This window comes from Streptomyces sp. NPDC001204 (genome assembly GCF_053598035.1).
Genome location: NZ_JBSFJL010000019.1, coordinates 1 through 111,331 on the forward strand (window position 1 = coordinate 1; position 111,331 = coordinate 111,331).

The 111,331-nt window shown below is 68.9% G+C and carries 98 protein-coding genes and 23 pseudogenes; 48 read left to right on the top strand and 73 right to left on the bottom strand.

Annotated features, from left to right (window positions below):
- Positions 1 to 422: 422 nt before the first annotated feature.
- The gene (locus ACWC91_RS24360) at positions 423 to 1,610 is read right to left on the bottom strand and encodes an aminotransferase class I/II-fold pyridoxal phosphate-dependent enzyme (protein WP_450643693.1); all 1,188 of its coding nucleotides are present in this window, start codon (positions 1,608 to 1,610) and stop codon (positions 423 to 425) included.
- 1 nt (position 1,611) lies between these two features.
- On the opposite strand from ACWC91_RS24360, the gene ACWC91_RS24365 reads away from it, so the two are divergent.
- Entirely contained in the window at positions 1,612 to 2,124 is a 513-nt protein-coding gene (locus ACWC91_RS24365) for a hypothetical protein (protein ID WP_450643694.1), read from the top strand.
- The gene (locus ACWC91_RS24370; protein WP_450643695.1) at positions 2,118 to 2,396 is read left to right on the top strand and encodes a PucR family transcriptional regulator; all 279 of its coding nucleotides are present in this window, start codon (positions 2,118 to 2,120) and stop codon (positions 2,394 to 2,396) included. The genes ACWC91_RS24365 and ACWC91_RS24370 overlap by 7 nt, the downstream gene beginning before the upstream one ends.
- Before the next feature lie 136 nt (positions 2,397 to 2,532).
- On the opposite strand, the gene ACWC91_RS24375 is transcribed toward ACWC91_RS24370, so the two are convergent.
- Positions 2,533 to 2,991, bottom strand: a complete 459-nt coding sequence (locus tag ACWC91_RS24375; protein WP_281156874.1) for an Lrp/AsnC family transcriptional regulator — start codon at positions 2,989 to 2,991, stop codon at positions 2,533 to 2,535.
- Positions 2,992 to 3,054: 63 nt separating this feature from the next.
- Here ACWC91_RS24375 and ACWC91_RS24380 point away from each other — a divergent pair, with 63 nt between their 5' ends.
- Both ACWC91_RS24380 and ACWC91_RS24385 read left to right on the top strand, forming a co-directional pair.
- Positions 3,055 to 3,804: an AzlC family ABC transporter permease gene (locus ACWC91_RS24380; protein ID WP_450643696.1), complete on the top strand. Its 750-nt coding sequence runs from the start codon at positions 3,055 to 3,057 to the stop codon at positions 3,802 to 3,804.
- Complete coding sequence (locus tag ACWC91_RS24385) at positions 3,797 to 4,126, top strand: branched-chain amino acid transporter permease (RefSeq protein WP_450643697.1); 330 nt, start codon at positions 3,797 to 3,799, stop codon at positions 4,124 to 4,126. The genes ACWC91_RS24380 and ACWC91_RS24385 overlap by 8 nt, the downstream gene beginning before the upstream one ends.
- A 93-nt stretch (positions 4,127 to 4,219) precedes the next feature.
- Here ACWC91_RS24385 and ACWC91_RS24390 read toward each other — a convergent pair whose 3' ends face one another.
- The 5 genes from ACWC91_RS24390 to ACWC91_RS24410 all read right to left on the bottom strand — a co-directional run bounded on the left by ACWC91_RS24390 (position 4,220) and on the right by ACWC91_RS24410 (position 9,921).
- Positions 4,220 to 4,795: a class I SAM-dependent methyltransferase gene (locus ACWC91_RS24390; RefSeq protein WP_450643698.1), complete on the bottom strand. Its 576-nt coding sequence runs from the start codon at positions 4,793 to 4,795 to the stop codon at positions 4,220 to 4,222.
- Positions 4,792 to 6,900 (bottom strand): NUDIX domain-containing protein, encoded by a 2,109-nt coding sequence (locus ACWC91_RS24395; protein ID WP_450643699.1) that lies wholly within the window; start codon positions 6,898 to 6,900, stop codon positions 4,792 to 4,794. The genes ACWC91_RS24390 and ACWC91_RS24395 overlap by 4 nt, the downstream gene beginning before the upstream one ends.
- The gene (locus ACWC91_RS24400) at positions 6,897 to 8,858 is read right to left on the bottom strand and encodes an ATP-binding cassette domain-containing protein (RefSeq protein ID WP_376504811.1); all 1,962 of its coding nucleotides are present in this window, start codon (positions 8,856 to 8,858) and stop codon (positions 6,897 to 6,899) included. Before ACWC91_RS24400 ends, ACWC91_RS24395 begins: the two co-directional genes overlap by 4 nt.
- Before the next feature lie 23 nt (positions 8,859 to 8,881).
- A complete protein-coding gene (locus ACWC91_RS24405) occupies positions 8,882 to 9,034 on the bottom strand; it encodes a hypothetical protein (RefSeq protein WP_281156868.1) in 153 nt (50 codons plus the stop codon).
- A gap of 746 nt (positions 9,035 to 9,780) precedes the next feature.
- Positions 9,781 to 9,921 carry a hypothetical protein gene (locus ACWC91_RS24410; protein ID WP_376504822.1) on the bottom strand — a complete coding sequence of 47 codons (141 nt, stop codon included), beginning with the start codon at positions 9,919 to 9,921 and terminating at the stop codon, positions 9,781 to 9,783.
- A 157-nt stretch (positions 9,922 to 10,078) separates the two neighbouring features.
- Between ACWC91_RS24410 and ACWC91_RS24415 the strand changes: the two genes are divergently transcribed.
- From ACWC91_RS24415 to ACWC91_RS24425, 3 genes are all read left to right on the top strand, one after another.
- On the top strand, positions 10,079 to 11,500 hold the full coding sequence (locus tag ACWC91_RS24415) for a DEAD/DEAH box helicase (protein ID WP_450643700.1): 1,422 nt from the start codon (positions 10,079 to 10,081) through the stop codon (positions 11,498 to 11,500).
- A gap of 480 nt (positions 11,501 to 11,980) precedes the next feature.
- Positions 11,981 to 12,163 (top strand): hypothetical protein, encoded by a 183-nt coding sequence (locus tag ACWC91_RS24420; RefSeq protein ID WP_401781250.1) that lies wholly within the window; start codon positions 11,981 to 11,983, stop codon positions 12,161 to 12,163.
- Positions 12,164 to 12,190: 27 nt separating this feature from the next.
- Positions 12,191 to 12,442, top strand: a complete 252-nt coding sequence (locus tag ACWC91_RS24425) for a hypothetical protein (RefSeq protein WP_225080905.1) — start codon at positions 12,191 to 12,193, stop codon at positions 12,440 to 12,442.
- Positions 12,443 to 12,673: 231 nt separating this feature from the next.
- Here ACWC91_RS24425 and ACWC91_RS24430 read toward each other — a convergent pair whose 3' ends face one another.
- Together ACWC91_RS24430 and ACWC91_RS24435 are read right to left on the bottom strand one after the other, a co-directional pair.
- A complete protein-coding gene (locus ACWC91_RS24430; protein WP_450643701.1) occupies positions 12,674 to 13,369 on the bottom strand; it encodes a hypothetical protein in 696 nt (231 codons plus the stop codon).
- Positions 13,369 to 14,112, bottom strand: a complete 744-nt coding sequence (locus ACWC91_RS24435; RefSeq protein ID WP_225080903.1) for a hypothetical protein — start codon at positions 14,110 to 14,112, stop codon at positions 13,369 to 13,371. The genes ACWC91_RS24430 and ACWC91_RS24435 overlap by 1 nt, the downstream gene beginning before the upstream one ends.
- Positions 14,113 to 14,398: 286 nt before the next feature.
- Here ACWC91_RS24435 and ACWC91_RS24440 point away from each other — a divergent pair.
- Positions 14,399 to 14,542, top strand: a pseudogene (locus ACWC91_RS24440) (IS5/IS1182 family transposase); the annotation flags it as partial.
- 234 nt (positions 14,543 to 14,776) lie between these two features.
- On the opposite strand, the gene ACWC91_RS24445 reads toward ACWC91_RS24440, so the two are convergent.
- Complete coding sequence (locus ACWC91_RS24445) at positions 14,777 to 16,735, bottom strand: hypothetical protein (protein WP_450643702.1); 1,959 nt, start codon at positions 16,733 to 16,735, stop codon at positions 14,777 to 14,779.
- A gap of 287 nt (positions 16,736 to 17,022) precedes the next feature.
- Here ACWC91_RS24445 and ACWC91_RS24450 point away from each other — a divergent pair, with 287 nt between their 5' ends.
- On the top strand, positions 17,023 to 17,400 hold the full coding sequence (locus ACWC91_RS24450) for a hypothetical protein (RefSeq protein WP_450643703.1): 378 nt from the start codon (positions 17,023 to 17,025) through the stop codon (positions 17,398 to 17,400).
- 112 nt (positions 17,401 to 17,512) lie between these two features.
- Here ACWC91_RS24450 and ACWC91_RS24455 read toward each other — a convergent pair whose 3' ends face one another.
- Positions 17,513 to 18,835, bottom strand: coding sequence for a M20 metallopeptidase family protein (locus ACWC91_RS24455; RefSeq protein ID WP_450643704.1), 1,323 nt, complete (start codon positions 18,833 to 18,835; stop codon positions 17,513 to 17,515).
- 1,301 nt (positions 18,836 to 20,136) lie between these two features.
- Between ACWC91_RS24455 and ACWC91_RS24460 the strand changes: the two genes are divergently transcribed.
- Entirely contained in the window at positions 20,137 to 21,351 is a 1,215-nt protein-coding gene (locus tag ACWC91_RS24460; RefSeq protein WP_450644084.1) for a cytochrome P450, read from the top strand.
- Between the two features lie 5 nt (positions 21,352 to 21,356).
- The gene (locus tag ACWC91_RS24465; RefSeq protein WP_450644086.1) at positions 21,357 to 21,593 is read left to right on the top strand and encodes a ferredoxin; all 237 of its coding nucleotides are present in this window, start codon (positions 21,357 to 21,359) and stop codon (positions 21,591 to 21,593) included.
- 37 nt (positions 21,594 to 21,630) lie between these two features.
- Here the strand turns inward: ACWC91_RS24465 and ACWC91_RS24470 are convergent, their stop codons facing one another.
- Complete coding sequence (locus tag ACWC91_RS24470) at positions 21,631 to 22,245, bottom strand: TetR/AcrR family transcriptional regulator (protein WP_225080897.1); 615 nt, start codon at positions 22,243 to 22,245, stop codon at positions 21,631 to 21,633.
- A 363-nt stretch (positions 22,246 to 22,608) separates the two neighbouring features.
- On the opposite strand from ACWC91_RS24470, the gene ACWC91_RS24475 reads away from it, so the two are divergent.
- The gene (locus ACWC91_RS24475) at positions 22,609 to 23,199 is read left to right on the top strand and encodes a hypothetical protein (RefSeq protein WP_450644088.1); all 591 of its coding nucleotides are present in this window, start codon (positions 22,609 to 22,611) and stop codon (positions 23,197 to 23,199) included.
- A 1,358-nt stretch (positions 23,200 to 24,557) separates the two neighbouring features.
- Here ACWC91_RS24475 and ACWC91_RS24480 read toward each other — a convergent pair.
- The 3 genes from ACWC91_RS24480 to ACWC91_RS24490 form a co-directional block, all read right to left on the bottom strand.
- Positions 24,558 to 25,115, bottom strand: a complete 558-nt coding sequence (locus ACWC91_RS24480) for a hypothetical protein (protein ID WP_450644090.1) — start codon at positions 25,113 to 25,115, stop codon at positions 24,558 to 24,560.
- A 28-nt stretch (positions 25,116 to 25,143) separates the two neighbouring features.
- Positions 25,144 to 25,701 carry a hypothetical protein gene (locus ACWC91_RS24485; RefSeq protein WP_376505771.1) on the bottom strand — a complete coding sequence of 186 codons (558 nt, stop codon included), beginning with the start codon at positions 25,699 to 25,701 and terminating at the stop codon, positions 25,144 to 25,146.
- Between the two features lie 797 nt (positions 25,702 to 26,498).
- Positions 26,499 to 27,239 carry a transposase gene (locus ACWC91_RS24490; protein ID WP_450644092.1) on the bottom strand — a complete coding sequence of 247 codons (741 nt, stop codon included), beginning with the start codon at positions 27,237 to 27,239 and terminating at the stop codon, positions 26,499 to 26,501.
- 151 nt (positions 27,240 to 27,390) lie between these two features.
- Between ACWC91_RS24490 and ACWC91_RS24495 the strand changes: the two genes are divergently transcribed.
- Both ACWC91_RS24495 and ACWC91_RS24500 read left to right on the top strand, forming a co-directional pair.
- The gene (locus tag ACWC91_RS24495; protein ID WP_281157200.1) at positions 27,391 to 28,593 is read left to right on the top strand and encodes a sodium:calcium antiporter; all 1,203 of its coding nucleotides are present in this window, start codon (positions 27,391 to 27,393) and stop codon (positions 28,591 to 28,593) included.
- 153 nt (positions 28,594 to 28,746) lie between these two features.
- Positions 28,747 to 29,283 (top strand): EF-hand domain-containing protein, encoded by a 537-nt coding sequence (locus ACWC91_RS24500; protein WP_225080751.1) that lies wholly within the window; start codon positions 28,747 to 28,749, stop codon positions 29,281 to 29,283.
- Positions 29,284 to 29,554: 271 nt separating this feature from the next.
- Here the strand turns inward: ACWC91_RS24500 and ACWC91_RS24505 are convergent, their stop codons facing one another.
- Positions 29,555 to 30,232, bottom strand: coding sequence for a GntR family transcriptional regulator (locus tag ACWC91_RS24505; RefSeq protein WP_225080752.1), 678 nt, complete (start codon positions 30,230 to 30,232; stop codon positions 29,555 to 29,557).
- Positions 30,233 to 30,395: 163 nt separating this feature from the next.
- On the opposite strand from ACWC91_RS24505, the gene ACWC91_RS24510 reads away from it, so the two are divergent.
- Entirely contained in the window at positions 30,396 to 31,790 is a 1,395-nt protein-coding gene (locus ACWC91_RS24510; protein WP_376505776.1) for a malonyl-CoA decarboxylase domain-containing protein, read from the top strand.
- A 16-nt stretch (positions 31,791 to 31,806) separates the two neighbouring features.
- The gene (locus ACWC91_RS24515) at positions 31,807 to 33,333 is read left to right on the top strand and encodes a malonate--CoA ligase (protein WP_450644095.1); all 1,527 of its coding nucleotides are present in this window, start codon (positions 31,807 to 31,809) and stop codon (positions 33,331 to 33,333) included.
- Positions 33,334 to 33,509: 176 nt separating this feature from the next.
- Here ACWC91_RS24515 and ACWC91_RS24520 read toward each other — a convergent pair whose 3' ends face one another.
- The 4 genes from ACWC91_RS24520 to ACWC91_RS24535 all read right to left on the bottom strand — a co-directional run bounded on the left by ACWC91_RS24520 (position 33,510) and on the right by ACWC91_RS24535 (position 37,951).
- Positions 33,510 to 34,937: a sodium:solute symporter family protein gene (locus tag ACWC91_RS24520; RefSeq protein WP_450644230.1), complete on the bottom strand. Its 1,428-nt coding sequence runs from the start codon at positions 34,935 to 34,937 to the stop codon at positions 33,510 to 33,512.
- Positions 34,934 to 35,185: a hypothetical protein gene (locus ACWC91_RS24525; RefSeq protein ID WP_141365569.1), complete on the bottom strand. Its 252-nt coding sequence runs from the start codon at positions 35,183 to 35,185 to the stop codon at positions 34,934 to 34,936. The genes ACWC91_RS24520 and ACWC91_RS24525 overlap by 4 nt, the downstream gene beginning before the upstream one ends.
- A gap of 15 nt (positions 35,186 to 35,200) precedes the next feature.
- Positions 35,201 to 36,694: an amidase gene (locus tag ACWC91_RS24530; protein ID WP_450644232.1), complete on the bottom strand. Its 1,494-nt coding sequence runs from the start codon at positions 36,692 to 36,694 to the stop codon at positions 35,201 to 35,203.
- Positions 36,695 to 36,862: 168 nt separating this feature from the next.
- Positions 36,863 to 37,951 (bottom strand): Lrp/AsnC family transcriptional regulator, encoded by a 1,089-nt coding sequence (locus ACWC91_RS24535; protein WP_450644234.1) that lies wholly within the window; start codon positions 37,949 to 37,951, stop codon positions 36,863 to 36,865.
- Between ACWC91_RS24535 and ACWC91_RS24540 the strand changes: the two genes are divergently transcribed.
- Positions 37,889 to 38,419, top strand: a complete 531-nt coding sequence (locus ACWC91_RS24540) for a LexA family protein (protein ID WP_450644236.1) — start codon at positions 37,889 to 37,891, stop codon at positions 38,417 to 38,419. The two genes, ACWC91_RS24535 and ACWC91_RS24540, sit on opposite strands and share 63 nt — an antisense overlap.
- Here the strand turns inward: ACWC91_RS24540 and ACWC91_RS24545 are convergent.
- On the bottom strand, positions 38,388 to 39,668 hold the full coding sequence (locus ACWC91_RS24545) for an MFS transporter (RefSeq protein ID WP_450644238.1): 1,281 nt from the start codon (positions 39,666 to 39,668) through the stop codon (positions 38,388 to 38,390). The two genes, ACWC91_RS24540 and ACWC91_RS24545, sit on opposite strands and share 32 nt — an antisense overlap.
- A gap of 602 nt (positions 39,669 to 40,270) precedes the next feature.
- Here ACWC91_RS24545 and ACWC91_RS24550 point away from each other — a divergent pair.
- The gene (locus ACWC91_RS24550) at positions 40,271 to 40,699 is read left to right on the top strand and encodes a hypothetical protein (RefSeq protein ID WP_225080760.1); all 429 of its coding nucleotides are present in this window, start codon (positions 40,271 to 40,273) and stop codon (positions 40,697 to 40,699) included.
- 569 nt (positions 40,700 to 41,268) lie between these two features.
- Positions 41,269 to 42,363: pseudogene (locus ACWC91_RS24555) on the top strand (MerR family transcriptional regulator).
- Positions 42,364 to 42,475: 112 nt separating this feature from the next.
- Here ACWC91_RS24555 and ACWC91_RS24560 read toward each other — a convergent pair.
- Positions 42,476 to 42,615 (bottom strand): annotated as a pseudogene (locus tag ACWC91_RS24560) (IS21-like element helper ATPase IstB); the annotation flags it as partial.
- A gap of 548 nt (positions 42,616 to 43,163) precedes the next feature.
- On the opposite strand from ACWC91_RS24560, the gene ACWC91_RS24565 reads away from it, so the two are divergent.
- From ACWC91_RS24565 to ACWC91_RS24590, 6 genes and pseudogenes are all read left to right on the top strand, one after another.
- Positions 43,164 to 44,072: an aminoglycoside phosphotransferase family protein gene (locus ACWC91_RS24565; RefSeq protein WP_225080761.1), complete on the top strand. Its 909-nt coding sequence runs from the start codon at positions 43,164 to 43,166 to the stop codon at positions 44,070 to 44,072.
- Positions 44,073 to 44,726: 654 nt separating this feature from the next.
- The gene (locus ACWC91_RS24570; protein WP_450644241.1) at positions 44,727 to 45,155 is read left to right on the top strand and encodes a plasmid pRiA4b ORF-3 family protein; all 429 of its coding nucleotides are present in this window, start codon (positions 44,727 to 44,729) and stop codon (positions 45,153 to 45,155) included.
- A 457-nt stretch (positions 45,156 to 45,612) separates the two neighbouring features.
- Positions 45,613 to 45,828: pseudogene (locus ACWC91_RS24575) on the top strand (hypothetical protein); the annotation flags it as partial.
- A complete protein-coding gene (locus ACWC91_RS24580) occupies positions 45,825 to 46,955 on the top strand; it encodes an SWIM zinc finger family protein (RefSeq protein ID WP_450726036.1) in 1,131 nt (376 codons plus the stop codon). The pseudogene ACWC91_RS24575 and the gene ACWC91_RS24580, both read left to right, overlap by 4 nt.
- The gene (locus ACWC91_RS24585) at positions 46,910 to 47,149 is read left to right on the top strand and encodes a Uma2 family endonuclease (protein WP_225080774.1); all 240 of its coding nucleotides are present in this window, start codon (positions 46,910 to 46,912) and stop codon (positions 47,147 to 47,149) included. The genes ACWC91_RS24580 and ACWC91_RS24585 overlap by 46 nt, the downstream gene beginning before the upstream one ends.
- Before the next feature lie 186 nt (positions 47,150 to 47,335).
- Positions 47,336 to 47,970 (top strand): annotated as a pseudogene (locus ACWC91_RS24590) (RNA-guided endonuclease InsQ/TnpB family protein); the annotation flags it as partial.
- A 43-nt stretch (positions 47,971 to 48,013) separates the two neighbouring features.
- Here the strand turns inward: ACWC91_RS24590 and ACWC91_RS24595 are convergent.
- The gene (locus tag ACWC91_RS24595; RefSeq protein ID WP_225080764.1) at positions 48,014 to 48,754 is read right to left on the bottom strand and encodes an IclR family transcriptional regulator; all 741 of its coding nucleotides are present in this window, start codon (positions 48,752 to 48,754) and stop codon (positions 48,014 to 48,016) included.
- Between the two features lie 235 nt (positions 48,755 to 48,989).
- Here ACWC91_RS24595 and hisC point away from each other — a divergent pair, with 235 nt between their 5' ends.
- The 4 genes from hisC (at position 48,990) to ACWC91_RS24615 (ending at position 54,526) form a co-directional block, all read left to right on the top strand.
- Complete coding sequence (gene hisC / locus ACWC91_RS24600; protein WP_225080765.1) at positions 48,990 to 50,021, top strand: histidinol-phosphate transaminase; 1,032 nt, start codon at positions 48,990 to 48,992, stop codon at positions 50,019 to 50,021.
- Between the two features lie 103 nt (positions 50,022 to 50,124).
- Positions 50,125 to 51,594: a purine-cytosine permease family protein gene (locus ACWC91_RS24605; protein ID WP_450644542.1), complete on the top strand. Its 1,470-nt coding sequence runs from the start codon at positions 50,125 to 50,127 to the stop codon at positions 51,592 to 51,594.
- A 135-nt stretch (positions 51,595 to 51,729) separates the two neighbouring features.
- Positions 51,730 to 53,085 carry an FAD-binding oxidoreductase gene (locus ACWC91_RS24610; protein WP_281157438.1) on the top strand — a complete coding sequence of 452 codons (1,356 nt, stop codon included), beginning with the start codon at positions 51,730 to 51,732 and terminating at the stop codon, positions 53,083 to 53,085.
- Between the two features lie 223 nt (positions 53,086 to 53,308).
- Complete coding sequence (locus ACWC91_RS24615) at positions 53,309 to 54,526, top strand: alpha-hydroxy acid oxidase (protein ID WP_281157440.1); 1,218 nt, start codon at positions 53,309 to 53,311, stop codon at positions 54,524 to 54,526.
- Between the two features lie 33 nt (positions 54,527 to 54,559).
- Here the strand turns inward: ACWC91_RS24615 and ACWC91_RS24620 are convergent, their stop codons facing one another.
- Both ACWC91_RS24620 and ACWC91_RS24625 read right to left on the bottom strand, forming a co-directional pair.
- Positions 54,560 to 54,715 carry a hypothetical protein gene (locus tag ACWC91_RS24620; RefSeq protein ID WP_225080769.1) on the bottom strand — a complete coding sequence of 52 codons (156 nt, stop codon included), beginning with the start codon at positions 54,713 to 54,715 and terminating at the stop codon, positions 54,560 to 54,562.
- A gap of 176 nt (positions 54,716 to 54,891) precedes the next feature.
- Positions 54,892 to 55,656 (bottom strand): annotated as a pseudogene (locus ACWC91_RS24625) (CoA-binding protein); the annotation flags it as partial.
- A 448-nt stretch (positions 55,657 to 56,104) separates the two neighbouring features.
- Here ACWC91_RS24625 and ACWC91_RS24630 point away from each other — a divergent pair.
- Positions 56,105 to 56,313, top strand: a pseudogene (locus tag ACWC91_RS24630) (lysophospholipid acyltransferase family protein); the annotation flags it as partial.
- 79 nt (positions 56,314 to 56,392) lie between these two features.
- Here ACWC91_RS24630 and ACWC91_RS24635 read toward each other — a convergent pair.
- Together ACWC91_RS24635 and ACWC91_RS24640 are read right to left on the bottom strand one after the other, a co-directional pair.
- Complete coding sequence (locus ACWC91_RS24635; protein ID WP_225080770.1) at positions 56,393 to 56,947, bottom strand: dihydrofolate reductase family protein; 555 nt, start codon at positions 56,945 to 56,947, stop codon at positions 56,393 to 56,395.
- Between the two features lie 96 nt (positions 56,948 to 57,043).
- Positions 57,044 to 57,772: a helix-turn-helix domain-containing protein gene (locus ACWC91_RS24640; RefSeq protein WP_450644740.1), complete on the bottom strand. Its 729-nt coding sequence runs from the start codon at positions 57,770 to 57,772 to the stop codon at positions 57,044 to 57,046.
- A 199-nt stretch (positions 57,773 to 57,971) separates the two neighbouring features.
- Here ACWC91_RS24640 and ACWC91_RS24645 point away from each other — a divergent pair, with 199 nt between their 5' ends.
- A complete protein-coding gene (locus tag ACWC91_RS24645; protein ID WP_225080772.1) occupies positions 57,972 to 58,607 on the top strand; it encodes a hypothetical protein in 636 nt (211 codons plus the stop codon).
- A gap of 130 nt (positions 58,608 to 58,737) precedes the next feature.
- Here ACWC91_RS24645 and ACWC91_RS24650 read toward each other — a convergent pair whose 3' ends face one another.
- The 5 genes and pseudogenes from ACWC91_RS24650 to ACWC91_RS24670 form a co-directional block, all read right to left on the bottom strand.
- On the bottom strand, positions 58,738 to 59,028 hold the full coding sequence (locus tag ACWC91_RS24650; RefSeq protein WP_450644743.1) for a hypothetical protein: 291 nt from the start codon (positions 59,026 to 59,028) through the stop codon (positions 58,738 to 58,740).
- A gap of 155 nt (positions 59,029 to 59,183) precedes the next feature.
- Positions 59,184 to 60,146, bottom strand: a pseudogene (locus ACWC91_RS24655) (NADP-dependent oxidoreductase).
- A 25-nt stretch (positions 60,147 to 60,171) separates the two neighbouring features.
- The gene (locus ACWC91_RS24660; RefSeq protein WP_141365605.1) at positions 60,172 to 61,119 is read right to left on the bottom strand and encodes an aldo/keto reductase; all 948 of its coding nucleotides are present in this window, start codon (positions 61,117 to 61,119) and stop codon (positions 60,172 to 60,174) included.
- Between the two features lie 93 nt (positions 61,120 to 61,212).
- Positions 61,213 to 61,446, bottom strand: a pseudogene (locus ACWC91_RS24665) (IS256 family transposase); the annotation flags it as partial.
- 21 nt (positions 61,447 to 61,467) lie between these two features.
- Positions 61,468 to 61,737, bottom strand: a pseudogene (locus tag ACWC91_RS24670) (IS110 family transposase); the annotation flags it as partial.
- 13 nt (positions 61,738 to 61,750) lie between these two features.
- Between ACWC91_RS24670 and ACWC91_RS24675 the strand changes: the two are divergent.
- Positions 61,751 to 61,913 (top strand): annotated as a pseudogene (locus ACWC91_RS24675) (transposase family protein); the annotation flags it as partial.
- Positions 61,914 to 62,168: 255 nt separating this feature from the next.
- Here the strand turns inward: ACWC91_RS24675 and ACWC91_RS24680 are convergent.
- Positions 62,169 to 62,941: pseudogene (locus tag ACWC91_RS24680) on the bottom strand (transposase family protein).
- A gap of 327 nt (positions 62,942 to 63,268) precedes the next feature.
- On the opposite strand from ACWC91_RS24680, the gene ACWC91_RS24685 reads away from it, so the two are divergent.
- Positions 63,269 to 63,847, top strand: coding sequence for a fasciclin domain-containing protein (locus ACWC91_RS24685; RefSeq protein WP_141365607.1), 579 nt, complete (start codon positions 63,269 to 63,271; stop codon positions 63,845 to 63,847).
- Positions 63,848 to 64,060: 213 nt separating this feature from the next.
- On the opposite strand, the gene ACWC91_RS24690 is transcribed toward ACWC91_RS24685, so the two are convergent.
- The 4 genes from ACWC91_RS24690 to ACWC91_RS24705 all read right to left on the bottom strand — a co-directional run bounded on the left by ACWC91_RS24690 (position 64,061) and on the right by ACWC91_RS24705 (position 67,627).
- Positions 64,061 to 64,624, bottom strand: coding sequence for an ISAs1 family transposase (locus ACWC91_RS24690; RefSeq protein WP_308043225.1), 564 nt, complete (start codon positions 64,622 to 64,624; stop codon positions 64,061 to 64,063).
- A gap of 8 nt (positions 64,625 to 64,632) precedes the next feature.
- Entirely contained in the window at positions 64,633 to 65,217 is a 585-nt protein-coding gene (locus ACWC91_RS24695; protein WP_450643183.1) for a transposase family protein, read from the bottom strand.
- Positions 65,218 to 65,816: 599 nt separating this feature from the next.
- Positions 65,817 to 66,962 (bottom strand): sensor histidine kinase, encoded by a 1,146-nt coding sequence (locus ACWC91_RS24700; RefSeq protein WP_450643185.1) that lies wholly within the window; start codon positions 66,960 to 66,962, stop codon positions 65,817 to 65,819.
- Positions 66,959 to 67,627 carry a response regulator gene (locus ACWC91_RS24705; protein WP_141365611.1) on the bottom strand — a complete coding sequence of 223 codons (669 nt, stop codon included), beginning with the start codon at positions 67,625 to 67,627 and terminating at the stop codon, positions 66,959 to 66,961. Before ACWC91_RS24705 ends, ACWC91_RS24700 begins: the two co-directional genes overlap by 4 nt.
- 195 nt (positions 67,628 to 67,822) lie before the next feature.
- Here ACWC91_RS24705 and ACWC91_RS24710 point away from each other — a divergent pair, with 195 nt between their 5' ends.
- Positions 67,823 to 69,085, top strand: coding sequence for a DUF418 domain-containing protein (locus tag ACWC91_RS24710; RefSeq protein ID WP_450643186.1), 1,263 nt, complete (start codon positions 67,823 to 67,825; stop codon positions 69,083 to 69,085).
- 73 nt (positions 69,086 to 69,158) lie between these two features.
- Here the strand turns inward: ACWC91_RS24710 and ACWC91_RS24715 are convergent, their stop codons facing one another.
- From ACWC91_RS24715 to ACWC91_RS24725, 3 genes and pseudogenes are all read right to left on the bottom strand, one after another.
- Positions 69,159 to 69,509, bottom strand: a complete 351-nt coding sequence (locus ACWC91_RS24715) for a hypothetical protein (protein WP_450643188.1) — start codon at positions 69,507 to 69,509, stop codon at positions 69,159 to 69,161.
- Between the two features lie 29 nt (positions 69,510 to 69,538).
- Positions 69,539 to 69,787 (bottom strand): MerR family DNA-binding transcriptional regulator, encoded by a 249-nt coding sequence (locus tag ACWC91_RS24720; protein WP_450643190.1) that lies wholly within the window; start codon positions 69,785 to 69,787, stop codon positions 69,539 to 69,541.
- A gap of 46 nt (positions 69,788 to 69,833) precedes the next feature.
- A pseudogene (locus ACWC91_RS24725) lies at positions 69,834 to 70,076 on the bottom strand (ATP-binding protein); the annotation flags it as partial.
- A 73-nt stretch (positions 70,077 to 70,149) separates the two neighbouring features.
- Here ACWC91_RS24725 and ACWC91_RS24730 point away from each other — a divergent pair.
- Positions 70,150 to 71,205, top strand: a complete 1,056-nt coding sequence (locus tag ACWC91_RS24730; protein ID WP_450643192.1) for an ABC transporter permease — start codon at positions 70,150 to 70,152, stop codon at positions 71,203 to 71,205.
- Between the two features lie 436 nt (positions 71,206 to 71,641).
- On the opposite strand, the gene ACWC91_RS24735 is transcribed toward ACWC91_RS24730, so the two are convergent.
- From ACWC91_RS24735 to ACWC91_RS24790, 12 genes and pseudogenes are all read right to left on the bottom strand, one after another.
- On the bottom strand, positions 71,642 to 72,607 hold the full coding sequence (locus tag ACWC91_RS24735) for a (12E)-labda-8(17),12,14-triene synthase (protein ID WP_281156633.1): 966 nt from the start codon (positions 72,605 to 72,607) through the stop codon (positions 71,642 to 71,644).
- Positions 72,604 to 73,968 (bottom strand): cytochrome P450, encoded by a 1,365-nt coding sequence (locus ACWC91_RS24740; RefSeq protein ID WP_281156634.1) that lies wholly within the window; start codon positions 73,966 to 73,968, stop codon positions 72,604 to 72,606. The genes ACWC91_RS24735 and ACWC91_RS24740 overlap by 4 nt, the downstream gene beginning before the upstream one ends.
- A 48-nt stretch (positions 73,969 to 74,016) precedes the next feature.
- Positions 74,017 to 75,615 (bottom strand): copalyl diphosphate synthase, encoded by a 1,599-nt coding sequence (locus tag ACWC91_RS24745; RefSeq protein ID WP_225080334.1) that lies wholly within the window; start codon positions 75,613 to 75,615, stop codon positions 74,017 to 74,019.
- A complete protein-coding gene (locus ACWC91_RS24750) occupies positions 75,612 to 76,736 on the bottom strand; it encodes a geranylgeranyl diphosphate synthase CldA (protein WP_225080333.1) in 1,125 nt (374 codons plus the stop codon). The genes ACWC91_RS24745 and ACWC91_RS24750 overlap by 4 nt, the downstream gene beginning before the upstream one ends.
- A gap of 90 nt (positions 76,737 to 76,826) precedes the next feature.
- Positions 76,827 to 78,065 (bottom strand): cytochrome P450 family protein, encoded by a 1,239-nt coding sequence (locus tag ACWC91_RS24755; RefSeq protein ID WP_225080332.1) that lies wholly within the window; start codon positions 78,063 to 78,065, stop codon positions 76,827 to 76,829.
- Positions 78,062 to 78,658 (bottom strand): GTP-binding protein, encoded by a 597-nt coding sequence (locus tag ACWC91_RS24760; protein ID WP_281156638.1) that lies wholly within the window; start codon positions 78,656 to 78,658, stop codon positions 78,062 to 78,064. Before ACWC91_RS24760 ends, ACWC91_RS24755 begins: the two co-directional genes overlap by 4 nt.
- Positions 78,639 to 79,010 (bottom strand): DUF742 domain-containing protein, encoded by a 372-nt coding sequence (locus tag ACWC91_RS24765; protein ID WP_225080330.1) that lies wholly within the window; start codon positions 79,008 to 79,010, stop codon positions 78,639 to 78,641. Before ACWC91_RS24765 ends, ACWC91_RS24760 begins: the two co-directional genes overlap by 20 nt.
- A complete protein-coding gene (locus ACWC91_RS24770; protein WP_109382247.1) occupies positions 79,007 to 79,441 on the bottom strand; it encodes a roadblock/LC7 domain-containing protein in 435 nt (144 codons plus the stop codon). Before ACWC91_RS24770 ends, ACWC91_RS24765 begins: the two co-directional genes overlap by 4 nt.
- Positions 79,438 to 80,790, bottom strand: coding sequence for an ATP-binding protein (locus ACWC91_RS24775; protein ID WP_141365636.1), 1,353 nt, complete (start codon positions 80,788 to 80,790; stop codon positions 79,438 to 79,440). Before ACWC91_RS24775 ends, ACWC91_RS24770 begins: the two co-directional genes overlap by 4 nt.
- Positions 80,791 to 81,080: 290 nt before the next feature.
- Positions 81,081 to 81,272: pseudogene (locus tag ACWC91_RS24780) on the bottom strand (hypothetical protein); the annotation flags it as partial.
- 63 nt (positions 81,273 to 81,335) lie between these two features.
- Positions 81,336 to 81,993 (bottom strand): annotated as a pseudogene (locus tag ACWC91_RS24785) (helix-turn-helix domain-containing protein); the annotation flags it as partial.
- Positions 81,994 to 82,136: 143 nt separating this feature from the next.
- Positions 82,137 to 82,538 (bottom strand): annotated as a pseudogene (locus tag ACWC91_RS24790) (transposase); the annotation flags it as partial.
- Between the two features lie 130 nt (positions 82,539 to 82,668).
- Between ACWC91_RS24790 and ACWC91_RS24795 the strand changes: the two are divergent.
- The 4 genes from ACWC91_RS24795 (at position 82,669) to ACWC91_RS24810 (ending at position 85,367) form a co-directional block, all read left to right on the top strand.
- Positions 82,669 to 83,049, top strand: a complete 381-nt coding sequence (locus tag ACWC91_RS24795) for a nuclear transport factor 2 family protein (protein ID WP_450643196.1) — start codon at positions 82,669 to 82,671, stop codon at positions 83,047 to 83,049.
- Between the two features lie 420 nt (positions 83,050 to 83,469).
- Positions 83,470 to 83,997 carry an STM3941 family protein gene (locus ACWC91_RS24800; RefSeq protein ID WP_225080328.1) on the top strand — a complete coding sequence of 176 codons (528 nt, stop codon included), beginning with the start codon at positions 83,470 to 83,472 and terminating at the stop codon, positions 83,995 to 83,997.
- Positions 83,998 to 84,616: 619 nt separating this feature from the next.
- On the top strand, positions 84,617 to 84,859 hold the full coding sequence (locus tag ACWC91_RS24805) for a hypothetical protein (RefSeq protein WP_225080327.1): 243 nt from the start codon (positions 84,617 to 84,619) through the stop codon (positions 84,857 to 84,859).
- Positions 84,860 to 85,142: 283 nt separating this feature from the next.
- Positions 85,143 to 85,367, top strand: a complete 225-nt coding sequence (locus ACWC91_RS24810) for a DUF397 domain-containing protein (RefSeq protein ID WP_225080326.1) — start codon at positions 85,143 to 85,145, stop codon at positions 85,365 to 85,367.
- Positions 85,368 to 85,445: 78 nt separating this feature from the next.
- On the opposite strand, the pseudogene ACWC91_RS24815 reads toward ACWC91_RS24810, so the two are convergent.
- Positions 85,446 to 85,691: pseudogene (locus ACWC91_RS24815) on the bottom strand (hypothetical protein); the annotation flags it as partial.
- Here ACWC91_RS24815 and ACWC91_RS24820 point away from each other — a divergent pair.
- Positions 85,676 to 85,847, top strand: a pseudogene (locus tag ACWC91_RS24820) (IS630 family transposase); the annotation flags it as partial. The pseudogenes ACWC91_RS24815 and ACWC91_RS24820 overlap by 16 nt on opposite strands.
- Before the next feature lie 101 nt (positions 85,848 to 85,948).
- Here the strand turns inward: ACWC91_RS24820 and ACWC91_RS24825 are convergent.
- From ACWC91_RS24825 to ACWC91_RS24840, 4 genes and pseudogenes are all read right to left on the bottom strand, one after another.
- A complete protein-coding gene (locus tag ACWC91_RS24825; protein ID WP_450643202.1) occupies positions 85,949 to 86,779 on the bottom strand; it encodes a hypothetical protein in 831 nt (276 codons plus the stop codon).
- A gap of 94 nt (positions 86,780 to 86,873) precedes the next feature.
- Positions 86,874 to 87,023 (bottom strand): annotated as a pseudogene (locus ACWC91_RS24830) (transposase domain-containing protein); the annotation flags it as partial.
- A gap of 236 nt (positions 87,024 to 87,259) precedes the next feature.
- Positions 87,260 to 88,132, bottom strand: coding sequence for a hypothetical protein (locus ACWC91_RS24835; protein WP_450643198.1), 873 nt, complete (start codon positions 88,130 to 88,132; stop codon positions 87,260 to 87,262).
- A gap of 1,038 nt (positions 88,133 to 89,170) precedes the next feature.
- Positions 89,171 to 90,727, bottom strand: a complete 1,557-nt coding sequence (locus ACWC91_RS24840) for an alpha/beta fold hydrolase (RefSeq protein ID WP_450643199.1) — start codon at positions 90,725 to 90,727, stop codon at positions 89,171 to 89,173.
- A gap of 330 nt (positions 90,728 to 91,057) precedes the next feature.
- On the opposite strand from ACWC91_RS24840, the pseudogene ACWC91_RS24845 reads away from it, so the two are divergent.
- Positions 91,058 to 91,324: pseudogene (locus tag ACWC91_RS24845) on the top strand (VOC family protein); the annotation flags it as partial.
- A gap of 182 nt (positions 91,325 to 91,506) precedes the next feature.
- Entirely contained in the window at positions 91,507 to 91,893 is a 387-nt protein-coding gene (locus tag ACWC91_RS24850; protein WP_450643201.1) for a hypothetical protein, read from the top strand.
- 43 nt (positions 91,894 to 91,936) lie between these two features.
- Here the strand turns inward: ACWC91_RS24850 and ACWC91_RS24855 are convergent, their stop codons facing one another.
- Entirely contained in the window at positions 91,937 to 92,149 is a 213-nt protein-coding gene (locus ACWC91_RS24855) for a hypothetical protein (RefSeq protein WP_281156730.1), read from the bottom strand.
- Positions 92,150 to 92,154: 5 nt separating this feature from the next.
- Positions 92,155 to 92,274, bottom strand: a pseudogene (locus ACWC91_RS24860) (DUF4158 domain-containing protein); the annotation flags it as partial.
- 154 nt (positions 92,275 to 92,428) lie between these two features.
- On the opposite strand from ACWC91_RS24860, the gene ACWC91_RS24865 reads away from it, so the two are divergent.
- Both ACWC91_RS24865 and ACWC91_RS24870 read left to right on the top strand, forming a co-directional pair.
- Positions 92,429 to 93,163 carry a MerR family transcriptional regulator gene (locus ACWC91_RS24865; protein WP_281156729.1) on the top strand — a complete coding sequence of 245 codons (735 nt, stop codon included), beginning with the start codon at positions 92,429 to 92,431 and terminating at the stop codon, positions 93,161 to 93,163.
- A complete protein-coding gene (locus tag ACWC91_RS24870) occupies positions 93,160 to 93,999 on the top strand; it encodes a hypothetical protein (protein WP_225080320.1) in 840 nt (279 codons plus the stop codon). The genes ACWC91_RS24865 and ACWC91_RS24870 overlap by 4 nt, the downstream gene beginning before the upstream one ends.
- A gap of 380 nt (positions 94,000 to 94,379) precedes the next feature.
- Here the strand turns inward: ACWC91_RS24870 and ACWC91_RS24875 are convergent, their stop codons facing one another.
- The 4 genes and pseudogenes from ACWC91_RS24875 to ACWC91_RS24890 all read right to left on the bottom strand — a co-directional run.
- Positions 94,380 to 95,174, bottom strand: a complete 795-nt coding sequence (locus ACWC91_RS24875; protein WP_450643831.1) for a hypothetical protein — start codon at positions 95,172 to 95,174, stop codon at positions 94,380 to 94,382.
- 325 nt (positions 95,175 to 95,499) lie between these two features.
- Positions 95,500 to 95,760: a hypothetical protein gene (locus ACWC91_RS24880; protein ID WP_450643832.1), complete on the bottom strand. Its 261-nt coding sequence runs from the start codon at positions 95,758 to 95,760 to the stop codon at positions 95,500 to 95,502.
- 221 nt (positions 95,761 to 95,981) lie between these two features.
- Entirely contained in the window at positions 95,982 to 96,383 is a 402-nt protein-coding gene (locus ACWC91_RS24885; protein WP_450643842.1) for a hypothetical protein, read from the bottom strand.
- 88 nt (positions 96,384 to 96,471) lie between these two features.
- Positions 96,472 to 97,158, bottom strand: a pseudogene (locus tag ACWC91_RS24890) (helix-turn-helix domain-containing protein); the annotation flags it as partial.
- A 29-nt stretch (positions 97,159 to 97,187) separates the two neighbouring features.
- On the opposite strand from ACWC91_RS24890, the pseudogene ACWC91_RS24895 reads away from it, so the two are divergent.
- Positions 97,188 to 97,430: pseudogene (locus ACWC91_RS24895) on the top strand (transposase family protein); the annotation flags it as partial.
- A gap of 37 nt (positions 97,431 to 97,467) precedes the next feature.
- On the opposite strand, the gene ACWC91_RS24900 reads toward ACWC91_RS24895, so the two are convergent.
- The 8 genes from ACWC91_RS24900 to ACWC91_RS24935 form a co-directional block, all read right to left on the bottom strand.
- Positions 97,468 to 98,307, bottom strand: coding sequence for an ABC transporter permease (locus ACWC91_RS24900; protein WP_450643833.1), 840 nt, complete (start codon positions 98,305 to 98,307; stop codon positions 97,468 to 97,470).
- Positions 98,304 to 99,314 (bottom strand): ABC transporter ATP-binding protein, encoded by a 1,011-nt coding sequence (locus ACWC91_RS24905; protein WP_450643834.1) that lies wholly within the window; start codon positions 99,312 to 99,314, stop codon positions 98,304 to 98,306. Before ACWC91_RS24905 ends, ACWC91_RS24900 begins: the two co-directional genes overlap by 4 nt.
- Before the next feature lie 51 nt (positions 99,315 to 99,365).
- Positions 99,366 to 99,821 (bottom strand): MarR family winged helix-turn-helix transcriptional regulator, encoded by a 456-nt coding sequence (locus tag ACWC91_RS24910; RefSeq protein ID WP_225080314.1) that lies wholly within the window; start codon positions 99,819 to 99,821, stop codon positions 99,366 to 99,368.
- A 181-nt stretch (positions 99,822 to 100,002) separates the two neighbouring features.
- The gene (locus ACWC91_RS24915; RefSeq protein WP_450643835.1) at positions 100,003 to 100,191 is read right to left on the bottom strand and encodes a hypothetical protein; all 189 of its coding nucleotides are present in this window, start codon (positions 100,189 to 100,191) and stop codon (positions 100,003 to 100,005) included.
- Positions 100,192 to 100,674: 483 nt separating this feature from the next.
- Positions 100,675 to 101,076 (bottom strand): 5-carboxymethyl-2-hydroxymuconate Delta-isomerase, encoded by a 402-nt coding sequence (locus ACWC91_RS24920; RefSeq protein ID WP_450643836.1) that lies wholly within the window; start codon positions 101,074 to 101,076, stop codon positions 100,675 to 100,677.
- A 318-nt stretch (positions 101,077 to 101,394) separates the two neighbouring features.
- Positions 101,395 to 103,590, bottom strand: a complete 2,196-nt coding sequence (locus ACWC91_RS24925) for a M48 family metalloprotease (RefSeq protein WP_450643837.1) — start codon at positions 103,588 to 103,590, stop codon at positions 101,395 to 101,397.
- The gene (locus ACWC91_RS24930; RefSeq protein ID WP_225080310.1) at positions 103,587 to 104,123 is read right to left on the bottom strand and encodes a hypothetical protein; all 537 of its coding nucleotides are present in this window, start codon (positions 104,121 to 104,123) and stop codon (positions 103,587 to 103,589) included. Before ACWC91_RS24930 ends, ACWC91_RS24925 begins: the two co-directional genes overlap by 4 nt.
- Before the next feature lie 126 nt (positions 104,124 to 104,249).
- Complete coding sequence (locus ACWC91_RS24935) at positions 104,250 to 104,420, bottom strand: hypothetical protein (RefSeq protein ID WP_450643838.1); 171 nt, start codon at positions 104,418 to 104,420, stop codon at positions 104,250 to 104,252.
- Positions 104,421 to 104,590: 170 nt separating this feature from the next.
- Here ACWC91_RS24935 and ACWC91_RS24940 point away from each other — a divergent pair, with 170 nt between their 5' ends.
- Positions 104,591 to 105,064, top strand: coding sequence for a hypothetical protein (locus ACWC91_RS24940; RefSeq protein WP_450643839.1), 474 nt, complete (start codon positions 104,591 to 104,593; stop codon positions 105,062 to 105,064).
- A gap of 962 nt (positions 105,065 to 106,026) precedes the next feature.
- Here the strand turns inward: ACWC91_RS24940 and ACWC91_RS24945 are convergent.
- Both ACWC91_RS24945 and ACWC91_RS24950 read right to left on the bottom strand, forming a co-directional pair.
- Positions 106,027 to 108,132 (bottom strand): serine/threonine-protein kinase, encoded by a 2,106-nt coding sequence (locus tag ACWC91_RS24945; protein WP_450643840.1) that lies wholly within the window; start codon positions 108,130 to 108,132, stop codon positions 106,027 to 106,029.
- Between the two features lie 415 nt (positions 108,133 to 108,547).
- On the bottom strand, positions 108,548 to 109,270 hold the full coding sequence (locus ACWC91_RS24950; RefSeq protein WP_376505062.1) for an ArsR/SmtB family transcription factor: 723 nt from the start codon (positions 109,268 to 109,270) through the stop codon (positions 108,548 to 108,550).
- 132 nt (positions 109,271 to 109,402) lie between these two features.
- Here ACWC91_RS24950 and ACWC91_RS24955 point away from each other — a divergent pair, with 132 nt between their 5' ends.
- Positions 109,403 to 109,903, top strand: coding sequence for a GNAT family N-acetyltransferase (locus tag ACWC91_RS24955; RefSeq protein WP_450643841.1), 501 nt, complete (start codon positions 109,403 to 109,405; stop codon positions 109,901 to 109,903).
- Positions 109,904 to 110,860: 957 nt separating this feature from the next.
- Positions 110,861 to 111,190: a hypothetical protein gene (locus tag ACWC91_RS24960; protein WP_450726039.1), complete on the top strand. Its 330-nt coding sequence runs from the start codon at positions 110,861 to 110,863 to the stop codon at positions 111,188 to 111,190.
- The last annotated feature ends 141 nt before the right edge of the window (positions 111,191 to 111,331 follow it).

Consider the following 111,331-nt stretch of genomic DNA (forward strand, 5'->3'; position numbering starts at 1 on the left):
CTTGTCGAAGCACTCCAGGCGCTGCATACATCCCAGACGTCTTGATCGGCCCCTGCCTGGGCGGACCCAGCGGCCAACCCACGTGCCTATTAGGCGTACTTCTCCACCGAACACCTGGCCTGGCTGCGCGAGCGCGGGCTCGTCGCGCGCATCGCGCGGCCCGGCATCGAGTCCGGCGAACGCCTCGGTCGGCACCGCTGGAAGATCGAACGGTCGATCGCCCGGCTCTTCGGCTACCGCCGCCTCACCGTCCGATACAACGAAAGGGCTCGCACTTCCTCGCCTTCCTCGGCCTGGCCGCCCCCCCTGACCTGCTACCAGAAGCTCGCGAAACTTGCCACGTGAGACACCCTCTAAGACTCAGTTTGTCGGCCTCGTGAGGATCGCGGCATTTGCGCTTCGCCCGCCGGTCGCGGACGTGTTCAACGCAGATGGTCGGCGGCCGACGCCGCCAGCGCGAGCAGTTCGGCCGTGTCGTCCAGGATGGCCGGGTCGTCGGAGAGCCTGCTGGTGGCGACCCGGATGTGGGGCCGGGCGTAGGAGACGCAGAACCGGCTGCCCGGCGAGACGGTGACACCCCGGACGGCCAGTGTGACCAGCGCGGAGGTCTCGTCGGCCACGGGCACCCAGAGCATCAGCCCGTCCTCGTTGCGGGTGGGCACGCCATGACCGGCGAGGCGTTCGGCGAGGGCGGTGCGGCGCTCCCGGTACCGTCGGGCGGCCTCCTCGACCCGTCGGCCGGTGGCCGGGTCGGTGAGCAGATGGGCGAGCGCGTCCTGGAGGATGCGGCTGGTCCAACCGGAGCCGAACGTCCGCAGCACACGGGCCCGTTCGACCAGTTCCGCCGGGCCTCCGACCACGCCGAGCCGCAGATCGGGCCCGTACGCCTTGGAGTACGAACGGACCAGCGCCGTGCGCCGCGGTAGATGCGCCCCGATGCTGGCGGCCGGTTCCGCGGTGAGTGGGCCGATGCCGTCGTCCTCGACGACGGTGACGTTCGGCGCGGCCTCAAGCAGTACGGCGAGGTCCTTCGCCCGCCGCTCGCGCAGCGTCCAGCCGCACGGCACCTGGGCCCGCGACTGGTGCAGGAACAGTGCGGGCCGTTGGTCCAGGGCGCGGGCCAGGGCCTCGGGACGGGGGCCCTCGGCGTCGCAGTCGATGGGCAGGACCTGCGCGTCCAGGGCTTCGAGGATGTCCAGCAGCCGGGCCGGCGTCGGGTCCTCCACCATCACCCGGTCACCGGGCACGATCAGTGCCTGGCACAGCAGTTGTACGCCCTCGTAGCCGCCGCCGACGGCCGTCCACGCCTCGGGGGTGAACGGCCAGGTGGCGCGCACGGCGTCGAGCAGGCCGTCCGTGATGGCGGTGCGGGAGTAGTCGTTGAGCCGGGGGGTGCGCGCTCCGGCGAGCAGGGCGTCGGTCAGCCCGGGCAGCAGGGCAGGGTCCGGTGCGGCCACCGCGAGATCGAGGGTGAGGTGGCCGCCGAAGTCACCGACGCGCTCGAAGCGGACCGGGTGGGGGACCGACGGGGGTCCGCTGACCACCGTGCCGCGGCGGCCGAGCGTGGCGATCATCCGGTGCCGGCGCAGCACCGCCCAGGCCTCGGCCACGGTGCTGGGACTGACGGCGAGTTCACCGGCCAGCGCCCGCCTCGCCGTGAAGTCCGGCCGCGCGGACGCCTTCTTCTCCTCCCAGGCGCCGCTGACCTACTTCGTGCAGCAGTCCAAGGGCGAACTGGAACTCGCGGGCACCGGACAGTCCAACGGGTTCGACGACCTCTACCAGGGCGCCGTCGTCCCCAAGGACGGTCCACTGCGCGACGTCCTGCTCAAGGCGTTCCAGAAACTCATCGCGGCGGCCGTGGGCTGCCTTCCGGACGGCACGGCGTTCGCCGTCCTCCCCGGAGACTTCCCCTTCTTGTCCGGCGAGGTCTGGCGCCTGGTCGCCGGGTGCGAGCCGTCCGTACCGCTGCGCGGCGGTATCGGGGCGACGGCCGCGGGGCCGCAGGAGCTGGCTGGAGCCCTGGCCGAGGCCCGTTACGCCCTGGCCTCCGCACGGAGTACGGCCCCCGACGCTCCCTGCTCACCGATGTCACCACGCTCTCCAGCGTCGATCAGTTGCTGACCGGCATACCGACCGAGGTCCGCACCGCCTACAGACGCACCGTCCTCGGCCCCCTCCTCGAGACCGGCAGCGTCTCCTCCGCCGTGCTGCTGCACACCCTGCAAACCTTTCTCGCCTGTGACGGCTCCTGGGCCCGTACCGCCGAGGCCCTACACCTGCATGTCAATACCGTCCACTACCGAATCCAGCGCATCGAGCACTTCAGCGGCCGCGACCTGTCCCGCCTCACCGACCGCCTCGACCTGTGGACGGCCCTGCTGTGCCGATCGTGACAAGAGAGCGAGCCCTCGTCACTGATCCGCCGCCTGCGGGCCGATCTCCTCGCCCACGTCGGCGGTCACCTTGCCGATGATGCCGCCGTGATCGCCCTTCAAGGCGCCGAGGATGCGGTGAGCGGCAGGGCTGCGATCAGGGGTTGGTCTTGATCTTCTTCATGGTCAGGTGGGATTCGAGGCGGAGAACGGCGGGCAGGCCGCTGAGCTTCTCGGTGAGGAAGGCTTCGTAGGCGGCGTGGTCGGCGACCGCGACGCGGAGGAAGTAGTCGGGGCGCCCGTACATGCGGCGGAACTCGGTGACCTCCTCGTAGGAGGCCACGGTGTTCTCGAACTCCTGGAAGCTCTTGCGGTCCTGGGCGTAGATCTCGACGTCGATGAGGACCTCCAAGCCGCGGCCCAGGGCCTGGGGGTCGATGACGGCTCGGTACCCGGTGATGATGCCGGCTTCTTCCAGTCGCTTGACCCGGCGCAAGCAGGGTGGCGGGGTCAGGCCGACCCGCTTGGCCAGCTCGACGTTGGTCAGCCGTCCGTCCTGACGCAGATGAAACATAATTTCGCGATCCACTGCGTCGAGGGTGATTTCATTGCTCATACCTTGATCATAGAGTGGGAAGTGGCAACCATATGAGGCGGGATTCTTTCTAGAATTTCCCTCATGGACATAACCCCTGTCGTCACCGGGGGCCAGCCTCGGCCCGCGCCCACCCTGCCGCCCCCGATACGGTCCGAGGTCCGTGCGGCTTTGAAGGACTCCGCCGGCGTGGGTCTGGGATTTCTTCCGCTCGGTCTCGCCTTCGGGGCGTTGGTGACGCAGTCGGGCCTGGACTGGTGGTGGGCGGGGCTGTCCGCGGCGCTCATCTTCGGCGGATCGTTCGAGTTTCTGCTCATCGGCATGGTCGCCGGCTCCGCTCCGCTCGCGGCGATCGCGGTCTCCGCGTTGCTGGTGAACGTCCGGCACGTCTTCTACACGCTGTCCTTCCCCCTGCACCGCGTGACCGGCCGTCTCGGCAAGGCATACAGCACCTACGCGATGTGCGACGAGGCGTACGCGCTGACCACCGGCGAGCAGGCCCGCACCTGGTCCAGCCGCCGCATCCTGTGGCTGCAGTTCTTCCTGCACCTGTACTGGGCGGGCAGCTCCACCGCTGGAGCGCTGCTCGGCTCCCTCATCCCCGACAGCGTCACCGGCCTGGACTTCGCCCTGACCGCCCTGTTCACCGTCCTCGCCCTCGACGCCGTCCGAGACCTGCGGGGCGACGTGCCCACCCCCGTCCTGGCCGTGCTCAGCGCCCTGGCCGCCCGACTCCTCTTCCCCGGCCAGATGCTCCTGGCCGCCTTCACCCTGTTCACCGCCGTCCTCCTGGCCCGCCACCTCACCACGTCCCGGAAGCCCCGCCATGCCTGACACCGGTTACGTCATCGCCGCCGTCCTCGTCGCCGCCGCCGTGACCTGGGGCCTGCGCGCGCTGCCCTTCGCCGCCCTCACCCCCCTGCGTGAAAGCGGCACTGTCCACTACCTCAGCACCCGCATGCCCGCCGGGGTCATGCTGATCCTGGTCGTCTACTGCCTCCACGACCTGCCGGCGACCGAGGCCCGCGCCGCGGCGCCGCTCATGGCTCTGGCCGTCACCATCGGCCTCCAACTGTGGCGCCGCAATGCGCTGCTGAGCATCCTCGGCGGCACAACTGCCCACGTGATCCTGGCCAGCACGGTCTTCGCCCGCTGAAGCCGCACTCCGACCACCCGGCCCTGCCCACCGGCTCAACCTCCACCGACGGCACCCCGACCGCGCCGACGGCCACGCCCTCGGCCGCGGCGGTCACGACTGCAGTGCGTAGCAGTGGAATGAAGGGTCGAGCTGTGTCAGGCGGACCCGTGACCACGATGTGGTGAGCAGTTCGATCTCCTCGGTGTTGAGGTCCCATGCCTTGGGATGTCCTTGTGAGGGGTCATGGACGGAGGCGACCACCCAGAGTGTGCCGCCGGGCGCGAGCAGGCTGCGTACGCGGTTGAGGAAGGCGCTCTTGTCGGGAATCCATCGGTAGACGAGGCGGCAGGAGATGACGCTGAACGACGGGTGGGGCAGACCTGCGGGGTCGTCGTTGCCGAAGTCGTGGACGTGGAAGCCGAGATCCGGGTGGTTGCTTTGGGCAGTGGCCACCGCGGTGGGGGAACAGTCGATGCCTGCAGTGCGGTAGCCGAGCTGGGTGAGCTGGGCGGTGAGCGCGCCTTCGCCGCAGCCGATGTCGAGTGCGGGCCGGCCGCGGCCGGGGCCGAGGTGGCGGCGCAGCGCTTCGAGTTCGGCCTCGTTGATGGTCCGGTATCGCCGTCCGCTCTGCCACAGCGGTTCCCAGTACGCCGCGCCCGTCATCCGGGTGTCTGCCGGGCGGTTCATGCGGGCCAGCCCATCTGCGTGTACGGCTTGCCCTGGGCGATGGCGGCCAGGGCAGTGCGGGTGTAGTCGACGAGCTGCTCGGGCAGTGCGTTCAGTGGCCACCACCGCCACTCGGTGCACCGGTCGGGTTCGAGGACGCGGGGTTCTCCGTGCCAGTGGGAGGGGGCGAAGAAGAGCTGGACGCGGGGGATCGGACTGTCGGGGTCCAACAGGTCCAGGGTGTGTACGAGCGTGAGGTCACTTTCGGCGATGGTCAGGCCGGTCTCCTCGGCTGCCTCACGAGCCATGCAGGCCGCGGCGGATTCGCCATGCTCGCGGTGTCCGGCCGGCAGGTGCCAGGTGGAGGGGGCGAAGGCGCTGTCGGGGTGGCGTCTGCCGAGCAGGACCGCGCCGTCTTGGAGGAGGACGAGGTGGGCGCCGACGATGCTGCGGCTTCGGCCGCTCGCCTCGCGCACCTGGATGGTCGGTGGCGTGCCGACGTCCGCCAGGCGTGGGCGCGGGGCGCGTTGGTGCTCGCGCAGGACGGCCGCGGTACCGGGGTCCATGGTCATCTCCGCTGTCTCCTCGAAGCGGGTCCACCGCAGCTGGACGCCCTCGTTCAGCTCGATCTCGTGCGCGGGCCGGTTGAGCGTGCCCTGGTAGACCAGGACACGGTGCTTGAGGGCGCCGTTGGCATCGAGGCTGTCCAGGGTGACGAAGGGCGTGAGGTCGGGGACGGTCAGGCCGGTCTCCTCACTCAGTTCGCGTGCGATGGCCTGGCCACAGGTCCCGCCGTGTTCGGGGTTGCCGCCCAGCAGCGACCATTGGCCGGGGTTCCGGATGGGCTTGTGCGCGGAGCGCAGGTGTAGCAGGTAGCGGCCCTGGTCGTTGGTGAGCAGGGCGGCGGTACCGGGAATGACGGGCCACTCGATCGCGATCAGGGTGTGCTTTTTCCGGACGAGGTGCGCGCTGCCGCTGCTGGTCGGCTCGGGGGTGCGGGGGCGGACCGTGATGCGTGGGCAGATGGCGGCGCGGTGGTTGCGCTGCCAGTGCTGGACGCGCTCTGCCATCCCGGTCGCGGCCTGCCGACCTGCGGGCCCGTAACCGTGGACAACGAATTCGTGAACGCCCTTGCCGCACTCGCCGTCCCCGATCCGCTCTGTGACGAGCCGGGCGAGGGAGGAACCGCGCACGATCGCCGCGCCGGGCCAGTGCGGGGGCGGCGGACTGAGGACGCCACTGTCGTGATCCGGATCGACGGACAGACGGCAGAAGCCGGGGAGCGCTCCGGCCAGGTACAGAGTGAGGGAATCGAAGGGCTCCTCGCCGCCGACGGTGACGTGCGTGCGGACCTCGGACGCCGGCGTGTCGAAGGCTGGGGCGAGTTGCTCGACGGGCAGCGGGGTTCCGTCTTCGAAGGCGAGGTGGATGCCGCGTCCTGGGATGGTGCGGCGATGGCTGTTCCAGGCGCCGGCGCCCTGCATGGGGACGAAGCCGCATACGGTGATCGGCTCATCGCTGACCAGGGCGTCGGCGTGCTTGGTGAAGCCGATGGACCACACGTACTGGTGGATCCGCAGCGGGGCGACGAGGCGCCCGCCGTCCGCAACGAGGCCGAGCCAGGGCAGGTCCCAGGTGTCGACCGTCACGATCACGGCGTCAAAGCCGCCGGCCGGGACCACCTCCGGCGGCAGGTGCTCGGCGTCCGCGGTGACGACGCGGACACGGTCGTATCCGGTGGCCTTGAGGAAGCGCGTGGCGCGCTCGGTGACGGCGGCATCGATGTCAACGGTGGTGACGGCACCGGTCGGGCCGGTGAGTTCGGCGGCCAGGGCGGCGTTGAAGCCGCCGGAGCCGATCTCCAGGACGCGGTGGCCGGGGCGCAGGCGGGCCGCTTCGAGCATGTCGGCCTGCAGCCATGGTGCGGAGACGGAGCTGCTGACGCGACCGTCGGGTGCGTGGCGGGGCACGGTGCGGAAGGCGTGCTCCACGGAAGGGGTGCGGATGTGGCCCGCCGCGAGGAGCCGGTCGGTCAGGCGGTCGCGCAGAACGGCGCAGGTGTCGCCCTGCGGGAGGGCGTCGGTGGGAGGCGTCGGCATGGCGGGCCTTTCGGGGACGGCGGTCATGAGGACTCCGCGGCGGTGGGTGAGGCGGGGCGTGGGATGGGAGGTGCCGGGGCGTACTGGGCTGCCTGGGCGTCGAACATCGCGGCGTAGCGGCCCCGGGCGGCCATCAGCTCCTCGTGGCTGCCCTGCTCAGCCAGACGACCCTGGTGCAGAACGTAGATGCGGTCGGCGTGGCGGACTCCGGACATGCGGTGGGTCACCAGGACGACGGCCCGGTTCGGCGCGGCGAGCCGGCGGATGCGGTCGAACGCGGCGATCTCGGCTTCCGGGTCGAGTGCGGAGGTGGGCTCGTCCACGATGAGGACGCTGTCCGCCGAGGAGGTGGAGCTGCGCCAGTGGGTGCGGGCAAGGCCGATCTTCTGCCATTCGCCACCGGACAGTTCGCTGGCGCCGCGGAACATCCGGGCCAGCAGACTCTGCAGGCCGTCGGGGAGCTTCGCGATGATCGGCCCGGCTCCCGCGTAGTCGACGGACGGCTGAAGGTCCTCGGGTCCTGCCTGATGGGAGGGCCGGCCGATGCGGATGTTCAGCGCCGCTGTCACGGGCCAGCGCTGAAAGTCCTGGGTGAGCAGGGCGACACGCTCGAAGAGCTGGGAGCGGTCCAGGCAGGCCACCTCGGCATCGCCCCACAGCACCGTCCCGCTCTGTGGCAGCAACAGGCCCGACAGCAGCTTCATCAGGGTGCTCTTGCCGGAGCCGTTCTCGCCGACCACGGCGGTGACCGAGCCCATGGGCAGCGTGAGTGACACCTCGTCCAGGGCGGGAGTCTCCCGGTCGGGGTAGCGGTAGGTGATCTGTGCGAGCGCGACCTGCCTGACCCGTGCCGGTACGGGATCGCCCCCGCTGGGGATGGTCCGTCGCGTCGCCTCGTCCAGGAAACGGGAGTGATCCCGGACGTAGAGCGATTCCTCGTGCAACTGGTTCACGTTCATCACCAGCGCACCCAGGCTCGCCGATCCGGAGCGGACGGCGATGACCGCGGTGCCGGCGACGGCCAGGCTCATGTGTCCGCTCGTGATCAGCCAGAACATGGTCCCGTACGTTGCCGCCATGGCCAGGCCGGACAGTGCGGAGGCCACCCACTCGGTGGCGGCCTTGCTGGAGGCCAGCCGCTCCTGCTCGGCTTCGGCGCTCTCGGCCATGCGCTCGTAGCGGCTGAGCAGGAACGGCCCGACGGCGTGGATGCGGACTTCCTGCGCGGCGGTGCGTTCGGTGAGCAGGTTGCCGATGAGGCGGCCGGCCCGTACGTGCTCGATCCAGCTCATCACCGACACGTACCGTTCCTGTGCCACGCGCATGGCGCCCCAGCCCCGCGGCGCCGCGATGAGGATCAGCATCGGCAGCAGGGCCGGGTGCAGGACGGTGAGCACGCCGGCGGTGGAGATCAGGGAGATGCTCCCGTTCAGCGCGGCCACACAGGCGCCGACCATACGGCGGGCGGATCCCGCGCCGTACTGGGCGACGTCGATCAGCCGCCGGAACTCCGGATCCTCGATGGCCTCCAGCTCCACCGACGCGGCGGCGGCCAGGTATTGCGTCGTGGCGACCCGCTCGACCAGAGGCTCCATCCGGCCCGCCCGCGAGGTCGACCATGCGGCCAGACCCGAGTTGACCACGGCTGCCCCTGCGGCGGCGAGCAAGCCGGGCAGCACCGCGTGCAATCGCTCCACCGGAGTGCCTGAGCCGAGCAACGCGTGCATGACGGCGTTGACCGCGAGTAATCCGACTGCCGCCGCGACCCCTTGTCCGATCTCGCTGATCGCGACGGCGAGCAATGCGCTCCGGTCCGCGTCCCACGCCATCCGTAAGGTCGCCCTGACCAGCCTCGGCATGGAGCGGAGAGCGGACACCATGGTCAAGTCGAGTCGCGCGTACTCGTGTTCGGACCAACCCATGTCGTAGCGCAACGGACCGCCGAACAGCTCCCGTTCCGCATCCGAGACCCGGGGTTCGGCCATCCGCACGCGTCCGAAAAACCCCTTCACAGGGCGCCTCCGAGCACGGGCCGGTTCAGCGCCCTGTACGAGGGCCCGTGGGTGAGCATCGCGAAGATGGCCGCGGTGTGGAGGTGGTCGTCCGGTGGGGGTTTCTCCACGGAGGTGAGTCGTCCGTCGACGCCGGGGAGGTTCGTCATGCCAGGTACCTCGTATCCGGTCGCGATGCGCTGGCAGGGAACCCGATGCCGCCGTCAGTGGGGCGAACGGCAGTGCCCGAGGGAGCGGCGATGGTTTCGAACACAGGATGAACGGACGCAGGCCGGTGCAAGGTACGCATGGGCACTCCTCAGGGCGTGATGCGGATAGGTGATCGGATAACTGAAGGATTCCTGTCGCCGTTACGGGTCTGCGGGGGCGAAATCTAGAACGAGATCTCGATTAACGGGCGCAACCTTGATAGGGCAGAGGGTCGCGCGCTGTGATGCTGCGTTCGATCACTCCTGTGGGTGTGGGTACTGCTTCTGGGGGATTGCGGAGAGGCGTCAGCGTGGCAGCGCTTCGTGGGCGGCCCCTTCTTTCGGTCCGGGCGACGACCGCGCACGTCGCGGTCGGCATGTCCGGCGCGGCTGAGCACGAACTCCAGCGCGGGGGCGCTGTGGAACGGGGACGCGTTGCCGCCGGCGCTGACGCTGATGGCAATGGCCTGCGCCAGGTACGGGCCTGCGCCAGGGGGTGCCGTGCAGTGGGAAGGTCACCGTGCTCGATGTGCAGCAACGCCGTCACGAGTGCGGCCTCGTACAGGTCCTGCGTCCGGGGCAAGGCCGCCGCCGCCATGAGCGTGCCTTCAGCGGGAGGTCGAGGCTGTGGGCCCGGCCGTCGATCCAGCCGGCGGCGTCTGGTGGTGGCGCATCGTGCAGGGTCGCGATGCGGTTCGGACTGGCGTTCAGGTGGGCGCGCAGCTGGTCCAGGTGCGTGCCCTGACGCAGGTCGGGGGGAGTTGCTGGTCGTCCTCGGCCAGGAGCACGCGCTCCGGCACACGGAACCGGCCCATCCAGGCGTGCAGTTGAGCGGCCCACTGATCCAGCGTCGCGGTGCGGCCATGGGCGGCCTGGGCGGTTGCCCCGTGCTACCGTGTACCGTTTGCGGCGTCGCTGTGTTGGTGCTCCGTTCGGTGTCCCTGGCTGGTGGCCGCGTCCCCGCCGCGCCTTCCTCGGTACGGTCCCTTCGGAGGAAGGCTCTCTGTGAGCGAATCAGTACGTGCCGATGCCCGGCAGCAGGACGATGTATCCACCGCGCCGGGCGCCACTTCGGCGGTGTCCACGGCGGTGTCCTTCGCGCAGCTGGGGCTGCCGGCCGAGGTTCTGCGGACGCTCGACGAGCACGACGTGACCGTGCCCTTCCCCGTCCAGGTGGCGACGCTGCCGAACGCGCTCGCGGGACGGGACGTCCTGGGCCGGGGCCGCACAGGATCCGGCAAGACGCTCGCCTTCGGCCTGGGGATGCTCGCCCGGACGGCCGGGCGGCGCGCGCGGTCCAAAGAGCCGTTGGCGCTCGTTCTGGTGCCCACCAGGGAGCTGGCGCAGCAGGTCGGTGAGGCGCTCACCCCGTACGCCGAGGCACTGCGGCTGCGGCTCGCGACCGTGGTGGGCGGAGTGTCCATCGGACGACAGGCCGCCGTGCTGCGGGAGGGCGCCGAGATCGTCGTCGCCACGCCCGGTCGGCTGCACGACCTCATCGAGCGCAAGGGCTGCCGACTGGGACAGGTGCGCATCACGGTCCTGGACGAGGCCGACCAGATGTGTGGCATGGGGTTTCTGCCACAGGTCACCGAGATCCTGGACCAGGTGCGTCCCGACGGGCAGCGCATGCTGTTCTCCGCCACCCTCGACCGCGACGTCGACCAGCTGGTGCAGAGCTACCTGCGCGACCCCGCCGTCCACTCCGTGGACCCCTCGTCCAGCGCGGTCTCCGCGATCGAGCACCACGTCTTCGTCGTGCACGGCCCGGACCGGTACGCGGTGACCACGGAGATCGCCGCCCGGGACGGCCGCGTCCTGCTGTTCCTGGACACCAAGCACGGCGTTGACCAGCTCACCCGGCATCTGCGGGCCAGCGGCGTGGCCGCCGCCGCCTTGCACAGCGGGAAGTCCCAGCCGCAGCGCACCCGGACCCTGGCCCAGTTCAAGAACGGGCAGGTCACCGCGCTGGTTGCGACGAACGTCGCCGCACGCGGCCTCCACGTCGACGACCTCGACCTGGTGGTCAACGTTGACCCGGCCACCGACCCCAAGGACTATCTGCACCGCGCGGGCCGCACGGCCCGGGCCGGCCGCTCCGGCACCGTCGTGACACTCGTCCTGTCGGGACAGCGCCGCGAGACGAGCCAGATCATGACGGACGCCGACGTCGCCCCCAAGGTCACCAAAGTGCGGTCCGGCGAGGCGGAGCTGAGCCGGATCACCGGCGCCAAGGCCCCCTCCGGAGTGCCTCTCGACAACGGGCCCGCCGCACCGCGCCCCAAGAACCACAACGCCCCGTTCCGCGGCCTGGGCACCACCAAGGACGCGAAGGGCGGTTCCGGCGGCAGGCCGTCCCGCAAGAGCAGCGAGGCCCGCACGCTCGCGGAGGCCCGCAAGGCGGCCCGGGTGCGGCGCGGCGGTTGAGCCCGGCTTCCCGGACTGCCGGGCGTTCGCGGCGGTCCTCGCGACCGACCCCGGACGGAGCACACCCACGCCGACCACCAGGAGGCGTGAAACGGGCGGCCTCGCTCCTGATCCGGAGCAAACTCCCAGATCAGGTCGGACCTGCCCACAACTTCTCTGGAAGCAATCTCAGAAGTGAACATCCTGGCCGGGAGTATCGGCTCTTGGGGAAGGTTTCGGCAGGAGATCGCGTTGCAGGAAGTCGTAGCATGAGACGGGGTGTGTTGCGCCCTTGATCGATGTGACCGCTGCTAGCGCGAGGAGGTGAACGGGATGAGTCCCTGCAGCAGTAGTCCCAGCTCCCATTCCGTTGCCCCCGAGGCGCCCGGCGGTCAGCGTGTCGCCGTCTGACGGCCTGCCTCGACTCGAAGTGCGAAGCGCCAGGCAGTGATCGTGTTCGCCGCCGGCGCGCCTCGGGTGCCGATCAGGCGGAGGTGCGTCATGACGATCACCATCACGCTGCCCCGTTTCCCTGTCCCCGCGGTCACCGAGCGCGGCCTGCGGCAGCTGCTGCCGGCCGCCGAACCGGCGATCCTCGCCCTGGCCGACGCCTGCGGCATCGGGATGCCGGTGAGCCTGCTGTGGCTCAGCGTCAAGCTCGCCCGGTCCGCTGTGCAGAACTGACCGACAGTGGCCCCTTGGAGGCAGACGGTGAACGGTCCGCAGGAAGAAGCCCGCCTGGCGGTCCGCCGGGCGGGCCAACGGCTGACCGAGGACGCGGCTGCCTTGATGGCCGCGTCCGGGGAGGCCGCCGAGATCGGGTTGGAGACGCGCGCGGAGGAACTCCGCCGCGCCGTCCTCGTTGCCTGGAGTGCCGGCGTGGCGCCCGAGGACATTGCCCACGACGCAGGTGTGGAGGTCGGTGTGATCCGTGACTGGGTCGGACCGGGCCTCGGCTCGTAGCCGCGTCAGACTGGCCACCGCCGGCGGTGCTGGTGGTGGCCTGCTCCTGTTCCTTCGCCATGGATCCCCGTCGCCGTGCTCGCCTCGGTCGGCGCCGCCGCCGGCCAGGGACTGCTCATCAAGGGCGGCCGCTACCTGGAAGCCCGCGAAAGCCGGACCGTGCGGTCGGGGCCACGGTGAGGTGGGGACCCTGGGGGCGACTGGGCCGCGGGTGCGGGCACAGTTGCGAGTTCAGCGGCGTCGCCGGTCCACCGGGGCCCAGTGGTCGGAGGCGTCGTGGGCGGGGCTGAAGCGCCCCTCGGGGTCGTCCGGGGCGAACACCCGCATAGTGGTCTCGGCGGTGATCTTCAGTGTCCAAGCGGGTTTGGCGTGGCTGCCGGCGTAGGTCACCTCGGCCGTGAGGCGCCAGGTGAGCAGGCGCCGGTCCTCGGTGTGCGGGGCGACGACCACCCGCCGGGTCTCGCCCACGGGTACGGTCAGCGGCAGCGCGGAGCTCGGATTGAGCGGGTGTCCCGTGTTGCCGACGGCAGTCCGGACGACGGGCGGTGTCTCGTCCAAGAGGATCTCGTGGTCCGGCATGAGCATCGGCTGGTAGTTCTCCAGGCCTCGGCGTCGGGCGTCGGCCAGGTCCTCGGCGAAGGAGATGGAGGGGCCGGGCAGGGGAGCGACCACCACCCCGTCGGGCCGGAACTCCTCGCGGGAGACGACCTCGGCGCGCAGCGCGCGCAGGACCACGGGGACCGTACCGTTGGCCATCAGATCGACATACACGTTGTGGCCGGAGCAGGGGATGTCCAGTGGCTCGGGTCCGACCTCGGAGCTGGGCAGCAGTCGCACGCTGATGTGTGTCAGTCCGAGTACGCGGGTGGCGAACCGGACACCGTCGTCGGGCGCGGTGACGCCGGACGGCCTGCGGGTGGGTGGCATCAGCTCACGCTCCATTCCGTGCCGCGGGGCGGCCTGGCCATCGTGCGGAAGGGGTGTCCCGCAAGGTCGATCAGCGTCGTCCCCTGTCGGTCCTCGCAGATCCAGTCGAGCTCCAAAGTCCAGACCACGTAGGAGTGTTCGGCGACGACGAGCAACTCGAAGACCTCGGGATCGTCCGGGCTCACCTTGTACGAGAAGGGGCGCCTGTCGTCGCCTCGGGGCTTGAGACGGGGAGGGTCGGGGTCGAGGAGGACGGTGTAGCGGCGGGGCGAGACGACTCCGGCGTGCGGCATGAGGTACCCGCGCGGGCGATGCCGTTCGAGCACCACCGGGCGCAGGGCGCTCAGTACGACCGTCCTGCCCGCGAGCGCGGTGACGGTGAGCCGCAGGATGAAACCGCTGGCGGGCACGGTGCGGTCGGGCTCGTCGCCGAGCGCGGGCACGTGGAAGAAGCTGGTGTCGGTCAGCTTGACATGACAGGCGAGCGGTGCGGGCGGTCCGGCGGGCAACGGGTCACGGGTACCGGAACCAGTACCCGTGCCGGAACCGGGACCGTCTGTGGCCGGTGCGCGGCGACGGCCGAGAACCTCGGCCAGCTTCTCCACCGCCACGCCCGTGATCACGGCGGTCAGCGCGGGGGCCAGCCAGCCCGGCGTCTTGTCCGAGGCCCACAACAGAACCACGCCGAGCCCGGCGGCGGCTGTGGTGCCGACGGCGGTGCGCAGAGCGTCGCGAGCTCTCATCGCACCCCCGTCGGTCACAGCGCGCTACGTGCTCTCAAGTCTCCTCCTTCGTAGAGGTGTTGAGCAACCGTGCCGCGCGGTGGGCGGGACGGCCGATCACGCCGGCAACTGCACCTCGCCGGCGTCGCCGCACCGCCGTCGAAGACGAGCCGGTAGTGCTGGTACGTGTGCGGGGACGGGACTGAGAGTGCGGGTTGTGGTGTTCTGCCGGTCTTGTCATCGCTCGATGGTGTGACGTTGGGGCATCGCTGCCGGTCAGGAGTTCGGGGTTCGTTTGGGTGGTGGCATGAGCATGCGCAACCCGGAACCGAGCGATCTCACGGATGAGCAGTGGGAGCTCGTCGAACCCGTGATCACGGCATGGAAGGCCTGGCATCGGTCAGTCAGCGGGCATCAGGGGAAGTATGCGATGCGGGAGATCGTGAACGCGACGCCTGTTCAGCCGGGGCATCCTCATCGAACCCGAACCCGGCTTGTTCGCCCGCCCCGACGCCTGAGGGCCCCCACCCGCGAGCAGCGATCCTTCCCCAACCTCAACCACGAAACGGACAAGAGCTCACGTTCCGCACTCTCATAGGTGAGTTGAATGCTGGCCACCACCACCTCTGAGTCGACCGGGTTCCGGATCGGCGGACGCGGGCCGGCGGTACCGGCCCGCGTCGGGTCAGCGCACGGTGACGGGCTTGGTGGTGGCCGTGCCGTTGGCCCAGCCGTTGCGGTGGGCGGTGATCTTGACCGTGACCTTCTGGCCACGGTCGGCCTTCACCAGGACGTAGGTGGACTTGGTCGCGCCGCTGACGGACTTGCCGTTGCGCTTCCACTGGTACGTGTAGGAAGTGGCGGACGGCGACCAAGTGCCGCGGGCAGCCGTCAGCTTGTAGCCGACCTTGGCGGAGCCGGAGATCGACGGCGCGGTGGTGGCCTTCAGGGCGGGGCCGACCGCGACCTTCAGCGCAGGGGAGGTGGAAGCGACGGAGCCCGCGCCGTTGCTGACCGTGACCCGGCACGACACCTTGTGGGCGTAGTCGGCAGAGGTGAGGGCGCGGGTCTTGGCGGTGGCGCCGGAGATGACCGCGCCGTCGCGCAGCCAGGACCAGGTGGCCTTGGTGTTGGTGCCGTTCCAGGCGGCGGAGCAGGTGAGGGTGGAGCCGGTTCGGGCCGTTCCGCTCACCGCAGCGTTGGTGGTGATCTGCGGCTTGGTCTGCAGGGTCTGCGACTGGGACCACACCTGGGAGGTGTAGCCGCCGCTGCCGGTGTACTCGGCCTTGCGCCACAGCACCGTGGCCCGGCCGTCCGGTCCGGCAGCCACCTCGCCGGCGAGGGCGTCGGTGTTGGGGACGGCGGCGACGGGCGTGCTGTTCAGAGCGGTGGCCTTGCTCCAGGAGCCGTCGGCGCGTACCGCCCACTCAAGGTAGTTGTCGTCGCCGTTGTCGATGCTCGGCACCTGCGGCCACACGACCTGCACGGTTCCGTCAGCGCCGATGGAGGCGTCCACCTGCCAGTTGACGTAGCCGGTGGACAGCGTCTTCGGCGCGGACCAGGTCCCGGTGCTCGCGGTGCGGGTCACGGTCTGCACAACGGGGGTACCGGCGGTGCGGCTCCAGCCCGTCCACACGTAGGTGACGTCACCGTTGGGCGCGGCCAGCGGTTCGCTCCCGGCGCTGTAGTCGATGGCGGAAACGGCGGTCTGAGCGGCACCCCAATTGCCCGAAGGAGCGGTACGGGTGGCGGATTTGAGGTCGTCGGCGCCGTTGCGCCACAGCACGGTGGTGGCGCTCTTGGCGTCCATCGCCACCTGTATGTCGCTGGACGTGGCGTCGGTGCCGGGCAGCACGGAGGCGCTGCTCCAACTGGTCTGGGCCGAGGTGCGGGTGGCAGTGGAGACCGTGTGCTCGTAGGTGAAGCGGTTGAGTTCATCCCAGACCGCGGTGGCGGCTCCGCCGGGGGCCACCGCGAGGTCGATGCTCCAGATGGATCCGGTGGTGGTGGAGCCCAGCGTCCGGGGTGCGGACCACACCCGGTCGCCGGGGGCGAGGGAAGCGGTCCTCACATCGTAGTTCCGGTACCCGTCGCCCTGGTCCCATACGGCGGTGAAGGTGCCGTCGGCCGCCGCGGCCAGGCGGGGCGTGGACATGTCCAGGCCGTCCCAGGCGGCGAGCGTGGCCGGGGCGGACCAGGCTGCCGTCGCCGGGTTCCAGCCGACGGCCAGGGCGACCAGCGAACCGTCTGCACCACTGCCGTCCAGCCAGGTCACCACGGCCCGCCCGTCGGCGCTCACGGCAAGGACGGCCGCGGAACTCTTGTCACGTCCGGTCGCCAGGGTGTGCGGCGCACTCCACGTCGCTCTGCCTGCAGGCCGGACGGCGGTCCGGAAATCCCAACCGCCGGCCCCGGCGGCCTTGTCCCGCCACAGCGCGAACGCGGTGCCGTCACCGGCCACCTGGACATCGATGAGAGTCTGCTGGCCGTCCGCTCCGGTCAGGGCGACGGCGGTGCTCCACGGCCCCGCCGACGCGGTGTACCCGGCGGCGGCAGAGGGAAGGGCGATGCCCGACGAGACCGCGGCCACGGTGGCGGCGAGCGCCACGGCGACAGTCTTCGGTCTGCGTATCTTCAGTGCCATTACGGCTCCTGTCTCAGGCGAGCGCGTCTTGCGCCCGGCATGCTCGCGCACATCGGAGCGAGGGGGGCGCAGCACCGGCGGAGGACACAAGGCGTAGATGCCCTCATGCGGATCACGACGCCACCGCTCCCGCGCCGTGGTCATGATGACAGGACGAAGTAGCGGACCATGCCGCCGGGTGCCGGCCATCCTGTACGGACCAAGATGCGCTCCGCTCAGCGCACCACCGCCATGGTGTCCGGCCCTGCGAACCCACCGCGGGAGCGCCCGGCGACCACACCATCGCCGTGTGCTGCTTCGACAACGCCAGCGCGCGATGCGCCAAGCCCCTGCTGCTGTGGTACCCGCCCCTCGACCCCGACCGGCTGACCGTGCCGGCACTGGACAGCCGCACCGGGGCGGCGCCGGATCTCGACACCCCCGTGCCCGTGGACCACTGGGTGCTGCTCTCCACCGATCAGGCTCCCACCGGCTGGGGTGAATCCGTCGACTACCCGCAGGACATGCGCCACAGCCTGCGCGCTTTCCTCCCCGCCGCCGCCGTCGTGGGTCGGTACTACGGCCGCGAACAGAGCCTGCTCAACGGGGATTTCACCATCAGACACCGTGACCTTCTCGCCGACGACCTCAACCGCATCGAGCGCCAGCAACCGTCCCGCCGCTGAAAGGCAGGGCGGCCGGACCGTCGCGCGTCAGCCGAACGCCGACATCACCCAGTCAATTTCAGCGGCGTGCCCGCTCTGCGACTGTCGCCAAGTTTTCAGCGACGTACGGCAATCAGCTCCTCGCCCTGCGCGGAGCCCCGGCATCCCTGAATCCGCCTGGCAGGCCCTGCGTCCCGTGGGTGCGCTCCGCGATCCAGCCGGCCATCGCCCGTACGCCGACGCCGATGGCGCGCTCATCCGGGGAGAAGTCGGGATAATGCGGGTAGCTCGTCGTGATGGCTGCTCCAGGAGCACGGACGCCGAGAAACGTGTATGTACCGGGGATCCGGTCCAAGTAGAGGGCGAAGTCCTCGCCGCTGAAGGGCGGGAAGGCGGCACGAAGCTCGGTGACCGTGTCACGGCCGACGGTATGGCGTAGGTGACGGGCGAGCAGGTTGGCGTCGCGCGCTGGGCAGACCATGGCCGGGAACGGCTCGGCGGGGAAGCGCGTCGCGGCCCCCGCGTACGGCAGGCTCGCTCGGCGGATGTCCTCGCGGACCTCCACGTACCGCTCCGGCGGCCAGCAGCGATAGGACACCTTCACCGTGGCCTCCTGGGCTGTGGCGCGGACGGCTACGAACTGGGCCAGCGGACCGTTGGGCGTCTTGGCGTCGGCGACGATGCGCTCCAGGTCCGCTGGGGTCTGCGGCAGCGCCACCGTTGCAAGCGCGCCGATGTCGACGGCCAGGCGCCGCGCGGCATCGAGTGCGTCCGGCCCGGAAAGGGATACCTCCGCCTTGTCCTGGCCCGGCATCCCGTAGCCCGGAGTCACAGCGAACTGGCCGACCGGGAACGGCCCGCAGTGCAGCGCGTGGATCTCCTCGATGCCCATACGTTCCAACACGCCCGCGTCGATCAGTGCGCGGGCGCCGGACAGAGTCTCCTCCGCAGGCTGGAAAAGGAAGACCGCTGTTCCGCTCAACTGCTGCCGCAGCCGTGCCAGGACCTGGGCGACGCCGATACCCACCGCGGTGTGGACGTCGTGGCCGCAGACGTGGGCCGGCGCGGGACCCGTCCCGACGATGTCTGTGGGCGGAACCGCGTCCATGTCCGCCCGATAGGCAACGGTCCGGCCCGGACACGTACCCCGCAGGACACCGACGACACCATGGCCGGCCACCCCGGTGGTGACGGTCAGCCCCGCCGCCCGCAGTTCCCGGGCCACCACAGCGGCCGTGCGCTGCTCCCGCCCCGGGGCTTCGGGGTGCCTGTGGATGTCCCGCCGCAACTCGATCAACGCGCGCTCCAGACGCGCCGTTTCGGCGACCACCGCCGCCTGTCTCACCGGCCCTCCCCACCCGCCGGCCACGGCCTTCCCCGCGCCTGCAAACACCGTTCCCACTCCGGCCGCCGCTGCGCCGGCCAGTAGCGTGCGGCGCGTGAGAGCGCGTTCCATGCGACGAATCACTGTCTCCCCCTTCGGCTCACGTGGTTTCCCGGGACACACGATCGCCGACGCTGATGCCGCTGCCCATCCGGCCAGCCACCATGGGGGAGTGGGGGTAACCACACCCCTGGGCGCAGGATTGGGTGACCGGAGGCGCAGCGGCTCCGGGTGGGGGAGTAGCCGCGCTTGGCCTCGAAGCGTTCCTGGTCCGGGTTGATGGTCATGTCCTGTCGGCTGACAAGGGCCCAGGACGGGGTGTACTTCCACGCTGCGACCAGTGGCAGCTGGCACGCTGCGTTAGGCAGCGCACCTGGTCGTAGCCTGGCTCGTCCGCCTCGCAGGGCGCTCTACGAGCGCCAGCAGTTCGAGGTCCTCGCTTTCCATCAATGGAGTCCTCGTTCTGCACCGACCAGGAGCGAGCCGACCTCGCCGACCGGCTGCGCCGGGCCGTCACCGGGGGGACGACCGGCGCGTCCGGGAGGCGCTCCGCAGGTGTCATCCGTTGCGCGGCGGCAGGCTTGCAGCGTCTCGGGCGCCACGAGGCTGATGCACCGGCTCGACTGCAGCCCGCAGGTCCCCGAGCGCCGCGATGGTGGAGCGGCCGATGTAACCAGACGCCGCCAGCTTCTCCAGACAACGCGGGGAACAGGTGGCAGCGCGATCCGCTCGGGTCACGGGCGGCCAGTGCCTGCACGTTCCGTGGCGATCAGCAGCCGGTGCGCCACGTCGATCCAGCTCTCCTCGCCCGCAATGCCGGCAGCGGCTCTCCCGCCCTGCCCTGGAAGACAGCGGAACAAGGCGCGGCCACCTTCGTCCTGCTCGCTGTCTCCCCGCACACCGAAGGCGTCACGGGCCAGTACTTCGAAGACTGCCAGGAAGCGGAACTGCTACATCCGGACAACCTTCACGGGGAGTCGCCGACTACGCGCTCGACGGCGCCGGCGCCGCTCGCCTGTGGGCGCTCTCGACGAAGGCCGCCACGCGATCGTAGAGGCCGTTGACCCCGCGCAGCCCGCCCTTGCGCCTGCCGACCGCAACGGTCGGCAGGCGCAAGGCGTGTGCGGCTGAAAATCCCCCTGCCCGTGCCACATGGGTGACGGCCGTGTTGCACCCCCATAACAGATAGTCGAGTATCAGTTAAAGGGAGTGGGTCGTGTCAGGGCAACGGGTGCCGGCGGGCCGCGTCGGAGGCGGCCCGGCTCTCTCCGGATGCGTCCCCGCCTGCGCCCCCATGCCGGTCGGGCGTCCGGGTCCGGCCGCCTCGCACAGGCACCGTCAGCTTGCCCGAACCCCTCACCCAGGAGATGTTCATGGCCGCGACCGCCCCCGCACCGCAGTTGCCGTTCGCCCGCCCGAACGCCCTGGACCTCGCACCGCTGTTTGCGCGCCTGCGCCAGCAGGGGCCACTGGCCCGGGTGACCACTCCGGCCGGTGACCCCGCCTGGCTGGTGACCACCTACGACGAGGCCCGCGCGATCCTGGGCGACCCCCGGTTCGGCAAGTCGCACCCCGCGCCAGAGACCGCGTCCAGGATCTCGTCGGCCGCGATCCAGTCCGGGCCCATCAGCACGTTCGAGGACGAGGCCCGCGAGCACGCGCGGATGCGCAGGATGCTCGTACCCGCCTTCACCGCACCCCGTATGCGGTGTCTGAGCGCAAGGATCGAGCACCTGGCCGGGCGCTGCCTCGACAGCATGGAGGAGGCCCGGCGCAGCCGTCCTGATGCGCCGGTCAACCTGCACGAACACCTCTCGTTCCCGCTGCCGGTCCAGGTGATCTGCGAACTGCTCGGCGTGCCGAGCGGCGACCGGGACCTGCTGCGCGGCTGGTCCGAGCGGATCGGCGTCCTTCACGGCGGGGCTGACGGGCAGGCGGCCATGGCGGAGTTCCAGGCGTACGTCGCAACGCTCGCCAAGGAAAAGCGCCTCTCGCCCGGCGAGGACGTCATCACCGACATCCTGAAGGTCCAGGCCGAGGACGCGACCTTTACCGAGGACGACATGACCCGCCTGGCAGCGGGCCTGCTGTTCGCCGGCCACGAGACCACCTCGACCCGCATCGACTTCGGCGTGATGTTCCTGCTCAGTGATCCCGCTCGCCGAGACCGCTTCGCCGCCGACCCCGCAGCGCAGGTGCAGGCCACCGTCGAGGAGATCCTGCGCATGGCCGCACCCGGCGGGCTCGGCCTGATGCGTTACGCCCGCGAAGACGTCACCATCGGCAAGGACGTCATCGCCCGGGGCGACGCCGTCCTCGTCGCGATCAACTCCGCCAACCGTGACGCGAAGAGGTTCGAAGCCCCGGAGACCTTCAACCCCTCACGCACCCCCAACGCACACCTGGCCTTCGGCCACGGCGGCCACTACTGCATCGGCAACGCCCTGGCCCGCACCGAGATGCGCATCGCCTTCACCGCCCTCTTCCGCCGTATGCCCCGCCTGCACCTCGCCGTCGACCCTCACACCCTCCCTGACCACACCGAACGGCTGGCCGGTGGTGTGAGCACCGTCCCCGTCCTTTGGTGACACGCTTGCCTGACGACCACGCCGTGACGGACGAGGAGAAGCAGAGCATGCACCGGGAAACCGACACCGACCGATGCGTCGCCTCTGGCCAGTGCACCCTGAGCGCGCCCGCCGTGTTCGACCAGAGCGACGACGGCAAGGTCATCGTCCTCGACGCCGAGCCGCCACTGGCAGATCACTCCCGCACGCGGCAGGCCGCCGCCCTGTGCCCAGCCGGCGCCATCCACGTGCACGGCGAGTGACCCGCCCGCCATCAGAATGCCGGCGTCCGGACAGCCCTCACGCCTCCGGGCGCCGCAGCGCCGGAGCCCCGCACGGCAAAGGACGCGCCGCGACGGGCGAGAGGCCGTCCACGACCAGCGCCACATAGCGCCGCCACCCGTCCTCACCCGGATCCATCGTCCACAGCACGCTCACCAGCATGGTCATGAGGCGGCGCAGGTCCTCCGGCACCAGGTCGTCGCGCACCACGCCTTCCCGCTGACCCCGCTCGATGAGCGGGGTCAGCGCGTCGAAGAACCGGTCACCGACCTCCGGCGTCAGCACTCCGGCGCCGCGGGCCGCGGTCAGCAGGTTGTAGGCGTCGGCGGCCGACGACAGCGCCGCCTCCCACACCTGCGTCAGACCGCGCCGCACGTCATTGTCCCGGTCCGCCCGCTCCACCGCGGGCAGCACCTGTTCGGAGAACTGCTGGTCCAACACCGCGCGCAGCAGCACACCCTTGTCGGGGAAGTGACGGAACAGCGTCGCGATCCCCACCCCTGCATGCCGGGCGACCTCGTCCAGCGAGGGGTCGGGCCCGTGTTCGGCGAATACCTCACGCGCCGACCGGACGATCTTGTCGAAATTACGTGCCGCATCGGCACGCAGCGCTCGGGGGGTACCAGCAGGCATGTCCCCACCTTAACAACTGATAGTTAACACTCAATTCGGGTTGACAGGCGTTCCGGGGCGAACCGATATGGGCAGCGGAATCGCGGAAGTCCGCGCCCGAGCGGGGCTCGCCGTGCCGGTGTGCGAGACCGGCCCGGAAAGCCTCAAAGCCGGACGCGATGCCGCGCTGGGCCGAATCTGCAGCCGCAGGGGCCCATAGAGTGGACGCAACCGAGAATCATGCCGTTGTCGATGTCCTCGGCCGTGGCCATGTTGGCGCGCCCGCCAACCGGGCGAGCAGGGCGGGCGGAACGGCATGGTGTGAGTGCCCGAAGGGGGCTGAGGCCGGAGACTGGTGGCCTGGAGCCAAGCAGGAGAGAGAGCATGGACGACCGCAGCCGCTCAGGCGCCCAGGACTCCGTCACCACCGGCACTGACCGGGGAGCCGGCAATCGGGCCGGGGTGCTGGGCACCGCACTCGCCGGCGTGCTCGCATTCGCGCTCTCCTCCGGCTCGTGGCAGTGGTTCTCCGCCTACCTCGGCGTCACACTGCTCGCGTTGATCCTCGCCTTCACCCGCCCGCCGGCCCCCACGCACGGCGCGAGGTCCGAATACGTGCGGAACCTGACGGCCTACTCGCTGGTCGTCGGCCTGTGCGTGGCCCTCGCGGCGGCCCCCGCCATGCAGCGCTGGGCCTGGTTTTTCCCGATGCCGGGCACTCGCATCAAATGCGCCCACCTGGGCGGCTACGCGGCGCTTCAGGCGCAGGCCGCCCTGAGCGGCCTGGGCAGCCACGGCAGCGACGCCCTGGCGTACGCGAGCGACCAGAGCCAGCACGCCGTCAACGACTGCCTGGCGTCCACGACGACGCTCTGGCTGCCGGTGTACGCGTTGGCGGCAGCCCTCCTGGCGGCGCTCGGCGTCTGGCTTGTGAGTAGAACCGGCGCGCGACGGACGACTGCCGGGGAGCGGTGAGAGGTTTCCTGCGTCAGCCCCCGTCATCGCGAAGGCCCTCAGTCACACGACAAGACCGCCCCCCCGGCTGGTCATCGAAGCCGGCGGCACCGGGGGCCGATACTCTCGGCGACCACACGCGGTGACGCCAATGCCGATCTCAATGAGGAATGCACGACACCTCAACATGCTTGACGCTGGGGTGCGTTTCGAAAGTGCTGGTCACAGCCACTCGTTGCTGGCTGCGACCAGCACATTTGAAACGCGCCCTAGCACCGGCCATCGCCCTCAACGCCTGCTACGGAACGCCCACCCCGATCGAGACCACAGCGGTACGACGCATCGCCGCTCTCGATTCCCTCCTCGCCATCACGGTGGTGGCAGCAACGGCCGCTGTGGCAGTCCCGGTTGCAGCAGGATGGATCAGCAGCGCCAATGGCTCCGTCACTGAATCCGCTGTACGCAACCTGGCCTCTTGCACCGGACTCGCCCTCATCGGCAGAACATTTCTCGGAAACCACGCTTCGACAGTGATCCCAACACTGCTCGCCCTGACCGTCTCAGTCTTCGGCTACGGACCGGAACAGGCAGCCCACTGGTGGGCCTGGCCCGCGGCGCACCCTTCCGACATGCTCCCTTGGGCGAGCTCCACCGCGCTTCTCATTATCGGCCTGTACCGCACGGCCCAAACAGACTTCCCCACCGCTCCTGAACAGCACGCGTCGGCCAGACGATCCGGATCAGCTGGTTCCGCCACGCGCGGAAGGTGCACCCCCTCGGGGCCGACACGGAACCTCAGGCCCGTCTGCGGGCCGCTTCCCGGAACCGCCACGTGTCGCCAGCGTCCTGCGGTGCACCGTAGGAGCCTCGCCGAGCCCCGTCAGCCTTGGCGAGATGGGGGAGGCAGGAGGTCGTGTTCGGGGGGCCCTCACCACTGTGTAGCAGAGTGTTCGCACGGGAGCGGGGAAGAAGCCTGGCGGGAGGGAGGACAGGAGACACTGTGACCGTCCTCGCGATCTTTCTCTTCATGATTGGGACGCTGCTCGTCCTCATTGGGGCACTCCTGATCCTCATCGGGACGTCTCTGATCGTCGTCGGGGCGACCTTGATCCTTATGGGGACGGCCTTGATCGCAGTAGGCGCGTTCTTGCTAATCCGGAGGCTTCTCGGACATGAGCGAACGCAATCTCACCCCTGGTGAACCTGAGGGTTGCCCTCTCGGTACAGCCGGAACTGATCATCGGCGGCCCTGACCCGGGGCCGCCTAAGACACTGTCCCGGCACATGGCATACCTCATCAAGGAATGATCCTGGCGCGGGCCGTGCGCTGTGCGAGGGCCCTTTGTGTGGTGTTTGGGCCGGGCTCGGAGGAAGGAGGTTCAGGTGCTGAGCAGCCGGTTGAAGAAGGAGCGGTAGCGCCGCAGAGCCCTGCGCAGTTCCTCCGTGTCCACCTGCGCACCTTGCCCCCACTGGTCCTCCAGACTCCCCTTGTGTTCAGCAAACGTGGTGGCCAGGGTCTGTATGACGTCTGCGACGAGGGCGTCGGCGTCGTGCACGGCCTCGCGGGGGTCATCCACGAACTTGTTCTGGATCTCTTGCCAGCGGCCGCGGAAGCCCTGGTCCTCCTCCTTTGTCAGGAGCTGCGGAGCCTCGTCGTCCGAGGTGTCCGGCGAGCCCGCGGGGCTCGTGGTGGCGGTTTCAGCGTCGGAGCGACCGGCTACGGACCGGTCCCCGCCGGCCTCGTCGGCCCGGCTCCGCGTCCCGGACGTCACGTCGGTGCCCTCACCCGGGTAGATCGGGACTCGCGGGGAGGCCTCTTCCGTTTCTCCCGGCGTCCCGGTGGTGGCGCCCGTCCCGGTGGCAGCGCCGGAGGGCTGCGCGAGATCCTCGGTGGTCAGGCCGCCGGTGGTGCGGTCCGTGGGGTTTTTGCGGTGCATGGCGTTCCTAGCAAAGTCGGGGGCGGTGTCAGGGACGGGCGGGCTGGGCCCGGCCACCGTCGGAGAGCAACTCGTCGAACACTGTGCGGTAGTGGATCATGGCACTGCGCAGTTGCTCGGTCGTCGCCTGGCTGCGCTGGCTGAGGGACTCCACCTCGTGTGCGGCACGGTAGTGCTCGAGGGTGCGCCCGTGCTCCACCGAGAGGTCCTTCATCTGCTGATCGAAGCCCTCGGTCGGGTAGCCGCGGTCGTGCATCAGGGAGGTCACCAGCCGGTCCGCGTCGTGGACCGCGTCCTGCGGCCGGTCCACGAACTCGTCCTGAACGCTGCTCCACTCTCGTGTGTATCGATCACGCGAGACCGAGGGCAGCGGTTTGATGTCCAGCGAATCGTGCCGCCTCTCGCGTTCCCTGAGTTCACGCTCGGCGGCGAGCCGGCTGTCGGATCCTTCGACGGTCCGTTCGTATTCCGGGCCGAAGCGTTCTTGGAGGTGACGACGTCGCGTTATGAGTGAGACCGCCACAGCGGCCAGGGCGAGCACCACCACGATCGGAATGATGATCGCCAGAAGGGTTCCCGTGGACATGGGGACAGGCTCCTCGTGGGAGTAGCGATGTGCACTGTTCGCGTTCCCAATTGCCTGCTGTTGACCCTCTCCATGGCGAGCGATTGTCAGGCGACCGGCGTCACGTGCGTCCGGCGCGGCTTCGTGCTGTCAACGGGGAAGCGGGGCGGCGGCCCGAGTCGGCTCCCGCTGGTCCGCGCGGTCGCCCGCAGGGAGTGGGCTGGCTCTGTGGTCCGACGGCATCGGAACCGCTCGTGGTCGGAGGCCGGATCCTGGCTCCTCCGTACGCCTTCCGATGGTCAGGGTCACTGTGGCGGGGGCTGAGTGCTCGGACAGCGTGCATGTCACGCCGGAGGTGCTGAGGAACGGAGCGGTGGCCAGGTGCCGGCCAATGGTGTCAATCACCGACCGGTGCCTTCGGTTGTGAGCTCGCCCGGTTCCTTCGGGCGAACGAGGTGACCGTGGTCGACGTCGCCGCCCTGACCGAAAGGCCCTCGGATCAACCCGGACGGGGCCCTCGTCGGTGAAGCAGGAATCCCAGCGGGCGACGGCTGGAATCTCCCGCCTTTAGGTCAAGGCCGTGAAGTTATGGGCTGATGGGTGCTGTCAGCAGGATGTCGATGCTGATGGTGGCTTCGTAGGTGCGTCGGTCGATGCGCAGGCTCTTGTAGGCGTAGCGGGACAGCGGGCGTTTGACGGCTCGGGGGCTGACGCGTAGGCGCCGGGTGGGCATGAGGTGGTTCAGGGCCGCGCGCCCGATGGTGCCGACGAGGTCGATGGTGGTGTCGGCGATTACGCCTGCGGCCTGGATGACCTGGTCACGGGCGGTGTGGAGAGCAACGCTGAAGCTGGCCCGGTCCGGGTCGGCCCCGGGGACGGGTGCTGGTGGCGTCGGCGATGGCGATCCTTATCACCTGGTAGACGGTCAGTAGGGCGTAGATCTCTTGGGCGATGCCTGGCAGAGTGCGGGAGCGCAGCACACGGCGGCCGAGCGTCGACTGCTTGACTGCAAATAAGGCGGACTCCACTTCCCATCTCTCGTGATACAGCCTGACCAGCTCGAAGGCCGGGTAACGCCGGTGGTCGAGCAGGGTGGTGGCCAAGCGATAGAAGCCGCTGTGCCGCCCGGCGGTGGTGACGATGGTGATCTCGCATTCGATGATGCGGACCTGAACCGTGCCGATCTCGGACAGGAAGGAGCTGTCGTCGAAGCGGCGCAGGACCGGCGGCTTGCGCACTGCGGAGAGCCGGGCCAGGAAGTCGGCACCGGTGCCGGCCGCAGCTTGAAGGAAGGTGTTGGTGGCAAATCCCCGGTCCAGCAGCACGACCATGCCCTGGTGCGTCGAGCGCAGCAGGCGGCGTCCCAGGACGGGCTCGCCGGGTTTGCGGGGGCCGAAGACCGCGTCGATGACCGCGCGGGTGCCGCAGGCCACCGAAGTGACCAGCAGGACCTGCGGATAGCCGGAGGCGGCGGTGTACTGGTTGCCCCCCTTGCCCAGCCGGGCCAGCACGTCCGCATCGTCGGCGACGTCCAGGTAGGTGCCGTCGATGGCAACCACCAGCACAGGTGGGCGCACGCCCCGGGGGCCGGTGTGCCTCAGTGCGCCTGGCTGTCACTCGCCCTGATCCCTGCTAGCTTCCGATTGATTGTCACTGGCCAGGCCCCTGGGGGGCCTGGCCAGTCCGTTCTGCTCAAGGGGGAGCAATCGGATGACGTCCATCCTCATCTTCGTCGCCGGAGTGGCGCTGCTGATCTACAGTGCCGAGAAGCTGATCACCTACCTGGTCGGCGCCGCGCGCGGCCTGGCGATCTCGCTGTTCTTGTTGGCCATTGTGTTCACCGGGATCGAGTTCGACGACCTCGCCTTCGGTGTGGTGCTCAACGTTGAGGGACTGGAAGACGTCGCGCTCGGCGTCGTCTTTGGAACCGTCATCTCGCTGTCGGGCCTGGTGCTCGCGATTGCTGCCCTCGTCGCGCCCTGCCGGGTGGAGATCCCGAAGGACTACATCGCCTTGTTCGCGATCGCTCCTTTGATCCTGATCGGGCCGGCACTGTTCGGCGAGCTGGGGACCGTCTTCGCGATTGTTCTCGTCCTGCTGTTCCTGCTGTTCGTCGCCTACATCGCCTATCGCGAGTCCCGTCGGGCGGTGCCGACGTTCAGGAGCGCGGAAGTACTCGAAGCGGTGGACAGTCCCGAACTCGTCGGCGTCGCCGCCGGAACGGCCGGGGGCCCAGGTGGTGGCACCGGGGATCGGGACCATGGCTCCGGTGGCCTCTACGAGACCGGCCAGGTCGGCGCGACGAAGTCGGCCAGCCGGCCGGGGTGGATGCTGCTCGGGCTGGCGATCCTCGCGCTGACCGGAATCGTCGTCGGCGCCTGGACCATGACGAAGGGAACCGAGGGCATCGTGGAGAACTTCGCGATCAGCGGCACTGTCTTCGGTGCGACGATCGCGACGCTGGTGCTTTCCCTGGAGGACATCTTCCTGACCGCGGAGCCGGCCCGGCGAGGCGCGCCCGCGATCGGTGTCGGCAACGTCATCGGCAGCGTCGTGTTCTCGGTGACTGCGAAGGTGGGCATCATCGCCCTGGCCGGCGGCGCGCTCGTGATCACCCCGGAGATCTTCAGCTGGCACCTGCCGGCCCTGGTGGTGATCAACGGGTTCGCCGCATACGCACTGCTCACCGGGCACCTCAGGCGCTGGCACGGCGTGGTGCTGCTGGTGGCCTACATCGCCTACTGGGCCATCAGCTTCTCCGTGTTCGGGCTGGTTCCCGTGGACGATGCCCCGGGCTCCGACGACGCGCGGCGACCGGGCATCGAGGCGCCGGCGGTCCCGGGTGCGCCCGCGCCCGACAACGACGACGCGGATCTGGCATCTGCCCGCCCCCTATCACTCGGTTGGCAATAGGTGCGTGACTCGCAATCGCTGACAGTGTAGGCAAGGTGACGTTCCGTGCCCGCCCCGATCGGGTGACGGCACTTCGCAGATGCACCCGGGTGCCACCGCTGGCCCTGCCCCTGGACCGGCCCCGCCCGGACGAACCACCTGGAGATCTCCGAGATGACCACTTCCGTGCAGCTCGACCGGATCGAGAAGCGCTTCGAGAGCTGGGACGTGAACGGCGACGGCCGCATCGACCAGTCCGACTGCGACGCCGAGTCCAAGCGCATCCTGCAGGCCTTCGGCGAAAATCCCGGCTCCCCGAAGGGCCGTGCGCTGAGCAACGCCTACCTGGGCATGTGGAACTTCTTCGCCGACAAGGCCGGGATCGACAAGGAGAACGGCCGGCTGACCCCCGAGCAGTTCAACGACATCGTTAAGGAACACGTCCTGGAGAATGGCGGCGCAGACTTCGGGAAGGTCATCAAACCGACCATCCAGGCCATGATCGAGTTGGCGGACGTGGACGATGACGACCAGATCAGCCCGACCGAGTTCAAGACCTGGCTGGACGCCATGGGGGTCGAGAACATCGACCCGGCCGACGCATTCCGCCAGATGCACGCCAACGGCGACCAGCTCTCCGTCGACGAGCTGGTTCAGGCCGTCCGCGCCTACCACCTGGGTGAGATCGACGTGCCACCGCTGGGGCGCTGAGCTGAACCGGAAGATGCCGAACACCAGATGGCCCGGAGAGCGGGGAAGGTCCCACCCCGCTCTCCGGGCCACGGTGTGTTCCGTAGCCGTCTTTGACGATCGGGCCTCATCCCTATCAGGTCGATCATCGTGGGCTTTCGGCACTGGAAGTCGGCAGTGAAGCGGCGTGGAAGTGGTCGCTGAAGCCGGGCGATCTCCACCGCGTCCTGGGGATGGTGATCGAGGTCGGGAGTGCGTGATATCAGAGCCGTGGCCCCTGGCGGCGGTGCGCTCATCCGGCGTCGCGCGCCGGCTCCGTCAACTGTCGCCATGTCCGCACCAGTTGGCTGAACTCCTTGACCTGGACGAGTACGTGGTCGCGGGCGGCGTTCTCCGCCGTCTCGGCGTCGCCACGGGTGATGGCGTCGGCGATCTCGCGGTGCTCGGCCAGGGAGCGGCGCATGCGGTCCGGGACGCGCAGCTGCAGTCGCCGGTACGGCTGCAGGGCTCGCTTGAGCGCGTGGGCCTGCAGCCGCAGGTACTCGTTGCCACAGGAGTCGTAGACGATGCCGTGGAACCGGGCATTGGCGTAATAGTAGCGGTCCGCGTCGCCGGCCGCCGCATGGCTCTCGCACTCCTGCAGGGCGCGTTCGAGGTCGTCCAGCGCCTCCCGGTCGATCCGGCGGGCGGAGAGCCGCGCCGCCATCCCCTCCAGCTCGGCCATGACCTCGAAGCGCTCGGCCAGCTCGGAGACGCTCAGCTCGGTGACGTACGTGCCCTGCTTGGGGCGGATCTGTACGAGTCCGGAGCGCTCCAGGGCCTGGAGGGCTTCCCGGATCGGCGTGCGAGAGCAGCCGAACTCCTGCTCGAGCCGCGCAGGATCCAGACGCTCGCCGGGACGGTAGTGACCGTCGACGACAGCGTTCTCGAGTGCGTCGCGAACGCGCTGGGATTCCGGGACCCGGGCCATGTGCACCTCCGAGCGATCAGGTTATCCGGGGGTGCAGGGGTGGTGCACGCGCCTCGATGTGTCCTACGGTAGCGCTGTTATATATATCGCCCGTGGTCATGGATTTAAAGCCGGGGGCGACACCAGAGGCAAGCGAGACCAGCGGCGTACGGAAGGTGCGGACATGGAACGTCACGACGGCTGGCTGCTGACCGACCTGTTCCAGGCTCTCGGGCGGCGGCGTGGCACGGATCCGGCGGCCGGAGAGCCTCTGGACTCCCCACTGGACCAGCTGCTCGCCGCCTGCGAAGTCCTGATGAGCGACGTGGGCGAAGCCTCGATGCGCGCGGTCGCGGCCAGGGCTCTCGCCGCCTACGACGAGCTCGACGACGACGGCAGGCGGGCCTTCTTCAGCCACATCACCCAGACCTACGACGCCGACGCCGATCAGGTCCGTGCCGCCTACCGCCGCTGGGAGGACGCCCGCAGCGCCGGGTCCCGGGGCGAGGAGGAGCTGGTCCGCCTCTTCGACGTGGTCGAGCCGGCCCGCCAGCAGTTGCTCCGCCGGATGAACCACGCACCGGACGCCACGCTCGCCCTGGTCGAGATGCGCGCGGACCTGCGCCGGCTGACGCACCGGCACCCCGAGCTGCGGCCCCTCGACCATGACTTCCACCACCTGCTCACCTCGTGGTTCAACCGAGGCTTTCTCCGCATGGCGGAGGTCACCGGGGACGCACCGAAGGAGCTGCACCAGCACCTGATGCAGGGCGAGAAGGTCCACCCGATGCAGAGCAGTGCCGAGCTCCGCCGTCGCTTGGAGCCGGAGGACCGTGCCGTCTATGCGTTCTTCCATCCGGCCACCGGAGAGGTACCGCTGATCTTCGTGGAGGTCGCTCTGGTGCGCGGCCTGCCGGACCGTATCGCTCCGCTGCTGGAGCCCGGCCCGGCGCTCAGCCCTTCGGACGCGGACACGGCGGCGCTCTACTCGATCAACAACGCGCTGGACGGCCTGGCCGGAGTCTCCTTCGGCAGCTTCCTCATCAAGCAGGTCATCGAGCAGGTGGGTGGGCAACTGCCCCATCTGACGCAGTTCGTCACGCTCTCACCCCTCCCCGGATTCCGGCGCTGGCTCGGTGAGCAGGCCGGACGGGACGCCGAGCTGAGGCTGCTCGTCCGTGAGCTGGACGCCCTGGAGGGGCCGGCGGACCTTGGCGCGGCGGACGCCGAACGGATCCGTGCCCGGCTCCTTCCCGCCCTGGCCCGGTACATCGCGGTCGAGCGGCGCGAGGACGGACGCCCCCTCGATCCGGTCGCCCGCTTCCACCTGGGTAACGGAGCCGCCGCCTGGCAGCTGAACTGGCCGGCGAACAGCTCGGCCGAAGCCTGGCGGCAGTCGTACGGCGCGATGATCAACTACCGCTACGAGCCGGGGCAGCTGGAGCGCCGGCACGAGGACTTCGTCCGCCGCGGCGCCGTCGCCCTCGGCGGACCGCTGCGCGACGCCTTCCCCGAGGCCGCCGAGGTGCCCCGTGCCAGGGACGCCTCCACCGCCTCTACCGCCTCAAACGATCGATGAGAGAGGAACACCCCTGATGGCACCACCCTTCACCACCATCTGCCGGTCCTTCGCCGAGCAGGTGGAGCGGCAGCCGGACAAGGCGCTCTTCGAGCTGCCCGACGGTCGGCGGATCACCTACCGCGAGACGGCGCGGACTGTGGGGCGGATCGCCGCCCGGCTCGTCGCCGACGGTGTCACCCCCGGTGACCGGGTCGCCATGCAGGTGGACAAATCCCCGGAGGCCATCGCGCTGTATCTGGCGACGCTGCAGATCGGCGGCGTCTTCCTGCCGCTCAACACCGCGTACACCGGTGCGGAGATGGAGTACTTCATCGGCGACGCCGAGCCGCGCGTGCTGGTCTGCTCCCCGGAGCGGCGGGCCGACCACGCGCACCGCGAAGGGGAGGACCTCGTCGTCGAGACCCTCGGCACCAAGGGCGACGGCACCCTGCTGGAGGGCGACGGCCGCCATGACGAGGTCGTCGACGCGTCGGCCGACGACCCGGCGGCGATCCTCTACACCTCCGGCACCACCGGACGCTCCAAGGGCGCGGTGCTGACCCACGGCAATCTCGCCTCCAACTGCCAGGTGCTGCTGGAAGCCTGGCAGTTCACCGACCAGGACCGGCTGATCCACGCCCTGCCGATCTTCCACGTCCACGGGCTCTTCGTCGCCGCGAACATGACGCTGGCGGCCGGTGCCTCCATGTACTACGTGCCGAAGTTCGACGTGGAGACGGTCGTGGATCTGCTGCCCCGGGCCACGGTGCTCATGGGCGTGCCCACCTTCTACACCCGGATGGTGAAGCACGACCGGCTCACCCCGGAGACCTGCGCTTCGATGCGGCTGTTCGTCTCCGGCTCGGCCCCGCTGCTCGCGAGCGACCACGAGGCCTTCGAGGCCCGTACGGGCCACGCCATCCTGGAGCGCTACGGGATGACCGAGACCGGTATGAACACCACCAACCCGTACGAGGGCGGCCCGCGCAAGCCCGGCACCGTCGGCAAGCCCCTGCCCGGCACGGAGATCCGGGTGGTGGACGGCGAGTCCGGACAGGCGCTGCCCGACGGCGAGGTCGGCAGCATCGAGGTCCGTGGCCCCAACGTCTTCAGCGGGTACTGGCAACTGCCCGACAAGACGGCGGCCGAGTTCCGTGCGGACGGCTTCTTCATCACCGGTGACCTGGGCCGCATCGACGAGGACGGCTATCTGTGCATCGTCGGCCGGGGCAAGGACCTGGTGATCTCCGGCGGCTACAACATCTACCCGAAGGAGATCGAGGAACTGCTCGACGCCCACCCCACGGTGCTGGAGTCCGCCGTGATCGGTGTCCCGCATCCGGACTTCGGGGAGACGGTCGTGGCTGTCGTCGTCCCGGCGCCGGGCCAGGAGCCCCGGGAGAGCGAACTGCTGAAGTTCATCGCCGGCGACCTCGCCCGGTTCAAGCACCCGCGCGCCGTGCGCGTCGAGGAGGCGCTGCCGCGCAACGTGATGGGGAAGGTGCAGAAGGCCGAGCTGCGCAAGCGTTATCAGGACCTGTTCGTGGACTCGAACGCCTGATCCGCAGCGGGTCTGACAGGAGCGGACACGAAGTGAAGGGCCGTCATGGAGACGGCCCTTCACTTCGTGTCCGCGGCTCACCGAAACGGTGAAAGCCGGACCCCGTAGGGGAGTTGAGAGCGCGATGAACTGCCGGGCGGCGCGCGGCCCGACACCGCGCGCCGCCCGGCGGCCCGTCAGTTGGCCTCGGCCGGGACCGGGGCGAGGGAGCGGGACCGTACGATGAGCTGGGCGACGGCCGTGACCACCAGGTTCGGGATGAGGGCGATGAGCCCGGTGTCGAACGTGCCGACGTCCACGCCTCCGAAGGTGAGCCAGACCAGGACGCCGACACCGGTCAGGATGCCGAGCAGCGCGGGCACCGCGTCCAGACGGACCTTCTTCGCCAGGCCCATGACGATCGCCGGGGCGAGCTGGGTGAGGCCTCCGTAGGTGAGCAGCAGCAGGTCGGACAGGAGCCCGGGCCTGGTCAGGCCGAGTACGAGGGCGAGGCCGGCGGCCGCGACGACGCACAGGTGGTTGGTGCGCAGCTGCGCGCGTTCGTTGCGGACGCTGAGCAGGTTGCGGGACAGCAGGCTGGAGATGCCCACGACGATGGCCGCGGACGGCACCATCGCCGCCGAGGCCGCGGCGACCGCGACGATGCCGACGAGCCAGCCGGGCAGGGTCTGGCCCGCGAGGGTCAAGGCGACGGCGTTCGCGGGGGAGCCCGGCTTCACCAGCAGGATTCCGGCGAACCCGACGATCACGGGGATGCCGAGTGCGATCTGGTAGAGCGGCAGCCAGACCGCGTTCTTGCGCAGCGCGCGCCCGCTGCCGGCGGCGAGGACCGGCGGCCACAGATGGGCCATGGTGCCGAGTCCGCCACCGATGCCGGAGATGATGACGGCGGTGACGAAGAACGTGGCGTCGTAACCTTCCTGATGGAACGTCAGGAAGTTCGGGTGGCTGTCCCGCACGGTCTCGAACAGGCCGCCGATGCCGCCGTTCACGGACAGTGCCACGCCGACGATCAGCACCACGAGCCCGACGATCATCAGGGCGTCCTTGAGGTAGGCGACGCGCGCGATGCCGCGGATGCCGGACCACAGGACGAAGGCGACGGTGAGGACGGTGGCGAGCACCATGCTCAGGTTGCCGCCCGTACGGCTGCCGGTGGCGAGCTGCACGATCAGCCCGAGCCCGGTGATCTGGAGCTGGAGGTACGGCAGCAGGAAGACGGCGCCGACGACGGCGACGACCTTGCCGAGCAGGGGACTGCGGAAGCGGTCGGCGAAGAAGTCGGCCTGTGTCAAGTAGCCGCCCTTGCGGCCCAGTTCACGCATGCGGGGCGCGGTGAAGTACTGCAGGATGAAGTTGATCGCGAGATAGCACAGCGCGAAGGCCGCGGCGACGCCGCCGCCGAAGGCGATGCCGGCGAGACCGAGGAAGCTGAAGGTCGTGAAGGACTCGCCCGCCTGCAGGAACCAGGTGGTGAAGGTGGAGAACTTGCGCTTCCCCACGGTCCATTCGCCGAATTCCCCGCGGCTCGGCCGGCGCCCGCTCATGCCGACGACGGCGATGGTCACGATGCCGACCAGGGTGATGGCCATGGTGGTGTTCACGCGGCGACCTCCTCGTACGCGTCGCGCGTCACGTCGTCCTCGTCGTCTTCGTCGTCCTCATCGGCGTGGTGAGCGAAGTGCTCGACGAGCGCGAGCGAAGCCGTCGTACCAACCGTCCACAGCAGGCACCAGGCGAGGACGGAGGGAATGCCGAACCAGAGGTGCGGGCCGTTGACGAAAGGCAGGAACGGTGTACTGAGGAAAGCCACTACGGGCACGACGGCCCAGAGGACGTGCGGTTTTCTCATCGGGGCTCCATACGGCTACGGGAGGGAGGGGCGACGGCGTCCGTGCCCGGTGGCGGCCTCGTAGGCGGCACCGGTCTCGAGCACGGTCCTCTCGGCGCGGGGCGGGCCCACGATCTGGAGGCCGACGGGAAGGCCGGCTGGAGTGAAGCCGGCGGGGACGGAGAGGGCGGGTGAGCCCAGAACGGTGACGAAGTACGCGGAGCGCATCCAGTCGAGGTAGGTGCGCTGCGGCTCCCCTTCGATGTCGGTGGGGTACTCCGACTCGATGGCGAACGGGGTGACCTGGCTGACCGGGGCGATCAGCACGTCGTACCGCTCGAAGAAGGCGGTGGCGGCGAGGTGGATACGGGCGTGACCGGTGGTGGCACGGACGAGGTCGGCGCCGGTCAGGCGCCGCCCCTCCTCGATGTTCCAGACGAGGCTGGACTTCAGGGACGCGCGGTCGCTGTCGAGCAGCGCGCCGAGACCGAGGTTGAACTCGTGGGCGCGCAGCGTGCGGAACACGTCCTCGGCGCCGTCCAGGTCGGGGCAGTCCTCGACGACGACGCAGCCGAGGTCCTCGAAGACCTTGGCCTGGCGCTCGAAGACGTCGCGCACGTCGCGGTCGACGGGGACCCGGCCGCCGAGGTCGGGGGCGAACGCGACGCGCAGCCCGGCGGTGTTCCGCCCGAGCGGCGCGCGGAAGCCGGCGCCCGGCTCGTCGAGGGAGATCGGGACGCGCGGGTCGGGCCCGGCCATGACGGACAGCAGCAGCGCGGTGTCGGCGACGGTGCGACCCATGGGCCCGGCGACGCCGAGGGTGTCCCAGAGGTTGCCGGAGGGGTGCGAGGGGACGCGGCCGGGGGTGGGGCGCAGGCCGACGACGTTGCAGAAGGACGCCGGGTTGCGCAGCGAGCCGCCCATGTCGCTGCCGTCGGCGAGCGGCTGGAACCCGGCGGCGAGCGCGGCCGCGGCCCCGCCGCTGCTGCCGCCTGCGGACCGCGTCATGTCGTACGGGTTCCGGGTCGCGCCGAAGACGGGGTTGAAGGTGTGCGAGCCGGCCGCGAACTCGGGGACGTTGGTCTTGCCGATGCGGATGGCGCCCGCGCCCTGGATGCGCTGCACGAGGAGCTCGTCCTCGTGCGGGACGTGCTCGGCGAAGAGCGGCGAGCCGTGCGTGGTGCGCATGCCGCGGGTGAGGTGGGTGTCCTTGAAGGCGATGGGCAGGCCGTGCAGCGGGCCGAGCTCCTCGCCGCGTGCCTGCCGCTCGTCGGCGGCAGCGGCAGCGGCCAGCGCGCCCTCGGAGTCGAGGGTGACGATCGCGTTGACGGCGGGGTTGTGACGCTCGATGCGGTCGAGGTGGGCCTGGACGACCTCGCGGGCCGAGAGTTCCCCACGGCGGATGCGGGCCGCGAGGTCGACGGCGTCAAGCACGCAGATCTCGTCCCGGCCGGGGACGGCGGGGCCGGATGCGGCGGGTTCGACGGATTCGACGAGGCTGGGGGCGACGGGGCCGGGAGCAACGGGCATGGCAGTCCTAGGGCAGCAGGCACGGTGGGCGTCGCCGCGGTGATGCTGATCCGGCCGGTGGCCGAGGCGCGACGCGTGTGGTGCACCACACTGAAGCTACTGACCCTTTCAGTCAATAGGTTGGCTGTGATGAAGTTTTAAGACGTTGGACCGTCGATGGTGAAGATTTCAGTCGCGGTACGAAGGGATGCGGCCGGTGCCCGGGAACTCGACACCACTGCGCTTGAAGGACTCGACGACCAGATGGGACTGCACGGCCTCCACGTGCCGCACCCACGGCGAGGCCGTGAGGAACGCGTGCAGCGCGGCCTTCGACGGCTGCGTCACGTCGACCAGGAGCTGATGCTCACCCATCACGACGGCCGCGTACCGCACGAGCGGCGACTCGACGAGCAGCCGGCCCACCTTCTCGACCTCGTCGGGCCTGACCTTGATCCACAGCAGCGCCTCGACCGGCAGGCCGAGCAGCGCGGGCTCGACGGCGGCCCGGATGCTCACGAGGCCTTCCCGCGTCAGCGTCTCCACGCGGCGCCGCGCGGTCGCCACGGACACCCCGGCGACGGCCGCCAGGTCCTCGTGCGTGCGCCGCCCGTCCTCGGCGAGCGCCCCCAGGATCGCCAGCTCCTCCGGCCCGACCTCGATGTCCGGGAGCGCGAGCCCGTCGACGATCCCGGACGGCCCTCCGAGCGCCTCGACCTCCCCGGCGTCCAGGATCCCGGGCGACCACTCGTGCACCGTGCGGAAATACCGCAGAACCGGTGACACGCTCTGCGAGACGAGCCCCGGCAGCGCGGGTACCTCGTCGAGCATCAGCGGCGCCAACCGGCCCGGCGGACACTGCAGTTCGGCCACGCAGTCGACCGGCCCGGCGAGCGCGTACGAGAAGATGCAGTCAGCGCGCCGGGCCGCCGCCACGGCCGCGTCCCGCACGGCGCCCGGCCGGCACGTCATCCGCAGGATCACGGTCTCCCCCCGCACGACAAGCCCGCGCACGGCGACGTCCCCGCTCTCCAGCAACCGCAACCCGCGCCGCGCCACCTTCCGCTCGGGCTCCCCGAGGGCCCCAGCGATCCGCCGCCACGAGGCCCGCCCATCGATCTGCAGAGCGGCGACGATCCGCCGGTCGAGCCCGTCGAGAGGGCCACTGGGCGCGCCACCGTGCGCGCCGGCGGGCACGCTCGGATGCGTGGAGGGATGCGCGGGCGGGGCTGCGGGGGCGGTCGAGGTGGCCGGCGTGGCCGGTACTGGGTACGTCACGGGAACGACCCTAACTCCGGGCAACCCCCTACCCAGGGGCGTCTGGCGCTGCGGCTCGGCCAAGCCTCGATCCACCGACGTGGTTTGAAGGTGATCTTCTGGGGGTGTTCGGCGTCGGTCCCGGGGTGGTGGCTGAGTGACCGAGCGGGAGAGGAGATCCCGCGCTGTATCAGGCGGTGGATCGAAGACAGGGGCAAGGGCCCGTCGGCGCGGCGGTTCGCCCACGCCGTCGGGATGCGCAGTACCGCGTCGGTCGCCCATCACCTGGCCGACCTGGAGCGGTCCGGCGCGCTGGTACGAGACGGCCGCGGCTGGAATACCTGCAGTCTGGGCTCCAGGCGAGGGTGCTGCCGGGGTCCTGGACGGGCCGCTATACGGGCCGGAATGGACCGGCCTGCTTGTCGTCGAGCTGGCGTTTCGATGGCTGAATGGCGGGTCAGGTTTCGTTGCGGGGTGGCGATGTCCTGACTCGGAGGGCGGGGTCGTTGCGCAGTCGTAGGAAGGTGACGAGCAGGGTGAGTGCCTGCAGCAGGGCGCATGCTCCGATGAGGCTGTTCAGGTAGGGCGGCGGGGTGAGGGCGAGCAGGATGCCTGCGAGGGGAAAGGGCAGCAGCAGGAGCAGGATGGTCAGGGAGAGGGTGGTGCCGAAGGCCGCGGGTGGGATGACCTGCGAGCGGAGGGTGCGCAGGACGATGGTGAGTCCTCCGTCGGCGGCCATGAAGAGAGCTATGAGGGTCACGTAGCCGGTGTAGGAGGGGGCCTGGGGCACGGCGAGGCAGGCGGCTGCTGCGATGGTTGCGCTGATGGCGCCGACCCCCCACAGGCCGAGCCGGTCAAGGCCGGCGCGGCAGCAGGCGACTGCGACCAGGGTGGCGGCCGCGGCGATGGACCAGAGCGCGCCGACGGCGGCCGCGGAGTGGCCGAAGCGGTCCTCCACGAGGATGGGGCTGGCCGATTGCACCAGACCGAGCATGAGGTTGGAGCAGGCCAGTCCGGCCACCAGTCGGCGCAGGGACGGCAGGGAGCGCAGGGTCTGCCATCCTTCCCGCAGACCACCGCCCGGCGCCGGTCCGCCACGGCGTGCGGCGCGCAGGGGAGTGGGCGGGGTCTGCAGGGCGAGTGCGGCGGAGGCGAAGGACAGCACGCTCAGACACGCGAGCATGCGCGTCGGGCCGGTGAGCATCAGGACGCCGCCCAGCGCGGGGCCTATGAGGGTGGCCGTCTGGTCGATGCCGATCAGCGCCGACTGCACTTTGTGGGACTGTCCTTGGGTTTGCCGGCTCACGACGGCGCCGACCGCTTCGTTGGCGATGAAGCTGAACTGTGTCAGGGCCCCGGTCACAGCGGCCAGTGCCATGACGGTGACGGTCTCGGCCGTACCCGGCGGCAGGACGATCAGCACGGCAGCGGCGCCTGCCACCAGCAGGGCGCGGGCGAGTGAGGCGATGAAGCAGACGATGGCCGCGCCGCTGCGGTCGACCAGGGTGCCGGCGATGCCGAACGCGGCTACCCGGGGTATCCATTCCAGTGCGAAGGCCAGGCCTGTGAGGGAGGCGGAGCCGGTGGTGGCCAGCACGACGAGCGGCATGGCATAGGTCGCCATGGAGTAGGCGAGGGCGTCGCAGGCGCGGGGTGTGTAGACGCGCCGGAACAGGCTGCCCGCGGGGAGGGCAGCGTGTCGGCCGGCCGGCTGGACCTCATGGGAGGAGACGGTCACGAAGTGGGGGTCTTTCGTTGAGTGGGGGAGGGGACGGCCAAGGTGTTGCCGGCCGCTCACGCGGAGGAGAACGCCACATTCGCCGAAGCCATGGGCATGACATAACGCTGCACGTGAACTCCACTCGAAACGCTGCGAGATGAACAGGGGGCGGGCCCGCCACGGGGATGAACGGGCCCGCCTCTGTCTTGGTGCCACCCGCGCAACTCCCCCGGGACTGCAGGCGGCGTGACCCGCTCAGGGGTCACTGTGTTCAGCGCGTTCCAGGTCCTGCGTGTCACAGGTGGCGGCCTGACCTTACAAGATCACCAAGCCTTTGAGCTCGAGTCGCCGTGTGCCTGGTGCTCGCGGGCGATCGGCTGGATGTGTGACGTCAGGGACTCTCGGTGCGCTGTAAGCGTGGGACCTACCTCCCACGGGTGCCTGCTTCCCTCAGTGCGGGCTCATGCTCCACAGGGGCCGGCGGATGCCGCAGACCGCATCACCCCGCCCTGGGCCGCCCGAGCGAAGCCGGGAGGCCGAAGTACGATTCTCGTTCGATTGACCGTACGGCTCTGGAAGGACGGGCCTTGAGCGCCCAACTAAGAGACACCGCAGCGCAGTTGGCAGACAAGCTCTGGCGTCAGCACACCGTGTACCGGGACCGGGCCGGGGGTGTGGTCATCCGGGGAGAGCACGTGCAGCGCTGGATCAGTCTCGCCCCCTCGGGTCGCAAGGACGAAATCCTGCTCCGTGCGGGCCGTATCCTCGACGGCGGCACCACCGCTCCGGCGCGTTCGGAGACTGTCGTCCCGCTCGGCGCCGGCACTGGCGAACTCGCCACGGCCTGCCGCCGCCTGCTCGCCGAGACCGCCGCCGACGCCGCACCGCCCGCCCCGGCGGCTCCCGGCCGCGCCAAGCGGTCCGAGAAGCCGAAACGGCCCCGGCGGAAAGGAAGACGGATGAGCCTCGCCTCCTGGACAGTCCTCGCCTGCGTGGTCGGCGTCGTCGCCCTGTACGCCTACAGCACTGCGACGACAGGCACGCGCTGAGCAAAGCCCGCGGACCCTGGGGAGCTCGGAACGCCATCGCTGCCATTCAGGCCGCGCCGCGTATCGGCACTCAAACGCGGACGGCTCGATCAAGCACGTCGGTCCGATCAAGTACGTTGCGCCGGTGACCGTACGCGGTGGACCGCTGGCGAGCCGTTCCCTGGACGGGGCGGGTGCGCTTGTCACGGCACCACGGTAAACAGCCGGGCCCGGACCTCCCACCGAGGACCGGGCCCGTGGCGTGACCGGCGCCCACGGCTCCGTCATTGGTGACTGCGCCTTCGTCCACGGCGGTGCGCCCTGCGCCGGCAGTACCTCGCACACAGCCCAGAACCATCAGCCCGAACACCGTCAGCGCCGGCAGTTTGCAGACGATCTCGCGGGACGTACCAGCGAGGCCAACGGGCACAGGGAGTAGGCGCTTCACAGAAGTCGGACCAGGACCCTCTGGCTTGCAGGAGTCGCCTCGGACCGCTGCTTCACGTTCGGCTCTTGCTGCCGTGAGTGCGGCTCTTGACCCTCACGTGGCGTCAGGCTGCATAGTCGGTGCCGTGGAGGACCACTGGACTGTGGGACGCGTGGCCGAGCTGGCCGGCGTGAGCGTCCGCACGCTGCATCACTATGACGAGATCGGGCTCGTTCGGCCGTCGGCGCGGACTGCGGCCGGGTACCGGGCCTATTCGTCGGGCGACGTGGAGCGGCTGCGGGAGGTTCTGGGCTATCGGCGGTTGGGCTTCGGGCTGCGGGAGGTGGCGGAACTGGTCGGCGACCCGTCCACCGACGCGGTCGCGCACCTGCGCCGGCTGCGCGGCCTGCTGCTGGAGCGGCGTGATCGCGCTGACGCCATGGTGGCGGCCATCGACAGGGAACTCGAGGCGCGGGCGAAGGGCCTGAAGGTGACACCGGAGGAGCAACTGGAGATGCTCGGTGCACGGCTGTACGACGCGATCGGCGGCGCCTACACCGCGACACGGCGTACCGAGCCGCGGATCGCCGCGCAGATCTGGGACGCGCTCGGGGACGCGCAGACGGTACTGAACGTCGGGGCCGGCACCGGCTCCTACGAGCCTGCTGATCGCGACGTGACCGCGGTGGAACCATCGGCGGTCATGCGAGGGCAGCGGCCTGCCGGCTCGGCGCCGTGAGTGGCCGCCGCCGCGGAGAGCCTGCCCTTCGAGGATCAGTCCTTCGATGCCGCGATGGCCGTCTCCACTGTTCACCACTGGGGGGACCCGAAAGCGGGGCTGCGCGAGATGCGGCGCGTGGCCCGCCGCGTGGTGGTGCTCACGTTCGACACCGACGAGCCCGGATGGCAGGACCGGTTCTGGCTTACCCGCGACTACCTGCCCGAGTTCGCCGTCCTCGCAGAGTTTCCCTCACTTGCCGGGATGGCCGACGCGATCGGCGCCCACGCTGAGCCGGTGCCCATTCCGTGGGACTGCGCTGACGGCCTGTTCGAGGCGTACTGGCGCCGACCAGGGGCGTATCTGGAGGATCACGTGCGCCGTGCGATGTCGGTGTGGACGAGGGTCGGGCCGGAGGCCGAGCAGCGGGCGGTGCGAAGCCTCAGCGACGACATCGACTCCGGTCGGTGGACCGAGCGCAACAGCCACCTCGCCGACCTCGACGCGGCAGATCTCGGCCTCCGCCTGCTCATAGCTTGAACCGCGTCGCAGGTTCAGTGTCATAGCCGCTCCTGGATGGCCCGCTGCTTCGGCTGGTTGTCAGGCGGCTCCTCCCATGTGGTGCCCGGTCAGCTGGCCTGGGCTTGTTCGGTTGGGCCTTGGTGTGGGCGAGGCGGTAGGGCTCGGTGCCGGTCTGGATGATGGGCCGTTGAAGGTCAGCTGGTCCTCGCGCTCCGTCAGAACCCGAAACAGCAGCTCAGCACCCCTGCGGTCAAGCTCCATGCAACTCAAACGGGCTTTCTTCCTCTCCGCGTTCGCCGCCCCGGGCGACCCGGCCTTCCGGGCCTACCATTTCCTTCGCGCCTGTATACGGGGGTCGGATGTACGCGTGCGACACCATGAACGGCGTCGCATCACCCGCCCCCGGACCGATCGTGGCGTTCGGCCAGAGCATCGAGGCGGGCGAGCCGGCCATTGATCTCGATCTGTCCCATGTTTGTCGCGTCCAAATATGGGCGCGGGGGCGGGAGGATTCGCGGGAACGTCACGAGGAGGCGGTGTAGCGAGAAACACGGGGCGCCAACGAGGGCTTCGAGGAGTATGCGGTCGTATTCACTCCCGCAGGGGAGCAGGAGACGCCCGTGCCGAGCGGCGAGGTCGGGCTGCGGGAGCGGTTCGCCAGGCAGCGAGCCGAGGAGGATGAGATCGCTTGAGATACTTCCCGGACTCGTCGTCGATCCATGCGGTCGACCCGAAGTCCGACGGTCCTCTAGACATTCAGATGTGTCTCGCGTCGTTAATCACTTGCCTGGTACGACCTCACCGGTAAGGATCAGCGGGTGCTTACAGCTGCGCCGGACGGGCGCGCGGGAATCAACGCCGACCTGGTGAAGCGGTTGATCACCGATCAGTTCCCTCAGTGGAGCCGTCTGCCCGTGGTCCCGGTGGCTGTGGATGGCTGGGACAACCGCACATACCGCCTCGGTGACGACATGACGGTCCGCCTGCCCACCGCAGCCGGCTACGCCCCTGCGGTCGACAAGGAATGCGACTGGCTGCCTCGCCTGGCCCCCGCGCTGCCGGTGGCTGTCCCCACGGTCCTGGCCAAGGGAGCCCCTGGCGCGGGATACCCCTACCCCTGGTCCGTGCGCGGCTGGCTGCCCGGCGAGACGGCTTCTCCCGAACGCATCGACGACATGACCCAGTTCGCCACCAGCGTCGCCGGGTTCATCCTCGCCCTTCAGCGCTGTGACTCCAAGGGCGGTCCTCTCGCCGGCGCGCACAGCGGGTATCGCGGCGCGTCACCCGCCCACTATGACGACGAGACGCGTCGCTGCATCACCGCCCTGAGCGGCCGGATCGACACCGTGAGGGCCACCGAGGTCTGGCAAGCGGCACTCGAGGCCCAATGGCGTGGAACGCCGGTATGGTTCCACGGCGACCTCGGCGGCAACAACCTGCTTGTCACCGACGGCAAGCTGTCGGCCGTCATCGACTTCGGTACCTCGGGCATCGGCGACCCCGCCTGCGATCTCGTGATCGCTTGGACGATGCTCCGCGAGGAAGGCCGCGAGGCATTCCGCCACACAGTTGGCCAGGATGACGGCACCTGGGCCAGGGCCAGGGGCTGGGCGCTGTGGAAGTCCCTGCTGACGTTGACCGAGTGCTCCGATCCCAGGGACGGGCGAGTCGCCTTCCATCTCGATGTGATCGACGCGGTGCTGGCCGACCACGAACGCTTCGCGTAGCCGGACCGGCGCCGGCGCACTCTCCCACCGCCCAACGCCACTCACCAACAGGTCACTTCGTGTCTCATGACCAAAGAAGTCGCCACCCATTCCGGCAACAGAGTTCGATCAGGCAACGGGGCGAACGTTGCCTGATGCGGCACTAGTTCAGCCAGACGGCCGAGCGCGTGAGCAACAGCCGTTCCGGGATGCGGGCGAAGGTCTGGGGAGTCTACGCAGAGGGCCTGATCACGTGGTTCCCCAACCGGTTCGGCCCCCGCCGCTTCAGCAACGGTGGAACCGCCGGCTCGACGTACTGGGCGGGGACCCGCTGGGCGACCCCCACCGCCCCACCGAGGCCCGGATCGAACTGGTCACCTGCAACGCTCCTCAGCAATTCCCGGTGGTCCGGAAGACTCTGGGCTACGCGCAAGTCGGCCGGACGGGATTCAACCGGGCGGCCGGTCCGGCGGTTCGTGGCTGCGAGAATGGCCGGGTCAGCCATTCGGCGTACGGCGGCGGGCGCGCGGGGCGCGGCTGCGCGTACGCCTACGACAAGTGGGAAGCCCTCAGCTCATGACCGCCCAGTGCAGGCCCGGCAAGCGCACGTCCTCCGTCCACGAGCTCAAAGTCTGGTTTGGGGGGACGAAACCGCCGATGTGGCGACGCCTTGAGATGTCCTCGGATGTTTCGCTGGGCTCGCCGTATGACGTGCTCCAAGTGGCGTTCGGCCGGCAGGGCGCACATCTGCATGCCTTCGAGGACCGCTCGGGCGGGCGATACGCCCCGCCGGGCGACTTCGGCGTTGCTGCCTTCGACGAGGAGAAGGCCGCTCTCGCGGACTTCCTGCCGCGCACCGGCGACCGCATGGACCATATCTACGACTTCGGCGACGACTGGTTGCACCGGATCATGGTGGAGGAGGTACGCCCCGCCGTGAAGGGCGAGGGGAGTTCGCGCTGTGCACGGGCGGGCGGCGCGCCATGCCCGCCGCCGAGGACCTCGGCGGCGTGTGGGGCCCGGCCGAACTGCTGCAGCGATACGAGGCAGGGGAGCGCCCGCGCCCCACGGTCGTCCGGCACGGCGGCGAGGAGTGGGACGTAGGCGACTACCTGACCGGCGGTCTGGAGGGGTTGCCCGAGGGGTCGGCCTGGCAGTTGGTGTCGGCACTCCTCGCCGAGCGGTACGACGGCACCGCCGCAACGGTGGAGCTGTTCGGGGCCGCCGAGTGGGAAGACGACCGGACTTTGACAGACGCCGCCCTCACTCTGCTTCTCGACGGCGGTGGGCGCGACGCGCTGCCGGTGAGCCGCTTGCGGCGCACCCCGCTGGGCCGCTCCGGCCTGCGTACGTTGCTGGCGGGAGCGGGCATCCCGGCGCCGGTGATCGGGTCGCTCGCCGGGGCGGACGCCCGCGAGCTGCTGGCCGCGCTCCCCTCGTATGGGGGCGAGGCGGATGCGGCGGCGGAGGCGGGGGGACGCTCCGCGGCGGTGCAGGTGGTGGACGCCTGCGACGGCACGGAGCCGGCTGACGCGCTGCGCCGCCTTGAGGCCCCGCGGGTGCCGGCGACCGTGCCTACCGCATCGGCCAGGACCGCCCTGTCCAGATCCACCGCCTCACCACCCAGGGCACCGTCGAGGACAGGGTCGCCCGCCTGCTCGGTGCCAAGCGCGCCCTCGCGGACCAGGTCATCGCCTCCGGTGAGGCCGCCCTGACCGAACTCTCCGACGCAGACCTCGCCGAACTCGTCGCACTCTCCAAGGAGTTCGAGGAATGACCCCCGCCCGCAAGGCACCCCGTAGCGGCAGCCGCGCCTTCGCCGCCACCTGGTGGGGGCAGGCCTGGGTGGACGCCCTGGAGGCCTCCACCCTCGATTCCGGCCGCCTCTCCCGCGGCCGCACCTACGCCCGCAAGGGCATGGTCGGCACGGTCACCGTCACCCCCGGTGTGCTGCGCGCCGAGGTCGAGGGCAGCGCCCCCTGGCCGTACGACGCCGCGGTGCACCTGCGCGTCCTCACCGACGCCCAGTGGGACACCCTCCTCGACGCCATCGCCGCCCAAGTCGGCCGCACCGCCGCCCTCCTCGACGGCGAGATGCCCACCGACCTCGTCGACGATGCCCGCACCGCCGGCATCCCCCTGCTGCCCGAGCCGAGCGAACTCGACCCCGAGTGCTCCTGCCCCGACTGGGGCTACCCCTGCAAGCACGCCGCCGCCCTGTGCTACGCCACCGCCGCCCACCTCGATGACGACCCCTTCTGGCTCTTCACCCTCCGCGGCCGCACCAAGGACACCGTCCTGAGCGCGTTGCGCACCCGCCGCCAGATGCTCACCGGCACCGCGTCCACGACCGCCGACGCACCCCGCGGCGAGGGTGTGCCCGCCCGCGACGCTTTCGCCGCCTGGAACGGCACCTTCACCCCGCCCACCCCCGAGACGGCCGGTACCGCGCCCGGCGAAACCGACACCGTCCTTACCCCGCTCACCACGGCGCCCGCACCTGGCACCCCCTTCACCCTCGACGACCTCGAAGCGCTGACCCGCGACACCGCCCAGCGCGCCCGCAGCCTCGCCGCCGGGCACACCGCCTCGCTCACCAGTGCCCCCGTCGAGGACGCGGTACGCCTCGCCGCGACAGGCATCAGCGAGGACTGGTTCCACCAACTCGTGCGCGCCACAGGCCTGGCCCCGCGCGACTTCGCCCGCCTCGTCCGCGCCCAGCGCCACGGCGGCCCGGCCGGCGTCGCCGTAGCCCGCGCGCCCCTCGCCCCCGACCCCGCCGCCATGGCCGCCGCCCGCACCGCCCTCTTGGAACCCGACAGCGCACGCGCTACCTCCCCGACCAGGTTGCCCTCGCCATCGAAGTCGTCTCAGACGAGTCCGCCGACCGCGACCGGTCGCTGAAGCCGTTCAAGTACGCGCAGGCGGGTATTCCGCACTACTGGCGTATCGAGGAGGAAAACGGCCTGCCCGTCATCCACACGTACGAGTTGGACCACACCACCCGCGCCTACGTCGCCACCGGTATCAGTCGCGACCGCATGAAGTCAGCAGTCCCTTTCGGCATCGACATCGACTTGCCCCGTCTCGTCCGCTGATCGGACGCAGGCGACCTGCTCGCCAAGATGGATGGCCGGGTCGTGGCGGGTCACAACCCGTCGCAGTCGGCTCTCCTCCAGGACGATCTTGCCCCTGGATGCGGGCGCGAGCGCCGAACGTCTCCAAGCGTCCGGCGGCTTTCTGGGCGGCGGGGCAGGTGAGATCCGCGTGTTCCTTGCGGCCATCGGAAACTCCTTGCGCACTTGCAGACGGCGTTCGCGGGCTCTTTCGGCAAGCGGGCCAAGTACCCGCGGTTCAAGTCGCGTAAGAAGTCGCGCAGGAGCGCGGCGTACACCACCAGCGGGTTCCGGTTCCGGGACGGGCAGTTGACGCTGGCGAAGATGGACCGGCCGCTGGACATCGTCTGGTCCCGGCCCCTGCCTGAGGGCGCATTCCCGTCCACGGTGACCGTATCCCGGGACAGCGCGGGGCGCTGGTTCGTGTCGATGCTGTGCGAGGACCCGGCGTGCGCCCGCTGCCAGCTGCGGACGCGGCGGTCGGGATCGACGTGGGACTGGACCACCTGCTGACCCTCTCGACCGGTGAGAAGATCGCCAACCCGAGGCACGCGGTCGACCGCTTCTTCCCGTCCTCCAGGCTGTGCTCCGCCTGCGGTGTCCTCGCCGAGAGCATGCCGCTGAGCGTCCGTACCTGGACGTGTGTCTGCGGGACGACCCATGACCGGGACGTGAACGCGGCGAAGAACCTCCTGGCCGCCGGGCTGGCGGCGTCGGTCTGTGGAGCCGGTGTAAGACCTCAACGGAGAAGTCCGGACGGGCAGTCGGCGACGAAGCAGAGAACCTCACAGCGCGAGCCGTGAGAATCCCCCTCCTTCAGGAGGGGGAGAAGTCAAGGGAGCGTTGTCAGGCCGGGGCTGCGCCGAGCAGTGCGGAGGTCCGCCCGGCTGCCTCGCGGACCTGCGTGACGAGGGTGTCGAAGTCCACTGCGGTGTCGCGCAGGTAGCTCACACCTACGGCGCCTTGGCAGCCTGCCGGGTTGAAGACCGGTGCTGCGACGCAGGTGACTCCTGGTGTGATCTGTCCGTTGTCGGCGGCGAAGCCGCGTTGGCGGATCTCGGTCAGCTCCGCGGTGAGCTGCTGGAGCGGATTCGCCATGCCGGTGTCGTCCGGCGCGGTCAGTTCGATGTGTTCGGGCAGACGTTCTTCGGCCAGCCAGGCGAGGCAGGCCTTGCCGACGGCGGTCAGGTGGGACGGAAGGCGCGCGCCGACAGAGCTTGCCAGACGGATCCCGAGGCCGGGTGGGTCTTGCTTGCACAGGTAGACGGCGTCGGTGCGATCGAGGATCGCGTAGTGCGAGGTGACCCCGAGTGCGCGGGTGAGCCGGCTCAGCTCAGGGGTCACGATGCCGGTGACGCCGACGCGGCGGAGGTGGGCGGAGCCGACCTCGAATGCCTTCAGGCCGATGGTGTAGGTGGCCGGTTTGGGCAGCGACACGAAGGACTCGTTCGCCATGTCGCGCAGGATGCCGAAGGCCGTGCTCTTGGGTATGTCGAGCTTTTCGGCGATCTCGGTCAGCGTCATCGCCTCGTCTGCGTGGGCCAGTAGGTCGAGGATGCGCATGGCGCGGACGACGGATGTACTCACGTTCCTCCTCCGGGTCTGTTCGCATATAGAAACACCGTTCCCTGGTTGTCATCAATGGGTCCACTGCGCTCGACAACCGGCCATTGACACTCCGGTTGAGCCGCTCCTATGGTGCCTCCGTCCGTATAAGCGTTTCGTTTTCGTATATACGAACGAACCTTTCACTCCTGACACGCGGGCGAGCACGTCGGCCCGCGGGCGGACGACTGGCATCGATCCTGGGAGGGTCTCCTCAATGATCAAACCTCGGCCGTGGCTGAGCCGTATCGAGCCCTACCGGCCCGGTGTGCATGCGAGCAGCGAGGACGGCTCGCTCGCGTCCAACGAGTCGCCGCTCGGCGCGAGCCCGCGGGTGGCCCAGGCGGTGGCCGAGGCCGCCGCCGGGGCGCACCATTACCCGGACCCGTTGGCGGGTGAGCTGCGCGGCGAGCTGGCCCGGCTGCACCAGGTCGCTCCCGAGCAGATCCTCGTGGGCAACGGCTCCGACGAACTGATCTTCCTGCTGGCGTGGGCGTATCTCGCTCACGGCGGTCGCGCGGTCTGCGCGGACCCGGCCTACCGCATGGACGAGATCAGCAGCCAGGTGGTCGGTGCCCATCTGACGAAGGTTCCGCTGCGCGCCTGGGCCCACGACCTGGACGCGATGGCCAAGGCGGACGCCGACATCGCCTACGTGGTCAACCCGCACAACCCGACCGGCACCGCGCTGCCGCTGGCGGCGTTGGAACGTTTCGTGGCCGAGAGTCGTGCCCGCCTGGTCGTGGTGGACGAGGCGTACATCGACTTCACGGACGACCCGAGCACCACGACCGCGATGCCTCTCGCCCGCGAGGGCAGGGTGGCGGTCCTGCGTACCTTCTCCAAGATCCACGGGCTCGCTGGTCTGCGAGTTGGCTACCTGGTGGCGGACAGCGCCATAGTGGAGACGCTGCGCAAGATCCGGGCCCCCTTCTCAGTCGGCGTGCTGGCACAGGCCGCCGGCCTCGCCGCCCTGCGGGATGCCGGGCACCACCAGGCGGTCCGCCGGCACACCCTCACCCACCGAGAAGCGCTGACCAGCCTCGTCACCCGCGCCGGCTACCAGGTCGTCCCCTCCCAGGCCAACTTCGTCCTGGTAGAAGCCCAGGACGAGACAGAACTGATCGACAGGCTCGCCGGGCACGGCGTGGCCGTCCGCCCCGGAAGCGCCCTCGGCGTGCCCGGAACCGTACGCATCAGTGTCCCGACGACCAGGGGGCTCGAACTCGTGGAGCGAGCTCTCGCCTGACGCCGCCCGGCCCCGACCGAACTGGTCCGTCAGGCCTGGCCGAAGCACCTCGCACACCTCTGACCCCGCCCAGCCCCATACCGTCGCCGTAGGAGGCGCACCCATGGCACAACTGGATCCGCCCGTCAGACCCACCGAGCTCGTCGAACGCCGCACCATCGACGTCGTGCCCGAATCCGAGCGCCACGGCAGACCCTTCAACCAGTTCACGTTGTGGTTCGGCGCGAACATGCAGATCACCGCCGTCGTCAACGGGGCGCTCGCGGTGGCCTTCGGTGCCGACCCCCTGTGGGCGATCATCGGCCTGCTGATGGGCAACCTGCTCGGCGGCATCGTCATGGCGCTGCACTCCGCCCAGGGTCCGCGCCTCGGCCTGCCGCAGATGATCTCCAGCCGCGCGCAGTTCGGCGTCCTGGGCGCAGTCCTCCCGCTCGTGATGGTCATCGTGATGTACCTCGGCTTCGCCGCCACCGGCACCGTGCTGGCCGGCCAGGCCGTCAACGAGATCGTGCACACCAGTGCCCGCCCGGTGGGCATCATCGTCTTCGGCGCCCTGACCGCGCTGGTCGCGGTACTCGGATACCGCTACATCCACGCCCTGGGGCGTGTCACGACCGTTCTCGGCGGCATCGGCTTCGCCTACCTGGCCTTCCGGCTCGTAACCACCACGGACCACCTCAGCTCCCTGCTCGGGGCCAAGCCCTTCAACGCCGCGACCTTCCTGCTCGCGATCTCTCTCGGTGCCGGATGGCAGCTGACCTACGGCCCCTACGTCGCGGACTACTCCCGCTACCTGCCCAGGACAACCTCCCCGCGCACCACCTTCCACTGCACCCTGTGGGGCAGCGTGCTCGGCTCGCAGTGGTCCGGGGCCTTCGGCGCACTCCTCGCCGCCCTGCCGGCCGCTGCGGGGCAGGGCTTCCTCGACAGCCAGATCGGTTTCTTGGGACACCTGGGCGGCAGCGGTGCGGTCGCGCTGCTGATCTACCTGGTCATCGTCGTGGGCAAACTGACCGTCAACACTCTCAACGCCTATGGCGGGTTCATGTCGATCCTGACCACCGTCTCCGCCTTCACCAGCGAACGGCGGATCTCCTCGCGCGTGCGCACCCTGTACATCACCAGCTTCCTGGCGCTGTCCGTTCTCGTTGCCCTGCTGGCCAGCCACGACTTCCTCAGCAACTTCAAGAACTTCGTCCTCACCCTGCTGATGGTCTTCACCCCTTGGAGCGCCATCAACCTGGTGGACTACTACCTCGTGGCCAAGGAACGCGTCGACATTCCCGCCCTGTATGACCCCGACGGCCGCTACGGCCGTTGGAACCCCGTCGCGCTCGGCTGCTACGCCGCCGGGATCGTCACCCAGATCCCCTTCCTCGCCCAGACCCTCTACACCGGCCCCATGACGAAGATGCTCGGCGGTGCCGACATCTCCTGGATCGTCGGACTGGTCGTCACCGCCGCCCTGTACTACCCCCTCAGCCGCAGTCGCTCCCCGGCACCGGAACAGATGATCTACCCGGAGGGCTTCCTGTCCGACACCGCCCCCGCCGGCGCCACAACTTCGAGCTGATCACAGCCGGCGCAACCTGTGGCCGTGCCTGCCGCCGGAGCGCCGGCTGCCCAAGTCCGGCCCCGCCGACATCCCCCCGGATCGGCGGGGTCGGACCCTTTCGAAAGCTGATGAAAGCGACGAACGGACGCTCCCATGGACCCCATCGAAGAACTCGCCGGCCTCCTCGCGGGAGGCCGTCTGATCACCGACCCGGAGATCATCGACGGCTACCGCCGCGACGAGGCCCACACGGTCGTGCCCGGTCACCCCCTCGCCGTCCTGCTGGCCACCAGCACCGAGGAAGTGTCAACAGCCATGCGCTGGGCGCACGCCCACGGCGTACCCGTGGTGCCCCGCGGCGCCGGAACCGGCCTCGCCGGCGGGGCAACCGCCACCGACGGCTGCCTCGTGCTCTGCCTGTCCCGGATGACAGCCATCCGCGAGGTCAACGCCGAAGACCAGTACATCGTCGTCGAGCCCGGCGTCATCACCGCCGATGTGGACCGCGCCGCTCGGGCGGTGAACCTGATGTACGGGCCCGACCCGTCCAGCTGGGAGACCTCCACGATCGGCGGCAACCTCGCCACCAACGCGGGCGGTCTGCGCTGCGTGAAGCACGGAGTCACCCGCGACTGGGTGCTCGGGCTCGAAGTGGTCCTCGCCGACGGCCGCGTGATCCATACCGGCGGCCACACCGTCAAGGGCGTCACCGGATACGACCTGACCAGCCTGTTCGTTGGCTCGGAAGGAACGCTCGGGATCATCGCCGGCGCCACCCTCCGACTGCGCCCGCGCCCGGCCCAGGAGCCCATCACCATCGTGGGCAGCTTCCCCTCTCTGCGCAGCGCAGGCGAGGCAGTCGCCGGTGTCGTCCGCTCGGGCATCACTCCCGGTCTGATGGAACTGATGGATCGGGCCACCTTGCGCTCCATCGACGACTGGAAGCACATCGGCCTCGACACCGATACCGCCGCCATGCTCCTCGCCCAGGCCGACGACGAACAGTCCGCGGCTTTGATCGGCAACGCCTTCGAGGCGGCGAGCGCCGACTTCGTCGCCACCTCGAGTGACGCTCTCGAAGCCGCCCAGCTCCTGGAAATTCGCCGGCTCGCCTACCCGGCCGCCGAGCGCCTCGGACGGTGCCTGGTCGAGGACGTCGGCGTCCCGCGATCCCGCATCCCCGACATGGTCGAGCGGATCGAGCAGATCGCCGCCGAGCACGAAGTCACCGTCCTGACGGTCGCTCACGCAGGCGACGGCAACCTCCACCCGACCTTCGTCTTCGAATCAGGCACCGATGAAGTCCCGCACAATGTCTGGGAGGCAGCCGACGAGGTCTTCCGCTCGGCATTGTCGATGGGCGGCACCCTCACCGGTGAGCACGGCGTCGGCGCGCTGAAGCGACGATGGCTCGAACTGGAAATCGGGGCCGAGGCCATGAGCGTGCACCAGGCCATCAAGACGGCACTCGACCCCATCGGCATCCTCAACCCCGCCAAGGCGATCTGAGACCTGGACTCAGCCCACCGACCACGCAAAGGCCCACGACGAGGAGTCGAGGACGTCGGGAACCTCAATGCCGATGAGGGAACGATGCGTGCACCAGCATCAGCCCACGAGCTATCCACCTGCCGCCCTACAGGATGGGCACACGGAGAAATCCGCACCTTTAATTCGAGACAGCTGTCTCATACGCAAGACCCGGAATTGTGAAGGGCGAGGCGAACTGCCGATGAAAATCCATGAAGTGCGCGCGCTCATCCAGCTCAAGCCCATCGAACTCAACCGGCATCGCCGGCACCTGGCGGCCGCACACACCACGGAGGCCTTCCGGCTGCTGGCCCGCCGGGCTCTGCCTCGTTCCGTCTTCGACTACATCGACGGCGGCGCTGACGAGGAGACGAGCCTGCGTGCCAACGTGGATGCCTTCCGACGCCGGCGGTTCGTGCCGCGCGCGCTGACCGATGTCTCCGCTCCTGACCTCAACACGGAAATCCTGGGCCAAGCCGTCTCAGCACCACTGGGTCTGGCGCCGACCGGTTACACCCGCATGATCTCCGCACTCGGAGAGCCTGCGGTGATGTCCGCGGCCGCTGCCGCGGGCCTTCCGTACGTACTGTCCACTATGGCCACCACGTCGCTGGAGGACGTCGCGGCAGCGGCGCCCAGTGCAGAGCGCTGGTTCCAGCTGTATGTCTGGAAGGACCGCACACTCACCGAACAACTGGTGCAACGGGCTGCACAGTCCGGCTACTCGGTTCTGGAAATCGCGGTGGACACCGCCGTTTCCGGCTTCCGTGTACGCGATGTGCGCAACGGACTCACGATCCCGCCGGCGCTCACCCTGTCCAGCCTCGTGGACATCGGTATGCGTCCGCGCTATTGGACCAGCATGCTGCGCCATCCGGCGCTGCAGTTCGCCAACGTAAGCTCCGACGGCGGGGACGGCTCACCCGCCTACACCATCGAGAACATCACCAGCCAGTTCGATCCGGCAGTCACCTGGGACGACGTGGCGCGTATTCGCGACCAGTGGCCGGGCAAAATAGTCATCAAGGGGCCGATCAGCGCGCAGGACGCCGTGCGGGCCCGCGAACTCGGACTGGACGGCGTACATCTGTCCAACCACGGTGGGCGCCAACTCGACCGCTCCATCGCCCCGATCGACCTGGTGTCCCCTGTCCGCTCGGCGGTGGGCGAGGACTTCTCCATCCTGGTCGACTCGGGTGTCCGGCACGGCGCGGACATCGCTGCTGCGCTGGCCCTGGGGGCCGATGCCTGCTTCATCGGGCGCCCCTACCTCTGGGCCCTGGCGGCCGGCGGACAGCAGGGAGTCAGCCGCCTCCTGCATGTCCTTACCGACCAATTGCGCCGCACCATGCAGTTGCTTGGAGTGACCTCGATCGACCAACTGCGGAGCGAAGGGCCCTCTCTGGTCACGCGAGACTGATGCGACGTGACGCCGGACCCGGCAGCAAGCGGCCTACCAGCGCATGCCGAGATTGTCGAGGTCGACGAGGCGTTGTGGGGTGAGTTCGGCGGCGCGCCTTCGTACGTTGTCGAGCCAGGTTCCCCGTGAACGTCCCGGCTCCCGCCCCCAGTCGTCGGGCGTGGTGTAGTCGTACGCGCCCCTCGGCATGCTCCTCAGGCTGAAGCCCGAGGATTCTGGCCGTCCCATGGGCTGCTGTGCCACTACGCGGCACGGTTTCCGTGGGGGATTCCTTGGCCTCCTATTCCTTCACGTTGTGCCAGAACCGGGTTCCGGTCTTACCGGCGCGCCGCAGGACTGGGACCAGCCCGAGGACCAGCAGGTCGGCGGCGGGTCATGGTGGGGGTGGCGGCTGCCGCCCTATGGGAGGTCGCGCCCCGCCGCCCCGCCGCCCCGCCGCCCCGCCGCCCCGCCGCGGAGCGCCCGGCGTCCACGGCCAGGACCGTCAGGGTGCGGGCAACACGGCGGGCGGTGCGGGACAGGACGTTGCCACTGACGTCGTACTTGTCGTCGAGCGAGACGAAAGTGGACCCGCCGATGCCGAGCCGGGCCAGCCCGTCCAGCAGCGCGATGCCCACACCGCCCGACCGCACGGCGACACCCGCCGTGCCCGGCCTGGGATGCCCGGCGGCGAAAGTGGCGTCCAGGCGGACGGCGTCCTCGGTGTTGGTCAGGCCCAGGCAGTTCGGGCCCACCAGCCGCATGCCGTGACGACGGCGCGCGTTCATCAGGTTCTCCGCCAGGTTTGCGTCCAGACAGGCCGAGACGACGAGCAGGGCGTGCACGCCGGCTTCCCCGCACTCCTGGGCCACCTGGGGAACGGCCGCGGTGGGGACGGCGACGACCGCGAGGTCGAGCACTTGCGGCAGCGCGGCCACGGACCGACAGGCGCGCACCCCGGTGATCACGGACGCCTGCGGATGCACGACGAGGCCCCGACCGGTGAAGGACGCGGTGAGGATGTTGCGCAGGTTCGCCCGCCCCACGGATCCAGGAGTGCGGCCGGGCTCTGATCACCGCGACGGCGCGAGGGGCCGCAAGGGGCGCAGGGTGACGACGTAGGCGAGTCGGCCGCGGTTGTCCACGGCATTCGGCCTTCCGACGGGTGCGACGTCAGTGGGATCCGTGAGCCGGACTGGCCGCCGGACGACGGCAACGAGGACGACACCTGAACCCCTACCGACGTCCCCGCTCCCTGCCACCAGGCAGGGAGCGGGGACGTTCGTGGTTTGTGGCCAGGCCTCTGCGAAGGCTGCGAGGGCAAAAAACAGTCCCCGGTAGTGCTGCACGTGTCCTGAAGCTTCAGTCGTCACTGTCGCCTCGGTATCGCGCCGGCTTGCCGGGGGCCTGAACCACATCCTGTCGGAGCCGCTCCGCCGACTAGGCGTCCTCATCGACTTTGCGACCTTTTCGGTGTTGTGGCCTAAGAACCACCATCCACGCTTTATGTTCCGAGTCAATGGGTTTTAGGTAAATTTCTCGACGGCTGACGGGTGGGGGCGCCGCAGGCTGGAGACTGCTCGGAGCTGCTGCAGGGTCCGCGGTGCCGCGCAGATTTTGGTGGACAGGTCGGCAGGGCCGCAGGGCAGGCGGAGATCCGAGAGGGGCAGGGGGTGCTGGCGAAGGGAAAGCTGGTCGCCATCTATCCGGAGGGCACGCGTTCCCCCGATGGCCGGCTGTGCAAGGGCAAGGTCGGGGTGGCGGTGATGGCGCGAGCCGCTCAGGTTCCGGTGATTTCGTGCGCGGTGGCTTGGCACGTCCGCCTCGACATGGCCAAGCGGATCAATCTCCTGCCCGTCCCTTTACCAAGCCCGCGCCGAGCAGCGCTCAGCGCGTCGGACGGTAGGTCGCGATGATCACTCCGCTGCTGGTCGGCCGGGCGCTCACCAGCTGCAACTTCTTCAGGTTGGCATCGTCGGCGAACAGCTTCTTGCGGCCCTCGCCGGCCACCACCGGGTGAATCAGCAGTACCAGTTCGTCCAGCAGGTCCTGCTCCAGCAGCGAACGCACCAGCGTCGGGCTGCCCGCGACGGTGATGTCCTTGCCCTCGCCCGCCTTGAGCTCCTCGATCGCGGCCGCCAGATCGCCGTTGATGAGCGTGCTGTTCGCCCAGTCCTCGACACTGTCCAGCGTGGAGGAGACGACGTACTTGGGAGAATCGTTGATCCACTTGGCGAAGCCGACATCCTCGCCGCTGGTCACCGTCGGCCAGTACCCGGCCCACTCGGTGAAGGTCACCCGGCCCAGCAGAATCGTGTCGGCCGTCTCCAGCGTCTCCCCGAGCGCCGCGCCCATCTCCTCGTCGAAAGCGAACTGCCACTCGTTCGGCGACTGGGCGACACCGTCGAGCGAGACGAACAGACCCGAAACGACCTTGCGCATGATTCCTCCGTCATGAGTTCGGGGTCGTCTGCCCGGTCCCGGCCGGGACGGCCCTCTGACCGGGACGAGCCGACCCCGTCGGCTACGCCAGGAAGACTATGCGGGCATCGAGACTGAGGTCTTGTACAGAAGCGACAGGGGCTCCGCCCTGTCCGGAGCGCTCAGCCGAGTGGCGGTCCGGCCGATGTACCGGGCCAGGGACCGCGCCAGATGCGGCTGGTCGAAGTAGCCCAGCCGGTGCACGACGTCCTGGGCCGGCGCACCCTCCTGGATCAGTACCGCCGCCTCGCGGGCGCGTCGGATCTGCCGGATGGCGCCCCAGGTGAGGCCCGTCGCCGCGACAAGGCGCCGCTGGAGGGTGCGCTCGGAGACGTCGAGGGTGGCGCCGTCGAGCATGGCGGGCACGATCGGGTCACAGTCCACGATGCCCTCACGCACCATGCGCCGCACGAACGCCTCCGCGTTGTCGTAATCGGGCGGGTGCCAAGCGGAGCCCTTCAGCCAGACGGAGTGCGGCGTCACGTCGGGTATCTCCGCGCTACCGCCCACGAGCCGGCTGATCGGTATGTGCGGCATCGAGGTGCCGAGGGCAAAGCTGATGCCGAAGAACATGGCGTCCTTGGGGACGGGGGCCAGGCAGGCCTTGGGCTCCGGGCCCAGTACGGCCGCCTGGACCTGACCGTGGTGCTCCCAGAAGACGAGCTCCCAGTGCGATGTCGCGATCGACGTCATCCGGCTCACGTCTTCGCTACGGCTGCGCCACACCCGCTCGATGTACGGCAGCTCCGACGGCCGGCTCTCGATCTCCAGACCCAACCGGATCATCCCCCGTTCACCGCCGCCTGAGCCGCCAGTGTGCCACGTCGTCCGGACGTCCAGAGCGAGTGCGAGATACGCGGGGAGGATCGGCGCGGCTCGGCCTTGGCTCCCGCTGAGGCGGTCACGGCACCTTCCTCGCGGCGCAACCATGATCGGTCTTCAGGCATGATGATCACCAACGAGTGATCCATGAGAAGGGGCATCCGTGCACGTAGACAGGCGCTGGGCCAGATCCGCCGTCGCCGCGGCAGGGGCGGTGATCTTCTTCATCACCGCCTGCGATGGGCCGTCAGCCCTGGCAGACGGTGAGAGCTCGCCGAATCCCGACTTCGCGGCTTTCCAGGCCAAGCCCTGTCCAGAGCTCACCGATGGCGACAAGGCCAACGGCCACCTGATCACCACGGCCGCCGGCCCGCGCGAAGGCATCACCGTCCGCCCCGGCGGCGAACCGCAGACAGTCCTCGTCAAGCTCTGCAACACCACCGGCAAGGCACTCCGCGACATCGCGCTCTCCGCGCAGGTCGAGTCCAACTACGCGGGCGAGCAGCCGCCCAGGCTGTCGGTGGAGCGGCGCGAGGCCCCCGACGGCGACTGGCATCCCGTCGAACTGGTCGTGGCCAACGACTATCAGCCGTTGACCGGCGCTTCCGGTGCACAGGACCTGCCCGCCCAGGGCACCCGCACCGTGGAGTACCGGATCAGCGCCGCCGAGGACGCCCCCGCGGGCCGGGGACGGCTCGGTATCCATGCCGTCCGGGCCGACGCAGACCCGTTCGACATGGAGGACATGCGGGGCGGCGGCAGCGGAGGTTTCCCGCTCACCACCGCCTCTCGCGAGTGATGGGTCCGACAACATCCGACGCACGGGGGCCAATCCTCACGAGCGGCTGCGGGAGCTGCACACGATTGGAGCCGCGCTTCAGCAGGTCAGCGAATTCCTTCAGTCTCTCCACCTCGACGGCCCGCCGCCCTCACGGGCGGCTGGGTGCTTCGGCCCCGCCGCCTCGCTGCCCCGCCGGACCTGCTCCAGCACCCGTGCATGGAGTACGGCCCTTCGGCGGCACCGGGAGCAGGCTTCCGGTGAGGGTGTACCACTCGTCGGCGTCCGTGTACTGGACGGCAATGCCGGCGCGCCCGTCGGGGAGGAGACTGGTGGTGACGGTGAGCTCGCCGGTGATGACGCCGACCTCGGTCATCACGCTGCCGGGCCCGGCTTTCGCCTCGTCGATGAATCGCTCCTGCTGGAGGCCGTGGTCGCTCATGAGGAGCAGGTACCCAGCATCTCGGTGAGCGTGTTCTTCTCGGCTTTGGTCACCGACAGCTCGTACGTCGCCTTCACCCACACCCAGGCCCGGGCGTAGGTGCACCAGTAGGTCTTGGACGGCGGCTGCCACGAGTAACTGTCAAGACTTGTGGATCAGCCTGGGAGTATGACCAACTTGCCCCGGACGTGCCCGCCCTCGCTTTCGCGGTGTGCCTCGTGGGCCTCGGCCAGCGAGTATGTTTCCGGCCACCGGGACCGTCAACTCGCCGCTCGCCGCTCGCCGCTCGCCGCTCGCCGCCAGGGCCGCGGCTCGTGCCAGCCGCTTGGGGAGCTCATCGGTGTCAGCGGACACGAATCGCACACCGAGTTCAGCCGCGTTGAAGGCGGCAATGGTCGCCAACCGCTCGGGGCCGCCCACCACGTCGATCAACGCCGGCAGTGAGCCCTTTCCCGCCATGTCGAATGCCGCGTCCACGCCCTTGTGCGAGAGCACGCGGATCCGCTCGGCCAGCCCGTCGCCGTAGGTCACCGGTTCGGCTGTGAGTGAGCGCAGGTACTCATGGTTGTGCTCGCTCGAGGTGCCGATCACGGTGGCGCCGAGATGCCTGGCGAGTTGCACGGTACTGTGCCGACGCCGCCTGCCGCCCCGTCGACGACCAGAGTCTCCCCGGGCTTCAAGCCGATATCGGTCAGCGCCTGATAGGCCGTGTTGGCGGCCACGGGCAGCGCGGCGGCGACTTCCCAGGACACTGCCTCTGGCTTGCGCGCGAGCTGTCCTGCCGGTGCCAACGCCAGTTCGGCGTATCCACCGGAGCCGATGGAGCCGAATACCTCGTCGCCGACTGTCAGGCCGCACACGCCGTCGCCGGTCTCCTCCACGTCGTCGGCCACGTCGCCACCGGGCACCGCCGGGAACTCCACAGGCATCATCGCCGCCAAGGCACCGGTGCGCAGCTTCCAGGCGATCGGATTCACACCAGCGGCCCGGACCCTGACCAGCACCTCGCGCGGCCCAGGGTGCGGAGCCTGGAGTTCGACGACACCCAACACCTCTGGGCCGCCGTACTGCGTGTACTGAACCGCGTGATAGGTCTCGGTCATGCCTGTCCTTCCCATCCTTCGGATCCTGCGTGTCCGGCTGTCAGACGGTCTCGTCGAGTAGGCGACGGTGTTCGGCGGGCAGCTGCAAGCGAGCCCCGGCGAGTGCTTCGTCGAGCTGCTCCGATGTGCTGACCCCGACGATCGGGGTGGCGGTCGGCTTGCCGCCGATCAGCCAGGCCAAGACGACCTGGGTGCGGCTTACACCGAGGTCCCCGGCCACCTTGCTCAGGGCCGTGAGCCGTCGGGAGTTGCCGGGGTGGTCGTAGGCATCGGGAAGCGGCCGGTCCGGGCGGCTGTAGAACCCGTTCAACAGGGCGGTGTACACCCACAAGGACAGGTCCGGTTCGCTGTCGACGTAGTCGATGACCTCGTCGGTGACCCATCCGAAACGGTGGGCCTGGCCGGGCACCGGCACGCCGGGGCGGGGCTGGAGATAGGAATGGCGCAGCTGGAGCGCGCTGTATCCGGTCCAGCCGTTGTCCCTGGCGATCTGTCGGGCCCGCTCCACTCGCCACACCGGGTGGTTGGAGCAGCCCAGCCGGCTCACCGTGCCCTCGGCAACGAGTTCGCCAAAAGCCTCAGCGGACTCAGCCAGAGGGACTGTGCGGTCCTCCATGTGGGCCCAGTACAGATCGATCCGGTCGGTGCCCAGCCGACGCAGGCTGCCCTCGACAGCGGCCTTGACCGCCGACGCCGACAGGCCCTCGCGGTTGGCCGGCCAGTCGCCAGGGCCGACGGGTTGGGCACCCGCCTTGGTGCTGAGAAACACCTGGTCGCGCCAGCGGGGACGGCGGGCCAGCCAGCGCCCGATGACCTCCTCGCTCTGTCCGCCGTGGCTGTTCGGATCGGACCAGAAGGCGTAGCAGTTGGCCGTGTCGACGATCGTCCCGCCGGCGTCCGCGAACCGGTCGAGCAGATCTAACGACCTAGCGGCGTCCACTGTGGTGCCGAATCCCATCGTTCCCAGCGCGAAGTTCACATCGGGCATACCTCGGGTCCTTTCCTGGCGAATGGCACAGACGCGCAGCGCGCGCCGGTCATCCTCGCAATTGAAGTGCGCTCGAAGGCAAGCCGGGGTTGTTCATGCCGCGGCGGCCTCAGGGCGTTCGACGAGGTGACCGTTCTCGAAGCGGGCGCCGGCGCGGACGAGGGCGACGAGGTGGGGTGCGGTGATCGCACGCCAGCGGGCCTGAGCGGACTCGGCCAGTTTGAACACCATCGCCAGTGCGCCTGCCGGGCTGCCCGCGCCGCGGGTGACCTCGGTCCGGAGCTTGACCGTGGAGAAGGTTGACTCGATGGGATTCATGGTGCGCAGACACCTCACGATGCCAACGCGTCAAGCTACGGCAGCGAGTTCGGTGGAGAACGCCGTGTTCTCGTCGAACAGCTTGCGGTGTTGGAGGCAGTGATAGAGCTGGCCGATCATGCGGTTGAAGAGGTTCCTCTGGGCGGCCGCGTGCCAGTCTCCGTGCTCGCGGCGTCGTCGGTAGTGGGCGTTGGCCCCAGCAGAGGCTCGCAGCGAGGCGAAGGCCCAGAGGTAGCCGGCGTGATTAAGGCGGTCGTTCTTCACCCACCGCCGCGTGATGGATGACTTTCTGGATGCCGAGCCCGGGGAAGCTCAGCACGATCTCCCGCACTGGGTGCTGGGGCTGTGGTTCGGCGTCGACCGCTCAACCATCCGCGCGATCGGAGAGATCCGGGCCCTGCCGGCCGGGCGGGGATGCACGGTCCCCGACCGGTCCGGTCTGCGCCTCCCTGTCGGACGTGTTCACCTACGCCCAGGAACCGCAGTCGTCATCGCCAGGACGACTCCGCCGACTGGCACGACCATGCCTACCTCGCCCCGCGCCACGACTTCAAGAACACCTCTCTCGGCTCCAACGGCAAGGCCACCGACGGCCCCGCCTGCCAGAAGGGCCCAAGGCGTTTGGCGGCTCGCCGACCGCTGCCCTCCCGGCACCTGGCAGCCGCTGCTCGTGCTCTCGCCGTACAGCAAGGTCAACAAGGTCGACCACACCCTGACCGATCAGGCGTTCATCACCTGGTTCCCCGAGGACAACTGGTATACCGGCCGCCTCGGCGACCATTCCTTCGATGCCACGGCCGGCTGGTCGAGCACCGCAGTTTGCGGAGGAGCCGCCAGGACTTGAGGGTGGCGACGGCCTGCTCGACGAGGGCCCGGATCTTTGCGTGGGATCGGTTCACAGCCTTCTGGCCTGCGGAGAGGGTCTCCCGCCGGCCCCAGCACGGGATGCGGACCGTGCCGCCGGCACCCCGGTAACCCTTGTCGGCCCAGCACTTGATGCCGGCCTCGGCGAGGGCGTCGACGATGCCGTGTTCGCGGGCCGCGCGGACGTCGTGGACGGCGCCGGGCAGGGCCGATCAGGCCCACAGCAGTTGACCGGAGGGGTGATGACCTGCACGTTCATCCCGTGCTTCTTGTGTTTGCCGGAGTACAACGGCCGGTCCACGGCAATGCGGTCGATCGGCAGCAGCGTGCCGTCCAGGATCACGAACGCCTTCACCGACGCGGTCCGCACCGCGTCGGTGAGGCTGGGGGCGAGGGCGGCCAGGAGTTGGACAGCCTCGGTGACATAGCGGTAGGCCGTGGTGGTTCCGACGCCGAACCCGGCCGCGAGTTGGGCATACGTGTGTCCCACTCGCAGGTGGGCGAGTGTCAGCAGGGCCTGGCGGCCGGCGCTCAGGCGCCGCCAACGGGAGCCGATCGTACGGCGGTGTCGCCGCAACTGCTGGGTGAGGAAGCGGAGGGCAGAGCTGGACACGTCGACGCCCGACGGGTAAACAAGCACGTGAAGCCTCTGGTGGAGACGGTTCTCTTGGTCGAGAACCCATCTACCAGGGGTTTCACCACGTTGTCAGCCCAACCGCCGTACTCCAGAAGCAGGTTGGAAAGGGCTCAATCAGTCCTGGATTTCACCGGGTGAGCGTTCCTCGCCCGTTGAGGACGTCGGCGAGCCCGTGCTTCAAGATGCGGTTGCCGACACTTGCTGGATACCCTCGGTGTGTGGGGTGGTGACGAGTCCCGTGTCCGGGCGTACCACTGCTCCGGCGGAAGCGACGACTTCCGCCATACAGACTCAAGCAGCGTTCACGCCTCCACGGGAGGAAGGTTTGCTATGAGTTTCACTACTACACGTGCAGCCAAAGCTGCCGCGGCAACTGCGATCGCAATTCCCCTCACGCTTGGCGGCCTGACATCGCAAAGTCATGCGCAGGGTCCGTCCCCCAGCCCGTCGGGAACATTCGGTCCCGGCTGTTCGGCGCTCTCCGAGAAGGTTGACACGTCCAAGGACAAGGTCACGGAGGGGGCGGCCGCACATCCACAACTCAGCCAGCTGGTCTCAGCCGTGGTCAGGGCGAGGCTGAGCGGCTCCCTCGACGGGAAGCCCAACATCACCGTCTTCGCGCCCAACAACCAGGCTTTCCAGAAGCTGACCGTGTCGCAGCTCAGTTCCCTACTGGGCAATCAGGGCCAACTGAAGAAGGTACTGACCTACCACGTCGTGGACAAGCAAATCACCCCAAGTGAACTCTCCAAGGGTTCCTTCACGACGATGGAAGGCGGGAAGCTGACCACGTCGGGATCGGGCACCGACTTCAAGGTCAACGGCAAGGCGAACATCGTCTGCGGCAACATCAAGGTTGCGAACGCCACTGTGTATGTCATCGACTCCGTGCTCAGGCCACCGTCCTGACACATTGAAGCGCCCCCGCTCGATGGCCTTTTCCAGGCCGCGGCGGCACCCTCGCCACACCGGACCGAACGCGGTCGACTCGGTTTCCGAGAGCATGCCCACGTCCGCGAGGGAGCCGCCGCCCAGCGCGACCTCGATTTCGTCTGGTCCCGAAACCGGGGTCCGTTGCGTGATCGTCTTCTGTCCGGGTTCATCCGATGAGACCGAGGGCGGTCAGAGGTCGGTGCAAGTCGCGGGCTGCATGGCGTAGGGCGGCGGCGATGTCGGTGCGGCCGTCTTGGCGATGGACGCCGATGGCCGCAGGCCGGCCATGACGCGTGGAAGGCTGCCGGTACGGATCTTGGAGTCGTCCTCGCGGAAGGTCCGGTCCCGGACGTGGTGCAGCAGGTTTTCGATCTTCCAGTGCCCTCTGATCCAGGCTGCGAGCCGGGCGCCGCTCGCGGTGCCGGGTGGCAGGCTGGTGATCAGGTGGACGCGCTCGATGGTGAGCTTGCCGCTGGTGAAGTCCTTCCTCCAGCGCACGACTTGAAGGGCCTGGCGGGCATCGGGGTAATCAAGGTGGGCGAAGGCGGCGGACTTCAGCTGTCTGATCTCCAGGCGGTGATGCGCCGTGGTGCGCTCGTAGTGGTCCAGGGCGATGTCCTGCCAGGGCAGGCGGCGGACGCGGTCGAACAGGGTGGGGTGGTTGGCCTTGACCTGGGCGATGTGGTGAGCGCCGCGGGTGCGGAGGTAGGTGCCGTGGGCGTGCTGGGTGTGCAGGGCGTCGGCGGTGATCACCGTGTCGGTCAGGTCGAGGGTGTCCAGCAGGGGCCGGAAGGCGGGATTTCATTGCTCTTGTCTGCGACCTGGCGCTGGGCCAGGACGCTGCCGGTGTGTTCCATCGCGGCGAGCACGGTGACGTGCGCGGTGGTGGCGGTGCGTGAGCCGCGCAGGGCCTTGCCGCCGACCGCGATCGCCCGTAGCCCGGGCCCGGCCGGGGTGGCGCGGGCGGTGAGGAAGGCGCCGATCGCCCGGTCCAGAGCGTCGCCGTCGAGCTGGACAAGAAGACGTCGCAGGGTGTGGGGGTGCGGGACGGACACGACGCCGGTCAGCGGGTCGACGGGGAAGCCGAGGGCTCGGCAGGCCCAGGCGGGGACGTCGGATATCCACTCCGCGATCGCGGTGAGTGACCGGGCACCGGCCAGCACGCTCGCCGCGGTCGCGGCGATGAGCGCGGGCAGCGGATGGCGGCGTCCGCGAACGCCTCGCGGGTCGGGCACCAGGTCCAGGAAGCCGGACAGGCCGACCGCGTCCGGCAGCGGAGCCGGCTCGGAGGCCCGGGTCAGTTGATCCAGCGCGGCAGGGATGAGGGAAGATGCAGGAGCAGGCACGGACTCGCCAGGTGTTCATGGGACTTCGACACTCACATGATCACCGGCACCGTGCCTGCACTGCGTTCGCTCTCCCCTGCCCGAACCGGGACGTCCAGCGCGACTCCAGACCAGTCCGGCGCACCGGACGGATCCCAATCATGCAACGGACCCTGCTGGAGTAGGGCGCGTACGACCTGAACGACACCGAAGGTCTCCCGCTTCTGGCCAAGGAAGGCGAGACGTACACGCCTGAATTCGCGAGGCTGAAGAACTACGCAGCAAAGCCCGTCAAGGTTCCGGCCGGGAAAGGCAGCGACATCTTTCTACCTGGCCAAAATGAAAATCACCGGACCACCGAAGGAGACAGCACGCAACTGCCGCTTCGAATATGAGCAGGGTGGCCGGGCGTACATCCAGACGCTGGACTGCGAGCTCGAACTCAAGGTTGCCGAGTAGGGGCTTTCGCGGGACCCTCTGCGCTCTGCTGCAGGCCAGTCGTCAAGCCAAACGAGCTGACAGACGATCTACTCCGCGGACGGCCGCCCACGACCAGCACGAGCACCCCGAGCATCGACAGCCATCCACTGTCCTGACACCTCGTGACGAGTCGAGATGCGCTACGGCTCGCGCGGTGCGGCAGCGCCAGCCGGGGGCGGCCTGTGCTGCATCGGCAGCTCCACATGGAGCTTGTACCCACCGTCGACTGTGCACTCGGCGGCGATCGTGCCGCCGAGGAGTTCAGCGCGTTGGCGCAGGCCGGCGAGGCCGTGGTGGGCGCTGGGCAGGGGTAGTGCCGGCCGGGTGGGGGCGGTGTTGATGACGGTGGTGTGGAGGGCGCCGTCCCTGTGGTGGATGTACACCCTCGCCGTGGCGCCGGGGGCGTGTTTGCGGACGTTGGTCAAGGCTTCCTGGACGGAACGGTAGACAGCGCGTTGAATGCTGGGCGGAAGGTCTTCGGGCAGGTCCGTCTCCAGTTCCGCTTCGATTCCACTGCCGCCGACCAGTTGCTGCAGGTCGGCGATGGAAGGCTGGGGAGTGAGCTCTGTGGGGCGGCTGCCGGATGCGCGCAGCACGCTGACCATGTGCCGCAGTTCGTCCAGGGTCTGCACGCTGAGCCGTCGGATCGTGGCCGCGGCCTTTCTGGTCTCGGGATCCCGGCTGCCCACCTGGAGTGCTCCGGCCTGTACCGCGATGAGGCTGACTTGGTGGGAGACCACGTCGTGCATCTCCCGGGCGAGTTGTGCGCGTTCCTTCGCCAGGACGCTCTGGGCGGTCAGCAGCCGTTCGTGCTCGCGGGCCTCGGAGATTTCAGACAGTCGAAGGGACAGTTCGAGTCGGGCCTGCACGAGCTGTCCCAGGAAGACGGGGGCGACTGAGACGGCCAGGGTGTAGGTGAGGTGGACCAGACTGGAGGTCTCGGCAAGGTCGGCCGCCTCCAGGGACGACCACGGCCAGGGCAGGAAGTCCGTGATCGCGTAGGCCAGGGCGCAGCCGGCCAGCAGGATGCGGTGGCGGCTGAGAGAGGAGAGCGTGTACAGCGCGGCCAAGGTTGCGAATACCGCGTCGGAGACCATGGCGGTGGGGAGTGTGAACACGAAGGTCGTCAGTGGCAGGCGGCGACGCAGCGCGAGGGCAAGCGCGGCGAGCAGCGCGCAGGCCGTGGCCGCGTGCTCCTCAATCTCGATGTGGGCCCAGGCATCAGCCAGCGACGCCCCGATGAGGGCGGCGTCCAGCAACCGAGCCGGCAGGCGTCGGACGTTCAAAGGGTGTCCCCATCCCGTGGTGGCGGCAGGAGGCCCGCGCGTTCGGCGATCAAGGCCGCCTCGACGCGGCTGCTGACCCGCAGTTTGCTGAGAACGGCGCTGACGTGGCCTTTGACGGTGCCGGTGCTCAGGTGCATCCGTTCGCCGATGTCGGTGTTGGCGAGCCCCGCTGCTATCAGTATGAGGACGGCACGCTCGCGTTCAGAGAGCCGGGCAGCGAGTCGGACAGCGGAGGGTTCGCGCGCACCCTTGTCGAGGTAGCCGTCCACCACTGTGCGGGTGACCTTGGACGACAGTACGGTCCCACCCTCGGCCAGGGTTCGTACCAGGTAGGGGAGATGCTCGGGGTCGGTGTCCTTGAGTAGAAATCCGGCGGCGCCCGAGCGCAGGGCGGTCGCCACGTACTCGTCGGTGTCGAACGTGGTGAGCATGGCCACCACTGGAGGATGGGGGATACGACGAATGTTGGCCAGAATGGTGAGCCCGTCCACGTCCGGCATCCGGATGTCCAGCAGGACCACGTCAGGGTGCAGCTCGCCCACCGTCCGGACGGCCTGGCTGCCAGGTACCGCGGCGATGACCTCAATGTCCTCAACAGCGTTGAGAATATGCGTGAAGCCCAAGCGGATCAGGGCTTCGTCGTCGACCACCAGTACCCGGATCACGTGCGCTCCGCTCGTCGCATGCCCGCCTTTCGATCCTTACCACGCCCGAAGCCGTCTGTCGGCGACCGACGTGCGTTTCCCGCCAGACGGCGGCGCGGGTCCGGCCAGTCGGCCAGGTAACTCCGGCCAGTCGACGGGGCGCCTCTGGAAAGTCGCCGGGGTGGCTGGGACGACTGGTCGGTCGACCTTGAAGGCATGACGCAGAACGCATCGTTGACCCTGTCGGCACAGGTATCACGTGAGCTCGGGACGGATCGCTCGTCCACCCCGGTCAGCGCACCGTCGACGGGCCGGCTCATCGGTATCGACCTGGCCCGCGGGTTCGCCGTCTTCGGCATGTACTCCGCCCATGTCGGACCCGACGTGACGGTGGGCGGACCGATGGGGATCCTCCTGGAGTTGGCGCGGGGCCGCTCCTCCGCCCTCTTCGCCCTGCTCGCCGGCTTCTCGCTGGTCATCATCACCGGCCGCCCGCATCCGAGGACAGGGCGCCTCGGCCGGCGGGCGGTCGTCAGGATCGTGATCCGCGCCGTCATCCTCCTGGTGCTCGGCTACGCCTTGACCGCACTGGACACTCAGGTCGATGTGATCCTCAGCTTCTACGGGCTGCTCTTCCTGACCGCGCTCCCGCTGTACAGGTTGCGGGCAAGGACGCTCGCACTCGTCGCCGGCGCGGGCGCACTGATCTTGCCCCAAGTCCTGTACGCGGTAAGGAAATCGATCGAGGAGGGGAGTTGGGCGGATGCCATCACAGCCGGCGACCCGCTGGCCAGGATCAGCAACACAAACGGCATCATCGAACTTTTGTTCACCGGAGAGTATCCGGTTCTCACCTGGATTCCGTTCCTGATCGCGGGCATGGCGGTGGCCCGGCTCGATCTCTCTTGCTCCCGCATCCGCTCCCGGCTTGCCCTCACCGGCGGGGCACTCGCTCTCCTCGGCTACGGAGGCTCCTGGCTGGCCCTGCGCCTGGTCCCCCACGCTCTCTCCGCCGTCGCGGCCGCCACGGACGGCGGTTCGGCGTCGTCCGCGTGGTGGTCCGACAGCGTCGGCGAGCCACAGAACCGCACCCCGCTCGCGTGGTTGCTGGTGGCCGCACCGCACAGCCAGACGACCTTCTCCATCCTCGGCAACACGGGCATCGCCCTCGTGATGGTGGCCACGTGTCTGACGGTCGCCGCCCGCACACCGCGCCTCACGCGTCTGGCCACACCCATTGCGGCGGTCGGTATGACAGCGCTGACCGTCTACGTTCTCCACATCGTCGCTCTTTGGTTCTTCACCGACGTTTGGCACGTGGCCAGGGTCGAGGACGAGACCATGGCTGCCTTGCCCGTGCTGCTCTGCTTCATCGCGGGTGCCACGCTCCTGGCGACGGTCTGGACCCGGCTGTTCCGGCGCGGCCCCCTGGAGTACCTGCTCCACATCGCGACCCGGCCCGCCCAGCTCATCAAGTGAGAGACGGAGGCTCCCGCCCAGGCGGCGGCCCTGTGCGCCGTCATCGTCTGCCGGGGCCGCCGCCGTGGCACGGTCAAGGCTCCGCGGCGTCGACCATGCTGCCCAACTCGCCGCGCTGAAGCGCGAGCTGGGATCCATCGCCCAGGTCCGGCCGGTGAGACTGTCTCGACGCGTGTGAGCAGGCCACCGTCATCGTCGTGCAACCATCCCCGGCCGAACGGGCGGCCGTCTGGCTCGGCGTCGCCTCCACATCCGTCAGCGGCGGGATCCACTTCGCCTCTGGCACGCCGAAGCTCAACGACACGTACTTCAACACGGCGACGTACAACACCCCGTCGCGGAGAGGCTTGGTGGCCTGCCAGGAGATCGGGCGCACCTTCGGCCTCGACCACCAGGACCAGGACACGAACTTCGGCAACGCCAACCTGGGCACCTGCAGGGGGCGCGCCCACCTCAACCGGCACGACAACGACGAGCTGGCAACCATTTACGGGCACCTCGACTCGACGAGCACCGTCGACCAGTCCGCGGCCGTGCCGCTGGTGCGGGGGCGAGGAGGCCCATCGCTTCCCAGTGCCGCAGGACGTGCGTGGGGAGACCGAAGCGTTCCGCGACGGCCCCGATGCTCATCGCCGCGACTTCACCGCCGCTCGAACCCGCCGGCACCCTCACTGCCCGAGGGGACCGGGACGCGGTGGCCATCGCCGTTGGCGCGCACGCACCTGCCGGCCCTGTACTGCTATCTGGGGGACTTGCCTGTGCGGGAGTCACCGATCAGGCAGAGCGGCTGCCCTTTCTTGATCCACTCGGAGCTGGCAAGCGTATGGATCGTGGCTGGGGTGATGTTGGGGTTGGCGTCGAAAAGTCGGAGGTCAGCGGGGGCCTTCTCCCGGGGAAGGTTCGCCGCCTTGGCCCGCAGCTTCGACCTGCGGCGGCCCAGGGCGTCGTACTCGGCCATCAGCGGTTCGGCGACGAAGCTGCGGTAGGTCATAAGACCGAGGTCAAGGCGACGCATCCGGTGCGGCAGCCGGACGCTGCTCTTCGCCCCCCATACGATCACAGCTATGGGCGAACATCGGTCCGCAGCGGAGCCTCGTCGGCGGCCCCGTCAGGGTAGATGGTCGCGGCTGACGTCCTCGCGCTTCGTGCCGGCGGTGGTGATCTCGCTCATCGTCGCCGCACTGGCCGGTCTCTTCGTCGGTGCCTACGGCTGGGCGATGGCCAATCCCGTACCGCATCGTATCCCCGTCGCGGTGACGGGGAAGTCGGCCAGCGGCGATCGGTTCGTCGGTGCGCTGGAGTCCGCGCTCCGCACCTCGCTGATCCTGCACCCGTACTCCGACTACGGCAGTGCGCTCGCCGCGGTCGACGCGCAGAGGGAATTCGCGATCCTGCAGCGCCGTCCGGCCGGCGTGGAGGTCGACGTGGCGAGCGCGGCGGGTGCGTCGGTCGCCCGGGTCCTCGGCCAAAGCGCCCCGGACGTGGGTCGGGCGCTCGGTATCTCCGTCCAGGTCAGGGATATCAAGCCGCTTCCGGCCACTGACCCCCAGGGGCTCGCGCTCTTCTACATCGCCCTGGGCTCGACCATCCTAGGTTTCGTCGGTGCCATCCAGCTCGGGGTGCATGCCCAAACGCTGCGCCCCGCCGAACGGATCGCCACTACCGTCGGCTATTCCGTGCTGGGTGGCTTGTGCATTTGTGCCATGTCCGACTGGGTGCTCGGCGTGGTGCGGCTGCCCTTCGCCCAGTCGTGGGGCATCTGCACGCTCACCATGTTCACCGCCGGCATGATCTTTACTGCGTTCCATACCTTCCTGGGCCGCTGGGCACTTCTGCCGACGTGGCTGCTGCTCGTCATCCTCGGCAACCCCTCCTCCGGAGGCGCAGTTGCCTGGCCGCTGCTCCCTCCGGTCCTGGGCTTTCTGGGACGGTTCCTTCCACCGGGCGCATCGGTGAGTGCTCAGCGCAACGCAATCTACTTCCCTCACAACCAGCACATCGAGCCCTATGTCGTGCTCGCTGTGTGGTGCCTGGTCGGCATGTCGGTCTTCCTCGTAGGGCGTGCACGCCATCCAAGCGCTCGGGCGAGCGCACCGGCCACCGAGCCCGGTGCGGGATGAGCGTGAGGGTCGTCCGTCGCACGGGAACGGGGTGGCCGACCCAGGCGCGGGCGCTGCGACCCATGCTTGAACCAACGTCGTCAGCCGCCCCACCAATGGTCCTTTTGAAGCGTCGCTGTCCATCGGCCTCGAGCCGCGGCGGGGCCACTCGGCGACCCAATTGAAGCGCTCGCGGGCGCACCACTGCTCCGCCCCTGCCGCGGGGCGGAGCCGGGCGGATTGCCCGGTCCGGCGGCCGAGGTGCGGACCTGGCGATGCGCCGACGTGGCCCGGCGGCCCGGGGCCGGCACTCGGCCCACCGGCCTGGACCAAGGCCCATGTGGCGACGGAAAGTCGAGTGCGGCCTTGGCGTCGGGGTGATCACCAGTCAGTCCAGGTCGTACGAGCGCCGACACACCGCTGCTCGTCAAGCCGAGCGGACGGAGCGGGCAGCGCCTTATTTGGGGCCTTGGTATCGGGCATGGCTGGTGTGCCAGATGAAGGAGCGGGCGATGCCCTCCAGGGCGCGGGCGTGGGCTGTGAGCGTGCTCGGGGGATCGCAGGCGAGGCTCGTGATCCATCGCCGGGCGACGGCTGCTTCGTTTTCGCACATACCGCTGGCGCGTGCAAACGCCTCCTCGAGGCTTCCGCCGTGCCGCGCCCGCAGCAGCGTGGGCAGGCTCAATGGCTGCACCGGCCCTCGCGCCACCTCACGTTCGTAGGAGGCCAAGTCGTTGATCCAGCCCGCGAGATTGGCCACAGCGGTCTCCAGGTGCCGCACCGGCGCCAGCGCCCGCTGCGCGTCCGCCAGTTCGTAGTCCAGGACAATCTCCGCCGCGGCAATGATCGTCCTGACGAACACGGTGTGCGGACGCATCTCCAGATAGGTCGCGAGCGCAACCCTCTCCGGCTCCGCCACATGGTGTGCCTCCCAGACCAGAGCCATGATGGTGTCGCGCAGGCTTGCGGCAAGTCGGAGGTACGCGGCTGGGCCGGTCCGGGCCCGGAAACGGGCAAGCAGGTCGTACAGGGCGGCGGGGAACGGGCCCATGAGGGGAGGCGGGCTGCCGCTGGCCAGGACGAGCATCAGCTCAGCGGAGCGGTCGACAAGACCAACCGGGTCGCCGGCGGCGTTGCTCTCGCCGTGCACGTCGTCGAACGCGGTGAGCCACAGCAGGAGTTCCGCGAACAGCACCAGATCGTCCGCGTCGGCGGTCGGGAAGGTACGCGATGCTCCGTGACTCGTGATGTTCACCAGAACACTCCTGGCCCTGGCGGAGGGGAGCAGCGGGTACTCCTCCAGCCAGCCGAGGAGTTGGCGTTCCGTGTGATTCCCGTGCGGACTCGTGGGGAACGGACCGGGGAACGTGGCGGTGAAGTCCGGTTGAGGCAGCATCGTCGCCGCATCGCCGGTGCCGGTCATACGGCCTCCCGGTGGCGGCGCACGGGCGTCCGCGCCTCGGCGGTCATGCGCAACGTGGACGGATGCAGGGTGATTGCTCCGACCGGCCGAACGGCAGGTCCTGGGACGGGCCGCAGCCGCCAGCGGGACGCGATCAGGGCCGTGATCAGGGTCGCTTCGGCCAGGGCGAACTCGTTGCCCATGCATTGCCGCTTTCCGGCGCCGAAGGGAATGAACGCCCCCTTCGGGGGCTGCGGACGCTCTGGCAGCCAACGGTCGGGATCAAAGCGGAGTGGGTCCGGGTACAGGCCGGGGTCACGGTGCAGCGTGTAGGGGCTCCAAACGATGTCCTCCCCGGCCGGCAGATCCACGGCTCCGAGCCGCACCGGCTCGGTGGTCTGACGGGTCACCAGCCATGCCGGGCTGTACAGGCGCAGACTCTCGTTGACCAGTCTGCGGGTGAACGTGAGCCGCGTCAGAGTCTTCGTGGTCAGGGGCTCGTCCGTGAGGACCGTGTCGGCCTCGTTGTGCAACTGCCGCTCCAGGTCCGGGTTACGGCCCAGCTCGTGGAACAGCCAGGTCAAGGTGACCGCAGTGGTTTCCGAACCCGCCGCGAGCAGGCCCGTGACCTCGGACAGGATGTCCTCGTCGGCCAGCGGCGTACCGTCCGGCTCCTGGGCGGACAGAAGGAGCGACACGATGTCGTCGTGGGCTTCCGGCCGCGCCAGGTGGTCGGCGATGACCTCACCCACAGCAGCACGCATCACATGGCCGGCACGCCGCGCCCGCCGGTTCCCCCGGGTCGGCAGCCGTTCGAGGAGGGGAAGTGGCAGCAGGGCACGGCGGAGCGCCGCGGCGAAGAGGGTGTCGACGCTCGTGAGGATCGCGTGCCCGGTGTCGCGGTCGGGAATGGTGGAGAACAAGGCCCCCATGACGACGTTCTGCGTCATCAACTGCATCTCGGTCTTCAGATCCAGTGGCCCCATGCTCTGCCATGCCGCGATCATCGGATCGACTGTGGTGTGCATGGTCCGGACGTACTGGTCGACCTGTTGGTGGTGGAACGCGGGTTGCATCAGGCGGCGGCGCCTCAGGTGCCGGCTGCCCTCCGCGACCGGCAGGGCATCCTTGCCGAAGAGTTTCAGCTTCTCGAACAGGAGCCCTTTGCTGAAGTGCCCCGATTTGCTGGTGAGCATCTCCTGCAAGAGCTCGGGAGAGTTGATGACGGTCACCGTCTTCGGGCCGATCGAGATACGCACGATCGGCCCGTGCTCGCGCAGGCGCTGCAGAAAGGCCAGACGGTCCCTTGCCAGAGGCACCGCGTGTCCGATGAGCGGCACACGCCCTGGAGCGTATGGCGGAACGTGCAGGTCGGCGTTCACGGTTGGTGCCTCCGTCTGTGATCCGGGCTGAAGGGGTGGCGGGACGGTTCAGGGCCGGCGTGTCTGCAGCAGCTCAAGCGCGGCGGTCACCTCGGCCTGTGCCATGGCCTGGGGGGCGTAGAGGGTCTTGTCGTGCCAGAGGGCAGGGTGGTGGTGGCCGGAGGAGTGGACGGCTTCGCGCAGGACGTCCTCGGCGAGTTTCAGGGCCTGGGTGGCCTCTGGCCTGCCCGTGTGATCCGGGGAGTTGAGGAGGATGTTCACGGCATAGGCGGTCTCCTCGGCGGTGCCACCCCACACCCCCCAGGATCCGTCGTCGTTCTGAGCGGCCAGTACCCAGTCGGCGGCCGAGCGGACGGCGTCGCGGGTGGTCGGGCCGGAGTGTCCGGAGAGAGCAGTGACGCACCGTTCGGTGGCGTAATAGGGGGACGCGTGCCACTTGTCGCACCAGGCGCCGTCGGGCTGTTGCTGGGCGAGGAGCCAGTCGCGGGTCAGGTCCATACGGGCCTGGAGAGCGTCACCTGTCGTGGGCCGGTGGCTCAGCCAGGCGGTGAGCGCCTGGAGGGCGTGGGCGTTGGCTGTGCTGGAGCCGGTGTCCTCGCCGACATAGCAGTCGTAGTGGTCGCCGGCTTCGAAAGCGGACAGCGGGGAGGGATCGCGGGGTGAGCCGGCGAGGGCGGACACCAGCACCGCCATGGCGGTGTCGTCGGTGTCGGGCAGCAGGCCCGGGGCGCCGCGTACGCCGGCGGCGTCGTAGATCTCCGCAGCCCAGGCGCGGACGGGTGGCACACAGGTGGCGGGCAGGCCGGGACGGGCCAGGGCGGCGGCGACCCAGAGCCGCTCGAAGACGGAGATCGGCGTGGCCTCCGGGAAAAGACCGTCATAACGCTCCGCCACGGCGGTCAGTGCGGTGACCGCCTGTTCCCGGCCCGTGCCGGGACCGGTGGCCAGCCAGGCGGCGGTGGCGGCGGGGGAACTGCCCAGCAGCCCGCCCGGGACGCCAGGCACCATCTGCTGCAGGCGGCGCGCGACCCCTTCGAAGGTGTGGTGCAGCTTGAGTGGCACACCGCCGGCCACCTGGCACCGCTCGGCCACGCGGTCGGGCAGCGCCGCCTGAAATCCGCGCGGCTGAGCCAGGCGCTGCCCGCGGGCCCACGGGCCGAGCCGGGACAGGGCCGCGACCTCCGGTTGGTCCAGGTGGTCGTTGATCAGGATGACCAGGTCGGGGGCGAGGATCTCGATGGCCGCCGTGTCCGGCCACCCACCGGTCCTGGACAGGTCCCGCAGCGCGGCGAGCCCGTTGTCCACAGCCGCGGCGAGCCGCTCGCGCGAGACGCCTGCGGCCGTGTCCTGGCGCAGCGTGGACAGGAGGGCTTCCGTGGCGCTGAGCGTCGGCAGCAGCCGGTACGGCGCGGGGCCCTCTCCCCAACTGCCGGTGGCGGACTGCCGCTCCAGCAGCCACGTCAGACGGCGTTCGTGTCCCTCCAGCCATGGTGCCCAGGAGGTCACCCGGGCCGTCTCGTACACGGAGGGACGCACGTTGCCCCAGGGATCGTTGTCGACCGACGTCACCAAAATCCGGGCCCGCTCCACGTAGCTGTTCGTGTGCCGTGCCCGTATCGGGGTCGCCTGGCGGGATATGGATCTCATGACTGCCTTTCCGTGGCTATCCATACGATCTGTTTCAGCGTCTCGGCGACGTCCTGGGGCAGGTCTGCTTCTTCCAGCGTGGCGAGAGCGGTGTCTCGCCTGGCGGTGATCATCTTTTCGACCCGCTGCCGGGCGCCTGTGGTCTCCATGACGGTGCGGACCCGGTCGATGTCCTCGCTCCCCAGTTCCGGGCTGCCGACCAAGGTGCTGAGCAGCTTCAGGTCGGCCCCGGAGGCGTTCTGGACCGTGAGAGCCAGGAGCGCGGTGGCTTTGCCCTCACGGATGTCGTCTCCGACAGGCTTGCCGGTCTGTACCGGATCACCGAAGACGTTGAGCAGGTCGTCGCGCAGCTGAAACGCTTCTCCCAGCGGGATGGCGAAATCGGTGCAGGTCTGCAGCAGCTGCGGATCGCCGCCGGCCAGGGAAACGCCGAGGTGCAGGGGCCGTTCCACGGTGTATTTCCCCGTCTTGTACCGGGCGACCCGCAGCGCGGCCTCGACGTCGCCGGACATCCGGTCGGTCGACAGCAGATCCAGGTACTGCCCGTAGACCAGCTCGGCGCGCATGCTGTCCACCAGCGGCAGGACCCGGGCCCGTGTCCCGGTCCCGAGCCCTGCGCCCGCCAGCATTTCGTCCGACCACACGAGCAAGAGATCACCGAGGAGGACGGCGGCACCCCGGCCGTGCGCCTCCGCCTTGCTGAGCCGCCCACCGCCGCTCATGTACTCGGCGGCCAGCGCGCGGTGGGCCGAGGGCCGTCCGCGGCGGGTATCGCTGTCGTCCATGACGTCGTCGTGGATCAGGGCGAACGTCTGGAACAGCTCCAGGGCGGCGGCGACGCGAAGGACCGCGTGGAAGTCTCCCGATGCGCCTGCGGCCTGCCATCCCGCCACGCACAGCAAGGGGCGCAGTCGCTTGCCGTTGGAGAAGAGAAGTCGGCGGACGGTGGTGAACAGCGGCGCCATTTCCGGGCCGAGTGCTGCCCGCTCCTGCACGGCGACGAAGTCCTCGAGTACCGCGTCTACATCGTCACGAACGGATATAAGGGTCGGAATATCGGTGTCCCACGCGGTACCAGCCATCGATGCACGTACCTTCCTTGAAGCGAGAATCCCACGCAAAATCGCCCTTTTCCCGTGGCCGGGCAGAACACGGCCCCCGGGTTTGCACCCCGGGGGCGGTCGGTCAGCTGTCGGTGTTGGTGATGTAGATCAAGCGGACACGGGGACGCTACCCCGCGTTGATCTCCGTGAATCCGGTGTCTGCGGAGTGAAACGGCAGGGCAGTGAGGTGAGGACGCGATAGATGGGGCCTGGCTGGTACGTCAGAGTGGCAGCCGGGACGGTGAGTTCGATGTCCGGCAGCCTGCCCATCAGCCGCTCGATGGCCGCGACCGACACCACGAACACGATGTCCTCGGCGGGGCAGGAGTGCGGACCGGCCGCGAAGGCGAGGTGTGCCTTGTAGTCGGAGCGCTGCTCGTCGCTCACCTGACCGGCGTGGGGGCAGGTGTTGACCGCCGCGTAGGAGACCATGATGGGCTCTCCGGCCTCGATGGCGCGCCCGTGGAACGTGACGGAGCGCCGTGCGCGGTGGAGGCTGTACATGGCCAGAGGCGGATCCGCCCAGAGCACCTCGTCGATGGCGTGCCTGATGGGCAGACTCCCGGTGGTGAGAGTGCCCCGGTACCGCTGGTCGGAGAGCATCTGCGCGAGGGTGTTGGCGATCAGGCCCGCCAGCGTGCCGTAGGCCGCGCCCTGAGTGATCAGTACCTGGTTGATCACCTCCTCCGGGCTGAGCCCGTGCGGGTGGTCGATGAACCAGGAGGTGAGGTCGCGGCCGCGCCGCGCGCTCTTCATGGCGTAGAGGCCGCCCAGATACGCGGTGAGGGCCTGCTCGCCCGCCTCCTTGGCCTGCGGGACCGTACTCATCATCGCCTCGATCGCCGACATGAGCTGGTCCGCGCCCTCGTCCGGCATGCCGAACAAGGTGTTCAGGACCATGAGCGGCAGCCTACGGGCGTACTGGGCGACCAGGTCGGCCCGTCCCGTATGGGCGAACTCGTCCAGAAGGGTGTCCGCGTGACGCCGCGTCACATCCCGCAGGTACTGGGGGTCGAGGAGCGCGAAACTGTCGGTGATGACCTTTCGCAGATGCGCGTGTTCCTCGCCGTCGGCGAAGAACAGGCTGGGCCGCCACTGCAAGGGCTCCTTGACCGGACTGTCCTCCGGCACCGTCGTGTCCCAGCCCCGGGTGTCCTTGGTCCAGGTGCCGGGGTCCTGCAACAGGTCGAGAGCGGCCCGATAGTCGGTGACCACCCACACGACGACGCCGGGATCGATCTCGGCGCGACCCACCGGGCCCTGTGCTCGCAGCAGTTGGTAGCTGCGCTGAGGGTCGACGGCATGCTCCGGTCCGTACAGCGGTACAGCGTTGGGGGCGGCCGTCACAGATTGCCTCCGGCGCGGGTTACGAGGTGCGCGGCCAGGGCTCGCAGCGCGTTGAGGCTGGAGTCCCAGTCGCGCGCGTCGCAGATGACCATGGGGGTGTGATCCTCAACGTCGAGCTTGACGCGGAGCGTCTCCTCGTCATAGGTGGGGGATTCGGGGAATTGGTTCACGGCTACGGCATAGTCCAGGCCGCTCTCCTCTATGAGGTCCATGACCTCGAAGGAGTCGGCCAGTCTCCGGGTGTCCACGATGACGAGTGCGCCCAGGGCACCACGGGCGTAGTCGCTCCACAGGGGCTTGAACCGCCGCTGCCCGGGCGTGCCGAACAGGTACAGGACGATTCGCCCCTGGGCGATGGTGAGACGGCCGAAGTCGATGGCCACCGTGGTGGTCTTCTTGTCCGCGACCGCAAGCTCGTCGAGATGGGCCGCCGCGTCGGTCATGACCTCCTCGGTGTGGAGGCTCGGAATCTCCGACAGGGTGCGGATCATCGTGGTCTTACCGATACCGAACGGCCCGGCCACCAGGATCTTCACCCGTTCGTGGTTCGAGTCCGGCAGGTAGACCGGCGCACTAGAGGGCGAGGAGCCCATGCATAACCTCCTCCAGGAGGGCCTTGCTGGGCCGTCCGGCGTTAGCGGTGGGAGCAAGGGCGTCCGGAAGCGGCGCAGCGGCACGCAGGTGACCGTCGGACACCAGCTGCGCGGCGAGCATCTTCACCACGCCGATCGGAAGACGCAGATAGCCCGCGATCTCCATCACGGTCAGCCCGCCGTCACTGACCAGGTCGAGAAGTCGCTGATGGGCGGGCGTGTGATGGGGCAGCGCAGGTCGGCCGGTGGCGGTCAAGGCCGTCAGGTCTTCGAGCGTGCTGTGCTCAGGAGCGCTGAGGCCTCCAGTGGCCAGGTAACTGGGGACCAGTCGTCGCGCCGGGCCCGGGCTCATGATGACGGGCCATGGGAGCGCGTGGGTACGGACATCAGCGCCTCGCCGAGGTTCTTCGCCTGCCGCGCGAGAGTGTGCGCGACGATGTTCATCGGCACATCGGTGCCGAAGGAAGCGGCGATGAACGCGTTGGCTCCGCCGGCCGGCATGACCATAAGCGTTCCAGAGGCGTCGAGTTGGACCGTGATGGTGGAGATCGGAGTCTCCTCGGGTGCCTCGAGCGAGACGACGGCCGCCGCGCGCGCGGCGCCGTGCAGGGCGGACACCATGGCCGCCATACCCTCGGAGTCATCGCGGCCGAGGCTGCCCGAGGCTCCGACGACGATGCCGTCGGCGGACAGGATCAGAGCATGCCGGACGCCGATCTCGATGATCGGGCCCAGGACCCAGGACGGGTCGGGTATCTGCTCACTGAGAGTTGACTGGGTCAAGACTTGTCCTTGTTCTCAGAGTCGGTTGCGTCACGTCCGGCGGCGACGGCCTGCTCGAAGTCACCCCATGCGGCGCCGGCCGCATCCGGGTCCACCGGTCGAGCCGTACGAGTCAGAGAGCGGCCACGGGAGGATCCGCTCCGGCGGCGGCGCTGGGGCAGCCCGCTGGCGTCACGCGGAGACGGCGCACTGACGTCACGCAACCCCTCCCCGCGCTCCGCGGCGTCAGGAGGTACGGGCGTGCGCGGCGCCGGGGCCGGCAGGGCCGCCATCGCCGACGGCGGCTCCGCCTGCTCGTCGATGGTGGTCAGCAGATGCTTCGGAACCGCCAGCACGGCACGAACCCCGCCATAGGGGGAGACCTGATCGACGGACACGTGGAAGCCGTGGTCGGCGACCAGCTGCCCGATAGCCGCGAAACCCAGTGCCGGAGGGTCGCCCAGCTCAGTGAGCAGCAGCTTGCCGGCATTCTCGCCGGTCACCAGCCGGGTGCCGCGCGCGACGGACTCGCGGGTCATACCCTTGCCCGCGTCGTCGATCTGGATGCATACGTTGCCGTTGTCCGTCTGCAGAAGGGTGACCTCCACCGCCAAGTCGCCCCGTGAGGACTCCAGCGCGTTCGCCATCAGCTCGGCGCACGCCACCGCCACCGGTTCTGCGGCCCGGCCGACAATGCCCACCCCGCCGACCAGCAGTTTGGTGTGGACCTGGATCCGCTCGAATCCGTTCAGACGCGACGTGGCTCCCGCGACGACGTCCGGGAGGTGAGTGTCCGGCCGGACCAGGCCGGGCCACGAACCACTCACGATGGCCGCTTTCTGCACCAGCCGGAGGACCTGCTCGTTGAGCTGGTCGATACGAAAATACTCCCTGACGACCTCCGGGTCGCGGCAGTCGCGCTGCAGCTCGTCGATGAGCGTCTGCAGCCGGAAGCTCTGGGCCTGGATGGCCGTGCAGGCGCCGCGCAGTGCCGCCCGGGCGGCGGAGTCGATACGGCCGCGCTCACCGATCAGCGTCTCCACGAACAGGTCGTGCGCCGCCTGGGCCTGTACCGCGAAGTCGCTGTTGTCGTTCAACAGGCCGTCGGGCACGGGATGATGATCGCTTATCAAGTGCAGAGCGGCGGCGGGCAGCCGGTTGTTCACCAGGTGGCGCAACTCTTCGAACTGCGCCCTCTCGCGGGCCCGGAGGGTTGCCAACGCCTCATTCTGCTCAGCGATTTGCCGGGTTAGCGCCGCACAGCGACGTGACAGGCCCGCGCGGGATCTGGCCAGAGCCGCTGCGGCGACAGCGCCCGCTGCGGTTGTCGCACCCAGCACCGCAAGGGCAGCTTCGGGATTTGATGTCACGGATAGGGGGTCCTCGGAGGGTCAGAGCCAGGCCCCGGCCGGCATCGGGCGACACAGCGGAAGCTCACGCCCGACAGGCAGACCTGGCGATGTGGGTAAGGGAGAGGCGCGCACGTCTGAAGGCCACCGCGTGGGACGGCCTGCTTCCCGGAACTCCGCGCTCCCAGGAGCCCGTCCCGCGGCAGGTTCGCACCGAGAAACGGAACACGGACACGCCAGGCATACTGGGAACCAAGGGAAGCAGGGCATTTCGCTCCGGTCGACAACGAGCAGACGATCCGGCATGTTACTCATAAGATGATCAGCGCGTGGCTATCTTCACGTCGCGTCCACAATGCAGATTCCAAGGGCAACCTGGCCGTCGAGGGCGGATCGGTGCGGCCGTGCTCGGCCAAGAGGGACCGGACTGGGTGAACGGCCCTGGCGAGAGTGCTGCCGTTGACTCCGAAGAGCCGGGCGAGCAGGTCCCGGGTGCCGACTTTGCACATGAGCACAGTGAGCCTTTCCGGGAAATGATCCTGTCCGGCGACGGGCCCAGGAGGTCGTCACGGTGACGAGCGGTGAAACCGGGACGGCGGTCCGCCGCAGGCGCGCGTGAAGGCGGCGGTGAACGCCGCAGGCGAGGCGTAGCAAAGCCGACGCGAGACTTCGATGACGGAGGCCGAACGCAGCATGGGGAGCGCCGCCAACAGCCGCGCGCGGGCCCGTCAACTGGCCGGGCTCTCTCCTGTCTCCTGCGAAATCGCCGGGTGAAGGCACGTTCACTCACGGCCGTCCGCGTGGCCCACGAGGCATTGGCGACGGTCACGTCCGGGGCCGCCAGGTAGGCGCGACAGAGCGCCGCGAGGTCGGGAGAAGCGGGCAAGCCGATGTGGAACGGAAGCGGGGCGAGCGCGGCGATCTCGTGCAGCAGGAGCGCCGCGACGTGCCCGTCGCGTCCGGACAGACCGTAGTCGGGCTCGAACTCGACTGCCGCCAGCAGCAGTTCGCGTAGCAGCGGCGGCACGTCCACGACCGTGCAGGTGGCGGGCCACCACGGCACGGCCGTCGGCTCGATGTACAGGCTCCGGGTGCTCACCTGGAGCATGCGGACGCGGTGCCGGGTCGCAGCGGGGATCAAGAGCGCCCGCCCGGGAGAAACGTCCAGGAGCCATCGGCGGTGTCGGCGGCCATGGTCCCGGTGGCGCCGTAGAGGAACTGCGCGGCACCGGGATGGAGGGGGCGCCGTTCCCGACTGCGGGTCCCCATCGTGGCGTGCGCGGGGAACTCCCATCCCGTCCACCATCGCCCAGGCAGAGCCGAGCTGACGCGGCCCCCTGGCGTCCCCAGGAAGCTCCTATAGATCGTCAAGCGGCCTGTGGGAGGTTTGGCTGTGGGATATTCATGCTGGTCAGGTGCTTGTAGACCTCTCGCGCGATGAAGCGTTTGAGGCAGCGGAAGATGTCCTTCTTGGACATCCCTTCGGTAGTGCGTCGCGCGACGTAGAGCCGGGTGCGGGGGTCCTAGCGCATCCGCACGAGGGCGATCGCATGGAGGGCATGGTTGGCCTGGCGGTGGCCGCCGCGGTTGAGGCGGTGGCGGTTGATCCGGCCGGAACTCGCGGAGATGGGGGCTGCCCCGCAGAGGTGGGCGAAGGAAGCTTCGGACTTCAGCCGGTCGGGATTGTCACCTGCGGTGATCAGGAGTCGGGCGGCTGTCTCGGTGCCCACACCGACCAAATCCACCAGCCGGGGAGCCGCTTGCGCGACCCAGAAGTCGAGTTCGGCGTCGGCCTCCGGCTCCGGGGCGCAACTGCGTCGACCAGCAGCCGAAGTGCCTGTAACAGTTGGTGGCTATTCCACTTGCGAGCCCCAGGGGCACCTGGGCCATGATGATCCAATGAGCATGGACACGGACAGCGTGGCTGAGGCGATCGCGCGAGATTTGCAACTGATGAGTCCCAGCGTCCGGACATCGAGGGCGCTTTCGGATCAACTTCTCGATCCGGAATTTGTAGAGGTGGGTGCCTCGGGGCGCAGGTGGGACCGTGAGGCGATGCTTTCTGCGATGCCGGATATGCAGGGTGCGGACGAGGATGGCCCGAAATATGAACCCACGGGCATGACAGGCAGCTTCTTGGCACCCGGGTTGGTGCATCTCACGTACGAAACCACGATCGATGGACGGCGAGCACGAAGAAGTTCGATCTGGCGAAAGCTGGATGACGCTTCTGGTTGGCGGATGTACTACCACCAGGCCACTCCTGTTCCAGGCGAATAGAGACGGGGTCATGATCGCCGGGCGAGTGGAGCCGTACTGTCTGTCAAGAACACCCGGGGTGTATGACACCAACGCCTGACACCAACAACCGCGTACACCTCCGATCGGCGACGAACCTCAATGGGCGAACGGTTGCAGGCCTAAGACCGATCAGCCGCCCTTGATGAGCCGGTGTGATCGACCTGATAAGGATGAGGCCACAGGTTCAAATCCTGTTAGTCCCATCAGCGAGAAGACCTCCAGCCAATCATGGTCGGGAGTCTTTGACATCCGAAGGTGACATCATCCGATGAGTGGATCTTCTATTAGCTCAGCGAGCAGGATCCCGCCGGTGTGTCGGGCAAGCCGGGACGGCCACGGCACCAGAAGGTCTGCGGAAAGGCTTCCGCTGACGAGGGCTCTGGTCCTATCGTCTGACCCATGATCAGAAGAGGCGTTCCACTGCCCCCGACGGTCTACCCTCTCGCCAAGGGACGCGTGTGCGCCTTGCTTGCCGGCTCTCTGGTCTTCGTCGCTCTGGGTATTGTTTTCCTGGTCGCCCACAGCACCGTGACGATGACTGTGGCGGGGGGACTGGCCGTGCCCTTCTTCGGGTTCTGCTCGTTGATCATCATCCGGCGCCTGCTCCGCGACCGACCGGAGTTGGTGCTGGACGACGCCGGAGTGGACCACGTGAGGCTGGGCCGGTTCGGCTGGGACGAGATAGCCGCTGTGCGGATACGCGAGCAGCGGGTACGTAACACCTCGCAGTGGTTCATTGAGCTGGTACTGCATGATCCGGACGCCTATCTGGCTCGAGCATCCAAGCTCGTCCGCAGCACTGCGTCCATGAACGCACGACTCGGCTTTGGTCCGGCCAACATGGCCACAAACACCTTGCCGGTGCCACCGGAGGCGGTTCTGGACGCGATGCGGCGCCACCGCCCCGGACTCTCAGTACAGCACTGAGCGCGCCCGTTGGCCGACCAGCAGACGCCCGAGGTCGGCGCACCTCAGACAACGCGCCCCAGATCAGGGGCCGTTCACTTGCGTGGTGGGTGCGGGATTTGAACCCACGTGACTCGCGCCGCGACGGTTTTCAACACTGTCCGCCGATGGCAGTCAGCGGCTCAGGGCGTGCTTGTGGAGCGCGGCCGACGCCCGGGAGTGAATGCGCCCACACTGCTCACGATCCTCCTCCGGAGTGCCATCGGAGCAGCAGTCCTTTTGGGTTGAACGCGTTCAAAAGCCGGGATAGAGTCTGTCTTGACAGCTTCTTGAACGCGTTCAAGAAGGTTGGGGACATGGGCCTCGCCGCCATCGCCTACGTCATCTATCCGCTAGCCCGTTGCACACCCGGCCCGACGGGAGGCAGCGGGGGCTCACGGAGAACAGCAGCGCCGATCGCGTTTCGACCGAGGTCAGGGACTGAGCAGGTCAGCCGGCGTCCGCGCACGGCGTTTTTCAAACTGGGGTCTGGTCACCCCAACTCGCACGAGCGGGGGAGTCTTCTCATCCGTTCGAAGGTCACATGAGGGAAACGAGCGGTTCGAAACGACCTGACTATCCCCATCCCTGAGGGGCGGCTATGCGCACTGCAGTGATCGTATCCAAGGCCGTGCTTGTCGTTATCGCTACGTGGATCGCTCTCGTCGTGGGCCTGGCGCTGGTGGCGTTCCTGCCTGCTCGCGTGCAGTACTACGCGATCTCCCCAGCCACCATGTTCCTCTGGCTGTGCTCCCTTGTGGTGTGCCCCGTGCTGGCTTGCCTGGCGCTACGCCGCTGGATCAAGACCGTGCCGGGCATGCCGCCAGTCTGCGGTAGCAGATGAGGGTGCAGGCGATGCTGGTGAAGGCGAGGAAGTGGTCGGCTTTGCGTTCGTGGCGGCGGTGGAGTTGGCAACAGCCGGCGGGCCAGGCCATGGTGCGTTCGATGGTCCAGCGGTGTCGGCCGCTGCGGGCCCGTCGAGGTGTTTGCGGGGGAGCTGGGAGCGGGGCAAGTGGTGCGTTGAGGTGGCGGCGAAACGCAGTGTTGCCTCGCCAGTTGCGAGGTTGCAGCAAAGGGGTGAGGGTGGTTGGAGAACCCATACATAGAGCGCCAAACGGAGCTTCCCCATGCAAGCGAAAAAGGCTGAACTGTACGCACTCGATCTGACCCAAGCATGCTGGGCCAAGAGCAGCAAGAGCCCCTACACGTCCACCTGCGTCGAGGTAGCGGACCTTGGTGGCGGAGCTGTTGCCGTCCGTGACTCGAACCATCGAGACCTGCCGCCTCTGCGGTTCACCGCAGAAGAATGGGCAGCCTTCCAAGACGGTGTGCGCGAGGGCGAGTTCGGTTAGGACATCTCGCGTTCAGCCATGCAGCCGGGCCCGGCCTCACGCGTTAATTGTCGCGATTTCAGTCAGTATTGTTCGCGCTCAGACCTCAGCAGCCCGTGCACCCATAGCGAGCAGGCCGATCCGCGCCACGGCCGTGCCAAAGGGAGCGGCCAGCCACGGAAAACGGTGTATCAGGGTAGGTGCTGGCATGGAGAAGTGCCTGGCTTTGCGTTCGTAGCGGCGGTGGAGGCGGCGGGAGCCGGCGAGCCAGGCCATGGTGCGTTCGATCGTCCACCGGTGTCGTCCGAGTCGCTGCGAGGTCTCGACGCCCTTGCGGGCGGATCTGGTCCCTCCTGCGACGCGGCTGGCTCTCCAACGTCGTCTTCACCACCCCAGACCACCTCATCCAGCGCACGCCGCGGCTTTCGGCGCATCCAGTACCGCAGCGACCTCATAGACGGCTGCCTCGCCGAGGCGGGCCTGACCATCAGACTCGCCTGAGCAACGACACGAGATCAACCAGTTCAACCTCGGTAAGTGGTCTGGTTGGTGGCCCGAGTATGCGCCGGGGTTGGCCGGCAGGTGTGTTCTTCGGTGCTGGTTCAGGTGCCGGTCGCTCGGGCCGAGCGGAGTTGACTACGCAGGGCAGGCAGTCGGCCACAGTCTTCAGATTCGGCCAGGCCCTCCCCCAAGGCCAGGAGTGAAAGGAGCTGCACCGAGCGGCCAGTTGTGGCCGCTGCCTCCAGTTTGTGATGGCCGTCGAGGAGGAAGTGCGCCAGGCCCCAGTGCCGGTAGTGGTCGACTGGCAGGCCGGAAGCGGGTTCGCACACGTCCAGCGTTGAGACCGCCACAGCCGTCGGGACCGTTCCCCGGCCCATGAGTTCGATGTACTCCTCAACGCGATCACTCACGTTCCACGTCGGGGGAACCATGGGCACGACGAACTCATACAGGTGAGCGGACGCGTCGACTGTGGTCTCGAAGGTCCGGTAGTACGGCGTGTGCGGGTATTCCGGGAGGCCCCAGAACTGGTCGAGCCCCCACGTGGCCACCTGCTCGTCACTGAAGTAGTCGCCTTCCTGGCCGGGGACGACCAGACGGGGCTCCACGCGGAGTAGCACCGGAAGGTACTCGCCCTCCGGCAGCAACGCACCGAACGCTTCGATGACGCCGCCCTCGTCCGGATCAGCCAGCGATCCGGTGAGCCGCTCCTGCACGCTCTCCAGCGACAACGTCTGTCGGGCGGTCTCCAACCGGCGGAAGAGAAACGGGCATGATCCGCACCAGAAGCTGAGTTCGAAGGCGGGTTCCCCGTCGACCACGAGCAACCTGCGGCCCGGCCCACCCCCGGTCTTCCGCCGCTCCGCCTCGAAGCGCAACCGCGCCTCGGGTGCCGGTACTCCGAGCCTGCGCGGCTTGCCCCATTTGATCACCACGGACTGACCGTATGGGACGCTGCGGGTCGGCGCCACTGGCTATTGAACGCGTACCTGGCTGGTCAGCGTGGGGCTGGACAGCCACCCCGACCCGCCGACGCAGATCGCGAAGTGCCTTCTCCGAGGGCCGCGGTACCCGGGCGGCCCGTCCGGCCCCGAGTTTGCCCCAGACCAGTCCGGTGCCCAGATGCTCGAACAGGGCGAGCGTGAGCACGAAGTACACCCCGACGCCTGAGAACATGGTCCCGGGACGCCGGATGGCTCCATGCCCACGCCCTTTCACCCTTCTGATCCGTAGCTCTGCAGAGATCGGTCAACGGGGGCTGCAGAAGGCGCCCGGCGGTCCCTCAGAGTGACTGTCGGTCATGGTCGGTTGCTGTGTTGCTGTGTTGCTGTACTTCGCTGCTGTGCCGGAGCCGGGCTTCGTCGCACCCACTGCGCGCTCTGGGGACCGCCACTTGAGACGGCCAGCCGCGGCTACTTGTTCAGCCAGCCGGAGGGGATCATGGCCTGGTCCGTGAGAACGCGGATGTTCCTTCCGTCGGCGTCGACGATGTAGGCGCTGTAGGTGTAGCCAAAGAGGTCCTCGGCGTAGAAGGCGATCCGGGTACCGTCGGGCGAGAAGACGGGGCTCCGGATGTCGTTGAGCGGGGTCGGCCAGTTGCTCTGCAGCGTGGTGACGGCGCCGGTCGCCACATCGACGACGCTCAGGCCGTATGGGGTGGCGTAGACGATGCGCCGCCCGTCGGGGGACCAGCCGGCGTCCCTCACGTCGCGAACGGTGGTGAGCTGGTGCACCTGCCGGCTGGCGGTATCCATGACCCAGACGTCGGTGCCGGACTTCCGGCCGTCGGCCGTCTCGTAATCGGTGTTCCTTACGAAGGCGATGCTCTTGCCGTCGGGCGAGAAGGCGCCCTCGTAGCCGTTCGTGAGCACCTCCTGTCCGGTGCCGTCGCTGTTGATCCACTCCAAGCCCCGTGGGCTGTCGTAGACGATCCGCTTGCCGTCCGGAGACCAGTCTGGGTGCGCGGCGTAGGGCGTCCCGCTCATCTCGGGCGGGATACCACGGACCAGAACGCGCTGGTCACTGCCGTCGGCCTTGGCGACCACGAGGTGCCGCGCGTACATGCAGCCCTCGAACTGGGGAATGCAGGTGTCGTCGCGCTGGATGTACGCCAGGGCTGACCGCTTTGGAGAGACGACGCCGTCCAGGGCGTTCTGCGCGAAGGTCCCGGTGACCTTGCCGCTCACGGGGTCCAGCGAGACCATGGCGGGCAGGCCGGAGGAATAGTCCGTGGCGGTGATCCGGTCGGTCGCCGGCCCCTGTGCCGCCGTGGCGGTCCCAGCCATCGGTAGACCGGTAGCGACGACGATCCCTACGGCCAGCGCGACGCGTCTGAACAACACTTGAGCCCTCCTGGAAACAGGGAACCGGCGTATCCGGTTCCGGGTGCAAGAGCGCAGCCGGATCAAGAGACGTCACAGGGCGGGTCAGGCGCCGTCGGTTTTTGGACTGGGTGCATTCTGGACCACCCGGACATCAGCCCCGGTTTCCATCTCTGGAATCCGGGGCCTGACCTGGTACTTCTCTGTCGGGGTGGCGGGGTTTGAACCCACGCCCTCTGCGTCTTGAAGCACTTGGGTATGCGCCTGACCTTGCTTGGCTAACTGCGCCTCTCACTCGCTGCGTTGGTCCGCAGCCGTCCGCCTGCGCCCTTCCGCGGCACCAGGACGGCCAGGGACGAGGCTGGTGCGCGAGCACCGCATGAGGAGTTCTGTCCGCCCTCGGCCTGGTCGGGGCTCGCCTCGTGCACTGGTTTCGGACGTGGTTGCCGTGTTTTGCTACCGTCCGCAGTCGTTGATGCCAGCGTTGGATGTCAGCGGAACAGCTCCGGCATCGGGCAGGCCTCCAGAGGCTCATCCGACTGGTCGGCCCACCGCCGCCAGACATGTTCGGCCGGTACACCTCCACAGCGTCCGGCAGGTACGCCGGCCGTAGCCCTCCCGCATGGAGAGGAGGAAGCCGCCGAACCTCATGGGCTGGCTGCACTCGGGATGATCGGACGGTCCGGGGACGGCCCCGTCAGCCGTGATGAGGCGGCGAGTCTCCTTCGAAAGATCGAAACGTAAGGTCGGCGGAACGACTTTGGCCTGGAGTTTCATGACCCAATCAAGCGCAGCGCTCGGATCCTGGAGCACTGGTTTGGAAGACTGCGTATGTGGACGACGGCCGACCTGGCAAGTCTCTGACCTGTGCGGGAGTGCCGGTGACGCGGCTGTTCCTCCTGGGTCCCTGGCATCGGGCACGCGGCCGACTCTCCGCCTTTCAGGCGAGTCCGCAATGGCCCGATGGGCCTCGATCTTCGAGGCTCGCTTCCTGCCCCTGCGTCAGGTGCAGACGGTGCCCACGGGCGGGAGCTGACCGCTCAGCAGGTAGCGGTCGATAGCGGTGTCTACGCAGGTGCTGCCCTGGAAGAAGGCCGTGTGGCCGTCGCCGTTCCGAGTGAGGAGGCGGCCCGAGGAGAGCTGGCGGGCGAGCGACTGGGACCAGACGTAGGGCGTGGCCGGGTCGCGGGTGGTGCCGACGACCAGGATCGGCGGGGTGCCGGGTGCGGTGATGCGGTGCGAGGGCTGGGTCGGCCCGATCGGCCAGTGCGCGCACCCTTGGAGGAAAGTGGAGTAGAACGCCCCGAACTGGGGTGAGGCACGGACGAACTCGGGGAGTGCCGCCTCGGCCTGCGCGGGGGTGAACCGCGGGCCGAGTGGGGCGCTGAGGCAGTTGACCGCCGTAAGGCCCAAGCCGCTGACGACGGAGTTTGTCTGGTCCGCGGCGGAGACTTTCTTCAGCGCGGTGGTGACGCGGTGGGTCACCTCGCTCAGCAACACGCGCAGGTTCTCCCACGCGGGTGCCCGCAGCGCTATCGCGACAATAGCGAGGAGGGATTGCCCTGTGATGGTGACGTCCTTGCCTGGCTGGAGCGGGTTCTGGTCGAGGGCGGCCACCAGGGAGTCGAGGGTGCGGTTGGCTTCCTCGACGGAGTGGCCGACGGGGCAGTCGGTGCGAGTGGCGCAGTCGGCGGCGAAGGACTCCCAGGCGACCTGGTGTCCGTGCGCGGCGTCCAGGAAGCGGTGGTAGCCGTCGATGGCGGGGTCTACGGCTCCGTCCAGGACCATGCGGCCCACACGGGAGGGGAAGAGTTCGGCATAGGTGGTCCCGAGGTAGGTGCCGTAGGAGAGGCCGAGGAAGTGCAGCCGTTTGTCTCCGACGAGGGCGCGCATGAGGTCCAGGTCCCGTGCCGCTTCCAGGGTGCCGACGTGGGGCAGCAGCCGCCCGGAGTGCAGTTGGCACGCATCGGCGATCTTTTCGTTCACCGCGTCCTCGCCCTCGAAGTCCGGTTTCCCGGCGGTGTTGATCACACCAGCCTTGGGGAGGGCCAGGGCCGTGTCGGTGTCGCAGTCCACCGGGGTGCTGTCGCCGACCCCGCGCGGGTCGACCGCGACCAGGTCGTAGGCGGCGCGCACCGATGGCGAGAACGCATCAGCGGCGGCCCACAGTCCGGTGATGGCCGAGAAGCCTGGACCACCGGGGTTGTACAGCAGGGAGCCGATCCGCTTCGCGCCGGTCCCGGTGGCCCGCTTGCGGGTGGCCGCCAGAGTGATGTCGCCCGCGTCGGGGTGGGCGTAGTCCAGCGGCGCCTTCAGGGTCGTGCACTGGAAGGCTGGTTTGTCCGGGCAGGGCTTCCAGTCCAGCTGCTGTTGGTAATAGCGCAGCAGACCCGCCGGGACGGCGGCGGTGGCCTCCGGTTCGGCAGGGAGATGGGCCGGGCTCAGCCGCAGGTGGGTGGCCGTGCACGAGGTCAGCAGCAGCCCGCAGGCGCTCAGCACGGCAAGCGCGCCGCGGAGCCTGCGCCGGGGTATTCGATCACTGGTCGGGTCAGCGTTCATCGCCAGCCTTCGCTTCCGCCCGTGCGGGACACGGGACTTGTGGGGATCGAGGGTGAGGCCGCGATCGTCGGCCTTGGCGCCGGGACCCGTCCTCAAGCGGCGCTCTCACCGATCCGCCTCGCGATGTGTAACCAGATCACCACAGATCGTGTTCATGTGACCGCTTGACTGAGCCGAATGTGTGAACCGTGCTGTTCCACGTTTCTTACGAGGTCCCGTCGCAGGTTCCCGCGGTCATAGGCGGGGGCAGGGGTGATGAGACCTCTCTGACCTGCTCTTTTCGCAACGGCTACCGAGCCCGTCGTCTTCTGGAGACGGTCCGGTTCCGTTGTGCTGGGTGTCTCGGATGTGCCGCGTGCGTCCGCGTTCTGGATGGAGGCCCTGGGATACGTCCCGCGCGAGGAGATGGAAGACGACTGGGTGGTGCTGGTGCTGCCGGCGGAAGGGGCCGGAGTGCATCTGGCACCAGGTCTCAGCGAGACGCCGGTTCAGGGGCATCCGCGCATCCATCTGGACCTGTATGCCGGGGATGCGGCCGACCAGGCCGCCGAAGTCGAGCGGCTGATGTCGCTGGGGGCCCAGCGCGTGGACTGGGATCTTCGTCGGATGTGTGATCTTGCACGGTGCTCTCTCCTTTGTCGGTCCTGGAGTCCTACCGCCTCGGGACTGGTGGGCTCGCATGTTGACGTGTCGTGTATTCACTGGGATGTCACGGCATCGGTCACGATGAGTAGCTGGTCAGGGTGGTTTTCCGCGGGCCAGGTTGGGACGATGCGGGGATGGAGAGTGATCTGACGGAGCCCTCAGCTACGGAGTTGGCAGAGGTCATGCGCGCTGCGCTCATGCATGCCCGGTGGGATCCGGGCGGTGATCCGGCGGTCGCCGTTGATGTGTTGAGCGCCTTGGTCGAAGGTGTGTGCGGTCCGGTCGATTCGGTGGCGGTCGGACAGACTGTCTTCGACTCCGAAGCTCTGGGGACGGTGTACCTGTTCTGCGCTTCAGTGAACAAGGTCCTTGATCGGAATCACCCGGCGTGGCCCCCCGCTCACCGGGGTTTGTCCATAGCGGAGCATCTCGCCTTCGTGCAGCCCTTGCTGCCCGGATTCCACCGGCGGCAGCAGGAGGTACTACGACTTCTGGACGGGGAGTTTCCGGCAGACAACTGATCCAGTGAGCATGCGGAGTGGCGAACCCAGAGCCCAGACTCACTCACCGTGTGTGGTCGCCGGGAGCGTATCGGCTCCAGGTTCCTCCGGCTTCGCGGTGACCAGCCGGGTGGCTGTCCTGTCGTGGTAAACCGAGCGCCTTGGCGATGACGGGGGCCGGGGCCTGCAGGACGAGGTGGCGGATCGCGGAGGTCCTGCCGCGCTGCGGAGGAACGCCGATCTTCCGCAGGTGCACCTGGAGGCTGACCGGGTTCATCAGCGATGGTAGCCGTAGGCGTCCCGGATCTCCCGCGCGTGCTCGTACGCCGTCTTCAGCCGTTCGGTGTACCGCTGCACGCACGACGGGTCCTGAAAGCCGAGCTGTACGGCCAGGTGCTCGACGAGGACGACGAGGGGTAGCGGGAGCGGACTCTTGCCGGATACGTGCGCTGGCGAGGACGTACCACTCCGGTGTGCAGACGCGCTTGAATCGTTTTGCGCCGACGATACGTTCAGCGCTTGACCTTGACGCAACGGCAGGGTTTCTACTGGCGGCATGCGAATCGGAGAGATCGCCGCGCTCGTGGGGCTCACCACCCGGGCGATCCGGCACTACCACCATGTCGGGCTGCTTCCGGAACCGGAGCGGCGCCCCAATGGCTACCGGACCTACAGCGTCCGAGATGCCGTCCTGCTCGCCAGGGTGCGCAGGCTCACCGAACTCGGCCTCAGCCTCGATGAAGTGCGCGACGCCCTCGCCGACGATGCCGGGCGCGAACTGGCCGAGGTGTTGGAGGAACTCGACGCCGACCTGGCCCGCCAGGAAGCCGACATCCGGGAGCGCCGCTGCCGGCTCAGCGCCCTGCTCGCCGAGCCGCCCGGCGCGACCGGGCCCGTCTCACCCGCCCTCGCCGCACTGCTGGCACAGGCCCCCAGGACAGACTCGCCGAGCGCGACCAAGGACCGCGAGTACCTCACGCTGATGGACGCCACCAGCACCGGTAGCCAAGAGATTTTCGCGCTACTCGGAACTCTGATCGCCGATCCCGCGGTCGTCGAACTGTATGAGCGCCTCGACGCGCTCGCCGAAGCCCCCGCCGACGATCCGCGGATCGCACCCCTGGCAGCTGACCTGATGGCAGCCGTCCCCGAGGAGCTGTTCGCCGCGATCCCCGAGGGCGGGGTGGTCGTGACCGGGTTCAAGGAGGCGCTGCTCGCCGAGTACACCCCCGCGCAGGCGGAAGTCGTGGGTCGGCTCATGGACGCGTTCATGGGGAGGGGCCGGGGATGAGCGGCCGACCAAGGGGCGTACGGGCGGCGCGGGTCGCGGTAGCCGCCGTACTGCCGGGGGAACTGGCCATGGCGGCCTGCCTGGTGGCCGGGGTCCGGCCACCTGGGTGGGCGCTGGCGAGCGCCGAGGCGCTGGTGCTCGCGGTGCTGCTGCTGGAGGCCTGGGTGCTGCGCTCGCTGTACGTCGCCGCGCGCGCCCGCGGCGCGGACCGCCGGGCGGCGCAGCGGGCCGCCGTACAGGAGGCGGTGCCGGTGACGGTCCGACGCCTGGTCCTCCACGAGCTGCGCGCCCTCGCATCCCTGGGGCGGTGGGTTCGGCGCGGCACGCACGGGGTACGCCCCGGGGACCTCGCTGCCGCGTACACGGGGCCCCAGACCGCGATGATGTACGGGCTGCTCTTCGTGATGGTCATCGAGACGGTGGGCCTGGCCTTCCTCATCCCTTGGCCGACGGTCCACCGGGTGATCCTGGTACTCGACCTGTACGGCGTCGTCCTCGTGCTGGCCCTGCACGCCGCCTGCGTCACCCGACCGCACGTCGTGCGCCCCGACGGCTCTCTGCGGATCCGCTACGGAGCTCTCTTCGACCTCGCCGTACCGCCGGACGCGGTCGCCTCGGTCCGGGTCGACCGGCGCTACCCCGAGGGCCGCCTGATCACCCTCTCCGAGGACGGGGTCCTCGACCTGATCGTGGGCAGCCAGACCTCGGTGACCTTGGAGCTGAACCGGCCACTCCCCTTCACCCGCCCGCTCGGCGCAACGGAAGAGGCCCACACCATCCGCTTCCACGCAGACGACCCGCGCGCACTGGTCGGCGCGCTCCGTCAGCCCGCCTGAGCACACAGATCGGTTCCGACCGCACAGGCGGAGCGAGAGACAACTTCGCCCTCTGTCAACCAATTCGGCGGAACCGATGACTCCTGGCAACCCCTCCAGCCCAACGACGCTCCCTGGCCACCATCACACTCACCATGCAGGAGCAGTACTACGGCGACGTGCAGGAGGTCGGACGCCCGTGGTCTTCGCCGCGACTTGGCGCCCGGCAAGGCACTCCGATCGGGCGCCCGCCCGGTTGCAGTGGCTACCCGACATTCTCATAAATGAACATCTGTGAGAGATCTGCGAGAGCCCCCGGAGGCACTTGCCGGGTGTGCCGTCGGCCCCGACTCGGCGTCGGTGAAGGCCGCATGCGGGAGGGCATGGCGCGGTCGGTCGGGTCAGACGTGGCAGCGTACGTTGACTAGCAGTGTGTCGGCGGGCAGTGCGAGGAGATAGGACTGGACACCTTGGTGCCCCTCGTTGACGTCCGGCTCGTGGACGCAAACGGCGTGGCTGTGGCATGCGCCATGTTGGGGTGCTTCGTCCAGTTCGTACCACCATCCGCCTAGAGTCAGCACGTTGCGCGAAGGCAAGAGGCTGAACTCGTAGGTCGCGACGTATTCCTCGCGGCTGTGTTGGCCGATACCGACCGCGTCCCAGCCGAAGGAGAAGTGGTCCGCTATATCCGGCCGGGCCAATGTCGGCGCGACCTCGGCCCAGGCCTGGACGGCCGGCTGGGCACGGTAGGCGGCGGCCTCCTGTGACGTTTCGTACGAGGCCCTGGTCCCTGCGGCGGCGAGGTGACGGTAAAAGAACACCGACTCGTCGTCCGCAGCCGGGTGGCGGGAAGCTACCTCCTGCCATCGATCCCAGACCCGGCCCGCGTGCTCGGCGCCCCTCGCTCGGAGGGCATCGCGGAAATCGATCAGCCCCCTCGGCCCACCCGCGCATATTCCGGGCAGACCGGGCTCCAGCGTGCCGTCCCAGCGGGGACGATCCTCGATCAGCCGCGGGTCGTCCTCGTGGTCGGACAGCACCGGCAGGCCCATGGACCCGCCACAGATCCGAAAGCTGTCCCACACGTCCCGTTCCACGGCGCCCAGACCGTCTCGCGCGAAGGGCATCATCGCCTCCGCGACCGCCTCGTCCACCCTTCCCACGGCCGAACCGGGCAGGCACACGATGATCGACATTCCAGCCATGCTGGGATCGTAGGCAGGACGATCACTGCACGCCATCCCGTCCGCGGCGAACTGGAGAGTCTCAACCAGCCCAAATAGGCACTCGGCTACACGAAAAGCATGCGCAGAGTCATCGGTTCGTCACCAGGTACGCGCGTGGACTCCCCATGATCAAGAATTCCGCCAGGGTCAACCTCACCTGACCAGCAAGAAGAGGGACTGTCATTTCGCGTGGTGCCAGATCGACTTCTTACGCGCGATGGCGCCGAGGTCGGTCTGTACAGCGGAGCCAACCAAAGTGCTTACAGACACACGGTGACTCGCGCCACGACGGGTTTCAAGGTTGCGTGTGGCACACGTCTCTGCGACGCAACCCCCACGCCCTGAATCGGCCGCTCACGAAGATGCCTACGCCGATGGACAGCGCGATCAACAGAACCGACGGCCCGGCGTCGAGGGTCACGTGGCGGCCTCCGGCTGCCAACGACACCAGGAAAGCAATCGCCGTGAGGGTCGCACCGGCGACGGTGAGGAAGACCGCTATCTCGGCCCACCACATGGCCCGCATCGGTTGAGTCGTCATGGTGATGTTGTACATGGCGCATCTGGTTGCTGTACAGCAGGGAAGTACAGCAACCCCCGAGCCCAGGACCAACCGCTGCCAACCCCAAGCAACCAGCTGACGTACCTGACCGACCTCAGCGACCACCATGTCCATGGTTCGCATCGAGGGGATCAGCCGCGACGAGCGGACCCCGCCGCTCGATCACTCGCCGCCACATCAGCAGGTACCGAGTGGTTGGCAGCCCAGCTGGGCGATCAGGCAGCCTTTGCCCGGCTGACGATCAAAGCGAACAGGGCTGCGCCAACGGGTACCCCGATGATCCCGCCTACCTGGAACCCCACATGGTGCGTGAGGGAGAGCCACGCCTGCACTGCAAAGCCGAGCACTGCCATCACGAGCACGGCCACGAGAGCGACGGCACATCCAACGCGCCGGCGCGGTGGCTCCGCGATGTAGAGCCCGAGCATCGGGGCAGCGGCGAACACCTGGACCGCGAAGGTGAGCGTTCTGTCGACCCCGTCTTCGAAGTGCCAAAGCGCCAGACTCATGACTCCCCAGACAGCAAGGCCGAGCAGAGCACGCAATGCGACGGACACGACCATCACCCACGCTCGACGGCGAATCGGATCAGTCTCGGGGCCTTGCTCTCTCGTCACGCCGAGAGGTTAGCGGTCGTACGGGACGGTGCATGAACCTGGGGCTTTTGAGCACACGCGCAGCTTGTCGTTGAAGTCTTCGGTGTCGTCGAAACTCGGCGCCGTTGTCGGTCTGGATGACCTCGACTGGATCGGCCGGCAGGCGCTGCAGCACGTAGTCGAGGAACTGGATGGCGGTCTTCTGGTTCAGCTGTGGGTAGATCCGCAGGACGCGCAGGCGGATGCAGTCGTCGATGGAGGTGAACTGGTAGTACTGGTTGCGCCCGCCGCGCCTGCCCTGGGGTGCGGAGGCGAGCAGCCCGATGAATTTCACGTCGATCTGCGACCGGTGGCCAGGCAGTTGCTTCTTGTACCGCTTCCATCTGCGGTCGTGGCGCTTGCAGCGCTGGAAAGCTGGTAGGCGGCCCATGTCCAGGCGGTTGAGGATGCGCCACACGCCCAACTTGCTGATGGTGACGTCGTGGTACGGCTTGAGGCACACGGCGATCTTCTCCGGGCCGAAGTGGTAGTTCTGCCGCAGGTAGATGATTTTCCCGACCACCTCGGCGTGGGTCGCGTTCGGCGAGGGCCTGGGTGCCTTGGAGCGGGTGCGCAGGCCCTCGATGCCCTCGGCCTGGTAGCGGCGATACCACGTGTAGTACGCCTGCCGGCTGATCCCGAAGTACCGGCAGGACATCGCGACGTTCCCGGTGACCTCTTCGACGTGGCGTATGACGGCCAGGCGCCGCTTGGCCTCACGGTCAAGCGGCGGGGTGGTGGGGATGGACTTCGGCATGTGGATCTCCGTAGTGATCGGAGACCCAGGCGGACAAGGGTTACCGAGGTGCGGGCAGCGCCATTCGGGTGCCCTTCCGCAGCCGGTGGGATCGCCTTTCGACAGGTCAACGCGCGGTCAACGCCGCGCACGCCCGCATCCGGGCCCTCGGCGAGCAGGCCATGACCACCCTGAAGACCTGGCGCGTGCTACGGAAACTCCGGCGCAGCGCCACACGAATCACCAGCCTCGTCCAAGCCGTCCTCACCCTCCACCTGACCTGCTCAAACTGAGGTTGGCAACGGCTCATTTGCTGCGGCAGGCGCGTAGTCACGTCTGCACTCGCCGGGCGAAGCGGCGCAGGGCGAGGTAGCCCAGAGCGGCGGTGCCGAGGGTGAGAGCGGTGAGGTAGCCCCAGGTCGGCATGTGGCCGGTGGAGGGTGTGAGGTTGGCGCGGAGGCCCTCGCTCATGTAGACGAGCGGGTTGGCCAGGGTCAGGACCTGGACCCAGCGGATCGGGTGCAGAGCGGTCCACGGGTAGTAGACGCAGCCCAGCATGGTGGCGGCGGCCAGGAGCAGGCCGAGCAGCGGCCCGAAGGCGGAGGCGTCGACTGCGGTTCCGAGCAGCAGCCCGAGCGCGGAGGCGAGCAGCGCGCTGAGTACCAGTGTCGTCAGCAGGAGGGGCCAGTTGTCGATATGGGCTCGGGGCGCGTTGCCGGGGGCGTGGACGAGCCAGACGATCGGGACGACAACGAGGGTCGAGACGAGGCCGAAGATCGCGGAGGAGGTGATCTTCTGCAGGCCAAGGGCCCAGACGGGCAGGGGTGCCAGGGCGCGGTCGGTGATCTCGCGGCCCGGGCCGAGTTCGGCGGCCAGCGGCCCGGTGACGGACATGATGCTCTGCAGGGTGAGGGTGCTGGCGATCAGACCGGGCAGCAGGATCGTGGAGAACGAGGTCGCGCCGCCCAGTCCGCTGCCGATGCTGGGCATGACGTAGGCGAAGGCGAAGGTGAACAGCAGCGGCTGGAGGCCGACCTGGATGAGCAGAGCGGGAAGGTTGCGGCCCAGGACGTGGAGGTCGCGGCTGGTCAGCGCGCGGTAGGCGTGCCAGGCGGCCCGGCGGGACGACAGCGGGCGGGAGGTGGTGGCGAGAAGGTTCGCGGTGGTCATGGCGTGTAGTCACGTCCGGTCAGGGTGAGGAAGGCGGTCTGCAGGCTGGGGGGTGTGGTGGTGGCGTCGCGGACGATGAGGCCGGCCGCACTGCCGGCTCGCAGCAGGTGGCCCAGGACGCCGTCGGGATGCGTGGTGCGGACCCGTACGGTCGGGCCGTCGACGGCCACGTCGTGGGGGCCGCCGGGGATGCTGCGCAGGGCGTCTGTGGCCGGGGTGGCATCGCCGTCGTAGTGGACGGTGATGACCGTCTGCGCTCCGCTGGACGCCTTGATCGCCCCGGGTGTGTCGCAGGCGAGCAGGTGCCCGTGGTCGATGACGGCCAAGCGCTGGCACAGGGCCTCTGCCTCGTCGAGGTAATGGGTGGTCAGCACCACGGTCTGGCCGACCTCATGCAGGCTTGCGATGATCCGCCAGAGGTCCTCGCGTGCCTGAGGGTCGACGCCTGCGGTGGGTTCGTCGAGGAAGAGCACCTCCGGCAGGTGCATCAGGGCCCGGCCGATCATGACCCGGCGGGCCTGGCCGCCGGAGAGCTGGTGGGCTTTGGCGCCGGCCTTGTCGGCGAGGCCGAACTGCTCCAGCAGTTCGAGCGCGCGGCGGCGGGCTGCTGCGGCGGGCATGCCGAAGTAACGGCCGCGGAAGGCGAGGTTGTCCGCGACGGTGAGGGCGCGGTCCAGTGTGTTGGCCTGGGAGACCACGCCGATGCGGGACTTCACGCCGACCGGGTCGGCGCTCACCTCGTACCCGGCGACCCACGCCTGTCCGGCGCTGGGCGCGACCAGGGTGGTGAGCATGCCGATGCTGGTGGATTTACCGGCGCCGTTGGTGCCGAGCAGGCCGAAGAACTCGCCCTGGTGGACCGTCAGGTCCAGACCGTCGACGGCGACAAGACCGCCCTGCGCGCGCGGATAGACCTTGCGCAGGCCCTCCGTGCGGATGGCCGCCGGGGCGTGGGCCGTGGTGGCGGCAGGGGCGAGGGGCGGTGCGGGGGCTGGGGTTGGATTCATGTGGGTGCTCCAAGGTGCGGATGAGGCATCCGTCGGGAGGCGTGCCGGGGGTTATGGGGTGAGGGTGTGGCCGGACAGGCCGGTACCGCCCAGGCGCGTCAGCAGCGCGGACATCTGGCCGATGTCCTCCTTGCTCCACGGGGGTGCGGCGAAGATCTCGGCGGCGATCTGCTCGGCCGTGGCGAGCATGTCCGTCAGGCGTGCGCGGCCGGTATCGGTCAGTGCCGCGTAGGCCACCCGGCCGTCACGGGCGTCCGTCTCGCGCGTCACCAGCCCGATCCGCTCCAGCGGCGCCAGCCCCCGGGTCACCCCGGAGGCAGTCAGACCCAGTGCCTCAGCCAGGTCCACCCGGCGCATCCGGCCGCCGGGCGCCTGCCCCAGACGCAGCAGCGTCGTGAAGTCGGCCAGGCTCACCCCATGCAACCCTCCCAGGCTCGCGTCGAACCGCTTCACCAGGGCCGTCTGGGCCCTCACGAGACGCAGCGACGCGTCAAGCGCATCACTCATTGCCACCTCCTTGACTGCTCAAGCATATCAGGAGCTTGAGCAGTCAAGGATTTGTTTAGTTGATGGCCGGACGGAATCCTTGGATACGAGCTTGGGGTACCGGGGTCCCGCGACCGAGGCGCAGGCCTGAGTGCCGTCTCCTCGCTGTGCTCACCGGAACGAGCACAGAGGCAGCGGGTTGTCAGCGGCGGCGGGCGAGGACGTCGTCGATGCGAGAGGCGTCGGCGACCCGGGCCGCGGCCGCCGGTGCTATGAAGCCGAGCATGATCTGGATGTCGTCCCGGCGCGCTTCGAGCGGCAGGTGCCAGATGCCCTCGTGGTGGCCGATGCGGTTGCTGAACTTGTGCAGCCGCTTGACCGGGTCTTCCACCGTGGGCAGGGCGCGGTTGGGGGCGTGGGGGACGACGCCCGCGAGGTCGGGCCAGAGGCTGGCCCGGTATTGACGGGCCAGCAGGAAGCGCCAGAAGCCGAAGCTCAGCTCGGCGATGATTTTCTGCGGGGGAGAGCGTGGCGGCCCGACTCTCAGAGGCTGATTCCCCCAGACGTCCCCCGACAGCGCCCGGCTCTTGGGAAACCGCAGGTCACAGTAGGGGAACGGAGCACGCTGGACGTGGGCTGGCTGTGATCTGGACTATCCGAGGGCGGCCAGCAGCAACGGCTAATGACCGGGAGCGACCGTGAGGACGCGGCAGGCTGCCGTGCCCTCACGGATTGGTCTCCCCTCAGCCGGGGCCAGGTGCCGGATCGTTCGCTGAGGAGTCCGAGCCGACGTCCATGAGGCATGGAGGGCCGCCTCGCACTTCCTCAGGGAGTCAACCGTGGCCAGCGGGCGGGGTCCATGGTCAAGCGTCAGTTACCTGGCACCCTGCGGGATGGCGTCCCGGGGGACATCCCTGGCGGACTCGATGTGGCTCGCATACCCGTCCGGGTCGAGGTCGCGCACTTCGACCGAAAAGTGGACCTCGAATTCCGGGACAGGCCCGAGGCGTGTGCGAAGAAGCGCGAGGACGGATTCGCTGAGCGCGCGTTTGGCCTCGGCGCTACGGCCAGCCTTCAGCGCGATCTCGATGTGGACCGCCTGGTGGGTTTCCTCGGTGCGGCCGGCGATGTACCAGTCGTCTTGAGGGTAGACGAAACGGATCCGGCACGCCTCGGGGCGCGCGCCGCTGTTGGCGACGATCAGCGAATGCAACTCCGGGCCGAGTACTTCACACTCGAGGACCTCGTTCTCGCACAGTTCATTGGTGTACGTCACGGTTACATGTGGCATGGACACAGCATATTCACCCTCTCGCCATGCTCGCCGACGAGTTCCTCGACAGAGACCATCGTCTTGCCGCAGCAACACGTCGGGCTCTGCCGGCCGCCGCAGGTTCCCTCCCCCAGGCGTCCCCCTGCGGCGCTAGCTGCCGGGGAAATCGCAGGTCGCAGAGCGTAGGCGGAGCCCGCTGTAAATCTGCCGACTACGCGGCGAAGGCCGGCATGGACCCGGACGCGCGGGTCCAACACCGATGCCGTGTTCAACGCCGCCGACACCTGCCGATCAGCCCGCGTGCCGGGAGGTCCGTGCCGTTCACCACGCGTCCGCCTTCGATGTCTTACGCGCCTTGGCCGAGGTGCGCCGCTGACGTCGTATTAGCTCTGCCAGTCCCGCCGTAACCGCGGCCGCGGCCGTGGCCACGAGCAGCCCCCAGCTTGGAATAGTCACTGCCGACCGCCACTCCAGCGGCGTTGGTAGCGGGGATCGGGACGGCACATCCCAGTACCAGGACCCACCGGTCAGCACCCGAAACCCCGTCAACGTCCCGAGCGGCACCATGGCACCGGCCAGAAAGGCGGCGACGACGCCATGGGGAAAGCGAAGGAGGCGAGTGCGCGCGGAAGTCACGACGGCGGCCGTCAACTCGGCCAGGACGGTGATCGCCTCCACGTCCTTGATCTGGACCTTCTCCCCGGCCAGCACAAGGAACAGGTACCCGATCCACACCCCTGCGACCCCGCAGGCCACTCCGGTCCCCAATGCGACAGCGTATTCCGGCGTCATGCCGCGATCCCCTGGGCCCCGTCGGCACCGGCGCGCCCACGCGTGGCCGGTGAGCGGAACAGCGGCGAGCAGCAGCACAACGGCGATCACTACCCAGGGCGACTCCCCGAAAAGCATCGTCCCAGCCGCGGCCAGGAAGGAGCTCAGGGCATCCGCGTGCGGGCCGGCGTTCGCCTGCGCGTACAAGGCCACGCCAGTTTGCCGCAGGGTGTAGAACACCCAGAACGTCATGGGGAGCGAGGCCGCGGCGATGACGCCGGAGATGAGGAGTGCCGGACGGTTGCCGGCAGCGGCGACGGGAGCCCACACGCGAGTGATGAGCCCGATCCAGCAGACGACGATCACACCACAGAGGAGCGCCAGCCCCGACCAGAGGAGCAGCGTCGCTGCCGGTGAGGAGGGGAGTTCGTGGACGAGTAGAGCGATGGTCGGGCTGGTGACCGGGCAGAGGCACAGACCGAGTCCCACTCCGGCAGCCGCGCGTCCGACACTCATGGCCGTACCCGTGTTCCTGCACCTGTCGGCGACACGCCAGACCGAGAAGGTCAGGGCTGCCGTGAGCAGGGGGCCCGCGATGGCGATCGCGACGTGGTCACCGATCCGGGCGCCCAGGGAACCTACCGGATGCGCCATGAAATCCGAGATGTTGTTGAAGAGAATGGCTGCCGTCGCTCCCAGACCCACGGATTCCCAGAACCCGAGCCCGAAGAGGTTGGACGCGTCCGTGAGTGCGGTACGGCGCTCGCCCAGCGACGGATGCTTACTCAGCAGCCGTCTGTTCCCCCTGCCTGGTGTGGGGTGGGTCGAGTAGACGTCGAAGAGTTGCTGCATGTTGCTCGGGCCGGCATCCCAGAGCATCGTCCTGGCGTCGGCGTACAACTCGCGACTGCGCAGCACCGCGTTGCGGGCCAGGGGCACCAACGCGGCCAATACGACGGATTGGAAGGTGCTCGCCGTATCGGGCATGACCCGGTCTCCGGAGAACTGCCCAACCAGGACCGCCAGCAAGAGGTAGACCGCACGCCGGAGGAGAAGGAAGCCGACGAGCCGCCATACCGCCACCGTGATGAAGGTGATGTCCACGTCGTGATTGCGCAGATGCGCCAGTTCATGCAGAAGCACCGTGCGGAACGCCTGGCGATCCCGGCTGAACAATGCAGCCAGGCCACCACTGATGACGACGCAGCGCCGACCGACCCTCCCGAAGGCCAAGCCATTCACCCGGGGGTCAAGGGGGTCCAGCAGGAAGGTGACACTCCCATGGACGCCGGTCTGTTCCTGCAACCGATTCAGGTACGCGGCCATCTCCGGCAGCAGATCGGAACCGATACGGCGCAGTCGCTTCCGGCGAACCCGCCAGGCAGGCATACACCAGTACACGGCGAACACGATGAGCCAGAACAGCAACAGAGCGCTGATGGCGGGCCAGGGACCGAACACACCCCTGGGATCGTGGCAGGCGGGTAGCGAGTCGATGATCTCCCCGATGTCAGGCGACCCGCCCGTATCTGAATGCCGCAGGGCGACCGCCTCGCGGGTTCGGACGATCATGCAGTGCTGATAGGCGAGCACATCGCTGGCGGGCAGACCGAGTAATTGCCCCGTGTCCTGGCTGAGCAGGCTGGCAGCAGCAGTGGAGGCGGCGACGATGAGCAGGGCGAAGCGGACAGCGGTACCGGACGGGGTGGCGAAGGGGTTCAGCTGTGGTGCCGGCGCGTCTGTCACTCCTGCCCTGCGGGATCGGAGTCAGGCAGGGGAGCAGGACCGGATGCGGTGTTAGTTTCGCTACTGCTCCTGGCCAGTTCGGCTACGATCCCGTCGGCGAGGAGTACGGCCAGATCAGACGGCAGCCTTGCGGCTAGGGCCTTCTGCTGCGCCAGCGCATGCAGTTCGGCCAGTTGCTGCCCAGTCAGTTGAGGTAGATGAGCCGCCGCCAGGGGGGCGGATTCCGCCCGTCGCCCGGCAATCGCACGCACTCTCCGCCATAAACCACCAAGCGCCTTCTCCGAGTAGTCGGTGGCAAGGTGCTTGAGCACTTCTACAGCCACACTCAGCGCGACCGTACTCGTCAGCACCACAATGCTGTCCAGTCCCAGCCCCAACGGGTCGTCGCGCTGCCTGATGCGCCGGCTACGCGAGGATGCCGCGAAGAACGCATCGGCCGTAACCTCGAACTGCGAGAGTTCCTCCGGCGCGGCCCGCGTCACTGCGGCCTGCGCCAACGCGGTAACCACCTGCCGGTCGTGTTCCCAGGCCACCGAACACCTCCCAACCCCTTGCGTCTCATGCTACGGGGTGTGTGGCCGGGGTATGACACGAAAACCTCAATCAGGCTCAGAGCCCTCGCGGCCTCTCTCAGGGCCGGGGTTCGGCCAGGTTGATTGTCAGGCGCTCGCTATGGGGGTGGCCGGGCATCGTCGTGGTTGGTGGGCGGTGAGCCGGGCACCGAGCGCGTTGCGCAGCATGATCTCCGGGTGGTCCAGCGGTCCGAGGAACGCCGCGGCGTGATCGCTGTTCCAACGGAAGAGCGCTGGCGCGGAGTCCTCCAGAAGCACGCTGCGCCTCCTCCTGGCGGCGTTCATCAGTACAAGGCCCCCTCGGGGACAGTGGACTGAGTGATCGTCGGCCCGTCCGGCGGGCCGGAGCCGCCAGCCTCCACCGGCGGCTCGGTCGCGGTAGTCGCGGGCGGAGGCGGCGCCGGCGGCGCGGAGAGCGGGGTGAAGAGGTGCGGCAGAGCTGGGACGGGGACGGTATGTGGATGACGTGTTTTGCGGCCAGCATGCCTGATCGGCCGGTCGTTGAGTTCGGGTTCCGTCACCGGTTGCGGGCCCGGCCGCGTCGGGGGTTCGGTGCAAGGGCTCCCGCCCCTGCCGCCGCCGCTGCGGTCCTGGATCGGGTCCGGGCCGTCCGGTTCGCCGGTCTGCGTGACCTGTGCCTGCAGCACACCGGGCAGATCAGGATCTGGGTGGAGGTGGTCCGGATCGCTCTCGGCTTACTGGTCTGGATGTCCATGTTCGCGCTGACGGGCCAGGGCCGGTACTGGGTGTCCCGCCGCCTGTGGTTCCGCTTGTTCTTTGCGGCTGGCCAGCTTGTCACCATCGGCTGGCGCCGTATCCTCCGCCTCATCCGTCACGAGTCCTGGACCGGCGGGGTCACAGGCGCCCTCGAACGGCTTGTTCTCCTGCCGAACCCCGGCTGACACGAGCTTTCCGTCCTTGCGGGCAGCACCACCCCGCCCGCGACTGGCGCCCGCGCGACATCGCGGCCGCGCTGCCGACCGCCACCGAGAACACCTTTGCCTTGCACATGCGCACCTAGGCCAAGAACCTGCTGGTCAAGGTCGCTCCAGGGACCTACAGGCTCCCGTCCCACCCCAGCTCGCAGTCCCCGCACACCCACCCATCACGGTGAACCCTTCAACGGCCCAAGCTGCTTGACAAACAGCCGTAGACCCTACCTTTCACAGCATTACATGCCCGACGACCGGAGCGGTCGGCCACGTCCCGCTCACAACCGGCCACCGACAGCTTCTAACAGCCCGGCGGGTTCGAGGGGCCTATGCAGCCCGCGCTCAGCGATTCCGCCGTGGCCTTCGTTGTCTGAGGCGTTGCCTCAGCGCTCGTCACGCCCACCGCTCCGGCGAGCAGCGCAGCAACGCAGAACGCACCGACGAGGTGTTGGATGCGCTTCCGGATGCTTGTCACCATGATGATCCCCCTTGGCTCGGGGTGATGGATTACTCCTGATTTGTCAGTTTAGTACTGCAGCTTGGTACTACAGCCGGATCACTGTCAACGGCCTGGAGGTGGGGAGTGCAGTGGGGCGGGTGTGGCAGTGGGACGGTCTTTGCGGGGCCGTCCCGCGATTGCGTGCCCCTGCCGCATGTAGTGGCGACACTCCGGGCAGCCCAGTGGCGACACTCCGGACGGCCCACCCACGTGATCGATGACAACTGGACCCCTCCCACGCGACGGTCCCACAGACAGAGACGAGGAAGATCCACAAGGGAAACACCTCGTCCCTGCCCGCCTGCGACCCGAGGATCCCTGGAGAACCCGACCTCGGTGTCGGGCTGTGGTGATGGCAGCTCGGCGGCCAGCAGCCGAATACGACTGGCCTGCGGTGGCCGGTTCGGGTTTGCCGCTCCAAGGGGATAGGGGGTTAGAGCTTGATGACTGATATCGAGGCTGAGCCGGAGTTGGCTGCGTAGGCTCGGCGTCCGTCTGGGGAGAGTGCCACCCATACGGGGTAGCCGGCGACATTGATGGGGTGGCCGATGGTGTGGTTGGTGGTGGTGTCGATCACTGATACCGAGTCCGAGCCGGCGTTGGCGGTGTAGGCCCGGCGTCCGTCCTGGGAGACGGCCACTCCGACTGGGGTGTGGCCGACGGGTATGGGGTGGCCGATGGTGCGGTTGGTGGTGGTGTCGATCACTGATACCGAGTCCGAGCGGGCGTTGGCGGCGTAGGCGCGGCGTCCGTCCGGAGACACCGCCACCCCCTCCGGGGTGTGGCCGACATGGATGGGGTTGCCGACGGTGCGGTTGGCGGTGGTGTCGATCACCGATACCGAGTCCGAGCCGGCGTTGGCGGTGTAGGCCCGGCTTCCGTCCTGGGAGACCGCCACCCCGTACGGCTTCTTGCCGACATGGATGGGGTTGCCGACGGTGCGGTTGGTGGCGGTGTCGATCACCGATACCGAATCCGAGTTGGAGTTGGCCACGTAGGCCCAGCGTCCGTCCGGGGACACGGCCAGCCCGATTGGGTCCTTGCCGACATGGATGGGGTTGCCGACGGTGCGGTTGGTGGCGGTGTCGATCACCGACACTGAAGCCGAGCCGTAGTTGGCCGTGTAGGCCCGGCCTCCGTCCGGGGACACCGCCACCCCTTGCGGCTTGTCGCCGACGGGAATGGGGTGGCCCACGGTGCGGTTGGCGGCGGTGTCGATCACCGACACAGAGGCGGGGCCGAAGTAGTTGGTCGAGTAGGCCCGGCGCCCGTCCGGGGACACCGCCACCGCGCCCGGGGATTTGCCGACCTGGATCGAGGACACGGTTGGTGCCGTGGGACCGAAGGAACGGGACTGTGCCAGGTAGATGCCGCCGCCCGTCGCGGCGAGCGCCGCCAGCGCCACCGCCGCGATGAGCCTGGCCCGCCGGTTCCTGGGCCGTGGCGGGCGGGGCCGGCCCCGGGCCTCGTCCCCTTTGTGTGGCTGGGGCTGCGGCTGCGGCTGCGGTTGCTGGGGCGGGCCGGTTGGTTCCTGCGGCTCGGCCGGCGGCAGGATCTCGGTTGGCGGGGCGGATTCCTGGGGGTGTGGCGGTTTCGAGGTGCAGGGCTGCTCGGGCGGCGGCACTTGTGGTGAGGGGGCCGGTTGCTGCAAGGGGGAGGGGTGGGGCTGGTCGGCGATGGATGCGAGGCGTCGGGCGGCTTCCTTACCGTCCATCCTGTCCGCGGGGTCCTTGGCCAGCAGCCCGATGAGGACCGGGGTCAGCTCCGTCGCCCGGCGCGGCAGGCTCGGGGGCTCGAAGAGCAGGGCGCTCAGTGTGGCGAGGGCGGTGTCGCGGTCGAAGGGGCCGGTTCCCTCGAGGGCGTAGTACAGGGTGGCCCCGAGCGAGAACAGGTCGGCGGCGGGGGTGGGCGGCTGGCTGTTGGCCCGCTCCGGGGCCATGAAGCGCGGCGTCCCGAGGATCTCCAGGGTGGCGGTCAGGCGGTCCTCCCCGGAACTCGGCTCCAGCGCGATGCCGTAGTCGGTGAGCATCACCTGGCCGCCGCCCTCCGTCGGATAGGAGAGCTGGGGCCCCGGACGGGTCAGCAGGATGTTGGCCGGTTTGACGTCCCGGTGCAGGACGCCGAGCCGGTGTCCCTCCAGCAGGGCGTCGAGGACGGCCAGACCGATCCGGGCGACGTCGCCGGGCGGCAGCGGCCCCCGCTCGCGCACCACCGCCTCCAGGTCCATGGCATCGGGCACGAACTCCATGACGATCCATGGCAGGCCGCCCTCCTCCACGATGTCGTGCACGGTGACGACATGCGGATGGTTGCGCAGCCGGGCGGCGTGCCGGGCCTCGCCGCGGGCCCTCGCGATCCGGGAGCGCACCTCGCATTCGGGGACGTCCGGCGGCAGAATGATCTCCTTGAGCGCGACCTCGCACGCCAGTTCCTGGTCGTACGCCAGCCACACACGTCCCATGCCGCCGGTACCGAGCCGACGCAGAAGCCGGTAACGTCCGATGATCACGCGCCCGGCGGCCTCTTGCGCTCCTGACATGGCACTCCTCTTCCAGGACGGCCAGTAGGGGTTCCTCGGCGAGCGCTGGAAGGGGCTCTCTCCACATATCGCATATCGCTCGAAGAACGGCAAGTCACCCAGAACGGGTGCAGCCCACGTATGTTCCGCGTGTTCCGCGCGGCGGTGTCGGGGTCAGGAGCGGGATAGCGCGAGCGCCGGGAAATGGTCATTACCGTGGATCGGTTGAGGTGGTGCATACCGGTGAGAGGGTGCAGGAGGGTGCAGGCAGGGCCCCGGGGAGAGTCCCGTTCGCCCGACTTGACCACGGGCATGGGGGTGGCCCGGACTCAGGATGAGCGCGGCGCTTGTTGATCACGCGGGTGTCGCCGGCACAGACCACATTCGCACTGCCGTGGGTCCGACTGCGTCTGCGTTGTCGACAACCGCCACAGGATCAGAGGTCAGCTGGTGGCAGGCCGAGGTGGTCGTGCCATGCCCGACGGCCGGCGGGCGTCACGATGAGGGCGCGGGTAGTGCCGATGCGCGTCATCCATCCCGCGGTGAGTGCGTGGGCGCACAGGGCAGCACCTACTGTGCCAGCCAGGTGGGGACGGCGCTCGGTCCAGTCAAGGCATGCGCGCACCGGCGGTCGGCGTGAGCCGCCAGGCACTGTGATACCGGCCTCGGTCAGCCAGAGGGTGCCCTTGCCGGTCAGGCCCGGCTCGGGCCCCCACTCCAGCAGTCCGCGCTCGACCATGGCGTCGGTGATCGCCAGCGCGACGGCTCCAGCCAGGTGGTCGTAACACAGCCGCGCACGGGCCAGTGCCTGCTGCCGGCCGGAGGCCGACAGCGAACGTGGTCGGGCGCTGCGCTGCGGGGCCAGCGCGGCAAGGCTCTCGATCAGTTCGACCACCCTGCGGTCGGCCACCCGTACGTAACGGTGACGTCCGTGCCGCTCCTCGACGAGGAGTCCGCCACTCACGAGCAGGTTCAGATGCGACGTCGCGGTGGACGGTGCGACTCCGGCACAACGCGCGAGCTCGTTCGCCGTCCACGCCCGGCCGTCGAGCAGCGCCAGGCAGAAGGCGGCCCGGGTTCCGTCGGCCAACAGCCTGGCCACGCCCGCCAGGTCCACACCCACATCCTGACCTGCGCGCTGAATGTCCACGTCGCCCATTGTCGCCGACGTCCCTTCGACGTCCGTCGAAGCGTCCCCGTCCTAGCGTCGGCACGTGCGCAGGGCTCACCGGCCCCACACCTGCATCCGCCCGCGAGGCCGTGCCGCCTCCGCTCACGTACTGGAGCAACCATGACCGCGTCCGACACGACTCTCACCGACTCACCACATCCCGAACCCTGGACGGACCTCGTGGTCACCGACGCCCCCATGGCGGCGGACATCGCGGTAATCTCCGACGCGCTGGACCGCTTCAACATCGAACACACGGGAATCGCCGACCGCAAACCGCTCGCCGTCCTGGTCCGTGATCCCGAGACGCACCAGGCGGTCGGCGGACTGACCGGGCGCACCTCGCTCGGGCTGTTCTTCATCGACCTCTTCTACCTGCCGCCTCAGCTGCGAGGCAGCGGGCTGGGAACAGAGATCCTTCAGCAGGCCGAGAAAGAGGCCCACGTCCGCGGCTGCCGCACGGCCGTGCTCTACACGATCACCTTCCAGGCTCCGGGCTTCTACCGGAAACTAGGGTGGAAGCGTCTGGGGGAGGTGCCCTGCGATCCGCCGGGCACCAGCCGCGTCTTCATGACCAAAGAACTTACTGCACCGGCCGGCCAACCAGTTCGGCCCCGGTAAGGTCGCCGTGCTCGTTGCACCATCATCTTTCCCGTCCGCTTTCCTCCCGCCAGAGCCCCCGCCACCGACCGAGTCCGGGACGTCACAGTCCGGGGCAGTAGTGGCGTCCGGGTTGCTCGAAGCCCTGGCCCGTGTGCCCGACCCGCGTAATCCGCGCGGGGTGCGGTTCCAACTGGCGACGTTGCTCGCGGTCGGCATGTGCGCTCTCACCAGCGCCGGTCACAACTCCCTGACCGCTCACGTCACGGGCAGGCAGGGTGCGTGGTCGGTCAGGAGCGCAGGCGGTGGCCGGCTGCCGTCCACAGCTGTTCCAGCGCGTCGCGCCGGGGCCACCGAGCCGGGAAGTGCCAGGTCAAGGTCCGTCCCCCAGCGGCCAACCGGGCCGGGACGCCCCGATGCGACCGCCAGGACCGTTGTGGAGGGCCGGCTCCGCACCGGCGACGACGGCTGCTTCACCGTCGACCGCAGGAAGGCCCTCATCATCCGCGGCGGCTTCAACGTCTACCCGCGAAAGGTCGAGGCGGTTCTGTACGGGCATCCCTTTGTCTCCGAGGAGTTGAGGGTATCCGTCCGCGCCCCGGGCCTCGCGCCCCGTACGCGTACCCGTGCGAGGCCCGGCTCGTCGACGCCCTCCCGGAGGGGCCCACCGGAACGATCCCCCAAGAGACGGATCGCTGTTCCCACGCCGCCCTGGCACGCGGTGCGCACACCACCCCGGAGGGGAGGGGGAAGGGTCGGTGGGCCGGGGATGTTTGTCAAGCCCCGAATTCCAGGGACATGACGCGGTGCGCCGGGGCGGGGTCAATTGAGGCATGGGTTCACGCAGAGCAGGTGAGCCCACCGGGATGGTCCGGACGGTGTTGACGGGATGTGTGTCCCGCGGCCGTCCCGCCGGAGAACCGGCAGGACCGTTTCGGCGCATTCCTTTCCCCTCATTTCTCACCAAGGAGATTGACCATGGCCCGCACACCTCGTACACGGCGTCTGGCGGTCCTCACCGCTTCCGCCGCCCTGGCCGCGGGAGGTGCGCTGATCCCCACCGCCGCGTTCGCCGCCCCGGCCCAGACCAGCGCCGTGGCCACGCAAGCGCCCCAGCAGGAGGTCAAGACCGTCAGCGGTTACGCCAATGATGTTGACGTCACGTCGTCCTCGTCGGACTCCTCGTCCTCCTCGTCCTCGCAGTCCACGTCGTACGTGGATACGCCGGACTACAGCTCCTACTCGACCTCGTCAAACTGGTCGTCCTCGCAGTCCTCGTCCTACTCGCAGACCTGGGTGTACTCCTAGGCCCCGTCGTCACATTCCCGCCTGCCGCGCGACGCCTGGCACGCCCTCCCCCAAGTTCTTCGAGCAGGGGACCCCCAGCCGCGTTGCCGAACCTCCCACGTGGCTCCGTCACGAGAGTGCTTTGGCGCCTTGCGGTCGCAC

Coding starts and splice junctions, on each gene's coding strand:
- ACWC91_RS24460 (WP_450644084.1), top strand. CDS start 20,137: ATGGCCGCGACCGCCCCCGCACCGCAGTTGCCGTTCGCCCGCCCGAAC.
- ACWC91_RS24650 (WP_450644743.1), bottom strand. CDS start 59,028: ATGAGCGACCACGGCCTCCAGCAGGAGCGATTCATCGACGAGGCGAAA.
- ACWC91_RS24640 (WP_450644740.1), bottom strand. CDS start 57,772: ATGATCCGGTTGGGTCTGGAGATCGAGAGCCGGCCGTCGGAGCTGCCG.
- ACWC91_RS24485 (WP_376505771.1), bottom strand. CDS start 25,701: ATGTCCACGGGAACCCTTCTGGCGATCATCATTCCGATCGTGGTGGTG.
- ACWC91_RS24875 (WP_450643831.1), bottom strand. CDS start 95,174: ATGTCGATCATCGTGTGCCTGCCCGGTTCGGCCGTGGGAAGGGTGGAC.
- ACWC91_RS24960 (WP_450726039.1), top strand. CDS start 110,861: ATGGCCCGCACACCTCGTACACGGCGTCTGGCGGTCCTCACCGCTTCC.
- ACWC91_RS24380 (WP_450643696.1), top strand. CDS start 3,055: ATGGACATAACCCCTGTCGTCACCGGGGGCCAGCCTCGGCCCGCGCCC.
- ACWC91_RS24910 (WP_225080314.1), bottom strand. CDS start 99,821: ATGAGTGATGCGCTTGACGCGTCGCTGCGTCTCGTGAGGGCCCAGACG.
- ACWC91_RS24480 (WP_450644090.1), bottom strand. CDS start 25,115: ATGCACCGCAAAAACCCCACGGACCGCACCACCGGCGGCCTGACCACC.
- ACWC91_RS24390 (WP_450643698.1), bottom strand. CDS start 4,795: ATGAACCGCCCGGCAGACACCCGGATGACGGGCGCGGCGTACTGGGAA.
- ACWC91_RS24900 (WP_450643833.1), bottom strand. CDS start 98,307: ATGACCACCGCGAACCTTCTCGCCACCACCTCCCGCCCGCTGTCGTCC.
- ACWC91_RS24710 (WP_450643186.1), top strand. CDS start 67,823: ATGACGCAGAACGCATCGTTGACCCTGTCGGCACAGGTATCACGTGAG.
- ACWC91_RS24745 (WP_225080334.1), bottom strand. CDS start 75,615: ATGAGATCCATATCCCGCCAGGCGACCCCGATACGGGCACGGCACACG.
- ACWC91_RS24495 (WP_281157200.1), top strand. CDS start 27,391: ATGACGTCCATCCTCATCTTCGTCGCCGGAGTGGCGCTGCTGATCTAC.
- ACWC91_RS24400 (WP_376504811.1), bottom strand. CDS start 8,858: ATGGCCGAACCCCGGGTCTCGGATGCGGAACGGGAGCTGTTCGGCGGT.
- ACWC91_RS24810 (WP_225080326.1), top strand. CDS start 85,143: ATGCAAGCGAAAAAGGCTGAACTGTACGCACTCGATCTGACCCAAGCA.
- ACWC91_RS24505 (WP_225080752.1), bottom strand. CDS start 30,232: ATGGCCCGGGTCCCGGAATCCCAGCGCGTTCGCGACGCACTCGAGAAC.
- ACWC91_RS24685 (WP_141365607.1), top strand. CDS start 63,269: ATGAGTTTCACTACTACACGTGCAGCCAAAGCTGCCGCGGCAACTGCG.
- ACWC91_RS24615 (WP_281157440.1), top strand. CDS start 53,309: ATGAAAATCCATGAAGTGCGCGCGCTCATCCAGCTCAAGCCCATCGAA.
- ACWC91_RS24760 (WP_281156638.1), bottom strand. CDS start 78,658: ATGGGCTCCTCGCCCTCTAGTGCGCCGGTCTACCTGCCGGACTCGAAC.
- ACWC91_RS24870 (WP_225080320.1), top strand. CDS start 93,160: ATGAGCGGCCGACCAAGGGGCGTACGGGCGGCGCGGGTCGCGGTAGCC.
- ACWC91_RS24570 (WP_450644241.1), top strand. CDS start 44,727: ATGTCCTCGGATGTTTCGCTGGGCTCGCCGTATGACGTGCTCCAAGTG.
- ACWC91_RS24735 (WP_281156633.1), bottom strand. CDS start 72,607: ATGACCGGCACCGGCGATGCGGCGACGATGCTGCCTCAACCGGACTTC.
- ACWC91_RS24660 (WP_141365605.1), bottom strand. CDS start 61,119: ATGCCCGATGTGAACTTCGCGCTGGGAACGATGGGATTCGGCACCACA.
- ACWC91_RS24950 (WP_376505062.1), bottom strand. CDS start 109,270: ATGGGCGACGTGGACATTCAGCGCGCAGGTCAGGATGTGGGTGTGGAC.
- ACWC91_RS24855 (WP_281156730.1), bottom strand. CDS start 92,149: ATGAACCCGGTCAGCCTCCAGGTGCACCTGCGGAAGATCGGCGTTCCT.
- ACWC91_RS24515 (WP_450644095.1), top strand. CDS start 31,807: ATGGCACCACCCTTCACCACCATCTGCCGGTCCTTCGCCGAGCAGGTG.
- ACWC91_RS24420 (WP_401781250.1), top strand. CDS start 11,981: ATGACGATCACCATCACGCTGCCCCGTTTCCCTGTCCCCGCGGTCACC.
- ACWC91_RS24385 (WP_450643697.1), top strand. CDS start 3,797: ATGCCTGACACCGGTTACGTCATCGCCGCCGTCCTCGTCGCCGCCGCC.
- ACWC91_RS24955 (WP_450643841.1), top strand. CDS start 109,403: ATGACCGCGTCCGACACGACTCTCACCGACTCACCACATCCCGAACCC.
- ACWC91_RS24455 (WP_450643704.1), bottom strand. CDS start 18,835: ATGGAACGCGCTCTCACGCGCCGCACGCTACTGGCCGGCGCAGCGGCG.
- ACWC91_RS24800 (WP_225080328.1), top strand. CDS start 83,470: ATGATCAGAAGAGGCGTTCCACTGCCCCCGACGGTCTACCCTCTCGCC.
- ACWC91_RS24405 (WP_281156868.1), bottom strand. CDS start 9,034: ATGACGAACCTCCCCGGCGTCGACGGACGACTCACCTCCGTGGAGAAA.
- ACWC91_RS24470 (WP_225080897.1), bottom strand. CDS start 22,245: ATGCCTGCTGGTACCCCCCGAGCGCTGCGTGCCGATGCGGCACGTAAT.
- ACWC91_RS24805 (WP_225080327.1), top strand. CDS start 84,617: ATGCGCACTGCAGTGATCGTATCCAAGGCCGTGCTTGTCGTTATCGCT.
- ACWC91_RS24720 (WP_450643190.1), bottom strand. CDS start 69,787: ATGGCCACCGCGTCCCGGTCCCCTCGGGCAGTGAGGGTGCCGGCGGGT.
- ACWC91_RS24445 (WP_450643702.1), bottom strand. CDS start 16,735: ATGGCACTGAAGATACGCAGACCGAAGACTGTCGCCGTGGCGCTCGCC.
- ACWC91_RS24500 (WP_225080751.1), top strand. CDS start 28,747: ATGACCACTTCCGTGCAGCTCGACCGGATCGAGAAGCGCTTCGAGAGC.
- ACWC91_RS24605 (WP_450644542.1), top strand. CDS start 50,125: ATGGCACAACTGGATCCGCCCGTCAGACCCACCGAGCTCGTCGAACGC.
- ACWC91_RS24795 (WP_450643196.1), top strand. CDS start 82,669: ATGAGCATGGACACGGACAGCGTGGCTGAGGCGATCGCGCGAGATTTG.
- ACWC91_RS24620 (WP_225080769.1), bottom strand. CDS start 54,715: ATGCCGAGGGGCGCGTACGACTACACCACGCCCGACGACTGGGGGCGG.
- ACWC91_RS24580 (WP_450726036.1), top strand. CDS start 45,825: ATGACCCCCGCCCGCAAGGCACCCCGTAGCGGCAGCCGCGCCTTCGCC.
- ACWC91_RS24525 (WP_141365569.1), bottom strand. CDS start 35,185: ATGAGAAAACCGCACGTCCTCTGGGCCGTCGTGCCCGTAGTGGCTTTC.
- ACWC91_RS24530 (WP_450644232.1), bottom strand. CDS start 36,694: ATGCCCGTTGCTCCCGGCCCCGTCGCCCCCAGCCTCGTCGAATCCGTC.
- ACWC91_RS24880 (WP_450643832.1), bottom strand. CDS start 95,760: ATGTACAACATCACCATGACGACTCAACCGATGCGGGCCATGTGGTGG.
- ACWC91_RS24905 (WP_450643834.1), bottom strand. CDS start 99,314: ATGAATCCAACCCCAGCCCCCGCACCGCCCCTCGCCCCTGCCGCCACC.
- ACWC91_RS24835 (WP_450643198.1), bottom strand. CDS start 88,132: ATGGCTGGGACCGCCACGGCGGCACAGGGGCCGGCGACCGACCGGATC.
- ACWC91_RS24475 (WP_450644088.1), top strand. CDS start 22,609: ATGGACGACCGCAGCCGCTCAGGCGCCCAGGACTCCGTCACCACCGGC.
- ACWC91_RS24430 (WP_450643701.1), bottom strand. CDS start 13,369: ATGCCACCCACCCGCAGGCCGTCCGGCGTCACCGCGCCCGACGACGGT.
- ACWC91_RS24610 (WP_281157438.1), top strand. CDS start 51,730: ATGGACCCCATCGAAGAACTCGCCGGCCTCCTCGCGGGAGGCCGTCTG.
- hisC (WP_225080765.1), top strand. CDS start 48,990: ATGATCAAACCTCGGCCGTGGCTGAGCCGTATCGAGCCCTACCGGCCC.
- ACWC91_RS24635 (WP_225080770.1), bottom strand. CDS start 56,947: ATGCGCAAGGTCGTTTCGGGTCTGTTCGTCTCGCTCGACGGTGTCGCC.
- ACWC91_RS24865 (WP_281156729.1), top strand. CDS start 92,429: ATGCGAATCGGAGAGATCGCCGCGCTCGTGGGGCTCACCACCCGGGCG.
- ACWC91_RS24765 (WP_225080330.1), bottom strand. CDS start 79,010: ATGAGCCCGGGCCCGGCGCGACGACTGGTCCCCAGTTACCTGGCCACT.
- ACWC91_RS24540 (WP_450644236.1), top strand. CDS start 37,889: ATGCGCGGGCGGGGCTGCGGGGGCGGTCGAGGTGGCCGGCGTGGCCGG.
- ACWC91_RS24945 (WP_450643840.1), bottom strand. CDS start 108,132: ATGTCAGGAGCGCAAGAGGCCGCCGGGCGCGTGATCATCGGACGTTAC.
- ACWC91_RS24510 (WP_376505776.1), top strand. CDS start 30,396: ATGGAACGTCACGACGGCTGGCTGCTGACCGACCTGTTCCAGGCTCTC.
- ACWC91_RS24395 (WP_450643699.1), bottom strand. CDS start 6,900: ATGACCGCCGTCCCCGAAAGGCCCGCCATGCCGACGCCTCCCACCGAC.
- ACWC91_RS24435 (WP_225080903.1), bottom strand. CDS start 14,112: ATGAGAGCTCGCGACGCTCTGCGCACCGCCGTCGGCACCACAGCCGCC.
- ACWC91_RS24375 (WP_281156874.1), bottom strand. CDS start 2,991: ATGAGCAATGAAATCACCCTCGACGCAGTGGATCGCGAAATTATGTTT.
- ACWC91_RS24840 (WP_450643199.1), bottom strand. CDS start 90,727: ATGAACGCTGACCCGACCAGTGATCGAATACCCCGGCGCAGGCTCCGC.
- ACWC91_RS24850 (WP_450643201.1), top strand. CDS start 91,507: ATGGAGAGTGATCTGACGGAGCCCTCAGCTACGGAGTTGGCAGAGGTC.
- ACWC91_RS24730 (WP_450643192.1), top strand. CDS start 70,150: ATGGGCGAACATCGGTCCGCAGCGGAGCCTCGTCGGCGGCCCCGTCAG.